At 71.6% G+C, this 113,166-nt stretch carries 102 protein-coding genes, 1 tRNA gene and 4 pseudogenes (1 of these 107 running past the window's edge); 46 read left to right on the forward strand and 61 right to left on the reverse strand.

Translation table 11 applies throughout. The annotated features are described in order from the left end of the window. Positions 1-130 precede the first annotated feature (130 nt). The 6 genes from AQJ58_RS32120 to AQJ58_RS44975 all read left to right on the forward strand — a co-directional run bounded on the left by AQJ58_RS32120 (position 131) and on the right by AQJ58_RS44975 (position 8,380). Positions 131-2,677: a bifunctional SulP family inorganic anion transporter/carbonic anhydrase gene (locus AQJ58_RS32120; RefSeq protein WP_067256519.1), complete on the forward strand. Its 2,547-nt coding sequence runs from the start codon at positions 131-133 to the stop codon at positions 2,675-2,677. A 170-nt stretch (positions 2,678-2,847) separates the two neighbouring features. Beyond that, positions 2,848-4,803 (forward strand): acetate--CoA ligase, encoded by a 1,956-nt coding sequence (gene acs, locus AQJ58_RS32125; protein ID WP_067256521.1) that lies wholly within the window; start codon positions 2,848-2,850, stop codon positions 4,801-4,803. 249 nt (positions 4,804-5,052) lie between these two features. Beyond that, positions 5,053-6,570: a Na+/H+ antiporter NhaA gene (gene nhaA, locus AQJ58_RS32130; protein WP_079079364.1), complete on the forward strand. Its 1,518-nt coding sequence runs from the start codon at positions 5,053-5,055 to the stop codon at positions 6,568-6,570. A 52-nt stretch (positions 6,571-6,622) separates the two neighbouring features. Beyond that, positions 6,623-7,111: a phage holin family protein gene (locus AQJ58_RS32135; RefSeq protein ID WP_067256523.1), complete on the forward strand. Its 489-nt coding sequence runs from the start codon at positions 6,623-6,625 to the stop codon at positions 7,109-7,111. Further along, on the forward strand, positions 7,108-8,058 hold the full coding sequence (locus AQJ58_RS32140; RefSeq protein ID WP_067256525.1) for an alpha/beta fold hydrolase: 951 nt from the start codon (positions 7,108-7,110) through the stop codon (positions 8,056-8,058). The genes AQJ58_RS32135 and AQJ58_RS32140 overlap by 4 nt, the downstream gene beginning before the upstream one ends. A 139-nt stretch (positions 8,059-8,197) precedes the next feature. Then, a complete protein-coding gene (locus AQJ58_RS44975; RefSeq protein WP_079079365.1) occupies positions 8,198-8,380 on the forward strand; it encodes a hypothetical protein in 183 nt (60 codons plus the stop codon). A 152-nt stretch (positions 8,381-8,532) separates the two neighbouring features. Here the strand turns inward: AQJ58_RS44975 and AQJ58_RS32145 are convergent, their stop codons facing one another. From AQJ58_RS32145 to nth, 3 genes are all read right to left on the reverse strand, one after another. Continuing rightward, positions 8,533-9,732 carry a MarP family serine protease gene (locus AQJ58_RS32145; RefSeq protein WP_067256746.1) on the reverse strand — a complete coding sequence of 400 codons (1,200 nt, stop codon included), beginning with the start codon at positions 9,730-9,732 and terminating at the stop codon, positions 8,533-8,535. Positions 9,733-9,745: 13 nt separating this feature from the next. Further along, positions 9,746-10,408, reverse strand: a complete 663-nt coding sequence (locus AQJ58_RS32150; protein WP_067256526.1) for an NUDIX hydrolase — start codon at positions 10,406-10,408, stop codon at positions 9,746-9,748. Between the two features lie 436 nt (positions 10,409-10,844). After that, a complete protein-coding gene (nth, locus tag AQJ58_RS32155; RefSeq protein ID WP_324613852.1) occupies positions 10,845-11,723 on the reverse strand; it encodes an endonuclease III in 879 nt (292 codons plus the stop codon). A gap of 249 nt (positions 11,724-11,972) precedes the next feature. Between nth and AQJ58_RS32160 the strand changes: the two genes are divergently transcribed. Beyond that, the gene (locus tag AQJ58_RS32160; protein ID WP_029382547.1) at positions 11,973-12,647 is read left to right on the forward strand and encodes a Crp/Fnr family transcriptional regulator; all 675 of its coding nucleotides are present in this window, start codon (positions 11,973-11,975) and stop codon (positions 12,645-12,647) included. Between the two features lie 179 nt (positions 12,648-12,826). Here AQJ58_RS32160 and AQJ58_RS32165 read toward each other — a convergent pair whose 3' ends face one another. The 4 genes from AQJ58_RS32165 to AQJ58_RS42930 form a co-directional block, all read right to left on the reverse strand. Continuing rightward, on the reverse strand, positions 12,827-13,657 hold the full coding sequence (locus AQJ58_RS32165) for an MBL fold metallo-hydrolase (protein ID WP_067256530.1): 831 nt from the start codon (positions 13,655-13,657) through the stop codon (positions 12,827-12,829). Next, positions 13,654-14,529, reverse strand: a complete 876-nt coding sequence (locus tag AQJ58_RS32170; protein WP_067256531.1) for an NUDIX hydrolase — start codon at positions 14,527-14,529, stop codon at positions 13,654-13,656. Before AQJ58_RS32170 ends, AQJ58_RS32165 begins: the two co-directional genes overlap by 4 nt. Positions 14,530-14,601: 72 nt before the next feature. Beyond that, positions 14,602-15,066, reverse strand: coding sequence for a RidA family protein (locus AQJ58_RS32175; protein WP_067256533.1), 465 nt, complete (start codon positions 15,064-15,066; stop codon positions 14,602-14,604). Next, positions 15,063-15,221: a Sp36 family protein gene (locus AQJ58_RS42930; protein ID WP_020129281.1), complete on the reverse strand. Its 159-nt coding sequence runs from the start codon at positions 15,219-15,221 to the stop codon at positions 15,063-15,065. The genes AQJ58_RS32175 and AQJ58_RS42930 overlap by 4 nt, the downstream gene beginning before the upstream one ends. Before the next feature lie 152 nt (positions 15,222-15,373). On the opposite strand from AQJ58_RS42930, the gene AQJ58_RS32180 reads away from it, so the two are divergent. Together AQJ58_RS32180 and AQJ58_RS32185 are read left to right on the forward strand one after the other, a co-directional pair. Beyond that, positions 15,374-16,351 (forward strand): ATPase BagA, encoded by a 978-nt coding sequence (locus tag AQJ58_RS32180; protein ID WP_067256535.1) that lies wholly within the window; start codon positions 15,374-15,376, stop codon positions 16,349-16,351. A gap of 10 nt (positions 16,352-16,361) precedes the next feature. Beyond that, the gene (locus AQJ58_RS32185) at positions 16,362-17,747 is read left to right on the forward strand and encodes an ATPase BagB (protein WP_067256537.1); all 1,386 of its coding nucleotides are present in this window, start codon (positions 16,362-16,364) and stop codon (positions 17,745-17,747) included. Positions 17,748-17,902: 155 nt separating this feature from the next. Here AQJ58_RS32185 and wblA read toward each other — a convergent pair whose 3' ends face one another. Further along, on the reverse strand, positions 17,903-18,241 hold the full coding sequence (gene wblA, locus AQJ58_RS32190; protein WP_055634507.1) for a transcriptional regulator WblA: 339 nt from the start codon (positions 18,239-18,241) through the stop codon (positions 17,903-17,905). A gap of 407 nt (positions 18,242-18,648) precedes the next feature. On the opposite strand from wblA, the gene AQJ58_RS32195 reads away from it, so the two are divergent. Beyond that, the gene (locus AQJ58_RS32195; RefSeq protein ID WP_067256539.1) at positions 18,649-20,967 is read left to right on the forward strand and encodes a transglycosylase domain-containing protein; all 2,319 of its coding nucleotides are present in this window, start codon (positions 18,649-18,651) and stop codon (positions 20,965-20,967) included. Between the two features lie 224 nt (positions 20,968-21,191). On the opposite strand, the gene AQJ58_RS32200 is transcribed toward AQJ58_RS32195, so the two are convergent. Beyond that, positions 21,192-21,656: a GatB/YqeY domain-containing protein gene (locus AQJ58_RS32200; RefSeq protein WP_067256541.1), complete on the reverse strand. Its 465-nt coding sequence runs from the start codon at positions 21,654-21,656 to the stop codon at positions 21,192-21,194. Between the two features lie 102 nt (positions 21,657-21,758). Between AQJ58_RS32200 and AQJ58_RS32205 the strand changes: the two genes are divergently transcribed. The 4 genes from AQJ58_RS32205 (at position 21,759) to AQJ58_RS32220 (ending at position 24,520) form a co-directional block, all read left to right on the forward strand. Next, positions 21,759-22,685, forward strand: coding sequence for a metallophosphoesterase (locus tag AQJ58_RS32205; protein WP_067256543.1), 927 nt, complete (start codon positions 21,759-21,761; stop codon positions 22,683-22,685). A gap of 70 nt (positions 22,686-22,755) precedes the next feature. Further along, positions 22,756-23,547, forward strand: a complete 792-nt coding sequence (locus tag AQJ58_RS32210) for a Pr6Pr family membrane protein (protein WP_067256545.1) — start codon at positions 22,756-22,758, stop codon at positions 23,545-23,547. 42 nt (positions 23,548-23,589) lie between these two features. After that, a tRNA-Pro gene (locus tag AQJ58_RS32215) sits at positions 23,590-23,663 on the forward strand. A 332-nt stretch (positions 23,664-23,995) separates the two neighbouring features. After that, positions 23,996-24,520, forward strand: coding sequence for an EF-hand domain-containing protein (locus AQJ58_RS32220; protein ID WP_067256547.1), 525 nt, complete (start codon positions 23,996-23,998; stop codon positions 24,518-24,520). 189 nt (positions 24,521-24,709) lie between these two features. Here the strand turns inward: AQJ58_RS32220 and AQJ58_RS32225 are convergent, their stop codons facing one another. Then, complete coding sequence (locus AQJ58_RS32225; RefSeq protein WP_067256548.1) at positions 24,710-26,476, reverse strand: S8 family peptidase; 1,767 nt, start codon at positions 26,474-26,476, stop codon at positions 24,710-24,712. An 881-nt stretch (positions 26,477-27,357) separates the two neighbouring features. Between AQJ58_RS32225 and AQJ58_RS32230 the strand changes: the two genes are divergently transcribed. The 5 genes and pseudogenes from AQJ58_RS32230 (at position 27,358) to AQJ58_RS44000 (ending at position 29,779) form a co-directional block, all read left to right on the forward strand. Continuing rightward, positions 27,358-28,251, forward strand: coding sequence for a phosphorothioated DNA-binding restriction endonuclease (locus tag AQJ58_RS32230; RefSeq protein WP_067256550.1), 894 nt, complete (start codon positions 27,358-27,360; stop codon positions 28,249-28,251). A 67-nt stretch (positions 28,252-28,318) separates the two neighbouring features. Then, positions 28,319-28,597, forward strand: coding sequence for a ribbon-helix-helix domain-containing protein (locus tag AQJ58_RS32235; RefSeq protein ID WP_067256552.1), 279 nt, complete (start codon positions 28,319-28,321; stop codon positions 28,595-28,597). Then, positions 28,594-29,019, forward strand: a complete 426-nt coding sequence (locus AQJ58_RS32240; protein WP_067256553.1) for a PIN domain-containing protein — start codon at positions 28,594-28,596, stop codon at positions 29,017-29,019. Before AQJ58_RS32235 ends, AQJ58_RS32240 begins: the two co-directional genes overlap by 4 nt. Positions 29,020-29,080: 61 nt before the next feature. Beyond that, positions 29,081-29,476 (forward strand): annotated as a pseudogene (locus tag AQJ58_RS32245) (ArsI/CadI family heavy metal resistance metalloenzyme); the annotation flags it as partial. A gap of 81 nt (positions 29,477-29,557) precedes the next feature. Next, positions 29,558-29,779 carry a hypothetical protein gene (locus AQJ58_RS44000; RefSeq protein ID WP_199844742.1) on the forward strand — a complete coding sequence of 74 codons (222 nt, stop codon included), beginning with the start codon at positions 29,558-29,560 and terminating at the stop codon, positions 29,777-29,779. Positions 29,780-30,166: 387 nt separating this feature from the next. Here the strand turns inward: AQJ58_RS44000 and AQJ58_RS32250 are convergent, their stop codons facing one another. Then, on the reverse strand, positions 30,167-30,427 hold the full coding sequence (locus AQJ58_RS32250) for a hypothetical protein (protein ID WP_067256555.1): 261 nt from the start codon (positions 30,425-30,427) through the stop codon (positions 30,167-30,169). A gap of 53 nt (positions 30,428-30,480) precedes the next feature. Between AQJ58_RS32250 and AQJ58_RS32255 the strand changes: the two genes are divergently transcribed. Beyond that, complete coding sequence (locus AQJ58_RS32255) at positions 30,481-30,837, forward strand: hypothetical protein (protein ID WP_067256556.1); 357 nt, start codon at positions 30,481-30,483, stop codon at positions 30,835-30,837. A 59-nt stretch (positions 30,838-30,896) separates the two neighbouring features. Here the strand turns inward: AQJ58_RS32255 and AQJ58_RS32260 are convergent, their stop codons facing one another. Both AQJ58_RS32260 and AQJ58_RS32265 read right to left on the reverse strand, forming a co-directional pair. Next, positions 30,897-31,877, reverse strand: a complete 981-nt coding sequence (locus tag AQJ58_RS32260; RefSeq protein WP_067256558.1) for a sensor histidine kinase — start codon at positions 31,875-31,877, stop codon at positions 30,897-30,899. A gap of 243 nt (positions 31,878-32,120) precedes the next feature. Beyond that, complete coding sequence (locus AQJ58_RS32265; protein ID WP_067256559.1) at positions 32,121-33,251, reverse strand: hypothetical protein; 1,131 nt, start codon at positions 33,249-33,251, stop codon at positions 32,121-32,123. A gap of 229 nt (positions 33,252-33,480) precedes the next feature. Between AQJ58_RS32265 and AQJ58_RS32270 the strand changes: the two genes are divergently transcribed. The 3 genes from AQJ58_RS32270 to AQJ58_RS32280 all read left to right on the forward strand — a co-directional run bounded on the left by AQJ58_RS32270 (position 33,481) and on the right by AQJ58_RS32280 (position 37,021). After that, positions 33,481-34,554: a sugar ABC transporter substrate-binding protein gene (locus AQJ58_RS32270; protein WP_067256561.1), complete on the forward strand. Its 1,074-nt coding sequence runs from the start codon at positions 33,481-33,483 to the stop codon at positions 34,552-34,554. Beyond that, entirely contained in the window at positions 34,551-35,864 is a 1,314-nt protein-coding gene (locus tag AQJ58_RS32275) for a sugar ABC transporter permease (protein WP_079079368.1), read from the forward strand. Before AQJ58_RS32270 ends, AQJ58_RS32275 begins: the two co-directional genes overlap by 4 nt. A gap of 140 nt (positions 35,865-36,004) precedes the next feature. Next, on the forward strand, positions 36,005-37,021 hold the full coding sequence (locus AQJ58_RS32280; protein ID WP_067256563.1) for a sporulation protein: 1,017 nt from the start codon (positions 36,005-36,007) through the stop codon (positions 37,019-37,021). A gap of 174 nt (positions 37,022-37,195) precedes the next feature. Here the strand turns inward: AQJ58_RS32280 and AQJ58_RS32285 are convergent, their stop codons facing one another. After that, on the reverse strand, positions 37,196-37,597 hold the full coding sequence (locus AQJ58_RS32285) for a luciferase domain-containing protein (protein WP_067256565.1): 402 nt from the start codon (positions 37,595-37,597) through the stop codon (positions 37,196-37,198). 190 nt (positions 37,598-37,787) lie between these two features. On the opposite strand from AQJ58_RS32285, the gene AQJ58_RS32290 reads away from it, so the two are divergent. The 3 genes from AQJ58_RS32290 (at position 37,788) to AQJ58_RS32300 (ending at position 39,229) form a co-directional block, all read left to right on the forward strand. Further along, on the forward strand, positions 37,788-38,240 hold the full coding sequence (locus tag AQJ58_RS32290) for a hypothetical protein (protein WP_067256566.1): 453 nt from the start codon (positions 37,788-37,790) through the stop codon (positions 38,238-38,240). 150 nt (positions 38,241-38,390) lie between these two features. Then, positions 38,391-38,891 (forward strand): DUF6232 family protein, encoded by a 501-nt coding sequence (locus AQJ58_RS32295; RefSeq protein ID WP_234360365.1) that lies wholly within the window; start codon positions 38,391-38,393, stop codon positions 38,889-38,891. Next, complete coding sequence (locus AQJ58_RS32300) at positions 38,888-39,229, forward strand: hypothetical protein (RefSeq protein ID WP_067256568.1); 342 nt, start codon at positions 38,888-38,890, stop codon at positions 39,227-39,229. The genes AQJ58_RS32295 and AQJ58_RS32300 overlap by 4 nt, the downstream gene beginning before the upstream one ends. A 9-nt stretch (positions 39,230-39,238) precedes the next feature. Here AQJ58_RS32300 and AQJ58_RS32305 read toward each other — a convergent pair whose 3' ends face one another. Together AQJ58_RS32305 and AQJ58_RS32310 are read right to left on the reverse strand one after the other, a co-directional pair. Beyond that, positions 39,239-40,045, reverse strand: a complete 807-nt coding sequence (locus AQJ58_RS32305) for a TIGR03943 family putative permease subunit (protein WP_067256569.1) — start codon at positions 40,043-40,045, stop codon at positions 39,239-39,241. After that, positions 40,042-41,058, reverse strand: coding sequence for a permease (locus AQJ58_RS32310; protein ID WP_067256571.1), 1,017 nt, complete (start codon positions 41,056-41,058; stop codon positions 40,042-40,044). Before AQJ58_RS32310 ends, AQJ58_RS32305 begins: the two co-directional genes overlap by 4 nt. A gap of 212 nt (positions 41,059-41,270) precedes the next feature. Between AQJ58_RS32310 and AQJ58_RS32315 the strand changes: the two genes are divergently transcribed. Beyond that, complete coding sequence (locus tag AQJ58_RS32315) at positions 41,271-43,130, forward strand: NAD-binding protein (RefSeq protein WP_067256573.1); 1,860 nt, start codon at positions 41,271-41,273, stop codon at positions 43,128-43,130. A 390-nt stretch (positions 43,131-43,520) separates the two neighbouring features. Here the strand turns inward: AQJ58_RS32315 and AQJ58_RS32320 are convergent, their stop codons facing one another. Continuing rightward, complete coding sequence (locus AQJ58_RS32320) at positions 43,521-45,335, reverse strand: S9 family peptidase (RefSeq protein WP_067256575.1); 1,815 nt, start codon at positions 45,333-45,335, stop codon at positions 43,521-43,523. 172 nt (positions 45,336-45,507) lie between these two features. Between AQJ58_RS32320 and AQJ58_RS32325 the strand changes: the two genes are divergently transcribed. Beyond that, on the forward strand, positions 45,508-46,317 hold the full coding sequence (locus tag AQJ58_RS32325) for an SURF1 family protein (RefSeq protein ID WP_067256577.1): 810 nt from the start codon (positions 45,508-45,510) through the stop codon (positions 46,315-46,317). Here AQJ58_RS32325 and AQJ58_RS32330 read toward each other — a convergent pair. The 4 genes from AQJ58_RS32330 to AQJ58_RS32345 form a co-directional block, all read right to left on the reverse strand. After that, positions 46,287-47,315: a hypothetical protein gene (locus tag AQJ58_RS32330; RefSeq protein ID WP_067256754.1), complete on the reverse strand. Its 1,029-nt coding sequence runs from the start codon at positions 47,313-47,315 to the stop codon at positions 46,287-46,289. The genes AQJ58_RS32325 and AQJ58_RS32330 overlap by 31 nt on opposite strands. 113 nt (positions 47,316-47,428) lie before the next feature. Then, positions 47,429-48,004 carry a SigE family RNA polymerase sigma factor gene (locus AQJ58_RS32335; RefSeq protein WP_079079381.1) on the reverse strand — a complete coding sequence of 192 codons (576 nt, stop codon included), beginning with the start codon at positions 48,002-48,004 and terminating at the stop codon, positions 47,429-47,431. A 419-nt stretch (positions 48,005-48,423) separates the two neighbouring features. After that, a complete protein-coding gene (locus AQJ58_RS32340; RefSeq protein WP_067256578.1) occupies positions 48,424-49,482 on the reverse strand; it encodes an aspartate-semialdehyde dehydrogenase in 1,059 nt (352 codons plus the stop codon). After that, positions 49,482-50,753 carry an aspartate kinase gene (locus AQJ58_RS32345; RefSeq protein ID WP_067256580.1) on the reverse strand — a complete coding sequence of 424 codons (1,272 nt, stop codon included), beginning with the start codon at positions 50,751-50,753 and terminating at the stop codon, positions 49,482-49,484. The genes AQJ58_RS32340 and AQJ58_RS32345 overlap by 1 nt, the downstream gene beginning before the upstream one ends. A gap of 217 nt (positions 50,754-50,970) precedes the next feature. Here AQJ58_RS32345 and AQJ58_RS32350 point away from each other — a divergent pair, with 217 nt between their 5' ends. Beyond that, complete coding sequence (locus AQJ58_RS32350; protein WP_067256582.1) at positions 50,971-51,699, forward strand: response regulator transcription factor; 729 nt, start codon at positions 50,971-50,973, stop codon at positions 51,697-51,699. Continuing rightward, complete coding sequence (locus AQJ58_RS32355; protein WP_067256584.1) at positions 51,696-53,057, forward strand: sensor histidine kinase; 1,362 nt, start codon at positions 51,696-51,698, stop codon at positions 53,055-53,057. Before AQJ58_RS32350 ends, AQJ58_RS32355 begins: the two co-directional genes overlap by 4 nt. Here AQJ58_RS32355 and AQJ58_RS32360 read toward each other — a convergent pair whose 3' ends face one another. Next, complete coding sequence (locus tag AQJ58_RS32360; RefSeq protein ID WP_067256585.1) at positions 53,058-53,564, reverse strand: SgcJ/EcaC family oxidoreductase; 507 nt, start codon at positions 53,562-53,564, stop codon at positions 53,058-53,060. Positions 53,565-53,802: 238 nt separating this feature from the next. On the opposite strand from AQJ58_RS32360, the gene AQJ58_RS32365 reads away from it, so the two are divergent. Next, positions 53,803-57,909, forward strand: coding sequence for a wHTH domain-containing protein (locus AQJ58_RS32365; protein WP_067256587.1), 4,107 nt, complete (start codon positions 53,803-53,805; stop codon positions 57,907-57,909). Here the strand turns inward: AQJ58_RS32365 and AQJ58_RS32370 are convergent. From AQJ58_RS32370 to AQJ58_RS32380, 3 genes are read right to left on the reverse strand one after another with little or no spacing between them, the layout of a single operon-like run. Next, complete coding sequence (locus AQJ58_RS32370) at positions 57,902-58,555, reverse strand: DUF5063 domain-containing protein (RefSeq protein ID WP_067256589.1); 654 nt, start codon at positions 58,553-58,555, stop codon at positions 57,902-57,904. The genes AQJ58_RS32365 and AQJ58_RS32370 overlap by 8 nt on opposite strands. After that, positions 58,548-59,147: a recombination mediator RecR gene (gene recR / locus AQJ58_RS32375; protein WP_067256590.1), complete on the reverse strand. Its 600-nt coding sequence runs from the start codon at positions 59,145-59,147 to the stop codon at positions 58,548-58,550. The genes AQJ58_RS32370 and recR overlap by 8 nt, the downstream gene beginning before the upstream one ends. A 59-nt stretch (positions 59,148-59,206) precedes the next feature. Then, positions 59,207-59,551 carry a YbaB/EbfC family nucleoid-associated protein gene (locus AQJ58_RS32380; RefSeq protein WP_067256592.1) on the reverse strand — a complete coding sequence of 115 codons (345 nt, stop codon included), beginning with the start codon at positions 59,549-59,551 and terminating at the stop codon, positions 59,207-59,209. A gap of 232 nt (positions 59,552-59,783) precedes the next feature. On the opposite strand from AQJ58_RS32380, the gene AQJ58_RS32385 reads away from it, so the two are divergent. Beyond that, positions 59,784-60,527 (forward strand): SLATT domain-containing protein, encoded by a 744-nt coding sequence (locus AQJ58_RS32385; RefSeq protein ID WP_067256594.1) that lies wholly within the window; start codon positions 59,784-59,786, stop codon positions 60,525-60,527. Positions 60,528-60,555: 28 nt separating this feature from the next. Here AQJ58_RS32385 and AQJ58_RS41805 read toward each other — a convergent pair. The 4 genes and pseudogenes from AQJ58_RS41805 to AQJ58_RS32410 all read right to left on the reverse strand — a co-directional run bounded on the left by AQJ58_RS41805 (position 60,556) and on the right by AQJ58_RS32410 (position 64,731). Beyond that, positions 60,556-61,556: pseudogene (locus AQJ58_RS41805) on the reverse strand (substrate-binding domain-containing protein). A gap of 83 nt (positions 61,557-61,639) precedes the next feature. After that, the gene (locus AQJ58_RS32400; protein WP_067256599.1) at positions 61,640-63,571 is read right to left on the reverse strand and encodes a serine/threonine-protein kinase; all 1,932 of its coding nucleotides are present in this window, start codon (positions 63,569-63,571) and stop codon (positions 61,640-61,642) included. 78 nt (positions 63,572-63,649) lie between these two features. Beyond that, on the reverse strand, positions 63,650-64,123 hold the full coding sequence (locus AQJ58_RS32405) for a MarR family winged helix-turn-helix transcriptional regulator (RefSeq protein WP_067256601.1): 474 nt from the start codon (positions 64,121-64,123) through the stop codon (positions 63,650-63,652). Further along, on the reverse strand, positions 64,120-64,731 hold the full coding sequence (locus AQJ58_RS32410) for a DJ-1/PfpI family protein (RefSeq protein ID WP_067256603.1): 612 nt from the start codon (positions 64,729-64,731) through the stop codon (positions 64,120-64,122). Before AQJ58_RS32410 ends, AQJ58_RS32405 begins: the two co-directional genes overlap by 4 nt. A gap of 143 nt (positions 64,732-64,874) precedes the next feature. Here AQJ58_RS32410 and AQJ58_RS32415 point away from each other — a divergent pair, with 143 nt between their 5' ends. The 4 genes from AQJ58_RS32415 to AQJ58_RS32430 all read left to right on the forward strand — a co-directional run bounded on the left by AQJ58_RS32415 (position 64,875) and on the right by AQJ58_RS32430 (position 70,129). Continuing rightward, positions 64,875-66,230 carry an aspartate aminotransferase family protein gene (locus AQJ58_RS32415; RefSeq protein WP_067256605.1) on the forward strand — a complete coding sequence of 452 codons (1,356 nt, stop codon included), beginning with the start codon at positions 64,875-64,877 and terminating at the stop codon, positions 66,228-66,230. A gap of 135 nt (positions 66,231-66,365) precedes the next feature. Further along, positions 66,366-67,070, forward strand: a complete 705-nt coding sequence (locus AQJ58_RS32420; RefSeq protein WP_067256606.1) for a GntR family transcriptional regulator — start codon at positions 66,366-66,368, stop codon at positions 67,068-67,070. Next, positions 67,067-69,460, forward strand: a complete 2,394-nt coding sequence (locus tag AQJ58_RS32425) for a dolichyl-phosphate beta-glucosyltransferase (protein ID WP_067256608.1) — start codon at positions 67,067-67,069, stop codon at positions 69,458-69,460. The genes AQJ58_RS32420 and AQJ58_RS32425 overlap by 4 nt, the downstream gene beginning before the upstream one ends. 18 nt (positions 69,461-69,478) lie before the next feature. Beyond that, the gene (locus tag AQJ58_RS32430) at positions 69,479-70,129 is read left to right on the forward strand and encodes a hypothetical protein (RefSeq protein ID WP_067256610.1); all 651 of its coding nucleotides are present in this window, start codon (positions 69,479-69,481) and stop codon (positions 70,127-70,129) included. 21 nt (positions 70,130-70,150) lie between these two features. Here the strand turns inward: AQJ58_RS32430 and AQJ58_RS32435 are convergent, their stop codons facing one another. The 4 genes from AQJ58_RS32435 to AQJ58_RS32450 all read right to left on the reverse strand — a co-directional run bounded on the left by AQJ58_RS32435 (position 70,151) and on the right by AQJ58_RS32450 (position 73,238). Beyond that, the gene (locus tag AQJ58_RS32435; protein WP_067256612.1) at positions 70,151-70,444 is read right to left on the reverse strand and encodes a hypothetical protein; all 294 of its coding nucleotides are present in this window, start codon (positions 70,442-70,444) and stop codon (positions 70,151-70,153) included. Positions 70,445-70,611: 167 nt separating this feature from the next. Then, the gene (locus tag AQJ58_RS32440) at positions 70,612-71,232 is read right to left on the reverse strand and encodes a hypothetical protein (protein WP_067256614.1); all 621 of its coding nucleotides are present in this window, start codon (positions 71,230-71,232) and stop codon (positions 70,612-70,614) included. A 157-nt stretch (positions 71,233-71,389) separates the two neighbouring features. Next, on the reverse strand, positions 71,390-71,602 hold the full coding sequence (locus AQJ58_RS32445; protein ID WP_199844737.1) for a hypothetical protein: 213 nt from the start codon (positions 71,600-71,602) through the stop codon (positions 71,390-71,392). A 352-nt stretch (positions 71,603-71,954) separates the two neighbouring features. Continuing rightward, positions 71,955-73,238, reverse strand: coding sequence for an adenylosuccinate synthase (locus AQJ58_RS32450; protein ID WP_067256616.1), 1,284 nt, complete (start codon positions 73,236-73,238; stop codon positions 71,955-71,957). A 224-nt stretch (positions 73,239-73,462) separates the two neighbouring features. Here AQJ58_RS32450 and AQJ58_RS32455 point away from each other — a divergent pair, with 224 nt between their 5' ends. Continuing rightward, positions 73,463-74,311 carry a diacylglycerol kinase family protein gene (locus AQJ58_RS32455; RefSeq protein WP_067256618.1) on the forward strand — a complete coding sequence of 283 codons (849 nt, stop codon included), beginning with the start codon at positions 73,463-73,465 and terminating at the stop codon, positions 74,309-74,311. 1 nt (position 74,312) lies between these two features. Here AQJ58_RS32455 and AQJ58_RS32460 read toward each other — a convergent pair whose 3' ends face one another. The 3 genes from AQJ58_RS32460 to AQJ58_RS32470 are packed head-to-tail and all read right to left on the reverse strand — an operon-like array spanning position 74,313 to position 77,174. Next, positions 74,313-74,936 (reverse strand): Uma2 family endonuclease, encoded by a 624-nt coding sequence (locus tag AQJ58_RS32460; RefSeq protein ID WP_067256620.1) that lies wholly within the window; start codon positions 74,934-74,936, stop codon positions 74,313-74,315. A 34-nt stretch (positions 74,937-74,970) separates the two neighbouring features. After that, the gene (gene eutC, locus AQJ58_RS32465; protein WP_079079372.1) at positions 74,971-75,783 is read right to left on the reverse strand and encodes an ethanolamine ammonia-lyase subunit EutC; all 813 of its coding nucleotides are present in this window, start codon (positions 75,781-75,783) and stop codon (positions 74,971-74,973) included. After that, positions 75,780-77,174 (reverse strand): ethanolamine ammonia-lyase subunit EutB, encoded by a 1,395-nt coding sequence (locus AQJ58_RS32470; RefSeq protein WP_067256622.1) that lies wholly within the window; start codon positions 77,172-77,174, stop codon positions 75,780-75,782. Before AQJ58_RS32470 ends, eutC begins: the two co-directional genes overlap by 4 nt. A 160-nt stretch (positions 77,175-77,334) precedes the next feature. Here AQJ58_RS32470 and AQJ58_RS32475 point away from each other — a divergent pair, with 160 nt between their 5' ends. Beyond that, the gene (locus AQJ58_RS32475; protein WP_067256623.1) at positions 77,335-78,843 is read left to right on the forward strand and encodes an APC family permease; all 1,509 of its coding nucleotides are present in this window, start codon (positions 77,335-77,337) and stop codon (positions 78,841-78,843) included. Positions 78,844-78,849: 6 nt separating this feature from the next. On the opposite strand, the gene AQJ58_RS32480 is transcribed toward AQJ58_RS32475, so the two are convergent. Next, the gene (locus AQJ58_RS32480) at positions 78,850-79,335 is read right to left on the reverse strand and encodes a GbsR/MarR family transcriptional regulator (protein ID WP_079079382.1); all 486 of its coding nucleotides are present in this window, start codon (positions 79,333-79,335) and stop codon (positions 78,850-78,852) included. Between the two features lie 90 nt (positions 79,336-79,425). Here AQJ58_RS32480 and AQJ58_RS32485 point away from each other — a divergent pair, with 90 nt between their 5' ends. From AQJ58_RS32485 to AQJ58_RS32495, 3 genes are read left to right on the forward strand one after another with little or no spacing between them, the layout of a single operon-like run. Beyond that, positions 79,426-80,385 (forward strand): ABC transporter ATP-binding protein, encoded by a 960-nt coding sequence (locus AQJ58_RS32485; RefSeq protein WP_067256627.1) that lies wholly within the window; start codon positions 79,426-79,428, stop codon positions 80,383-80,385. Beyond that, positions 80,382-81,950 (forward strand): ABC transporter permease, encoded by a 1,569-nt coding sequence (locus tag AQJ58_RS32490; RefSeq protein ID WP_067256628.1) that lies wholly within the window; start codon positions 80,382-80,384, stop codon positions 81,948-81,950. The genes AQJ58_RS32485 and AQJ58_RS32490 overlap by 4 nt, the downstream gene beginning before the upstream one ends. A 57-nt stretch (positions 81,951-82,007) precedes the next feature. Then, a complete protein-coding gene (locus tag AQJ58_RS32495) occupies positions 82,008-82,232 on the forward strand; it encodes a hypothetical protein (protein ID WP_067256630.1) in 225 nt (74 codons plus the stop codon). Between the two features lie 35 nt (positions 82,233-82,267). On the opposite strand, the gene AQJ58_RS32500 is transcribed toward AQJ58_RS32495, so the two are convergent. The 11 genes from AQJ58_RS32500 to AQJ58_RS32550 all read right to left on the reverse strand — a co-directional run bounded on the left by AQJ58_RS32500 (position 82,268) and on the right by AQJ58_RS32550 (position 95,452). Next, entirely contained in the window at positions 82,268-83,485 is a 1,218-nt protein-coding gene (locus AQJ58_RS32500; RefSeq protein ID WP_067256632.1) for a cytochrome P450, read from the reverse strand. Between the two features lie 145 nt (positions 83,486-83,630). Next, positions 83,631-84,296, reverse strand: coding sequence for a response regulator (locus AQJ58_RS32505; RefSeq protein WP_067256634.1), 666 nt, complete (start codon positions 84,294-84,296; stop codon positions 83,631-83,633). Then, positions 84,293-85,645: a sensor histidine kinase gene (locus tag AQJ58_RS32510; protein WP_067256635.1), complete on the reverse strand. Its 1,353-nt coding sequence runs from the start codon at positions 85,643-85,645 to the stop codon at positions 84,293-84,295. Before AQJ58_RS32510 ends, AQJ58_RS32505 begins: the two co-directional genes overlap by 4 nt. Before the next feature lie 114 nt (positions 85,646-85,759). Continuing rightward, positions 85,760-86,437, reverse strand: a complete 678-nt coding sequence (locus tag AQJ58_RS32515; RefSeq protein ID WP_067256637.1) for a response regulator — start codon at positions 86,435-86,437, stop codon at positions 85,760-85,762. Beyond that, positions 86,434-87,993, reverse strand: a complete 1,560-nt coding sequence (locus AQJ58_RS32520; protein ID WP_079079373.1) for a sensor histidine kinase — start codon at positions 87,991-87,993, stop codon at positions 86,434-86,436. Before AQJ58_RS32520 ends, AQJ58_RS32515 begins: the two co-directional genes overlap by 4 nt. Before the next feature lie 12 nt (positions 87,994-88,005). Then, the gene (locus tag AQJ58_RS32525) at positions 88,006-89,247 is read right to left on the reverse strand and encodes an acyltransferase family protein (RefSeq protein ID WP_067256638.1); all 1,242 of its coding nucleotides are present in this window, start codon (positions 89,245-89,247) and stop codon (positions 88,006-88,008) included. Continuing rightward, positions 89,240-90,199 (reverse strand): alpha/beta hydrolase, encoded by a 960-nt coding sequence (locus AQJ58_RS32530; protein ID WP_067256641.1) that lies wholly within the window; start codon positions 90,197-90,199, stop codon positions 89,240-89,242. Before AQJ58_RS32530 ends, AQJ58_RS32525 begins: the two co-directional genes overlap by 8 nt. Before the next feature lie 381 nt (positions 90,200-90,580). Next, positions 90,581-91,465 carry an alpha/beta hydrolase gene (locus AQJ58_RS32535; RefSeq protein ID WP_067256643.1) on the reverse strand — a complete coding sequence of 295 codons (885 nt, stop codon included), beginning with the start codon at positions 91,463-91,465 and terminating at the stop codon, positions 90,581-90,583. Between the two features lie 299 nt (positions 91,466-91,764). Beyond that, entirely contained in the window at positions 91,765-92,949 is a 1,185-nt protein-coding gene (kynU, locus tag AQJ58_RS32540) for a kynureninase (protein ID WP_067256645.1), read from the reverse strand. After that, positions 92,942-93,781, reverse strand: coding sequence for a tryptophan 2,3-dioxygenase family protein (locus tag AQJ58_RS32545; RefSeq protein WP_067256647.1), 840 nt, complete (start codon positions 93,779-93,781; stop codon positions 92,942-92,944). The genes kynU and AQJ58_RS32545 overlap by 8 nt, the downstream gene beginning before the upstream one ends. Positions 93,782-94,003: 222 nt before the next feature. Then, a complete protein-coding gene (locus AQJ58_RS32550; protein WP_067256649.1) occupies positions 94,004-95,452 on the reverse strand; it encodes a recombinase family protein in 1,449 nt (482 codons plus the stop codon). A 122-nt stretch (positions 95,453-95,574) separates the two neighbouring features. On the opposite strand from AQJ58_RS32550, the gene AQJ58_RS32555 reads away from it, so the two are divergent. Further along, on the forward strand, positions 95,575-95,994 hold the full coding sequence (locus AQJ58_RS32555; RefSeq protein WP_067256651.1) for a DUF3151 domain-containing protein: 420 nt from the start codon (positions 95,575-95,577) through the stop codon (positions 95,992-95,994). Positions 95,995-96,083: 89 nt separating this feature from the next. On the opposite strand, the gene AQJ58_RS32560 is transcribed toward AQJ58_RS32555, so the two are convergent. The 9 genes and pseudogenes from AQJ58_RS32560 to AQJ58_RS32600 all read right to left on the reverse strand — a co-directional run. Further along, positions 96,084-97,553 carry an MFS transporter gene (locus AQJ58_RS32560; protein ID WP_067256653.1) on the reverse strand — a complete coding sequence of 490 codons (1,470 nt, stop codon included), beginning with the start codon at positions 97,551-97,553 and terminating at the stop codon, positions 96,084-96,086. A 59-nt stretch (positions 97,554-97,612) separates the two neighbouring features. Then, positions 97,613-98,635, reverse strand: a complete 1,023-nt coding sequence (fbaA, locus tag AQJ58_RS32565) for a class II fructose-bisphosphate aldolase (RefSeq protein WP_067256655.1) — start codon at positions 98,633-98,635, stop codon at positions 97,613-97,615. Positions 98,636-98,785: 150 nt separating this feature from the next. Then, entirely contained in the window at positions 98,786-99,340 is a 555-nt protein-coding gene (pyrE, locus tag AQJ58_RS32570; protein WP_067256657.1) for an orotate phosphoribosyltransferase, read from the reverse strand. A 10-nt stretch (positions 99,341-99,350) separates the two neighbouring features. Further along, entirely contained in the window at positions 99,351-100,142 is a 792-nt protein-coding gene (locus tag AQJ58_RS32575; RefSeq protein ID WP_067256658.1) for an aldose epimerase family protein, read from the reverse strand. Positions 100,143-100,177: 35 nt separating this feature from the next. Further along, positions 100,178-101,110: an SRPBCC domain-containing protein gene (locus tag AQJ58_RS32580; protein ID WP_067256660.1), complete on the reverse strand. Its 933-nt coding sequence runs from the start codon at positions 101,108-101,110 to the stop codon at positions 100,178-100,180. 93 nt (positions 101,111-101,203) lie between these two features. Further along, the gene (locus tag AQJ58_RS32585) at positions 101,204-102,808 is read right to left on the reverse strand and encodes a polyamine aminopropyltransferase (protein WP_067256662.1); all 1,605 of its coding nucleotides are present in this window, start codon (positions 102,806-102,808) and stop codon (positions 101,204-101,206) included. 68 nt (positions 102,809-102,876) lie between these two features. Continuing rightward, positions 102,877-103,434: a DUF2617 family protein gene (locus AQJ58_RS32590; protein WP_067256663.1), complete on the reverse strand. Its 558-nt coding sequence runs from the start codon at positions 103,432-103,434 to the stop codon at positions 102,877-102,879. Positions 103,435-103,817: 383 nt separating this feature from the next. Next, complete coding sequence (locus AQJ58_RS32595; RefSeq protein WP_067256665.1) at positions 103,818-104,201, reverse strand: hypothetical protein; 384 nt, start codon at positions 104,199-104,201, stop codon at positions 103,818-103,820. Positions 104,202-104,392: 191 nt separating this feature from the next. Further along, positions 104,393-105,115 (reverse strand): annotated as a pseudogene (locus AQJ58_RS32600) (tyrosine-type recombinase/integrase); the annotation flags it as partial. A gap of 148 nt (positions 105,116-105,263) precedes the next feature. Here AQJ58_RS32600 and AQJ58_RS32605 point away from each other — a divergent pair. Continuing rightward, the gene (locus AQJ58_RS32605; protein ID WP_067256667.1) at positions 105,264-106,505 is read left to right on the forward strand and encodes an IS256 family transposase; all 1,242 of its coding nucleotides are present in this window, start codon (positions 105,264-105,266) and stop codon (positions 106,503-106,505) included. 1,004 nt (positions 106,506-107,509) lie between these two features. Here the strand turns inward: AQJ58_RS32605 and AQJ58_RS43555 are convergent. Beyond that, positions 107,510-107,986 carry a proteinase inhibitor I36 SMPI gene (locus tag AQJ58_RS43555; RefSeq protein WP_159056357.1) on the reverse strand — a complete coding sequence of 159 codons (477 nt, stop codon included), beginning with the start codon at positions 107,984-107,986 and terminating at the stop codon, positions 107,510-107,512. Positions 107,987-108,724: 738 nt separating this feature from the next. On the opposite strand from AQJ58_RS43555, the gene AQJ58_RS32610 reads away from it, so the two are divergent. Continuing rightward, positions 108,725-109,921, forward strand: coding sequence for a pyridoxal phosphate-dependent aminotransferase (locus AQJ58_RS32610; RefSeq protein ID WP_067256668.1), 1,197 nt, complete (start codon positions 108,725-108,727; stop codon positions 109,919-109,921). A 253-nt stretch (positions 109,922-110,174) separates the two neighbouring features. On the opposite strand, the gene AQJ58_RS32615 is transcribed toward AQJ58_RS32610, so the two are convergent. Together AQJ58_RS32615 and AQJ58_RS32620 are read right to left on the reverse strand one after the other, a co-directional pair. Then, complete coding sequence (locus AQJ58_RS32615; protein WP_067256670.1) at positions 110,175-110,438, reverse strand: type II toxin-antitoxin system RelE family toxin; 264 nt, start codon at positions 110,436-110,438, stop codon at positions 110,175-110,177. After that, positions 110,431-110,700: a type II toxin-antitoxin system Phd/YefM family antitoxin gene (locus AQJ58_RS32620; RefSeq protein WP_027734289.1), complete on the reverse strand. Its 270-nt coding sequence runs from the start codon at positions 110,698-110,700 to the stop codon at positions 110,431-110,433. Before AQJ58_RS32620 ends, AQJ58_RS32615 begins: the two co-directional genes overlap by 8 nt. Before the next feature lie 108 nt (positions 110,701-110,808). Here AQJ58_RS32620 and AQJ58_RS32625 point away from each other — a divergent pair. Together AQJ58_RS32625 and AQJ58_RS32630 are read left to right on the forward strand one after the other, a co-directional pair. After that, positions 110,809-111,240 (forward strand): annotated as a pseudogene (locus AQJ58_RS32625) (aminotransferase class I/II-fold pyridoxal phosphate-dependent enzyme); the annotation flags it as partial. Between the two features lie 95 nt (positions 111,241-111,335). Next, complete coding sequence (locus AQJ58_RS32630; RefSeq protein ID WP_067256672.1) at positions 111,336-112,184, forward strand: S1 family peptidase; 849 nt, start codon at positions 111,336-111,338, stop codon at positions 112,182-112,184. Between the two features lie 95 nt (positions 112,185-112,279). Here AQJ58_RS32630 and AQJ58_RS32635 read toward each other — a convergent pair whose 3' ends face one another. Continuing rightward, positions 112,280-113,166, reverse strand: the 3' portion of a protein-coding gene (locus AQJ58_RS32635; RefSeq protein WP_067256673.1) for a M4 family metallopeptidase. It continues 760 nt past the right edge of the window; the window shows 887 of its 1,647 coding nt (coding positions 761-1,647); its start codon lies off the right edge, out of view; the stop codon is at positions 112,280-112,282.

The raw sequence follows: 113,166 nt of genomic DNA on the forward strand, positions 1-113,166 counted from the left end.
TACGATCGTTTTACCGAGCGTTGCTCTCTCATCCCGCCGCTGTACGCCGTGACCCACGGCCGCGACCGCCCCCGCCAGAAAGCGGGGACCACCAGTTCCGCGACCGCGCTGCCCCGGAGGAGACGGGAACATGTCAGCCTGCGTCCCCACTCGTACGTCCGACTCGACGCGCGCCCGGCGCGCCCACCCGCCGCACAGCCCCCCGTCGGGCCCGCACCGCCGCTTCCGCCTCGCGGGCGCCGACGTGTCCGCCTCGATCGCGGTCTTCCTGATCGCCCTCCCCCTGTCCCTGGGCATCGCCCTGGCCACCGGAGCACCCCTGCAGGCCGGCCTCGTCGCCGCCGCCGTCGGCGGGATCGTGGCCGGCTGCGTCGGCGGATCCCCGCTCCAGGTCAGCGGCCCCGCCGCCGGGCTCACCGTGGTCACGGCCGACCTCATCGAGCGGTACGGATGGCGGACGACCTGTGCCGTCACCGTGCTCGCCGGCTGCGCCCAACTGGGCCTCGGCTGTCTGCGCGTGGCACGCACCGCGCTCGCCGTCAGCCCCGCCATCGTGCACGGCATGCTCGCCGGCATCGGCGTCACCATCGCCGTCGCCCAGCTGCACATCGTCCTGGGCGGCACCCCGCAGAGCTCCGTTCTGGCCAACCTCCTCGCCCTGCCCGCCCAGCTGGCCGGGCTCCAGCCCGCCGCGGTCGCCGTGAGCACCCTGACCCTGACCCTGCTGCTGCTCTGGCCCCGCGTCCCCGGCCGGGCGGGCCGGATGCTGCGCAAGGTGCCCGCCGCCCTCGTCGCCGTCGCCGGAGCCACCGTCGCGGCGTCCCTCGGCGGCCTCGTCCTGCCCAAGGTCGACCTCCCCTCCTGGCGCAGCCATGCCCTGGCCGGACTGCCCGAGGGCCCGGCGCTCGGCGTCGCGGCGGCCGTCCTCACCATCACGCTGGTGTGCAGCGTGCAGTCGCTGCTCGGCGCGGTCGCCGTCGACAAGCTCATCTCCTCCCGCGCCGACCTCATCTCCTCACCCGCGGGACGCGGCCCGCGGGTCGGCCGCTCCGACCTCGACCGTGAACTGCTGGGCCAGGGAGCCGCCAACATCGTCTCCGGCGCCCTCGGCGGACTGCCCGTCGCGGGGGTGGCCGTGCGCAGTTCGGCGAATGTCCAATCGGGTGCCGTGAGCCGGAACTCCACGATGCTGCACGGCGTTCTCGTACTGATCGCCGCACTGCTGATGGGCCCGATCCTGGAGCTCATCCCCCTCGCGTCGCTCGCCGCCCTGGTGATGGCCGTCGGCATCCAGATGGTGTCCCTGCACCACATTCGTACGGTGACCCGCCACCGGGAGGTGCTGGTGTACGCCGTCACCACCCTCGGCGTGGTGTTCCTCGGCGTCCTCCAGGGCGTGACGCTGGGAATCGCGGTCGCCGTCGCCGTCGCCCTCAACCGCCTCACCCACACCCGCATCACCCACCACGAGCAGGAAGGAGTCCACCACGTCCATGTGCGCGGCCAGTTGACGTTCCTGGCGGTACCCCGGCTGAGCCGGGCCCTGCACCTCGTACCCCACGGCACCCGCGTGGTGGTCGAGCTGGACGGCTCGTTCATGGACCACGCCGCGTACGAGGCCCTCCAGGACTGGCAGAAGACCCACACCGGCCAGGGCGGCACCGTCGAACTGACCGGCCGCAGACTCGGCACGGCGTCCACGGCCGTCGACCCCGCCGCCGGTGCCGACTGCCGCTGCCGGCCGTGGACCCCTTGGCGCAACCACCAGTGCGAGCTCCCCCGCACCGCGCGCGCCACAGGTTCCGCTTCCGGAACCCCGAACCGGCCGAGCGGGGCCGGCACCCCGGCGGCCCCCGACAGACCGCACCGGACGCACGAAACACAGGAGACCCACGAAACAGACAAGACCGATGAGCCAGACAAGACCGATGAGACGCGCAAGACCGACCGGATGCACAAGACCCACCGGGCGAACCGGCCGAGCGGCACGGGCGGTCTCGCGGGTACCGGGGCCGACGGGAGTCACCCCCTGGTCCGCGGCATCAGCGCCTTCCAGCGGAACACCGCTCCGCTGGTGCGCGGGGAGTTGGCGCGGCTGGCCCGGGAGGGACAGCAGCCGACGCAGCTGTTCCTCACCTGCGCCGATTCGCGGCTGGTCACGTCGATGATCACCTCCAGTGGTCCGGGCGACCTGTTCGTGGTGCGCAACGTCGGCAACCTGGTGCCGCCGCCGGACGAGGAGTGCGGGGACGACTCGGTGGGGGCCGCCATCGAGTACGCGGTGGACGTGCTGAAGGTCCGGTCCATCACGGTGTGCGGGCACTCGGGGTGCGGGGCCATGCAGGCGCTGCTCGGCTCCGAACCCGGCGGGGAGCAGACGCCGTTGAAGCGGTGGCTGCGGCACGGGCTGCCGAGTCTGGAGCGGATGGGCGACGACGGACGGCCCTCGGCCCGGCTGGCCGGGCGGTCACCGGCGGACGCGGTCGAGCAGCTCTGTCTGACGAACGTGGTCCAACAGCTGGACCATCTGCGGGCCCACACGTCGGTGGCGCGGGCCCTGGCGGCCGGGGAGCTGGAGTTGCACGGGCTGTACTTCCACGTGGGCGAGGCACAGACGTATCTGCTCACCGGGAACGACGGCAGCGAGCTGTTCGACCATGTGGGCCATCGCGTGTGAAAGGCGTGACACCGGCTGAACTCCGTCCGGCCCCCGTCCGTGGGTACGGATGACCCGGCCTACACCAGAACAGGTCTAAACCAATTTTCCGTCGGCCCTTGTCACCGGGCCCCCGGTTCTGATGAGCTGTGGCCCGGGACACAACGGACACCCTTCGAAAGGGAGATGTCGTGAGCAACGAAAGCCTGGCCAACCTGCTCAAGGAAGAGCGCAGGTTCGCGCCGCCCGCCGACCTGGCCGCGAACGCCAACGTCACGGCGGAGGCGTACGAACAGGCCAAGGCTGACAGGCTCGGCTTCTGGGCCGAGCAGGCCCGTCGGCTGACCTGGGCCAAGGAGCCGACACAGACGCTGGACTGGTCGAACCCGCCGTTCGCGAAGTGGTTCGAGGACGGCGAGCTCAACGTCGCGTACAACTGCGTCGACCGCCATGTGGAGGCCGGGCACGGCGACCGGGTCGCGATCCACTTCGAGGGGGAGCCCGGCGACAGCCGCGCGCTCACCTACGCCGAACTCAAGGACGAGGTGTCCAAGGCGGCCAACGCGCTGATGGAGCTGGGCGTCCGCAAGGGCGACCGGGTCGCGGTGTACATGCCGATGATCCCGGAGACGGCGGTCGCGATGCTGGCCTGCGCCCGGATCGGCGCCGCGCACTCCGTGGTCTTCGGCGGCTTCAGCGCGGACGCGCTGGCGACCCGCATCCAGGACGCGGACGCCAAGGTCGTGATCACGGCGGACGGCGGGTACCGGCGCGGCAAGCCGTCCGCGCTCAAGCCGGCCGTCGACGACGCGGTCCGCAAGGCGGGCAACGTGGAGCATGTGCTCGTGGTCCGCCGTACGGGCCAGGAGGTCGCCTGGGACGACACCCGGGACGTGTGGTGGGACGAGATCGTCGACCGCCAGTCCGCCGAGCACGCCCCCGAGGCCTTCGGCGCCGAGCAGCCGCTGTTCATCCTCTACACGTCCGGCACCACGGGTAAGCCGAAGGGCATCCTGCACACCTCCGGCGGCTACCTCACGCAGGCGGCGTACACGCACCACGCGGTCTTCGACCTCAAGCCGGCCACCGACGTGTACTGGTGCACGGCCGACGTCGGCTGGGTCACCGGCCACTCGTACATCGTCTACGGACCGCTGGCGAACGGCGCGACGCAGGTGATGTACGAGGGCACCCCGGACACCCCGCACCAGGGGCGCTTCTGGGAGATCGTGCAGAAGTACGGGGTGACGATCCTGTACACGGCCCCGACGGCGATCCGTACGTTCATGAAGTGGGGCGACGACATCCCCGCGAAGTTCGACCTGTCCTCGCTCCGCGTCCTCGGTTCGGTCGGGGAACCCATCAACCCCGAGGCCTGGGTCTGGTACCGCAAGCACATCGGTGCCGACCTGACCCCCGTCGTGGACACCTGGTGGCAGACCGAGACCGGCGCGATGATGATCTCGCCGCTGCCGGGCGTCACCGAGACCAAGCCGGGCTCCGCCCAGCGCCCGCTGCCCGGCATCTCCGCGACGGTCGTCGACGACGAGGCGAACGAGGTGCCCAACGGCGGCGGTGGCTATCTGGTCCTCACCGAGCCCTGGCCGTCGATGCTCCGCACGATCTGGGGCGACGACCAGCGCTTCCTCGACACGTACTGGTCACGCTTCGAGGGCAAGTACTTCGCGGGCGACGGCGCGAAGAAGGACGACGACGGGGACATCTGGCTGCTGGGCCGGGTGGACGACGTCATGCTCGTCTCCGGGCACAACATCTCCACCACCGAGGTCGAGTCGGCGCTCGTGTCGCACCCCTCGGTCGCCGAGGCGGCCGTGGTCGGCGCGGCCGACGAGACGACCGGACAGGCGATCGTCGCGTTCGTCATCCTGCGCGGCACCGCCGCCGAGTCCGAGGACCTGGTCGCCGAACTGCGCAACCACGTCGGCGCGACCCTCGGCCCGATCGCCAAGCCCAAGCAGATCCACCCGGTGACCGAGCTGCCCAAGACCCGCTCCGGCAAGATCATGCGCCGGCTGCTGCGGGACATCGCCGAGAAGCGGGAACTCGGCGATGTGACCACCCTGACCGACTCCACGGTCATGGACCTCATCCAGGCGAAGCTGCCGGCGGCACCCAGCGAGGACTGAGCAAGGCCCGCACGGGACGGGCATCCGGCGACGCGGGGAACCGCGCCGGGTGCCCGTTTCGCACCTATCGTGGGGGTCACCTGACCACAGGCCCCGAGCGCGCCGCGCGGCACAGTCCGTGCACCGCGTACACCGCGCACGGACTGTGCCGCGCGCGCTGGACGCACCTTAGGTAAACTAATCAAAAAGGTGCGCCGGGAAGTCTGGTCGGCATGCGTTCCGCCATGCCCACCGACCGGAGGTCCCACCGTGTCCGCGCCCCGCAGCACCGCCCGCAGAATCTTCGGACGGCTCTCCCTCCCCGAGCGGACCTACATCACGGACGCGCTGCGGACCGAGACGGTGGGCGGTGTCCTGCTGCTCCTCGCCGCGGTGACCGCACTGCTCTGGGCGAACGTCCCCGCGCTGCGCGACAGCTACGAGACAGTCAGCCACTACCACCTCGGCCCCGGGGCCCTCGGACTGCACCTGTCGGTGGAGCACTGGGCGGCCGACGGCCTCCTCGCGATCTTCTTCTTCGTCGCCGGCATCGAACTCAAGCGCGAGCTGGTCGCCGGGGAACTGAAGGACCCCAGGGCCGCCGCCCTGCCCGTCGCGGCCGCGCTGTGCGGAATGGCCGTACCGGCGCTCGTCTACACCCTCACCAACCTCACCGGAGGCGGCGACACGGGCGGCTGGGCGGTACCCACCGCCACCGACATCGCCTTCGCGCTCGCCGTGCTCGCCGTCATCGGGACCTCGCTGCCGAGCGCGCTGCGCGCCTTCCTGCTCACCCTCGCCGTCGTCGACGACCTGTTCGCGATCCTGATCATCGCGGTCTTCTTCACCGACACGATCGACTTCGCCGCCCTGGGCGGCGCCGTCGCAGGCCTCGCGGCCTTCTGGGTGCTGCTGCGCAAGGGCGTACGCGGCTGGTACGTGTACGTGCCGCTCGCGCTGGTGATCTGGGCGCTGATGTACAACAGCGGCGTCCACGCGACCATCGCCGGCGTCGCCATGGGCCTGATGCTGCGCTGTACCACCCGCGAGGGCGAGGAGCACTCCCCCGGCGAACACATCGAGCACCTGGTGCGGCCGCTCTCCGCGGGGCTCGCTGTTCCACTGTTCGCCCTGTTCAGCGCGGGGGTGACGATCTCCGGCGGGGCGCTCGGCGAGATCTTCACCCGGCCGGAGACCCTCGGGGTCGTCCTCGGGCTCGTCATCGGCAAGACGGTCGGCGTCTTCGGCGGCACCTGGCTGACCGCCCGCTTCACGCGGGCCTCCCTCAGCGAGGACCTGGCCTGGGCGGACGTCCTGGCCGTCGCCTCGCTCGCCGGCATCGGTTTCACCGTCTCGCTGCTCATCGGCGAACTGGCCTTCGCGGGGGAGGCGGCCCTCACCGACGAGGTCAAGGCCGCCGTCCTGACGGGCTCGCTGATCGCGGCGACCTGCGCGACGGTCCTGCTGAAGCTGCGCAACGCCCGCTACCGCCGGATCCAGGAGGCCGAGGAGCGCGACGAGGACAGTGACGGCATCCCGGACGTCTACGAGCAGGACGACCCGGCGTACCACCTGCGGATGGCCGCGATCCATGACCGCAAGGCCGCCGAGCACCGCCGTATCGCCGCGGAGATCGCCCGCGGGAGGACCGCCGGGACGGACTCAAAAACGGACTCGGAGACGGACTCAGAAACGGACTCGGAGACGGACTCGGGGACGGGTCCCGCGCATCGGATGGCGGCCGAAGTGCCGGGCGGGGCGGGCGAGGACGGCGACGGTCCGGCATGATCTGACGGGACGGTACAAAAGAGACGGTACAAAAGAAGCGAGGGAGACCGCGATGAGCGCACCCGACGGCAGCCCGGTCGGCGCCGAAGCCAGCATCGGCCAGCTGTTCGCCTCGGCGACGACCGAGATGTCCGCGCTGGTGCACGACGAGATCGCGCTGGCGAAGGCTCAGCTCAAGCAGGATGTGAAGCGCGGCGCGACGAGCGGCGGGGCGTTCACGGTGGCAGGCGCGGTCCTGGTGTTCTCCCTGCCGATGCTGAACTTCGCGCTGGCGTACGGCATCCGTACCTGGAGCGACTGGAACCTCGCGATCTGCTTCCTGCTGTCCTTCGCGGCGAACGTGCTCGTGGCGCTCGTCCTGGTGCTGATCGGTGTGGTGTTCGCGAAGAAGGCCAAGAAGAGCCAGGGCCCGCAGAAGGTGGCCGCGTCGATGAAGGAGAGCGCGGGCGTCCTGCAGAACGCCAAGCCGCACCCCAGGCCGGAGCTGACCGAGGACCGGGGCCCGGCGGCCATCGAGGCTGTGGCACGCTCGACGTCATGACGGACCCCGCCACCCCTTCGGCGCAGCCCACCTCGGTCGTTCGGCCGGAATACGCCGAGGGCACCAAGGTGACCCATCGTGAGGTCGCCGCGAACGGCGCCCGCTTCCACATCGCGGAGGCGGGTGACGGACCGCTGGTCATGCTCGTCCACGGCTTCCCGCAGTTCTGGTGGACCTGGCGGCACCAGCTCGGCGCGCTCGCCGAGGCCGGCTTCCGGGCCGTCGCCATGGATCTGCGGGGCGTGGGCGGCAGCGACCGTACCCCCCGGGGCTACGACCCGGCCAACCTCGCCCTCGACATCACGGGCGTGATCCGCTCGCTGGGCGAGCCGGACGCCGCGCTCGTCGGCCACGACCTGGGCGGCTATCTGGCGTGGACGGCCGCCGTGATGCGCCCCAAGCTGGTCCGGCGGCTCGCGGTGGCCTCGATGCCGCACCCGCGTCGCTGGCGCTCGGCGATGCTCGCCGACGTCCGGCAGTCCGCCGCGAGCTCCCACATCTGGGGATTCCAGCGGCCGTGGATCCCGGAGCGGCAGCTCACCGCCGACGACGGGGAACTGGTGGCCCGCCTCATCCGTGAGTGGTCCGGGCCGCAGCCGCCGGAGGACGCAATCCTGGAGACGTACCGGAGCGCGATGTGCATCCCCTCCACCGCGCACTGCTCCGTCGAGCCGTACCGGTGGCTGGTGCGCTCGCTGGCGCGGCCGGACGGCGTCCAGTTCTACCGGCGCATGAAACGGCCCGTGCGCGTCCCCACGCTCCACTTGCACGGGTCACTCGACCCGGTGATGCGCACCCGTAGCGCGGCCGGCTCCGGCGAGTACGTGGAGGCGCCGTACCGATGGCGGCTCTTCGACGGGCTGGGCCACTTCCCCCACGAGGAGGATCCGGTCGCTTTCTCCACCGAACTGGTCAATTGGCTGAAGGATCCGGAACCGGATCGGTGACCGAATTGTCGCGCCCGGTGTCCGCCGCCGGATGCCACAGGAAACACCTGTACGACAAGCGGCCAATTGCCCGACGCATAGGCCAATTGGCGGGCCTCGGGGCGGTTATCGACCTTGGGGCGGGGGCAGACGTCGGGGTATGGGCTGGACGCACGACTACAGTGACACAGCACGCAACCGGCGCTCGGCCGCCGGCCTGAGCTCCCACCAACGAGGTTCCGACCCGCAGCTGCCGGGCTCCGACCTCCGGGTGGGCATTCCGCGCATCCTGCGCCGCCGGGCCCGCTGGGTCTCGGTACGCCTGCGTCACCCTCGAGGCTGACCCGCCCGGGCCCGCTCGGCACGACCGTCTCGGCACGACCCCGCTCGGCACGACCGTCGCGACACGCCCGTCGCCACACGGCCGTCTCAACGGGACCTGCCGACCGGCCCGCCCCGACCGGCTGACCGCCGCTCCCGCGCCGCGAGGAGCAGCTAGAGGGCGCAGCGGTCGCTGTCCACCTGCTGTCCCGTGGTACGTCCGTCGGTGATGTCCTGCTGGATCTCGTCCGCGGTGAGCGCGTACCCGGTGGAGGCGTCGTCGAGCGACTTCGCGAACACCACGCCGTACACCCGCCCGTCGGGGGTGAGCAGCGGGCCGCCGGAGTTGCCCTGACGGACGGTCGTGTAGAGCGAGTACACGTCACGGCGCACGGTGCCGCGGTGGTAGATGTCCGGGCCGTTGGCCGTGATGCGCCCGCGCACGCGCGCGGCCCGGACGTCGTACGAGCCGTTCTCCGGGAACCCGGCGACGATCGCGTCGGCACCGGTGGAGGCGACGTCGGTGGTGAACTTCAGCACGGGCGCGTCGAGGTCCGGTACGTCGAGCACGGCGATGTCGCGCTTCCAGTCGTACAGGACGACCGTCGCGTCGTACTTGCGGCCCTCACCGCCGATCTGCACGGTGGGTTCGTCGACGCCGCCCACGACATGCGCGTTGGTCATGACGCGGCGCTCGCCGAAGACGAAGCCGGTGCCCTCCAGGACCTTGCCGCAACTCTCGGCGGTGCCCATCACCTTGACGATGGAGCGCTGCGCGCGCGTGGCGACGGGGCTGCCCGCGAGGGCCGGGTCGGGCGGCTGGACGTCGGTGATCGGCTCGTTGGCGAACGGGCTGAAGACCTGTGGGAAGCCGTTCTGCGCGAGGACGGAGGAGAAGTCGGCGAACCAGGTGTCGGCCTGGTCGGGCAGTGCCCGGGACACCCCTTGCAGCACGGTGGAGTTGCGGACCTCCTTGCCGAGGGTCGGCAGGGTCGTGCCGGCCAGGGCGGAGCCGATCAGCCAGGCCACCAGCAGCATGGCGACGACGTTCACCAGGGCGCCGCCGGTGGCGTCCAGGGCGCGGGCCGGGGACCAGGTGATGTACCGGCGCAGTTTGTTGCCGAGATGGGTGGTCAGCGCCTGTCCGACCGACGCGCAGACGATCACGACGACGACGGCGACGACGGCGGCCGTGGTGCTGACCTCGGCCTTGTCGGTGAGCCAGTCCCAGATGAGCGGCAGCAGATAGACGGCGACCAGACCGCCGCCCAGGAAGCCGATCACCGACAGGATGCCGACGACGAAGCCCTGGCGGAAGCCGACCACCGCGAACCAGACGGCCGCGACCAGCAACAGGATGTCCAGCACGTTCACGGGGTTCACCCTGTCATGACCGCCAGTCGAGCGGGACCTGCTTGTCCCGGTCCCAGGGGCGCTCCCAGCCCGCGAAGTGCAGCAGGCGGTCGATGATGCCGGCCGTGAAGCCCCAGACCAGGGCCGATTCGACCAGAAATGCCGGACCTCGGTAGCCGCCGGGGTGGACCGCGGTGGCCCGGTTGGCCGGGTCCGTGAGATCGGCCACGGGGACGGTGAAGACCCGGGCCGTCTCGTTCGGGTCGACGACTCCCACCGGGCTCGGCTCGCGCCACCAGCCCAGGACGGGTGTCACGACGAACCCACTGACCGGGATGTACAGCTTGGGCAGGACACCGAAGAGCTGGACGCCCGAGGGGTCGAGTCCGGTCTCCTCCTCGGCCTCGCGCAGCGCGGCCCGCAGCGGGCCGTCGCCCTGCGGATCGCCGTCCTCCGGATCGAGCGCGCCGCCGGGGAAGGAGGGCTGTCCCGCGTGCGAGCGCAGGGTGCCGGCCCGCTCCATCAGCAGCAGCTCGGGGCCCTGCTCCCCCTCGCCGAACAGCACGAGGACCGCGGACTGGCGTCCCGCGCCGTCCTGCGGCGGCAGGAAGCGGCTGAGCTGGCTCGGCCGGACCGTCTCCACGACCCGCGCGACCGGGTCGAGCCAGCCGGGCAGACCGTGCGTGCGAAGCGGCACGGCGCCACCCGGGACGCCGCCCCGGGCAGCGCCCGGATCACCCTCCCCGCCACCGGCCCCGACGAGGGCACCCGCCCGGGCACCCGCGGGACCACCGGACCGGGCCGCCGCAGCACCGGCTGCGGCACCGGCCGCGGCGTTGGCCGCGCCGTCGACTCCGGCGCCCGCCGTACCGCCCTCCGCGCCACCGCCCCGGGCACCCCCCGGGCCTCCGGACGCGGCGCTCGCCGCGCGTGGCGCGTTCGTCGTGTCCCTGTCCCTGCCCCTGTCCCTTGCCGCGTCGCTCGCCGTCCCGTCGGCCGTCTCGCTCGCCGTGTCACTCACCCGTGTCATCGCCGCGCCCCCCGTTCTGCCGGGTCCAACGCGCGAGGACCCGTAGATCGTTCCGTCGGCCGCGCCCCGTCGGCCGCCGGTCCCGCCTTCCTCGCCGCCCGGGTCATCCGGCCCCCAGCGGCGGGGCCGCCCGCCCGCCCGCGTCGAGATAGGCCTGCGGCGGGTTGAGCCGCTGGCCGGGGAAGCCGCCCTTCTCGTACTTCAGGAGCTTCTTCGCCTTCTCGGGGTCCGTCTCGCCCTCGCCGTAGGCCGGGCAGAGCGGGGCGATGGGGCAGGCCCCGCAGGCCGGCTTGCGCGCGTGACAGATGCGGCGGCCGTGCCAGATGACGTGATGGGACAGGTCCGTCCAGTCGCCCTTGGGGAAGAGCGTGCCGATCGCCGCCTCGATCTTGTCGGGGTCGGTCTCCTCGGTCCACCGCCAGCGCCGTACGAGCCGCTGGAAATGGGTGTCCACGGTGATGCCGGGCCGCCCGAAGGCGTTGCCCAGGACGACGAAGGCGGTCTTGCGGCCGACGCCGGGCAGCGTGACCAGGTCCTCGAGACGACCGGGGACCTCGCCGCCGAACTGTTCCACCAGGCCCTTCGAGAGCCCTATGACCGACCGGGTCTTGGCCCGGAAGAACCCGCAGGGGCGGAGGATCTCCTCGACCTCCTCCGGGTTGGCCGCGGCGAGGTCCTCGGGGGTCGGGTACTTGGCGAAGAGGGCGGGAGTCGTCTGGTTGACCCTGAGGTCGGTGGTCTGGGCGGACAGGACCGTGGCGACCAGAAGCTGGAAGGGGTTCTCGAAATCCAGCTCCGGGTGGGCGTAGGGGTAGACCTCGGCGAGTTCGCGGTTGATACGGCGGGCCCGGCGGACGAGCGCGGTCCGCGACTCGGGCTTTCCTGCCGATTTACCAGCAATCGCCTTTGTCATCACTTTTGCTGCTTTCTTACCCTCACCGGACTCTTGTTCGCCCACAGCGGAATCCCGACGTACAACCACCCGCCCAGCCCCCTTGGCCTGTGCTCTCACCGGCGATTTGGACACCCGGCCAGCCTAAAGCCCGGCACCGACATCCGCCCCGGACCCCGAAGATCGGCCCCCAATTGGACCCCTGCCGCTTACCTCCGGACATGTGTGCGGCATCCTTGTGACAGATCACACTGTTTGGACCGTCCGGCAAAATGGGGAACCAGGTCCCCTGGTACGCGGGGGACAAGATCCCCTGAGCAGGCGACAAGGAGAGAACTCGTGGACGACGTTCTGCGGCGCAACCCGCTCTTCGCGGCACTCGACGACGAGCAGGCCGCGGAGCTGCGCGCCTCCATGAGTGAGGTGACCCTCGCCCGTGGTGACTCCCTGTTCCACGAGGGCGATCCGGGCGACCGGCTCTACGTGGTCACCGAGGGCAAGGTCAAGCTCCACCGCACGTCCCCCGACGGCCGCGAGAACATGCTGGCCGTGGTGGGCCCCGGCGAGCTGATCGGCGAGCTGTCGCTGTTCGACCCGGGCCCGCGTACGGCGACGGCGACGGCCCTCACCGAGGTCAAGCTGCTCGGCCTCGGCCACGGCGACCTCCAGCCCTGGCTGAACGCCCGCCCCGAGGTGGCCGCCGCGCTCCTGCGCGCCGTCGCCCGGCGCCTGCGCAAGACCAACGACGCCATGTCCGACCTGGTCTTCTCCGACGTCCCCGGCCGCGTGGCGCGCGCCCTGCTGGACCTCTCGCGGCGCTTCGGCGTGCAGTCCGAGGAGGGCATCCACGTCGTCCACGACCTGACGCAGGAGGAGCTGGCCCAGCTCGTCGGCGCCTCGCGCGAGACGGTCAACAAGGCACTCGCCGACTTCGCCCAGCGCGGGTGGCTGCGCCTGGAGGCGCGGGCGGTCATCCTGCTGGACGTGGAGCGGCTCGCCAAGCGCTCGCGGTAACGACGGCTCGCGGTAACGACGACATCGCGCGCGGGGCCCGGGACCCCGGCCCCGGGCCGTTTGCGGCCCCCAGGGCCACCGGGGGTTCCCGCCCCCGGTGGCCCTGCCAGACACCCGGAACGGCAGAGGCGGCCGCGCAGGTGCGGAAGGCGGGGGCGCCTGAGCCACGGGAACGGCCGCTAGATGAGCCCGTGGTCCTCCAGGTACTCGATCTGCGCCCGTACGGAGAGTTCGGCGGCCGGCCACAGGGAGCGGTCGACGTCGGCGTACACATGGGCGACGACGTCGGAGGCGGCGCGGAAGCCGTCCTCGACAGCCGTCTCGACCTGGGCGAGGCGGTGGGCGCGGTGGGCGAGGTAGAACTCCACGGCGCCCTGGGCGTCCTCCAGGACGGGCCCGTGGCCCGGAAGGACCGTGTGGACGCCGTCGTCGACCGTGAGGGACCTCAGGCGCCGCAGGGAGTCCAGATAGTCGCCCAGCCGGCCGTCGGGGTGGGCCACGACCGTGGTGCCGCGCCCCAGGATCGTGTCGCCGGTCAGGACGGCCCTGTCCGCCGGGAGGTGGAAGCAGAGCGAGTCGGCGGTGTGGCCGGGCGTCGGCACGACCCGCAGCTCCAGGCCGCCCAGCGTGATCACGTCACCGGCGCCCAGTCCCTCGTCGCCCAGCCGCAGCGCCGGATCCAGGGCACGCACGCGCGTACCGGTCAGTTCGGCGAACCGCACGGCGCCCTCGGCGTGGTCGGGGTGGCCGTGGGTGAGCAGGGTCAGGGCGACCCGTTTGCCGGCCTGTTCGGCGGTGTCCACGACGGCGCGCAGATGGCCGTCGTCCAGCGGGCCCGGATCGATCACGACCGCCAGCTCGGAGCCGGGCTCGGAGACGATCCAGGTGTTGGTGCCGTCCAGGGTCATCGCGGAGGCGTTCGGCGCGAGGACGTTGACCGCGCGCGCGGTGGCCGGTCCGCTCAGGACGCCGCCGCGGGGCTGGCCGGGAAGCGCTGCTGCGTCGGTCATGCGGGGCCTCCACCGGCCGGGATGGGGATGTGCTTGGTGAACTCGCCGTGGCCCGGCCAGCTCAGCACGATCTCGCCGTCGGTGAGCCGGGCCTCGGCCAGGACGGCGGTCAGATCGCGGCCGGGGGCGGCGGCGAGGGCCTCGGCGGCGGTGGCGTACGGGGCCACCTGGCGCAGGGTCGCGATCGTGGGCGGCATCATCGTCAGCTCGCCCTTGTCGTAGCCGTCCGCCGCCTCCTGCGGGCGGATCCACACCGTGCGGTCGGCCTCCGTGGAGGCGTTGCGGGTGCGCTGGCCCTCGGGGAGCGCGGCCACGAAGAACCAGGTGTCATAGCGCCGGGACTCGAACTCGGGGGTGATCCAGCGGGTCCAGGCGCCGAGCAGGTCGGAGCGCAGGACGAGCCCACGGCGGTCGAGGAACTCGGCGAAGGACAGCTCACGGGCGGCCACGGCCGCGCGGTCCGCCTCCCAGTCGTCGCCGGTCGTGTCGCCGACGACGGAGTCGGGGTCCGGCCCGGCGAGCAGGACGCCGGCCTCCTCGTACGTCTCCCGTACGGCCGCGCAGACGATCGCCTGGGCCACCGCCTCCTCGACGCCGAGCCGCTGCGCCCACCACGCGCGCGTGGGGCCCGCCCAGCGCACCAGGCGCTCGTCGTCGCGCGGGTCGACCCCGCCGCCCGGATACGCGTACGCGCCCCCGGCGAAGGCCATGGAGGCGCGTCTGCGCAGCATGTGGACGAACGTCCCGGCCGGCCCGTCCTTCATGAGCATGACGGTGGCCGCGCGTCTGGGTGCGACGGGCGTGAGTGTCCCGTCCGCGAGCGCGCGGATGCGGTCCGGCCAGTCCGAGGGAAACCACTGCCCATTCGCCATGGGCGCGAGGCTATCCCCTGGTGAGCGAATGTTCGAGAGGTGCCCGAGGTCAGGGGCACCCCCACGGGCCCGTTACGGGGCCAGCTCGACCTGGATCTCGACCTCGACCGGGGCGTCCAGCGGCAGCACCGCGACACCGACGGCACTGCGCGCGTGCACGCCCTTGTCGCCGAGGACCGCGCCGAGCAGCTCGCTCGCGCCGTTGACGACGCCGGGCTGGCCGGTGAAGTCCGAGGCCGAGGCGACGAAGCCGACGACCTTCACCACGCGCGCGACGCGGTCCAGATCACCCGCGACCGACTTCACGGCGGCCAGGGCGTTCAGGGCGCAGGTGCGGGCCAGCTCCTTGGCCTCCTCGGGCGTGACCTCGGCGCCGACCTTGCCGGTGACGGGCAGCTTGCCGTCCACCATGGGCAGCTGACCTGAGGTGAACACGTACGGCCCCGACTGCACGGCGGGCTGGTAGGCCGCGAGCGGCGGCACCACGGCCGGCAGGGTCAGGCCCAGCTCGGCGAGCTTCGCCTCGACGCCGCTCATGCCTTGGCCCGCTTCAGGTAGGCCACGAGCTGCTCGGGGTTGTTCGGCCCGGGAACGACCTGGACGAGCTCCCAGCCGTCCTCGCCCCAGGTGTCCAGAATCTGCTTCGTGGCATGGACGAGCAGCGGCACGGTTGCGTATTCCCACTTGGTCATGGGGCGACTTTATCCGCTGTCGCACGGGGGCTCCCGTACAGGCCGGGCGGCTGGTTCAGGACCGGTTGTCCACAGGCCATGTGGCCGATACCGGCCCCCGTTGTCCACAGCCTCCCGATTGCCTCGGGCACGGACTGGTTACGCTCGAAGACGTGAGCAGGCTCCAGGTCGTCAGCGGCAAGGGCGGGACCGGAAAGACGACGGTCGCCGCCGCACTAGCGCTGGCCCTCGCCACGGCAGGGAAGCGGACGCTTCTCGTCGAGGTGGAGGGTCGGCAGGGCATCGCGCAGCTCTTCGAGACAGAGGCGTTGCCCTATGAGGAACGCAAGATCGCCGTCGCACCGGGCGGCGGTGAGGTCTACGCGCTCGCCATCGATCCCGAACTGGCCCTTCTGGACTACCTCCAGATGTTCTACAAGCTGGGGAGCGCCGGACGGGCCCTGAAGAAGCTGGGCGCGATCGACTTCGCCACCACCATCGCTCCCGGGCTGAGGGACGTCCTCCTCACCGGCAAGGCGTGCGAGGCGGTCCGGCGCAAGGACAGGAACGGGCGGTTCGTGTACGACTACGTCGTCATGGACGCCCCGCCGACCGGTCGCGTCACCCGCTTTTTGAACGTCAACGACGAGGTGGCGGGGCTGGCCAAGATCGGCCCGATACACAATCAGGCGCAGGCCGTGATGAGGGTGCTGAAGTCGCCGGAGACGGCCGTGCACCTGGTCGCGCTGCTCGAGGAGATGCCGGTCCAGGAGACCGCGGACGGCATCGCCGAGCTGCGGGCGGCGAAGCTGCCGGTGGGCCGGGTGATCGTCAACATGGTGCGGCCCGAGGTGTTGGACACGGATGGGCTGGAACTCGTACGAACCGTGACACGTTCATCCATCGCACGGTCGTTGTCCGCGGCCGGGCTGGGTGGGGCGCGGCGTGGCGGGCACGCCGAGCGGCTGGTGGACCCGCTCCTGCAGCAGGCCGAGGAGTACGCCGAGCGGCACGCACTGGAGCAGGAGCAGCGGGCGGTGCTGGGCGAGCTGGGCCTGCCGCTGCACGAACTGCCACTGCTCGCCGAGGGAATGGATCTGGCGGGCCTGTACGACCTCGCCACCGAGCTGCGCAAGCAGCAGATCGCATGAGGGGGACGGAATGAGTCGGGACCAGGGCCAGGCACAGCACCGGCTCTCCCCTGCGCGCGTGCTCGATCTCGACCCGCTGCTCGACGACCCGGCGACCCGGATCGTGGTGTGCTGCGGTTCCGGCGGGGTCGGCAAGACGACGACGGCGGCGGCGCTGGGTCTCAGGGCGGCCGAGCGGGGCCGCAAGGTGGTGGTGCTCACCATCGACCCGGCGCGCCGGCTCGCCCAGTCGATGGGCATCGACTCGCTCGACAACACCCCGCGCCGCGTCAAGGGCGTCGAGGGCGACGGCGAGTTGCACGCGATGATGCTCGACATGAAGCGCACGTTCGACGAGATCGTCGAGGCGCACGCGGATCCGGAGCGGGCGTCCGCGATCCTGTCGAACCCCTTCTACCAGTCGCTCTCCGCCGGTTTCGCCGGCACGCAGGAGTACATGGCGATGGAGAAGCTGGGGCAGCTGCGCGCCCGGGACGAGTGGGACCTGATCGTGGTCGACACTCCCCCGTCCCGCTCGGCGCTGGACTTCCTGGACGCGCCGAAGCGGCTGGGTTCGTTCCTGGACGGCAAGCTGATCCGGGTCCTGCTCGCACCCGCGAAGGTCGGCGGCCGCGCGGGGATGAAGTTCCTGAACGTCGGGATGTCGATGATGACCGGCGCGCTCGGCAAGCTGCTGGGCGGACAGCTGCTGAAGGACGTGCAGACGTTCGTGGCGGCGATGGACTCGATGTTCGGCGGGTTCCGCACGCGCGCGGACGCCACCTACAAGCTGCTCCAGGCCCCGGGGACGGCGTTCCTCGTCGTGGCGGCCCCCGAGCGGGACGCGCTGCGGGAGGCCGCGTACTTCGTGGAGCGGCTGGCCGCCGAGAGCATGCCGCTGGCCGGTCTGGTGCTCAACCGGGTCCATGGCAGCGGTGCGGCCCAGCTGTCCGCCGAGCGGGCGCTCGCAGCCGCGGAGAACCTCGACCTGGCCCACACCGAGACAGAGGACGAAGCGGAGACGGGGGTGGAAAATCTTGAAGACCCCCGCATTGTGGATCAGGACGGCGGGAAAGCTGGACTTCGTAACTCTCCCGACCCGCACGGCAGTTCAGAACCACCCGCAACCGAGCCCGCACCCGAACCCGCCACCGGCCCCGCGACCGCCCCGGGTTCCGGCTCCTCCCCCAGCGCAGATCAGCTGACCGCAGGCCTGCTGAGGCTGCACGCCGAGCGTATGCACCTGCTCTCCCGTGAGCAGCGCACCCGTGACCGCTTCACCGCCCTCCATCCGGAGGTGGCGGTGGCCGAAGTGGCGGCGCTGCCCGGTGACGTACACGACCTCGCTGGGCTGCGGGACATCGGCAATCGGCTCGCGTCCCCTCGGCCGGAGCTTCCCGAGGCCGGCGACGACTGAAGCCCGCCCAACGGTTGAAGCCGCCCGACGACTGAAGGCGCCCGACGGTCGAAGCCGCCCATGACTGAAGGCGCCCGATGGCCGCCCGCGCAGACCGAACGCGTCCGAGACCGCCGAAGCCGAACAGGAAGGCCCCCCGTACGGAAGGGCTCTTCTCAGCTGACCGCCGCGTAGTTCTCGTACATCTCGTCGTCGTCGAGCGACACGATGCCCGAGCCGCGCTCGTACTCCGAGCGCGCGGTCTCCAGCAGCCGGCGCCACGAGGTGACGGTCGGCCGCCTGCGCAGCAGAGCGCGGCGCTCGCGCTCCGTCATGCCTCCCCACACACCGAACTCGACGCGGTTGTCGAGCGCGTCGGCCAGACATTCGGTGCGTACCGGGCATCCGGTGCACACCGCCTTGGCCCTGTTCTGCGCTGCTCCCTGAACGAACAGTTCATCCGGATCGGTAGTGCGGCAGGCGGCCTGCGCACTCCAGTCGGTAACCCAGCCCATACCGGCGCCGTCCTCTCCCGAATCGAGGCTCCCCCACGGCGGCAGCGGCATATTCACCGCCGCCAGTTGAGGACGTTACGGAAGGTGGGCACAGCGCAACACCCCCTTCGGGCCCAATCTTGAATGGCCCGAACGGACTATGGGTAAGCGGCAGATCACCCGGGGGAGTGAGCCTGCGACATGCGTGACCTTCCCGGCAAACGGGACAGTTCACTTGGGCCACAACGGACGCCGGATGACACACAAGGCGGATTCGGGCACGCCCCCACGGAAAAAGTCGGGGAACCTCCGGAACGATTCGGGGTCGCCGGACGTATTGATACGTGGCCCTACTGCTGTGACAGTTGGGAGCAGCTTAGGCCAAGGCATTGACGCGTGTCCGGCGAATGAGAACGTAGGCTGCCCCCATGCCAAACAAGCGCTCGGGCGGTGGCCTGTCCGCCACGCAGCAGGCCGCCAAGTTCCTCGGTGTCAGTGTCCTCTCCGGAGCCGTGCTGGCGGGCATCGCGCTGCCCGCGTTCGGCGCCCTGGGGCTGGCCGCCAAGGGGTCGGTCGAGTCGTTCGACGAACTCCCGGCCAACCTGAAGACACCGCCGCTGAGCCAGCGCACCACGATCCTCGACTCCGAGGGCGGCCAGATCGCCACGGTCTACTCCCGTGACCGCACGGTGGTCGACCTCAAGAACATCTCGCCGTTCATGCAGAAGGCGATCGTCGCGATCGAGGACTCGCGCTTCTACCAGCACGGCGCGATCGACCTCAAGGGCGTCCTGCGCGCCCTCAACAAGAACGTGCAGAGCAGCGGCGTCTCCCAGGGCGCCTCGACGCTCACCCAGCAGTATGTGAAGAACGTCTTCGTGGAGGAGGCCGGCGACGACCCGACGAAGGTCGCGCAGGCCACCCAGCAGACCATCGGCCGCAAGATCAAGGAGCTGAAGTACGCGATCCAGGTCGAGGAGGAGCTCGGCAAGAAGAAGATCCTCGAGAACTACCTGAACATCACGTTCTTCGGCCAGCAGGCCTACGGCGTCGAGGCGGCCTCCCAGCGCTACTTCTCCACGCACGCCAAGGACCTCACCCTCCCGCAGGCCGCCCTGCTGGCCGGCATCGTCCAGTCCCCGAGCCGCTACGACCCGGTCAACGACGCGACCGAGGCCACCAAGCGCCGTAACACCGTGCTCCAGCGCATGGCCGAGGTGGGCGACATCTCGGAGGCCGAGGCCGCCAAGGCGCAGAAGGCCCCGCTGGGCCTGAAGGTCACCCAGCCGAAGAACGGCTGCATCACCGCCGTCCAGGGCGCCAGCTTCTTCTGCAAGTACGTCGAGCGGGTCTTCCTCAGCGACCCGGTCTTCGGCAGGACGAAGGAGGCGCGGGCCAAGCTCTGGAACCAGGGCGGTCTGTCCATCCGGACGACCCTCGAACCGCAGGCCCAGCAATCCGTCCAGGCCAGCCTGAAGAAGCACGTCTACAAGTCGGACAAGGTCGCGGCGGCCGCCACGCTCGTCGAGCCCGGCACCGGCAAGATCCTCGGCATGGGCCAGTCCAAGCCGTACGGCTACGGCAAGAACGAGACCGAGTACAACTACTCGGTCAACGCCTCCATGGGCGGCTCGAACTTCGGCTTCCCGACCGGATCGACCTTCAAGCCGTTCGTGGCCGCGGCCGCGATCGAGGAGGGCCGCCCGGCCAACCAGACGTACTCGGCGCCGTACGAGATGGCGTACCCCGAGACCGTCCAGACGTGCAGCGGCAAGTCCTGGCGCAACGACGGCGGCTACAAGCTGGAGAACGAGAGCGAGTCCGAGAAGGGCCCGTACGACCTGCAGACCGCCATGGCGAAGTCGGTCAACACCTACTTCGTGCAGATGCTCGCCGACATCGGCATGTGCCCCGTGGTGAAGATGACCGACGCCCTCGGCGTGGTCCAGGGCAACGGCGACAAGGTCCCCGAGGTGCCGTCCTCGATGACCCTCGGTTCGACCGGCCTGTCCCCCCTCACCATGGCGAGCGCGTACGCGGCCTTCGCCAGCCGGGGCATGTACTGCACCCCGATCGCCATCGAGTCGATCACCCAGACCGTCGGCGGCAAGAAGAAGTCGCTGGAGGTCCCGAAGTCGACCTGCTCGCGGGCAATGAGCGAGAAGACCGCGGACACCATCAACACCCTGCTCAGCGGTGTGATCGACTCCGGTACGGGCCAGCAGGCCGGCCTCTCCGGCCGCGCCAACGCCGGTAAGACCGGTACCACGGACTCCCGCAAGAACGCCTGGTTCGTCGGCTACACCCCGAACCTCGCGGGCGCCGTCTGGGTCGGCAGCGCCACCCAGAAGGTGCAGATGACCGACATCTACATCGGCGGCGTCTACCACCCGCAGGTCTACGGCGGTGACACCCCCGGCCCGATCTGGCGCGACGCCATGAACGGCGCCCTGGAGGGCAAGGGGGCCCCGGACTTCCACACCGTCTTCATCCCGCGCGACAACCCGGGCAAGGGCGACGACGACAACAGCGACGACAACAACAACGGCAACGGCAACGGGAACAACGGCGGCGGGAACAACGGCGGCGGCAACGGCTTCATCGGCGGCCTCTTCGACGGCGGCACGTCCAACGGCACGTCGTCCGACGGCGGTGCCTCCTCGACCGGCGGCGACACCTCGACCGACTTCGGCAACCTGTTCCAGGGCAACGGCAACGGCAATGGGGGCGGCCGCGGCCGGGGCTGAGAACCGCACCACTGGCCGGCGAACGATGACCGGCGACCGGTAGGCGGTAATCGGTAGGCGGTAGGCGGTAAGCGGTAAGCCGGTGGTACTCGGTACACATGGGAACGGCCCCTGCCCCTCGTACGGCGCACAGAGCAGTGCGTGCGGTACGAGGAGCAGGGGCCGTTCGCGGGTACGGCGCCCCGAGGCCGCGGCGTGCGGCTGCGGCTGAGCCGGGGCCGGGATCAGCCCGCGAGCAGCTTCTTGACGACCGCGGCGACGCGCCCGCCCTCCGCCAGCCCCGCCACCTTCGGGTTCACGATCTTCATGACGGCGCCCATGGCCCGCGGCCCCTCGGCGCCCGCCGCCTTCGCCTCCTCGACGGCCTGGGCGACGATGTCGTTCAGCTCCTCGTCGCTGAGCTGCTTCGGCAGGTACGCGGCGAGCACCACGCCCTCCGCCTTCTCCCGCTCGGCGGACTCGGGGCGACCACCCTGTGCGAAGGCGTCGGCGGCCTCGCGGCGCTTCTTCGCCTCTCGGGTGATCACCTTCTGCACCTCGTCGTCGGAGAGCTCACGCTTCTCCTTGCCCGCGACCTCCTCCTTGGTGATCGCGGCGAGCGTCAGCCGGAGCGTCGAGGAGCGCAGCTCGTCGCGCTCCTTGATCGCGGCGTTGAGGTCTTCCTGAAGCTTCGACTTGAGCGTGGTCATGGAGGTGATTGTCGCAGGTGCGGCCGCCCCGACGCCCGCTCATTTCGGGGGCGGGGCAGACGGGGTGTCAGCCGGGCCCAACGGGTCTGACACGATGGAGGCATGCGCGCGCGATACGCAGTACCTCTGTCCATCGCGGCGGCTGGCGCCGCCGGTCTGGTGTACTCGGCGGGTTTCGAAGCCCGCTCTTTCCGCCTCCGACGGGTGACGGTCCCCGTCCTGCCCTCCGGAATGCGCCCCCTGCGCGTACTGCAGGTCTCCGACATCCACATGGTCGGCGGCCAGCGCAAGAAGCAGCGCTGGCTGCGCTCGCTGGCCGGACTGCGCCCCGACTTCGTGATCAACACGGGCGACAACCTCTCCGACCCGGAGGGGGTCCCCGAGACACTGGACGCCCTCGGCCCCCTGATGGACTTCCCGGGCGCGTACGTCTTCGGCTCGAACGACTACTACGGCCCCACCCTGCGCAACCCGGCCCGCTACCTCCTGGAGAAGGTCCAGGGCCGCCACGGCCTGAACGGCAACCCGCCCGCCGTCGGCGTCGTCCACAACCCGTGGGAGGACCTGCGGGACGGTTTCGACGGGGCGGGCTGGCTCAACCTGACCAACACTCGGGGCGTCCTGAAGATCGACGGCATGTCGATCGAGCTGACCGGCGTGGACGACCCGCACATCAAGCGGGACCGCTACGCCAAGGTCTCGGGCGGCCCCTCGGCCTCCGCGGACTTCTCGATGGGCGTGGTGCACGCGCCGTATCTCCGCGTCCTCGACGCGTACACGGCGGACGACTACCCGCTGGTCCTCGCCGGCCACACCCACGGCGGCCAGCTGTGCATCCCCTTCTACGGCGCCCTCGTCACCAACTGCGACCTCGACACGGACCGCGTGAAGGGCCTGTCGACGCACACGGCACAAGGCCGTACGTCCTATCTGCACGTCTCGGCCGGCTGCGGCACGAGCCGCTACACACCGGTGCGGTTCGCGTGCCCGCCGGAAGTGACGCTGCTGACGCTGGTACCGAAGGACTGACAGCGACAGGCCCTCCCCCATCCGGCCCACCCACATCGCCCCCTTTCCCCCATTTGCCTATTTTGGGGGCATGACCGCGCCGATACCCCGGGACATTCCGGAGCTGCCCGCGATTCCGCGGACCCACGCGCTCCTGCCCTCGTCCGTCCCCGCCTCCGCGGTGGTGCCCCCGGTACGCCGCCCCCTGGCCGCCGTGCTGCGCCTGCTGCTGGCCGGCACGGCGGCCACGGGCGTGACCCTGGCGCTCCTGATCACGGACGCCCCGTTGCGCACCCTGAGCCACTTCTCCCTCCAGAGCAACGTGCTACTGGCCGGGGTCACCCTCCTCTCGGCCCGCCGCGCCTGGTCGGCCCGCCCCCCTCTCCCCTCCGCCCTCACCGGCGCGGCACTGCTCTACATCACGATCACGGCCCTGGTGTACCACCTGCTCCTGCCAGACCCGGCCCCCCGCTTCCTGGCGACGGACCCGGCAGCAACCTCCCCCACCGTCTGGACCACCCTGACCAACCACCTCCTCCACACGGTCACCCCCGTGGCCGCCCTCCTCGACTGGCTGCTCCTGACCCCACCGGGCCGGATGCGGCTGCGCCGGGCGGCGACCTGGATGCTCTACCCCACGGCCTACCTGCTCTTCCTCCTCCTCCGCGCCCAGCTGATCACCCCCACCACGCCGGGCCGCTACCTCTACCCCTTCCTCGACGCCGAGGCCCACGGTTTCAAGCACACCCTGGCCAACGCCCTCCTCCTCGGCCTCGCCTTCTACGCGCTCGCAGTCCTCCTCGTGACCCTCGACCACGTCCGCCCCAACCCGATCCGCCACCGCGCCAAAACCGGATTTCGTCTCCAGCCACCAGTGGGCTAAAGTAAACGACGTCGCCGCGACAAGCAGGACAAGCAGCGACATCGGGGTGTAGCGCAGCTTGGCAGCGCGCTTCGTTCGGGACGAAGAGGTCGTGGGTTCAAATCCCGCCACCCCGACACAGGTCAGAGGCCCATTCACGTGACGTGAATGGGCCTCTGTCGTGCGTGCATCAGCGGAGTACAGCAACCGCTGTGACTCTTGCCGGTCGTCCTTGGCCGTCGGGTTTCCCGTGCCTCCTGCTGCTTGCGCTTCCCCTTGTTTTCCTTCTTGCGCTTGCCGGGCTTGGTTTCTGCCGCATACGGGCTTGTGTACCGCTGTCCGCACCAACACCGTTCGCCTCATCGAATGATCATGGTCGGAACGCAGGGGCCGCGGATGACCACGAGGCTAGGTTCCCTGGCGAAACGCCCCGATCAGAACCGTTTTACCCGGAAGGATGACGACGGCCATGGGCGCGTACCAGCAGAGGGTTCTCGACCTGTTCGATCTTCTCGACACCCACAGGACCGGTGGCATCGACGCGAGCGACCTGCGCACCGCCGCCAGCTCGGCCACCGCGAAGGACCAGGCCGCGGTCCAAGCCGTCAACCGGTTCATCCTCGCTCTCATCGACGCCACCGACACGAACAAGGACGGCCGGGTGCACCAGCAGGAAATGCTGGCGTATCTGGAGAGGAAGCTGGTCGGGAAGTCGCCCGAAGAAGTCCCCGACTACATCCGTGCGTTCACGGCGGCGACGTTCGGGTTCATGGACTACGACAAGACCGGCAAGGTCAGCAGAACCGAGTTCGAGCGGTTCCTGAAGAGCCGGAACATCACCGACAAGGGCGCCGCGGACGAGTTCGCACGGCTCGACCGTAACGGCAGCGGATCCTTCACCCTCGACGACCTCCACGCCGCGACCTACTCCTTCTTCACCGGCCTCGAGTCCGACTGCCCGACGCTCTGGGTCCGGGCCGCCGTCACCATCTGAGTTACCCCGGCCGGCCTCGTCACCGCGCCCGCGCCGCAGGACCTCACGCCACGATGGCCTCGCCACCTTTCCGGCGACGAGGCCATCGTCGCTGCTCCCGCGTGCACACCAGCGACTCCGTCCGGCCCTCGCACCAGTCGACGGCCGCGGGGCGGGGAGGTGCGTACGCGGGCGGTGCCCAGCCCTTCGCTAGAAGGTCAGGTTCCAGGCGTCGATCTTGCCTGTGTCGGAGGCGGCGTTGTCGTTGACGCGCAGCTTCCAGGTGCCGTTCGCGACCTCCGAGGAGGCGTTCACGGTGTAGGTCTGGGCGATGTTGTCGGCGCTGCCGCCGGCGCGGTTGTGCAGCGTGTAGACGGTGCCGTCCGGCGCCACCAGGTCGACTTTCAGGTCACCGATGTAGGTGTGCTTGATGTCCACACCCACCTTCAGGGTGGCCGGGGCGTTGCCGGTCACACCGGTGACGACGATCGGGCTCTCCACGGTCGCGTTGTCGTTGATGGCGAAGTCCGTGAGGTTCTCGAAGTACGTGCCGGCCGGCGGGGTGGTCCCGACGGCCTTGAGGGCGTCGACCTGGCCTTCGCCGAAGAACGAGTTGTTGGCCGTCGTGCCCGTGCAGCGGCTGTCCGAGGGGCAGGCGATGTCGTTGGCCTGCTCGGCAAGCTTGGCCCGGATCTGCGCCGGGGTGATGCCCGGGTTGGCGCTGGCGATGAGTGCCGCCACGCCGACCACGTGCGGCGTGGCCATCGAGGTGCCGCTCTTGCTGCCGTACCCGCCGCCGGGGACGGTGGAGTACACGTTGCTGCCCGGCGCCGCGACGTCGATGACGCCCTGACCGTAGTTGGAGAACGAGGCCTTGGTGACGCCGGTGCCGTTGGCCGCGACCGTGACCACGCCCGGCAGCTCGGTCGGGATGTCGAGGCAGGCGTTGGTGATGGTGCGGGTGACCGGCGTCGAGTCGTTCGGGCTCGCGGAGTCGGTCGTCTTGTGGGCGAGGTCGTAGTTCTCGTTGCCCGCTGCGGCGATCTGGAGGGAGCCCTTGCCCTCGGCGTACTCCTGGGCGCGCTTGACGCCCTCGATGATGGCGGCCTGGTCGATGTTGTCCGGGCAGTTGAACTGCCACGGGTCCGTGTAATAGCTGTTATTGGTGACCTTGAAGCCGTGGTCACCGGCCCAGACGAAGCCGCAGATGGTGTTCTCGGCGAAGAAGAAGGCGTTGCCCGGCTCGGCGACCCGGACCGCGGCGATCTTCACCCCGGGTGCCACGCCGACGACGCCCTTGCCGTTCTTGGCCGCGGCGATGGTGCCCGCCACGTGGGTGCCGTGCGTGTCGACGTCCCGCCACGCGCCGGCACGGGTGTCGGGCTTGCCGTAGGCGCAGGAGACCGAGTCGGCCGCGTCGAAGTTGGGCGCCAGGTCCTGGTGCTGGTCGTCCACACCGGTGTCCAGGATGCCGACCGTGACGGAGGCGGAGCCCGGGTTCACGGCCCAGGCCTGGTCGGCCTTGATCTGGCTCATGTCGGCCCGGACCGGTTCTCCGGCCGGGGTCGAGGCCTGGGCCGGATTGGCCGGGAGTGCCGGGTTGTAGGCGTCGGCCGGGACGTCCGAGGTACGCGTGGCGCCGACCTGCTGCACGCCGGGGACGTCGCGCATGGTGGCGGCGAATCCGCTGGACGCCGAGTGGGCGACGATCACGCCGATGGCGTCGAAGTTCGAGAAGACGGTGCCGCCGTTGGCCGTGATCGCCGAGCGGACCGCCGAACTGTCACCAGGGGCGGTGATCACGAGGTAGGCACGCGTCCCGGCCACCCAGGTCGCACTCTGGGATGCCGGCACGGCGGCAGGAGTGTGGGCCTTGGCGGCCGGCGCCGGCGCGGTGGAGGGGCCGACGGGGAGCGTGCCCGCGAGGGCTCCCGGGGCGCCGAGCGCGAGGGCGGCACCGAGCGTGGCCGCCAGCACCAGCGTGCGTCTAGGGCGGCTGGATATGTGGGGTATCAATGCGTCCTCCGGAGACGGCCCGGCCGTGCTGAGGGAACCGGCCGGGCCGTACGAAACGAGTGGTGGATGCAAGATGTCAGGTGCATGCTCATACGCGGAAGTACCTTTCCGCGCAGGGACGCGATAGAGGCATGGCTGAAAATAGACGTACTCCGGGCTCCTCCCCTCCGTCCGCCGCGCCCGCGGCTCGTTCGCCTGCGCGCTCGGCCTGGATCGACACCCGTTGTCCTTCAGAGGGCGTAGCGGCAGGGCGGGATCTTCGAACGCCGTTCAGCTCGAACGACCGGAGCATCGCCGCCAGTGAGACGTTCACGAACCGGCAGGCACAGTGGGCGGCCGTGACGGCCGACCTCGCAGGGCACCTACGGCACGTGAACCGTGCGGACTTCGGGACGCCCGTACGAAGGGGCGCTCGGTCAGCCGTAGGGCGGGCGCGTCGTGGTCCATGCCGGCGACCTGGGTGGCCAGGGGCACGGAGAACGCGGTGAGCAGGCTGACCGTGCGGAGGACGTGGCGTTCCTCGGCGGTGAGGTCGCTGAGGTGCGGGCGATCAGGGCGGGGAAGTCGTGGTCGTAGTCGGTGACTTGCGGCTGCCTGCCGGTCCTCCGCTTCCCGAGGACACGGCGCGAGCGCGGTGGTTCGGACGGAGAGCGACAGACGCGCGAACGATGGCGGCACCTGGTGGAGACCCGTCGCAGTCGCCTCGGCACGGCTCGTCAGGCACAACGGGCAACGTCGGCACGAAGCCAGTGACCCCACGGTGTCCGGGCGCCACCTGGGAGTCGACCCGCTCCCCATGCCCTCGGGAACCACGCACCGCAACGCCACTACGATCGCCGGTCATGGACTGGCTGGAGCGCACCGCGAAGCTGAGGCAGTGGAGCAGAAGCGGGACCCGCGCTCCGCACAAGCCGCTGCTGTTCCTGTACGCGCTCGGGCGCTTCCAGCAGGACGCCGACGGTGAACTGCGGTACAGCGCGGTGGAGGACGACCTCAGACGGCTGCTGGCCGAGTACGGTCCGCCCAACAGAACAACGCCCGCCTACCCGTTCCACCATCTGGTGAGCGACGGCGTGTGGGAGGTGCGCACCGATCGCGGACCGGGCAGTCCCGGCAGTGGCGTGCGGGAGCTGCGGGAGGTCGGAGCCGCAGGGCGGCTGACGCCGGAACTTCGGGCGGCGCTGCGGCGCGAGCCGTCGTTGCTCGCCCGGATGGCACGGGTCCTGCTCGACCTGAACTTCCCGCCCTCGCTCCACGGCGACCTGTGCGAAGCCGTCGGCCTGGAGCTGGAGCCGACGGAGAGCGAACAGTTCCCGGCGGTGCGCAGGCGGCGGGATCCCCGGATGCGGGAGCAGGTCCTGACGGCATACGAGTACCAGTGCGCCTTCTGCGGCTACGACGGCAGGATCGGCGCGGTGCCGGTCGGGCTGGAGGCCGCGCACGTGCGCTGGTGGGCGTTCGACGGCCCTGACGACGTCGACAACGGCCTGTGCCTGTGCTCGCTGCACCACAAGCTCTTCGACAAGGGCGTCCTCGGCATCGGTGGAAGTCACCGCATCCTGGTCTCGCAGCGCTTCGTCGGCCACAGCCCCGCCGCCCGCGAGCACGTCGTAGCGCTCGCCGGCCGCCCGCTCATCGGACCTCAACCGGGGGCCCGTCCCGTCGCGGCGGCCCACCGCTCATGGCACACCAGCCAGGTTTTCCACGGCAGCCCACGCCCCGCGCCGGCCGCCTGATCGCCGAGCGTCGCTCGCGCGACCCACTGGTGGTAAGGAATGCGATACCAGGAGTATGGTCTCTTGTATGGCGACGAAGAAGGTAACCGTGACGATTCCCGAGGATCTCCTGGATGAGATCCGCGCGGACGCGGCAGAGCGGGGCCTGTCGGCCTATGTCGCCGAGGCGCTGCGCTTCAAGCGTGACCGGGACCGGCTCCGCGAACTGGTCGACTGGCTGCAGGAGGAACACGGCCCCGTCACCGAGGACGAACATGCGGAAGCGCTCGACGAACTGGACGAACTCGACGCCGAACACCAGCGACGTCGAACCGCCGGAAAGCCCGACGCCGGAGAGGCTGCGTGAAGAAGCGAGCCGGTGTGCACGGAGAGCGGCCCCTTCGTGTCTTCGTACTGGACTGTGAAGCCCTGGCCCTTGCGGTGCGCGGCGACCGGAAGATGATCACCTGGCTCGATCTTGCGGCACGCGGGGAAGCCGAGGTCGTGACGTCCCCGATGACACTGGTCGAGGCGTACGAGGGCAGAACCACCGAGCACCGCTGGGATTGGGTACTCTCCCGGCTCCACGTCGTCGACATCGGGAAGGACGAGGCCCGCCAGGCGCGTCGACTCCTGGCCGACGCCGAGTTGCACGGCCACAAGTACGCGATCGACGCCGTGCTCGCCGTCATCGCGCGACAGCAGAGGGGACAGGTCACCGTCTTCACCTCGGACGTCGACGACCTGGAGAAGCTGGTCCCGGACACGATCGTCGTCAAGAAGGTGTGACCCGACCCGCACCCCTCCAGCGCCCGCACCCACGCTTGGTGAGCACCCGCGATGCCATCGCCTGCTTTGTCCCGCCCGCGGGTCGAAGCTCTTCGGCGCCGAACCGGCCAAGCGGCGCGCCGGCTACGTGAACTTCGCCATCGCCGGACCCCCGCTGAAGCTCGTCCTGATCGAGGGTGCGCACGGCGAGGAGACCTGCCTCGACCACCTCGGCGTCGAGGTCGAGTCCACCGGCCGGGTCGACGCCGCCGCCACCCGGCTCAAGGGCGCCGGCCTGGCCACCTTCGAGGAGAACGACATCTCCTGCTGCTACGCCCTCCAGGACAAGGTGTGGGTCCACGGACCCGGCAAGGAGTCGTGGGAGGTCTACGTCGTCAAGGCCGACACCGACACCCTCGGCAAGGGCGCCGGCCCCCGCGCCTGCGGCTGCCCCAGCACCCCCTCCGAGCAGGGTGCCGTCGAGGAGCCGCAGCCCCGTGTGAGCCCAGATGTGTCCCGTCACGGTCCGTCCGGCCCGGGCGGGCGCATACTGGGGGCAATGACAAAGCCTGCCGCATCGAAGCGTCACCTGCCCACCAGTCCCTTCAAGGCCCCGGTCGCACCGGCTCCCAAGCACTTCGCCGTGGGCGACCAGGTCACCCATGACATGTACGGCCTCGGCCGAGTGATCGGCATCGAGGAAGGAATCGCAGCGCTCGTGGATTTCGGCTCGTCGCAAATGCGGATCCTGAGCCCGTACCCCAAGATGACCAAGTTGTAGCCGCGCGCTCCGCGGCGGCCCAGCGCCCATGGGCCGCCGCCCGCGGGCCGGTCGACCGACCCGCCCTCGACCGCCGGTGAGCAGCGGCGCCTCGGCACCCGGCTGCCCCGAGCAGCCCCGATTCACCCCGGTTCGCCCTGAGCGGACCGAATCGTCCCGCGAGCTTCCCCGAACCACCTTGAGCCGCCCTGAGCGCCGCCCTGAGCGCCGCCCTGAGCCACCCCGAGCGCCGCCTTGAGCCACCCCGAGCGCCGCCTTGAGCCACCCCGAACCGCCCTCAGCCGCCCCGCACCGCCGCCACACCTGTCGGCCTGTCGGCAGGTCGGCCTGGGCCCCGCGGAAAAGCAGTCCATGCCCTGAAGTCCCCGCTGCCAGCATCGCTCGGCTTTATGTCATGGCCAGTTCACGGGGATCGGTGCGCTGGCGGCCGGCCCCGTGCAGGCCGCGGAGCAGGAGCGGCAGACCGGGCCGCAGCTGACGGCCCTCGCCGTCGAGCAGGGTGCGGTGGACGCCACCTCCGGCGACGCCACGGTCACCGTCGACTGGACCGTCACGGACGGAGACGCGGCGGCCACCGACCTGTTCGGCGCCCTCACCGTTCAGCAGGTGGGCGCCGACGGGCAGCTCGTCGGGGCGCCGCAGGACCAACGTTCTCGTTCGAGCCGCAGTGGCCCTACCAGGCGAGCGCGGTCGGCGGCACGATGGCGTCCGCGGACTACAGCTACGCCTTCCCGGTCCCGCAGTACGCGGCGGGGTCCACCGCCCGCTGGGCCGTGGTGGGGGCGACCGCGCGGGACGACCGGGGCGGCACGTTCACCGCGGGTCGGGACGCGCTGGCGCCGTACGACGCGGCGTTCACCGCCACCCATCTCGTCGACTCCACGGGACCGGCGTACGACAGTCTCGGAACCGTGCTCGACCAGCCCGAGTACCTCTACAACGCCGACGCCTCCGTCACGGCGAAGTACCGGCTGAACATCACCGACGCCGAGTCCGGCTTCTTCCGGGGGGAGCTCGTCCTCGGCGGCCCCCTCCGCATCACGGTGACCGACGGCTGAGAGGGGGACCCGTTCCCGCTTCTCGCTGGCGCGGGCTCACGCGGAAGACGGCGGCCGGTTCACCAGGAGCCGACTCCGGCCCTCCCCGGCACCCCGGAGGCCGGGTGCGTCCCGGCCGGGCCGGGCGGGGCCGGGCGCAGCCGGATCCGGGCGAGGAGGCCGGTGCCGGGGGCGGGGTGGAGGGTGATCGTGCCGCCGGAGGCGTCGACGAGGTGGCGGACGATGGGCAGACCGAGGCCGGTGCCGTCGTGGTGGGTGTCGGAGGCCCGCCAGAAACGGTCGAAGGCACGGGCGCGGTCCGCGTCGTTCATGCCCGGTCCCTGGTCCACGACGTGGAGTTCGGTGCCGGGGGACCGGTGCAGCGTGAGGGTGCTGCCGGCCGGGGAGACGCGCAGGGCGTTGGCCACCAGGTTGTCGATGATCTGCTCCAGCGCCCCCGGTATCGCCCATACCCCGCCGACGGGCGGACCGGTGACGTCGAGGGTGACGTACTGCTCGGCGGCCAGGGGTTCCCACATCGCGACGCGGTCGGTGAGGACGGTGTCGAGGTCGACGGGTTCGGGGGTGGTGGCGGTGTTCTCCAGGCGGGCGAGGGCCAGCAGCCCCTGGACCATGCGGCCCAGGCGTTCGACCTCGCCGACCGCCTCGTCCAGGCTGGGGTGGGCGCGGGGGTCGAGGAGGGGCTCGAAGTTCTCCAGGCGCAGCCGCAGCGAGGTCAGTGGGGTCTTCAGCTGGTGGGAGGCCTCGGAGGCGAAGGCCTGCTGGGCCCTCAGCAGGTGCTGGAGGCGGGCCGCGGTGTGGGTGAAGGAGGCGGCGAGGCGGCGCAGTTCGGGCGGTCCGGTGGCGGCGTCGGGCGGGTCGGCCAGATGTCCGTCGGCGAGCTGGGCGGTGGCCGCCTCCAGGGTGCGCAGCGGGCGGGTGATCCAGCGGGCCAGGCTGAAGGCGACCAGCGCGACCGCGGCGAGGACGCAGGCCCCGCCCAGGGCGAGGGCGCCCCAGACGCGGTGGACGCGGGCGTCGACCTCGGACAGCGGGTACATCAGCCGCAGGGCGCCCCGGACGGTGGTGCCCGAAGCGCCGGGCAGGGTGGCGGACAGGACGTCGGCGCCGTCGCCGTCGGTCGTGGTGGTGACGGTGGCCCGGTGGGCCGTCCTCGGAGTACTCGGTCCTCGGCATCACTGGCGATTCGCTCGGCACTCACCCTAGGAAGACCACCTCCAGAGACAGCCCAGCAGACGGAGAGCGGCAGTCCAGCAGACCGCCAAGATTTCGCGGCGCCGCGCTCAGCGGGCGGCCGCGTCCGGCTCGTCCGCCGCCGAGGGGTGGATGTACCTGCCGCGCTGGAACGGGGTGAACCACGCGTCGAAGGGGACGGGGGCGACAGCGAGCGGGCCGTCGGCGGCGCCCTCTTCACCGGGCTCGTGCCGTCCGTCGTCGTAGCCGTCGTAGAGGTACTCGTGGCCCATGTCCTCGTAGAGGTGGTCGGTGAGCGCGTCGAGGGCGGCCGCCACGTCGTCGTCGAGCAGGTCGTGCAGCTCCAGGATCGTGGTCGTCTGGCTCAGCAGCAGGCGCAGGGCGAGTTCCTCGGCGACGCAGCCGAGGCGCTGGAAGCTGCCGTCGGTGAAGCGGGTGGTCAGGGCGATGACGGTGACCAGGAAACGGCGGGCGAACGGGGCGTCGTACTGGAGGGCGTAGCGGTCGGGGAGTCGTTCGAGGTGCCAGAGGGGGCCCTCGCACTCCGCGACGGTGGCGTCCTCCTGGGTCAGGACCTGGACGTCCTCGAAGAGTTCGTCCACCAGGACGTCGGTGGCGTGGACGAGGGCGCCGGCGGCGAGCCTGGCGCTCTCCGGCGGGACGGCGAGCCCCTCCTCGCCGTCCAGGACGCCGAACCCGGCCGGGGGCAGGGAGCGCAGTTCGTCGGCCAGCTCCAGCATCCGGCGGCGCATGGCCGCGGATCTGCGGGCGGCGTCGGGGACCGCGCCGGTGGCGTGGTCCGCCGCGGCCTCGGCGTGGCGGGCCTTGCGGGCGACGGGGTCGGCGGGCGGTGCGTCGGGGCCGTCGGCGGCTTCGAGGCTGGCCAGGGCGAGATCCTGGTGGAGTTCGACCTCGCAGCGCTCGATCTCCCAGTCGGCCAGCAGCTCGGTGCGCTCCAGGAGTTCGTCGACGAGCACCCGTACCGAGTCCTCGGCGAACTCGAGCGCCGGGGCGTCCACGACGACCTTCAGCAGGGCCCCGCCGGGGTGGACGGCCACGATGGTGTCGAGGACGTCCACCTCCAGTCCGTCGGGCCCTTCGACGGCCCGTACGGAGTCGAATCCGTCCTCGATGAGCGACACCGCTCCGGCGCGCTGCAGCGGGTCCATCTCCGGAGTGCCCTCCGGGATGCAGGTCTCCACGGTCACTACGTACGTCACGCGTCCGAGCCTTACAGCAGGAATGCCCTCGCGCGAGAGTGCGAACACATCCGCGCCGTGAATTCGATCTGTCCGCGGGCCGCTGGGGGGCCTCCGGGTCCGCCCGCGCCGTTGAACGCGAAACCGGCGGCTTGGCTACGCTGGTCAACATGCACCCATTAAGGGCAATTCCCAGGAACTCGGGCACCGCTCGTGCGAGCGGCGCCCGAGGAAGCCGGGGTGGCGGCTGATGGGGCGCGGCTCGCTGGCCGTCGCCGTCGCGGCCGCCCTGGCCCTCGTCGGCGCCTGCGGCTCGGGCGGCGGGAACGGCAAGGACGGCGACCCCACGATCGGCCTGCTGCTCCCGGGCGGCGGGGCCTCCCGCTTCGGACAGTTCGACCGGCCGCTGATCGTGAAGGGGGTTGAGAAGCAGTGCCCGTCCTGCCCGGCGGTGCAGGTCGCCGCCACGCCCGACCCCGCGGTCCAGCGGCAGCAGCTCGAGGCCATGATCACCCGGGGGGTGGACGTGCTGATCGTGGCCGCCGTCGACCCCGAGCTGCTGCGGCCGTCGGTCGTGGCCGCGGAGCGGGCCGGGATCCCCGTGGTCGCCTACGACCGGCTCGCGCAGGGCCCGATCTCCGGTTACGTCACCTTCGACGGCGCCGAGGTCGGCAGGCTCCAGGGCGAGGGGCTGCTGAAGGCGATGGGCGCGAAGGCGGACGGCGGGCAGATCGTCATGATGAACGGCGCCACGACCGACCCGAACGCCGCGTGGTTCAAGCAGGGCGCCCTCTCCGTCCTCAAGGGCAAGGTGAAGGTCGGGAAGTCCTACGACACCGTCGACTGGCGCCCGGAGAACGCCTTCGTCAACATGCGGGGCGCCATCGCCGCGCTGGGCGCCGGCCACATCGACGGCGTCCTGGCCGCCAACGACAGCCTCGCCGGAGCCGTGATCTCCGCCCTGAACGCCACCGAGGTCAGGCCTCTTCCCCCGGTGACCGGGCAGGACGCCGACCTGGTGGCGGTCCAGCGCATCGTCAAGGGCGACCAGTACATGACCGTGTACAAGCCGTACAAGTCCGCGGCCGACGCAGCCGTGCGGATGGCCGTGGCGCTGGGCCGCGGCGAGCCGCTCGGGTCCATCGCCCCCTCCACGGTGGACAACGCCACCTCGAAGAACGTCCCGGCGGTCCTGCTGCCGTCCGTGTCGGTGACCGTCGGCACCATCAAGGACACTCTGATAAAGGATGGTCTGTACACCATCGGCCAGATCTGCACCCCCGGGCTCCGGGCCGCCTGCGCCAAGGCCGGGCTCACCGGATGAGCCCGAGGGAGGAGGTGGGCAGTGCCGGTTCGGTTCCGCCCCGAGGAGGCCTGGCCGTGACGGAGCCCACCCCGGGCGGCGACGGCGGCCCACCGGACGGCGGCGGTCGGTACGGCCGGTACGCCGCCCATCTCGCGACGTACGCCGCCTCCGTACGCCACCGGCTGCGCGCAGGCGATCTAGGACCCGTGCCCGTGCTGCTCGCCCTCGCGGTGACCTGGGTCGTCTTCCAGTCCCTGAACCACAACTTCCTCTCGCCGCGCAATCTGTCCATCCTCAGCGTGGACATCGTCGGCACCGGTCTGGTCGCCGTCGGCATCGTCTTCGTGCTGCTGATCGGCGAGATCGATCTGTCGGTGGGCTCGCTCGCGGGCCTCGCCGGGGCCCTGTTCGCGGCGCTCAACGTGAACCTCGGGATGCCGGAGTGGCTCGCCGCGCTCATCGCGCTGCTCTGTGGTGCGACGGCCGGCGGGCTCCAGGGGTTCTCCTTCGCCAGGATCGGCGTACCGGCGTTCGTCGTCACCCTCGCGGGGCTGCTGGCCTGGAACGGCATCATGCTCTACCTGCTCGGCACGGACACCTCCATCGCCTTCAGCGACGAGGGGCTGGTGGCCCAGCTGACCAGCCACTACTTCGGCGCCGCCGCCGTCGGCTACGGCCTGGCGGCGCTCGCCACGGCCGGGTACCTCGCCTTCTGCCTGCGCGACCGCGCACGCCGGGGCGCGGCAGGGATGCCGTACCGTCCGGCGGCCGGCATCTGGATCCGTACGGCTCTGCTCGCGGCGGTGACCTTCACCTCCGTCCACGTCCTGGACCGGTTCGAGGGCCTGCCGCTGGCGCTGCTGATCTTCCTCGCGGTGGTCGTCGTCTCGGACGTCTTCCTGCGCCGCACCCCCTACGGCCGCCAGATCATGGCGCTCGGCGGCGGGGTGGAGGCGGCGCGCCGGGCCGGGGTGGACCCGACCCGGGTGCGGATCGCGGTGTTCACGGTGTCGGGGACCCTCGCGGCGCTCGGCGGCCTGTTCATCGCCTCGCGACTGACCTCGGCGAGCCAGGTGCCGGGCTCCGGGATGCTGCTGATCAACGCCATCGCCGCCGCCGTCATCGGGGGCACCAGCCTGTTCGGCGGGCGGGGGTCGACCTGGTCCGCGCTGCTGGGGGTGCTGATCATCCAGTCCATCGCCTCGGGCATGGCACTGCTGGGGGTCGGGTCGCCGGTCCAGTTGATGATCACCGGCGGGGTGCTGTACACAGCGGTGATGCTCGACTCCGTGACCCGCCGCTCGGCGGAGAGCCACGGGCGGGCCTGAGGCCCGTCACCGAGGCGCCGGGGCGGCGATTTTCGGTCGATCCCCGCCGGACGGGTGACGACCACCGCCCCGAGTGCCGCCTCCCGACCTATGCTTCTTCTACGTTGCTGTAGAAATCACGTGAAGGAGCGGACGCCACGATGGTGTTCAAACGACTGCTCGGCTCGCTCGGCGTGGGTGGCCCCACGGTCGACACGGTCCTCGACCCCACGCCGGTCCGGCCCGGCGGGACGCTCACCGGGCAGGTCCACCTCCAGGGCGGCAACGCCGACCACGACATCGAGCACATCACCCTGGAGCTGGTGGCCCGGGTCGAGGCCGAGCACGGGGACGGCGAGAGCGAGGGGACCGTCGTCTTCGAGCGGGTCACGGTCGGCGGCGGCTTCCGGCTCGGCGAGGGCGAGCGGCGCAGTGTGCCGTTCGGGGTGACCCTGCCGTGGGAGACGCCCATCACCGAGCTGTACGGGCAGGCGCTCGGCATCGTCCTCGGGGTGCGCACCGAGCTGTCGGTGGCCGGCGCCAGGGACAAGGGTGACCTCGACCAGCTCACCGTCGCCCCCCTGGCCGCCCAGGAGCACATCCTGGAGGCGCTCGGCCAGCTCGGCTTCGGCTTCAGGTCGGCGGACCTGGAGTACGGCCGGATCGGCGGCACCGGCCAGCAGCTCCCCTTCTACCAGGAGATCGAGCTGACCCCGGCCCCGCAGTACGCCCACCAGATCAACGAGGTGGAGCTGACCTTCCTCGCGCACCCCGGCGGCCTGGAGATCGTCCTGGAGGCCGACAAGCGGGGCGGGTTCCTCTCCGAGGGACAGGACGCGCTCACCCGGTTCACCGTCGGACATCACGACCTGCGGGACTGGAACACCGAAGTCGACGGCTGGATCCGCACGCTGGCCGAGCACCGGGCGTCGTACGCCTCGTACGGCTCTACGTACGCCCCCTCCCACGACCCGCACCCCTACGACGGGCACGGGCACGACGGGCACGGGCACGGGCACGGGCACGGCGAAGGACACCGCTCCTCCGGCCCCGGCATCGGGACCGCCGTCGCGGCGGGCGCGGCGGGGCTCGCCGTCGGTGTGGTCGGCGGCATGGTGGCGGCGGAGGTCATCGACGAGGTCGGGGACTTCTTCGAGGGCGACGAGGAAGAAGACTGATCATCGAGGGACCGGGCCGAGGGACCGGGCCGAGGGACCGGGCCGAGGGCCGACGGCTGAGGACCGACGGCTGAGGACCGACGGCTGAGGACCGACGGCTGAGGACCGACGGCTGAGGACCGACGGCTGAGGACCGAAGGCAGAGGACCGGGACTGATCCCCGCAGGCACTCCCCTACAGGGACTCGCGGTGGGCGAGTGCCGTCTCCAGCCGGTCGTTGCAGCGGGCGGGGGAGGCGGCAGGGGAGGCGCCGGGGGTGTCCGGCCGCTCCTGGTGGGCCCGCAGGGCGGCGCTCATCAGGGTCATCAGCAGGTTCACGTCGGACTCGCACTCCAGCCGGACGGTCACCCAGTGCGAGCCGGGGACCAGCCGGATCGCGGTGGAGCGCCGCAGGTCCGGCTCGTAGCGGCGGATCGCCCGGACCGTGAGGTACAGGTCCACACTGCGCTCGGTGTGGAAGTGGGCGATCTCGCCGCCGGCCGAGCCGAGTGCCCGGCCGGTGCCGCAACTGGACCGGACCTCCGTGAGGTCCGGCCAACTCGCCAGCTGTGCCAGGGCGTGCCAGGCCGTCGTCATACGGCCATCATGGGGCGCTCACCGCCCGGACACCAGGGTTTGAGTGAGACGTAACCGCGACGTAGCGTCCCGGCCCGGCTCGGTGGCGGGGCTCACCGCCGTGGGGCGGGACGTCCGCTGAACGGCCGGAGAGCGGCTCTCGTACTCCTGGGCGACCGATCCGCTTCCCCCAGTCGCGTACGGAGTCCCGATGCGCCGTCCCGTCCGTCGTCTTCTCGGAGTTCCGGTGTGCGCGCTCACCGCGGCGCTGCTGCTCGCCGGGTGCGGCGGCGGCTCGGGGGACGGGGGCGAGGAGCGCACGGCCGCGTCGAAGAGCGCCGCGCCGACCGCCCGCCCCATGACCCTGGAGGCGATGGGCAAGGCCGTCGGCTGTACGACCGCGCCCCAGGAGGCGGGCAAGACGCTCGACTTCCGGCAGGGCGTGTGCAAGTCGGCACACGCCCAGTTCGTGCTGCTGACCTTCGACACGGCCGAGGGCCAGCGCGACTGGCTCGACACGGCGATGATCTACGGCGGGGTCTACCTCGTGGGTGACCGCTGGGTCCTGTCGGCCGATCCGCGCTCGGAGATGGAGAAGCTGCGCGGGGAACTCGGCGGCAAGATCGAGGAGTCGCCGTACGGCGCGAGCCCCGCCGCCTCCTGACGCGCCCGGCCGGTCAACTCGGTCATCGGCGTCCCCCGAGACGCCCGAATGAATCAGTTTGAGTGAATAACTGGCAAATGCCGTAGGCCGGTTGCGCCCGCCCCTACTGTCCATGCAGTCGCCGCCATCACCGAACAGAGGAGGCCGGCTGTGGTGCAAGTACGGGTCAACGAAGGTGTGCTGTGGGTGGAGGGAGAGGCCTACCCCCTGCGCAACATCTCCCATGTCGGCCAACGGGTGCTGGAGGTCGACCGGCGCGCGGCCTGGAAGCGGTTCATCCAGCGCTCCCTCATCTGCTTCTTCGTCGGCGGACTCATCGGAGCCGGCGCGGGCGCCTACGGCCTGATCATCTGGCTCGCCGTGCAGGCCCTCCTGATCTGGCAGCTCGTCAAGCTCCTCAACAAGCCGACCCTGTACGGCCTCGTCCTCAACACGTCCGGCACCCAGCGCGACGCCGTGTGGTCCACGGACCGCAGCGAGATCACCTACCTGGTCGGCGAGATCACCAAGGCGATCGGCCACCCGGACATCGCCCAGATCACCTACAACGTGCAGCACGCCGTGCACGGCGACATCATCAACCAGTACGGCGACAACAACGTCGGCAAGAACCAGCACAGCGGTTCCGGGAACATCGTGGGGTCGCGATGAACGGCGACCACATCCAGCAGTACGGCTCGGGCAACCTCGGCAAGGTCGTGCACAGCGGCTCGGGCGACATCGTCACCGGCGGCAAGCACACGGCGGCGGGACCGGACGCGCGCGCTGCGGCCCTGGACACCCTCCTCACCGAGCTCCAGGCCCTGCGCCACCACCTGGACGACGGCCGGCGCGCGGAGGTCGACGCGGCCGTACGGGAGATCGGCGCCCACCCGTCCGGCGAGCGGTTCCGCACGGTCCTGGAGCGGATCGCCGGGATCGCCACCGTCCTCGGCGCCGTGGGCACTCCGGTCGTCACGGCCGTCATGGCGCTGATGGGCGCCTCGTGAAGCGGCCGCTCAGTTGTTGTACGACTCGTCGTACGGGTCCCGGGGCTCGGGCGTCGGTGTGGCCGCGGTGATCTTCAGGTAGGGGATGGGGCCGTTGTTGACGGGGTCCCGGGTCGACCGGGGGGTGTAGGTGCCGGTGACGGTGAGCCAGGTGTCGGGTTGCAGGACCGGGGGGATGGCGCCGGTCAGGGCGACCTTGACGGGCTGGGCGTCCGCGGCGCAGCAGTTGAGGGCCATGCGGACCAGGTAGGGGGTGCCGTCGTGGTCGAGGGCGATGAATCCGGTGAGCCGGACGGTGCGGCCCTCCAGGGTGCGGCCGTGGTCGTACACCGCGCGGCCCGCGTAGTCGACGAGGCCGAGGGGCAGCGGGTCGGTGGCCGGGAGGGCCGGGTAGGCGAGGGGTTCCTGGAGGGCCGTACCGGTGCGGGTCGCGCTGTAGGAGCCCAGGGCCGGCGGGGCGACCAGGATCAGGGCGAGGAGGGGGAGGACGAGCAGCCAGGAGATACGGGGTTCGGGGTGTGCGCCGTGCCGCTCGCGCTCCTGGTGCGTCTCCTGATCCTCGTGCTTCTCCCCCTCCTCCCGAAGCCCGTGGGTCTCCCGGTTCTCGTGCTTCTCGTGCTCCTCGCGCTCCGACTTCCCCCTGCGCCACTCGTACCAGGCCGTCGCCAGCGCCGCCACGATCAGGACCGCCCCGGAGGCCAGCAGCAGCGGTTGCAGACCCGCCTTGACGTAGCGGAGGTAGAGGTCGGTCGTGCCGGCGTGCAGGAGGGCCGCGCCGAGCAGGAACAGGACGGCGGCCTGGGACTGTCGGTTCACAGCAGCACCGCTCCTGTCAGTACGGCCGAGGCGATGGCCAGGACGAAGGTCATGGGGGCGAAGCGCAGGGCGAAGCCACGGCCGAAGGTGCCCGTCTGCATCGCGAACAGCTTCAGGTCGATCATCGGGCCGACGACCAGGAACGCGAGCCGGGCCGTCAGGGAGAACTGGGTGAGGGACGCGGCCACGAAGGCGTCCGCCTCCGAGCAGATGGACAGGATCACCGCGAGCAGGGCGAGCGCCAGGACCGCGACGACCGGGTTGCCGGCCGCCGTGCGCAGCCAGCTCTCCGGCGCGACCGCCTTCAGGGTGGCCGCCGCCATCGCGCCCACCACCAGGAACCCGCCCGCGTGCATCACGTCGTGCCGCACCGAGTCCCAGAACGCGGCACCCTTCGTCTGCCCCTCGTGATGCGCGTGCGCCGGGGGCCGCATCCAGTCCGTGCGGCCCACCCGCTGCCACAGCCAGCCCATCGCACACGCCACCAGCAGGCTCGCGACGAAACGGCCCAGCACCATCTCGGGGTTCCGGGGGAAGGCGACGGCCGTCGCGGTCAGCACGATCGGGTTGATGGCGGGGGCGGAGAGGAGAAAGGCGAGCGCCGCGGCAGGGGTCACGCCCCGGCGGACCAGCGCCCCCGCGACCGGCACCGAGGCGCACTCGCAGCCCGGCAGGACCGCCCCCGCCATCCCGGCGACGGGCACCGCCAGCGCCGGACGGGAGGGCAGCGCACGGGCGAAGAACGACGGCGGGACGTAGACCGCGATCGCCGCCGACAGCAGCACGCCCAGCACCAGGAACGGCAGGGCCTGGATCACCACCGCCACGAACACCGTCGTCCAGCTCTGCATCACCGGCGCGGACAGGGCCCGGCGGATCGGGCTCTGGAGCAGCACCAGCAGGAGCAGCAACAGGGTCAGGGCGAGGGAGGAGGTGAGCCGGCGGGGCTCCTCGGCCCGGCGGGGCTCCTCGGCCCGCGCTTCGGCCTCTGGGGCCGCCTTGGTGATGGCCACGGGTCCGGCACCTCCGCGTTCCGTGCTGTTCTGGCTGATCCCTGTTTCCCGCATTCCCTCCCCTTTTTCTACGGTGCGGGGGTGCCCGGTGTTCACAGCGGGGCCCCGTCCGTGGAACCCCGCGTCCCGGTGCGGCAGTCTTCTCCCTCGTGGGAAGTCACGCGGGGAGCGTTCCGCATCAGGGCAGGGCGGCGGGTGACACCGGCGCGCACATGGTGGTGTGCGGCGACGACGGGCTCGCGCACCGGCTCGCCGCCGAACTGCGCGGGGTCTACGAGGAGCAGGTCACGCTCGTCGTGCCGCCCGCCGAACGCTCGGTGCGGCCGCCGGTCGTCGGGCGGGCCCGCGCGGTGTCCGCGGCGCTGCTCGACCGGGTGGTGAGCGCGGCGGTCAGCCGGGCCGCAGGCAACGGCACGCCCCCGGCGGCCGGTGAACCGGCGGACGGACAGCGGACGTTGGAGGCCGTGGAGCCCACCGATGCGGTGCTCGCCGAGGCGGGCGTGGAGCGGGCCGACGCGCTGGCCCTGGTGTACGAGGACGACGAGACCAACATCCGCGCGGCCCTCACCGCCCGCCGGCTGAACCCCCGCCTCAGACTCGTCCTGCGCCTGTACAACCGCCGTCTGGGCCTGCACATCGAGGAACTCCTCGACCAGGCGGCCGCGTTGGCCGCCGGCGGCGGTCCGGCGGCCGGGAGCGACGCCTCGACCACCGTGCTGTCCGACGCCGACACCGCCGCGCCCGCGCTCGCCGCGTCGGCGGTCGCCGGTACCACCAAGGTCGTCCAGACGGACGGCCTGCTGCTGCGTGCCGTCGAACGCGCGCCGGGTGAGCCCGCGAGCGGGCGCCCCACCCTCGCGCTGCTGTCCGCGACCGCCGCCGACCCCGCCTTCGCGGACGGTTCCGAGAGCAGCGGGGAGCAGGGGCCGCTGCTGCTGCCGGACGCGCAGGCGGTGCGGGAGGCGGCCGGGCGGCGCGGGTCGGTGGAGCTGGAGCAGGTGACGTACGCGAGGCGCCCCGCTCCGCAGACGGGCCGGGGTCTCGGGGCGACGGTCCCGATCGGCATCCTCTTCTCCCGGCGGCTGCGGCTGTCGCTGGCCGGTCTCGTGGGGTGTGTGTTCGCGCTGGCGGTGGCGCTGTGGGTGGTGACCAGGATCCATCCGCTGGGCGCGCTGTATCTGACCCTGCTGGACCTGTTCGCGATCAACGACCCGGCGATCGGGGCGAGTACGGCGCGTCAGGTGCTGCAACTGCTGTCCGGGCTGATGGGGTTGCTGCTGCTGCCGGTGATGCTGGCGGCGGTGCTGGAGGCACTCGGGACGTTCCGGGGGGCGGGGTCGCTGCGGCGGCCGCCGCGCGGGATGGGCGGCCATGTGGTGCTGCTCGGGCTGGGGAAGATCGGCACCCGGGTGCTGGTGCGGCTGCGGGAGCTGAACATCCCCGTGGTGTGCGTGGAGGCGGGGCCCGAGGCGCGCGGGCTCGCGGTGGCGCGGCGGCTGCGGGTGCCGGTGGTGCTGGGGGACGTCACCCAGGAGGGGGTGCTGGAGGCGGCGAAGATCCACCGCGCGCACGCCCTGCTGTCGGTGACCAGCTCCGACACGACGAACCTGGAGGCCGCGCTGTACGCCCGCACGCTCCGGCCGGATCTGCGGGTGGTGCTGCGGCTGTACGACGACGACTTCGCGACCGCCGTGTACCGCACCCTGCGGGCGGCGCATCCCCAGGCGCTGACCCGGAGCCGGAGCGTGTCGCACCTGTCGGCGCCGTCGTTCGCCGGGGCGATGATGGGGCGGCAGATCCTGGGGGCGATCCCCGTGGAGCGCCGGGTGCTGCTGTTCGCCGCGCTCGGGGTCGGCGAGTGCGCCCGGCTCAGGGGCCGGACGGTCGGGGAGGCCTTCCGGGCGGGCAGGTGGCGGGTGCTGGCGCTGGACACGGGCGAGGGCGGCGGCGGGCTGGTCTGGGACCTGCCCGACACCTATGTCCTGCGGGACGAGGACCGCGTGGTCCTGGCGGCGACCCGGCGGGGCCTGGCGGAACTGCTGGGCCGGCGGGGCAGGGCGTCGGACCGGTAGGGGCGGACCGGTCGGGGCGGACCGGTCGGGGCCGACCGGTACGGACGGACCGGTAGCAGCCGACCGGTACGGACGGACCGGTAGCGGCGCGCCGGTACGGGCGGACCGGTAGCGGCCGACCGGTACGGACGGACCGGTAGCGGCGCGCCGGTAGGGGCGGACCGGTACGGGCGGACCGGTAGGGGCGGACCGGTAGCGGCCGACCAGTACGGACGGACCGGTAGCGGCCGACCAGAACGGGCGGACCGGTAGCGGCCGACCGGTACGGACGGACCGGTACAGGCGCACCGGTACGGACGGACCAGTAGCAGCCGACCGGTACGGACGGACCGGGCCCGGGGAACCGCGCGAAGGGCCCCCGCGCCCGCACCCGACCACCACCGGCGGCCGCTACTTCACGTACCTCTCCGCGAACTCCAGTTCCAGCCGCACCTGCTTGATCCGCTCGTCCACGACCAGTGAGCCGTGGCCCGCGTCATAGCGGTACACCTCGTGGACCGCGCCCCTCGCCTCCAGCCGCTTCACGTAGTTGTCGATCTGGCGGATCGGGCAGCGCGGGTCGTTGATGCCCGCCGAGATGTACACCGGCGCCTTGACGTCGTCGACGTACGTCAAGGGCGAGGACGCCTCGAAGCGGTCCGGCACCTCCTCGGGGGTGCCCCCGAGCAGCGTGCGGTCCATCGCCTTCAGCGCCTCCATCTCGTCGTGGTAGGCCGTGACGTAGTCCGCGACCGGTACGGCCGCGATCCCGACCGTCCACGCCTGCGGCTGGGTGCCGAGGCCGAGGAGGGTGAGGTAGCCGCCCCAGGAGCCGCCGGTGAGGACCAGCCGGGCGGGGTCGGCGAGTCCCGAGCCCACCGCCCACTGCCGTACCGCCTCGATGTCCTCCAGCTCGATCAGCCCGACCCGCACCTTCAGCGCGTCCGTCCAGGCCCGCCCGTACCCCGTCGAGCCGCGGTAGTTGACGCGGATCACCGCGTACCCGTGGTCGACCCAGGCCGCCGGGGCCGCCGCGAAGGCGTCGCTGTCGTGCCAGGTCGGGCCGCCGTGGATGTCGAAGACGGTCGGCAGCGGCCCGGTCGCACCGGCGGGCTTCTGGACCAGGGCGTGGATCCGGCCGCCGGGGCCCTCCACCCACACGTCCTCCACGGCGACCGAGCCCGGGGACTTCATCCCGGGCGGGTCCAGGACGACCTGCCCGGTCGTCGAGCGGACCACCGGCGGCTCGGCGGCCGAGGACCACAGGTACTCCACGCTGCCGTCCGGCCGGGCCGTCGCCCCGGAGACCGTCCCGCGCGGGGTGGGAACCCGCTCCAGGGCGCCGCCCGCCAGGTCGTACCGGAACAGCTCGCTGCGCGCCTCGAAGCTGTGGGCGATGAGCAGCCCGGAGCCGTCCGGGTACCACTCGGCGCTGACGTCGCCCGGCAGGTCCAGCGCCAGGTCGGTCTCCTCGCCCGTGGCCACGTCCCACACCAGCGGCTCCCAGCGGCCGCGCCGCTGGTGCCCGATGAGCAGCCGGGTGTCGCCGTCCACCGGGGCGAAGCCCAGCACCTCCAGGCCCAGTTCCTCGGTGCCGCCGGCGGTGTCGTCCAGCTCGGCGACCTTCGTGCCGTCCGGGCGCAGCACCCGCAGCGCGGAGTGCATCGCGTCGCCGTGCTCGGTGTGCTCGATCGCGATCAGCGTGCCATCGTGGGAGAGGTCCCCGACGCCCGCCGACTCCCGGTGCCGGTACAGCTCGAAGGGCGCCTCGCCGACCCGCGCCACATGGATCGTCGTCCCCTCCTCGTCGGTCGAACGGCCCACGACCGCCGTGCGCCCGTCGCGGCCGAGCGCGAGGCCCGCCGGGTACGAGGGGTCGAGGCCGGGGGTGGCCAGTTCGTCCTCGCCGCCCTCGAAGGGCTGCCGGCGCCAGACACCGAACTCGTCGCCGTCCTTGTCGTCGAACCACCAGATCCACGCGCCGTCCGGGGAGAGCACGCCGTCCGTCGTGCCGTTCGCCCGTTGGGTCACCTGCCGCTGCTCGCCGGTGGCCCGGTCCCAGGCGTACAGCTCATACGTACCCGTCGCATTGGAGACGAACAGGGAACGGTCGGGCATGTCCTCCGCCCAGTCCGGCAATGACACCCTGGGCGCCCTGAAGCGCTTCTCCCAGTCCGGCATCTCCTCGTACCGCCCCGGCGCGGCGGACCCGTAGCTCTCAGTCATGGACCCATACTGCCCGCCCTCGGCGACAAACGACCGCCACGGGACCCGGCCTGTGGATAACCTTTACATCCGCGCAGGTCAGGCGAGTGTCGGTGGTGACTGCAACGACCGCTGGGCGAGGGCTGCCCACCCCGCGCCCGGGAAGCGCGGCCGCGCCACGTACGGTGGTGGCGTGTACCGGTTCCTGCTGACGCCCCGCTGGTGGGGGATCAACGTCTTCGTGCTGCTGGCCATCCCCTTCTGTGTGTTCATGGGTTCCTGGCAGCTGAGCCGGTTCGAGGCGCGGGTCGACGACCACCGGACGGCGAAGGCGCAGGCCGAGACCGACCGCGAGGAGGCGGCCCGCCCGCTCGCCGAGCTGCTGCCCGTGGACAAGGCGACCGTCGGCAAGCAGGCCACCGCCACCGGCCGGTACGACCGGCAACTGCTGGTCCCCGGCCGGGAGCTGGACGGGAAGAGCGGCTACTACGTGCTGACGCTGCTGCGCACCGACGGCGGCGAGGCCCTGCCCGTCGTCCGCGGCTGGCTGCCCGGCACGGCGGACGCCGCGAAGGCCCCCGCGCCGCCCTCCGGCGAGGTCACCGTGACCGGCTCCCTCCAGGCCTCCGAGCAGCCGGGCGACAACGGGGTGAGCGCCCGGGGCGGCCTGCCGTCCGGGCAGACCGCCGCGATCAGCGCGGCGTCCCTGGTCAACCTGGTCCCGTACGACGTCTACGACGCCTGGGTCACCCTGGACACCGCCGACGGCGGGATGAGGACGGTGCCGGCGGGCGCGGCCCCGAACACCGGGCTGGACCTGAAGGCGTTCCAGAACCTGGGCTACACCGGCGAGTGGTTCGTCTTCGCCGGGTTCGTGGTGTTCATGTGGTTCCGGCTGCTGCGCCGTGAGGTGGAGTTCGCGCGGGACGCGGCCCTCGGGATCGCTCCCGAGGGGTCCGATCCGGTGCCGGCTCAGGAGGGCGCCAGCACGCCCGTCCGGTAGATCGTGCCCGCACAGGCGTTCGGCACGGTCGCCGAGACCGTCGTGGACCCGTCGTCCGCGGTGTAGGTCACGACCACACTGCCGTCGGCCGTGCCGCCCTCGGTGAGCAGTTGGGTGGTGGTGCCCGCGGAGGTGTCCCCGGTGGTGCCGGCCTGCTCGGACGGCGTCGGGGAGGGCGAGGACTCGCCCCCGGTGCTGCCGCCGGTGCCGCTCGTGGTGGGACAGGTCTCGGTCGGCTGCCAGGCGAACTTCACCTCGTACGCGGACCCCGGCGCGAGGGCGTAACCGGTGACGTAGAGGGAGGGGTCGGGCAGGCCGGCCGCCGCGTCGCCGGAGGCGTGCCGCACCACGGTGATCTTCGTGGGGTCGGCCGCGCCCTGGGCGGTCGAGGTGAGGGTGACGGCGCCGGCGACGGTACACGCCGTGGCGGAGACGTTGGCGACGCGGAAGGTGCCGTAGACGATCCCGGCGGAGTCGGCGCCCGCGACGTTCGCGGTGGCGGAGCCGAGCTGGGAGGCGGTGCAGGCGGGGGCGGCCTGGGCCGTGGTGGTGGCGGACTCGCTGCCGCTGGAGGCGCCGGTGCTGCCCGTGCCCTTGCTCTCGCCGCCCCCGGTGCTGCCGCCCTTGCCCTGCTCGTCGGTCTTGCCCGAGGAGTCGCCGACCTTGCCGCCGGTGGTCCCGTCGGGGCCCTTGCCCTGGCTGGTGCCGCCCTGGGCCTGGGAGGCCTGGCCGGCGATGGCGGGGTTGGCGTCGGAGCCCGAGGCGGCGGAGACGTGCAGCACGGCGGGGACGGCGGTGCCGACAAAGAGTGCCGCGGCGGCCATGCCGACGGCGGCCTGCCGCTTGCGGGCCCGGCGGGCGGGAACGGCACGGCGCAGGTGGTTCAGCGTGCCGTCGCGCGGTTCCATCTCCCGGACGGCCTGGTGCAGCATCCGGCGCAGTGCCAGCTCGTCCGAGTCGAGCCCGTCGGGACCCTGGTCGTCGAGGTGGTGGTTCACGGTTTCGTTCCCAGCGTGCGAGTGCTTCGGATCGTCTGTCTCCGGCCGCGTCGGCTCGTGCCATGCGTACGGCTCGTGGCGCTCGTGCGCGTCGCGGCCCTCGGCCCCGTCGTTCACGCCGCCGCCTCCATCGCGATGCGCAGGGCCGCTATGCCGCGGGAGCCGTACGCCTTGACCGATCCGAGGGAGATGCCGAGGGTCTCGGCGACCTGGGCCTCGGTCATGTCGGCGAAGTAGCGCAGGACGAGGACCTCGCGCTGGCGGCGCTGGAGGCCCTTCATGGCCTTGATGAGGGAGTCGCGCTCCAGCTGGTCGTAGGCACCCTCCTCCGCGCTGGCCATGTCCGGCATCGGCTTGGACAGCAGCTTCAGCCCGAGGATGCGGCGGCGCAGGGCGGAGCGGGAGAGGTTGACGACCGTCTGGCGGAGATAGGCGAGGGTCTTCTCCGGGTCGCGGACGCGTTTGCGGGCGGAGTGGACCCGGATGAAGGCCTCCTGGACGACGTCCTCGCAGGAGGCGGTGTCGTCGAGGAGGAGGGCGGCGAGACCGAGCAGCGAGCGGTAGTGGGCCCGGTAGGTCTCGGTGAGGTGGTCGACGGTGGTACCGACGGCCACCGCGCCGTCGGCGGAGGCGGGCTGCTCGGCGCCGTCACGCTGGCTGGGGATGCGGGTGGGCCGCGCCGCGGGCATGGGCGCGATCACCGGCAGGCCGCCGGGCGCCCCGGCGAACCGGGGTCGGAGGACGGCACGAGCCAGGGGGAGTTCGAGTACCTCTGCCACGCCAGTTGGACACACGTCCCCCCGCGGGGGTTGTACGTGCCGGGCGTCACTTTTCTGTCGGACGAGGCCACGCCTACCCGTCTCATGTGTCCCGCTCTTCCCTTGTATCCCATATGAACGGGCATCCCCACGCCCGGATCACGGCGTCCCCACGCCGGGACCGCAAAGACGCTCCCCGCCCTGCGCGCGGTTGCACAGAACGGGGAGGAAGTCTTCGGCAATCTTCAGACGACAACGCTGTCCGACACAAGTATCTGAGCCGTCGACCGGCTCACACTTTGCCATGGCCCCTGGCCAGGGCTTTTGCCGGACCGTTCCTGACTCGCCGGTCAGTTGCGCTCGGCCGCCACCAGCTCGGCGATCTGCGCGGCGTTCAGGGCGGCACCTTTGCGCAGATTGTCCCCGCAGACGAACAGCTCCAGGGCGGTCGGGTCGTCCAGGGCCCGCCGGACCCGGCCCACCCAGGTCGGGTCGGTGCCGACGACGTCGGCGGGCGTGGGGTACTCCCCCGCCTCCGGGTTGTCGAACAGGACGACCCCGGGCGCGGTGGCGATGATCTCGCGGGCGCCGTCCACGGTGACCGTGTCCTCGAAACGGGCGTGCACGGTGAGGGAGTGGGTGGTGACGACGGGCACCCGGACACAGGTCACGGCCACCGGCAGCTTCGGCAGTCCGAGGATCTTGCGGGACTCGTCCCGCACCTTCATCTCCTCCGACGACCAGCCGTCCTCGCGCGGCGTCCCGGCCCACGGTACGACGTTCAGCGCGACCGGCTCCGGGAACGGCCCGGTGTCCTCGCCGACGGCCCGCCGCACGTCCCCGGGGCTGGTCCCCAGCTCGGTCCCGGCGACCAGCGCGATCTGCCGCCGGAGCGTCTCCACCCCGGCCCGCCCGGCCCCGCTGACCGCCTGGTACGAGGAGACCACCAGCTCGCGCAGCCCGTACGCGGCGTGCAGCGCGCCCAGGGCGACGATCATCGACAGGGTGGTGCAGTTGGGGTTGGCGACGATCCCGCGCGGCCGGACGCGCACGGCGTGCGGATTGACCTCGGGCACGACCAGGGGCACGTCCGGGTCCATCCGGAAGGCGCCGGAGTTGTCCACGACGACCACGCCCCGGGCGGCGGCGACCGGCACCCACTGCGCGGCGACCTCGTCCGGGACGTCGAACAGGGCGAGGTCGACCCCGTCGAAGGCCTCCTCCGACAGGGCCGTGACCTCGACCTGCTCACCGCGCACGGCCAGCTTGCGGCCGGCCGAGCGCGGTGAGGCGACGAGACGGATCTCGCCCCAGATGTCCGCCCGCTGGGACAGGATCTGGAGCAGGACGGTGCCGACGGCTCCGGTCGCCCCCACGACCGCGAGCGTCGGCCGGCTGATGGGGGGCATCAGCGCCCGGTGCCTCCGTAGACGACGGCCTCGTCGCTGTCGGAGTCCAGCCCGAAGGCGGTGTGCACGGCGCGCACGGCCTCGTTGACGTCGTCGGCGCGGGTGACGACCGAGATCCGGATCTCGGAGGTCGAGATCAGCTCGATGTTCACCCCCGCGTCGGACAGGGCGGTGAAGAAGTCGGCGGTGACGCCGGGGTTGGTCTTCATCCCCGCGCCGACCAGCGAGATCTTGCCGATCTGGTCGTCGTAGCGCAGCGAGTCGAAGCCGATGCCCTCCTTGTTGCGCTCCAGGGCGTCGATGGCCTTGCGGCCCTCCGCCTTGGGGAGCGTGAAGGAGATGTCGGTCAGCCCGGTGGAGGCGGCGGACACGTTCTGCACGATCATGTCGATGTTGATCTCGGCGTTCGAGATCGTCCGGAAGATCGCGGCGGCCTCGCCCGGCTTGTCCGGCACGCCGACGACCGTGATCTTGGCCTCGGAGGTGTCGTGCGCGACACCGGAGATGATGGCCTGCTCCACCTTGCGGTCCCCAATCGGCTCACTGCTGACCCAGGTGCCCTGAAGTCCGCTGAAGCTGGACCGCACATGGATCGGGATGTTGTAACGGCGGGCGTACTCCACACAGCGGTGGAGCAGCACCTTGGAGCCGGAGGCCGCGAGCTCCAGCATGTCCTCGAAGGCGATCCAGTCGATCTTCCGGGCCTTCTTCACCACCCGCGGGTCGGCGGTGAAGACACCGTCGACGTCGGTGTAGATCTCGCAGACCTCGGCGTCGAGCGCGGCGGCGAGGGCGACGGCGGTCGTGTCGGAGCCGCCGCGACCCAGGGTCGTGATGTCCTTCTTGTCCTGGCTGACACCCTGGAACCCGGCGACGATGGCGATGTTGCCCTTGTCGAGGGACTCCCGGATGCGGCCCGGCGTGACATCGATGATCCGGGCTTTGTTGTGGACCGAGTCGGTGATGACGCCTGCCTGGCTGCCGGTGAAGCTCTGGGCCTCGTGGCCCAGGTTTTTGATCGCCATCGCCAGCAGGGCCATGGAGATCCGCTCCCCGGCGGTCAGCAGCATGTCGAACTCACGCCCGGCAGGCATCGGTGACACCTGCTCGGCGAGATCGATCAGCTCGTCCGTCGTGTCGCCCATCGCGGAAACGACGACGACCACCTGGTGGCCGTTCTTCTTCGCTTCCACGATCCGCTTGGCGACGCGCTTGATGCCCTCGGCATCGGCTACGGAGGAGCCTCCGTACTTCTGCACGACAAGGCCCACGTGCGCTCCTCGCTCAGTTTGTCTTCTTTCCGCACATACGCCCTTGTACTGCGGTCGGCTCAGTCTAACGAGCACCCGAAATCCACCCCCCGAGTACCGCATCGTGAGATGTGATCGCGCTGCACCGGATGCCCGTTCGCAGACTTCCCTTCCCACTGAAACGCAAGTGATAGCTGTGAATTAAGTTTCAAGAAGTCCTTCGCACTATCGTGCGGCTGTGCAGGTACTCCTGGTGGAAGACGACGAGCCGGTCGCCGAGTCGCTGCGGCGCGGCCTGAGGCGCTACGGCTTCGAGGTCGACTGGGTCACCACGGGCGCCGCCGCCCTGGCCCACCGCGACCCCTACGACGTCGTCCTGCTGGACCTGGGGCTGCCCGACACCGACGGCCTCGACGTGTGCAAGGCGCTGCGCGAGCGCGGGAACGTGCCGATCATCGTGATCAGCGCGCGCAGCGACGAGACGGACCGGGTGGTCGGACTGGAGCTGGGCGCGGACGACTACGTCTCCAAGCCCTTCGGGGTCCGCGAGGTCATCGCGCGGATACGGGCCGTGATGCGGCGCGCGCAGCCCCGTACGGCCGCCGAGAGCGGTCCCGACCGGTACGGCGCACGGCTGACGATCGACCGCAAGGCGGCCCGGGTGCACGTGGACGGGGCGGAGGTCGCCCTCGCGCCCAAGGAGTACGACCTGCTGGCCTTCCTCACCGAGGAGCCGGGCGCGCTGATGTCCCGCGAGCAGATCATGGAAGCGGTCTGGGACGCGAACTGGTTCGGCCCGACCAAGACCCTCGACGTGCATGTGGCGGCGCTGCGGCGCAAGCTCGCGGGTGTCGTCACCGTGGAGGCGGTGCGCGGGGTCGGCTTCCGGCTGGAGATCGCCAAGGAGTCCGGGGACGGCACGGACGGCAGAGGCGGCACGGACGGCAAGGGCGCCGAGGTCACGTGAACCGGCAGCTCATCCGCAGCTACATCCTGCTCGTCGCGGTCGCCATCCTGCTGTTCACGGTGCCGGTCGCCTTCACGCTCACCAAGCAGCTCCGCGACGACACCGAGCTGTCGGTGCAGCGTGAGGCCGCCACCATGGCCCTGCTGCTCGGAGCCGGCGACACCATCTCCTGCGAGGCGCTGACCGAGGTGGCCAGGGCGTACCGCCAGGAGACGCCCGGCGAGGTCCAGGTCACCCCCACCGGCAGCTGCGCCCCCGATCTGCCCCGACCCGCCGAGGACGCGGCGCTGGCCAGGGCCGTGGAGAAGAACGAGCCGACCACCGACTGGGGCTCCGACTTCATCTGGGGCGGGCAGCTCAAAGTGACCGTCCCCGCCGAGGGCGGCGCGGCGGCCGTACGGATCGTCTACTCGACGTCGGACATGACCCGGCGCCTGTGGTCGATCTGGGGCTTCCGCGCCGGGCTCGCGGTGTTCGTCCTGGCGGCGGCGGCCGCGATCGGCGCGTACGCCGCCCGCCGGATCACCGCGCCCCTGCGTGAACTCAACTCCATGGCCAGCAAGTTCAGCGACGGCGATCTGACCGCGCGCTCCCCGGTGACGGGCCCGCCCGAGACCCAGACCCTCGCCCGCACCCTCAACCAGGGTGCCGAACGCCTGGACACGCTGGTCGCCTCACAGCGCATCTTCGTCGCGGACGCCTCCCACCAACTCCGCACCCCGCTCACGGCGTTGCGGCTGTCGCTGGACAACATCGCGGACGGCGTGGACGACGAGTTCGTCCGGGAGGACGTGGAGCAGGCGACCGCCGAGGTCGTCCGGATGAGCCGGCTGGTGAACGGCCTGCTGGTCCTGGCGCGGGCCGAGGCGAAGGTCACGGTGGCGGAGCCGCTGCCGCTGAGGGACATCGTGGACGAGCGCCTCACGGTGTGGAGACCGGCCGCCGACGAGCGCGGAGTCACCATCGCGCTCAAGGGGAGTGGCGTCGACGGCCGGCCGTCTGTGCTGGCCAGCCCCGGTCACCTGGACCAGGTGCTGGACAACGTCCTCTCCAACGCGCTGGAGGTCTCGCCGGACGGCGGGACGATCACCGTACGGCTGGAGACGGGCTCCGGCGCGCGGGAGGTGGTCCTCTCCGTCGCGGACGGCGGACCCGGCATGTCGGACGCGGAGAAGTCCCGCGCCTTCGACCGCTTCTGGCGCGGTCAGGGCCTGACCGGGCGCTCCGGCTCCGGCCTCGGCCTCGCCGTCGTCAGGCAACTGGTGACCGACGACGGCGGGACGGTGGCCCTGACGGACGCGCCCGGGGGCGGGCTGTGCGTCCGGATCACGCTCCGGGCGGCACAGCGCGGGGGATGATCAGCCCTCCGGCATCGCGGACGAGTGGTGGTTCACGATGAGCCACTTGCCGCCGCGCTTCTCGTACTCGTAGGTGTAACGGGCCTCCACAGCACGCTTCTTGCCGGTGGCCGGGTCCGTGAGCGTGAACTCGTAGACACCGGAGTCGAGGGCGGAGTTGCCGTCGAGGACGTTGATGTGGGTCTCGACCTTCTTGCCGACCGGCTTGTTCCGGAGGAAGTGCTCCATGTAGTCGACGATGCCGGCCCGGTCCGTGCGGACCTTGTTGGAGAGGGTGGGCAGCAGGACCGCGTCCTTCGCGTAGCGGTTCGCGACCTTCTCGGGGTCGCCCGTCCGCAGCGCGGCGTTCCAGCCGTCGAAGAGGGCGGCGATCTGCTTCTTGCTGGGCTTGTGGGTCGTGTGGGCCTTCTCGGGGCCGGCCGCACTGACACCCGCCGTCACCGTGGCGGCGGTGACGAGGGCGGTGGCGGTGACGAGTGCGGCGCGTATGCGGGTCTTGCGGGTCATCGCAACTCCTGTGCGGATGGAGCCTGTTGGGATGACTCAAGACTCGCGTCCGACCGGTTAGGGCCCGTGCAGCGGTCGTACAGGGGACGTCCAGGACGCACCCAATTCCCAGCGGCCGACGACGGCGAGGCCGAACAGGACGAGGGACCACAGGACGGGACGGGTGGTGTGGCCCGCTCCACCACGAGGGGACGGGTAGCTTGGGTGGTCGTTTCGGGGACGAGGGGGCACGGGAGCGATGGCGGAGTGGCGGACCCTGGTGACCAGGTCCCGGGTGTGGGAATTGATCAGCCCGGAGGCCGTGGAACGCAGCAAGGACCTTCAGGACGAGGCACGGGAGCTGGCCGACCGGCTGGCCGCGTCGTACGCCGAGAGCCGCCGGTCAGCGCTGCGGGACGACCCCTGGCACGACGAACGGCTCGCCTCCCGGACGGCCACCCGGACCAACCTCCTGATCCACCAGCTGTGGAACGGCCGTGAGGGTTTCCTCTCCCCCGCCGAGGCGGCGCTGATCGCACTGCTGCCCTTCCTCCACCAGGCCCACCGGTCGGCCACCGCCGCCGAACTGGCCCGGGTGGACCCCACGGACCTGCACCACCGCAGTGCGCCGGACGCGGACCGGCGGGCCTATGAACTGGCCCTCGGATCGCAGGAACGCCTCGTCCGCCGAGCCGAGTTGGGCGCCCTGGAGGACCGCCCGGACGGCCGCCCGGAGATCGGCTGGTGGCTGTTCCACCAGTGGGCGAGGACCCGGCCGGGCCGCCCGCCCGCGCGGCCGGCGGACCTCGACACGGCGGCGGTCCTCCTCGAACCGGAGCTGTTGTCACGGCTGTTGTCCTGCCCGTCGGCGCGCCCCTCGGACCTCTTCGACCCGGCCCGCGCCGGACACCTCCCCTCGCAGCCCTTCCCCCTCGACTTCCACGGGCGGGACTTCCAGTCGGTCCGGGAACGTCTCGTCGGTCCGCTGTTCGCCGTGGCCCACGCGATGGCCGTGGAGGTCACGGACCTGTCCTCGGTGATCGTGCGGCACGTGGGCATCCCGGAGGCGCTGGACACCGCAAGGCTGCGGGCCACGGTCGACAGCGCCACATGGCTGTTCGGACAGGACGACCTCGGGCTGAAGGCCACGTGCGACCACCCGGCCGTGGTGGCGGCCCTGAGCGAGCACACCCAGCGGCTGGAGTCGCTGCTGCGGGCGGTCCGGGGATCGGGCGCCCCCGAACTCGCCGCGCTCCCGCTCCACACCCACGCCGAGGGCGTGCACGAGGTGGACGGCCGGGGCGAGCGGGTCCGGGTGGACAGACTGGTGCGCTTCCGGCTGGACGAGGAGCGGGTCCAGGAACTCCTCATGGGCGAGAACCTCTACCGCGACCGTTCCCTCGCCATCCGGGAGCTGTACCAGAACGCCCTGGACGCCTGCCGCTACCGCAGGGCGCGCTCCCTCGCCGCCGACGAGTTCAGCGGGTACCGGGGGAAGATCGAGTTCCGGCAGGGCTACGACGAGGCGGAAGGCCGCCACTACCTCGAATGCCGGGACAACGGCGTCGGCATGGACGAGCACACCCTCTCCGAGGTCTTCGCCCAGGCGGGCGTGCGCTTCACCGACCTCCCCCGGTACCGGGAGGAACGGCAGGAGTGGCAGCGGCTCGGGGTGACCATGCACCCCAACAGCCGCTTCGGGATCGGCGTGCTGAGCTACTTCATGCTGGCGGACGAGGTCCGGGTGACGACGTGCCACATGGATCGCCGGGACGGCCGTCTGCACGAACTGACGGTGCTCATCACGGGCCCCGGCCACTACTTCCGGGTACGGCCCACCGACGCGTCGGGGACGATCGGCACGACGGTCCGGCTGTACCTGCGCGACGGGGACAGGGCCCCGTCCTGCGTACGGGAGTTGCGCAGGCTGCTGGGCATCGCCGAGTTCACCACGACGGCCGTGCACGGCTCACGGTCGGTGGAGTGGAAGCCGGGGGTGCTGCGCCCGCGCGAGGACCTGACCAGCAACCGCGACGGCTACGAGGCCCACGGCCGTACCGCGTCCTGGTCCTCCGGCCCCCAGGGGGTGGACGGGCAGGTGGTGTGGTGCGAGCACGGCGGCGGGGTGCTGGTCGACGGGATCCACACGGAGACGCGCGTACGCAAGGGAATCCTGAGCGACGGGCAGGGCGCAGGCCGGTTGCGGGGCGCCGTGGTGAACCTGGCGGGCGCGACACGGCCACGGCGGCTGTCGGTCGACCGGACGGAGATCCTGGACGACGTCGGGGCGGACGTGGAGCGGCTGATCAAGGCGGCGCTGCCGGCCCTGCTGACGCCGCAGCCGTCGCTGCTGACCCACGAGTGGCTGTCCGCCGTCGCGGACCACAGTCCCCGGCTGGCCGACCTCGTGACGGAGGCGGGCGGGGCGGCGGGGTGCGTGATGGATCTGGGGGGAACCGCGTCCGAGATGGCGGTCGCGGGGTACTTTCCGCATGACGTGCACATTCTGGGCGGGAGGGATCTCGGGGGTTCCGAGATCCCGGACGCGATGGGGAACCCGGCCGACGATGTCACCCGGCTGTGGCGGCTGCTCGCCCACCCGGCTCACCCCATGCTCACCGCACTGGCCGAGCTGGTGCCCGAGCTGAACGAGGTAGAGCACGTTCTGCCCGCACTCCCTTCCGATGTCCGGATCCGCTCCTCCCGGGCGACGCCGGGGTACGCCCTGTCGCTCGCCGAGACGTGCGGCAGCTCCTACGGATCGGTCGTCCGCCGCATGACCGAGCTGGGGCTGCCGACTCCGCCGGTCCCGGAGGGCGAGCCCGTCATCGACGACATCAATCTCACGCTGCTGAGCCCGCTCAGGGACGTCGTGCCGCCGGGACATCTCTTGCGCGCCCGCTTGGAGTTCGGCATCAGCGTCAAGGAGGCGGCACAACGCCTGGAAATCTTCGGTTTCGTCACCCCGGCCCTCCATCCGTCGGTGGACGACGCCGACGAAGAGGTACTACGCCTGCTCAGTGACGACCTGAACGGTACGGGCTCATGGCTCACACCCGACGAGACAGTGCCGCCGGGACATCTGGTCAAGGCACATCTCCGGCTCGGCATCGCCATCGAGACGGCCACGACGTGGCTGCGGAGGTTCGGTCTCACCGTCCTGGACGCGCCGACGACGGACACTCCCCCGGCCGACACACTGCGTCTCCTCAGCCACGGTCCGGCCTCCCTGGGACTCCTCTCCCCCGCTCAGCCGGTGACGGTCCAGCATGTGTTCACGGTCGCCGCCGAATGGGACCGGCCGGTGCCGGAGGTCGCGCGGGAACTGCGCGCTCACGGGTTCCGGATCGCGGCCCATCCCGTTCTCGACCAGCTCACCGACGACGTCCTCGAGAAGAGCCAGGAATGGGGCTGGGGGCGGAACGACTGGAAAAGGCTGTGCGGTGAGGAGATCGTCCCGCCGGGCCTGCTGGTTCACGCCGCGCTTCGGCGAGGCGAGTCCCTGGCCGATACGGCGCTTCTGGTCAGCTCGCTCGGTCTCACTCCGCCTGCCCCACTGCCCGAGTGCGTGGAGGACACGGACGTGAGGGTGCTGGCGGCCCTCCGTGGGGAAGACCTCTGGTGGCTCAAGGCGAACAGCCGGGTCTCCCCGCTTCACTTGGCGCAAGCGGCCCTGGGAACCGGGCTGCCGCCCGCTGCCGTGGCGGACCGACTGCGCGCGTACGGCTTGCTGCCACCCGACGCCCGCCTCCCGGCCGAGGCCACTGCGAGCGACGAGATTCTTCTCTCTCGGATGTGGCGCGGCGGCCTGCGGCACCTCAGTGCTGTGATGGAGGTGTCCCGTCGGCTCGACATGCCTCGCGGTGCCGTCCTCCGTCGCATGAGGCAGTACGGGGTGCCGGTCAAGGGCGAGGTGTCCCCGGAAACACTGGACTCCGTTCATCACCTGCTCCTTGAACGGTGCGCGCCAAGTCGGGCGGGTCGGCGCGAGTTCGAGGACTCACTGCCGCTGCACCGCCTCGTGAGGGCCGCGGTCGGCCTGGAGATGGAATGGCCGGAAGCCGCACGGCAGATACGGTCCCTGGGCTTCGAGATCCGTGGCGACGACACCGCCGCCCTCGATGCCATCGATGTGGAGCTCTGTCTGCTGCGGCAGCTGGATCCGGAACGAGGCGCCGGCGTCGGCCCTGACAGCCCGATCCGGTACTACCTCCGCATCACGCAGGCCCACCCCGGCCCGGTCACCGACCTGATCCCCCGTCTCGAACGCCTCGGCGTCGACCTCGACGCGGTCAGGGAAGCCGTACGGACCGCTCTCCCCGGAGTTCCCGGGCTGGTGATGCGGGCGGCGGCGGACGCTACCTGACGCGGCCCAGCTGGTCGCCGATCTCGACCTCCATCACCTTGCCCGCCTCGAACTCCAGGGTGTCGTCGCCCATCCCCTGGTCGGTGTCCAGGCCGTCCAGCTCTTCGAGCGGCTGGTCCAGGCGGATGTGGGCCAGGACGGAGTGCAGCGCGCGCAGCGTGGCGGAGGCGGTGGAGCCCCAGTTGGAGAAGTAGGAGAACTGCCACCACCACAGGGCCTCGGTGGTGCGGCCGGCCCGGTAGTGGGCCATGCCGTGGCGCAGGTCGGTGATGACATCGGCGAGGTCGTCGGAGATCCGGGCCGGGACGGGCGCCTTGCGGGGCTCGTAGGGGTCGAAGACCTCGGAGTACACGTCGATCGGGTCGAGCAGCCGGGCGAGGTTCTCGCGCAGTCCGTCCACGTCCACGTCGGGGCCCGTGTCGGGCTCGTAGCGCTCGTCGGGGACGATGTCCTCGTGGGCGCCGAGGCGGCCGCCCGCGAGGAGGAGCTGGGAGACCTCCAGGAGGAGGAAGGGGACGGCTGAGCCCGGCTCGTCGCCCTTGGCCACCTCCGTGACGGCCACCAGGAAGCTCTCCACCTGGTCCGCGATCTGGACCGCGAAGTCGTCCGGGTTCTGGTCGGTCGCGTGCAGCGTGGCGTCAGACATCTAGGAGTCGTCTCCCCTCGAAGGCGCGGCCGAGGGTGACCTCGTCCGCGTATTCCAGGTCGCCACCCACCGGGAGGCCGCTGGCCAGGCGGGTGACCTTCAGGCCCATGGGCTTGATCATGCGGGCGAGGTACGTGGCCGTCGCCTCGCCCTCGAGGTTGGGGTCGGTCGCGAGGATCAGCTCCGTGACCGCGCCGTCCGCGAGACGGGCCAGCAGCTCCCTGATGCGCAGGTCGTCGGGGCCGACGCCCTCGATCGGGCTGATCGCTCCGCCCAGGACGTGGTAGCGGCCGCGGAACTCACGGGTCCGCTCGATCGCCACGACGTCCTTGGGTTCCTCCACGACACAGATGACGGACGCGTCGCGGCGGGTGTCGCGGCAGATGCCGCACAGCTCCTCCTGCGCCACGTTCCCGCAGGTCGCGCAGAAGCGGACCTTCGCCTTGACCTCCATCAGGGCCTGCGCGAGGCGCCGTACGTCCGTCGGTTCCGCCTGGAGGATGTGGAAGGCGATCCGCTGCGCGCTCTTGGGACCGACGCCGGGCAGCCGCCCCAGCTCGTCGATGAGGTCCTGGACCACGCCTTCGTACAACGGACTGCCGTCCTTCCTGGGTTCCTTGCAGTACGTACGGTAGTTGGCCGGGGCCCGTCTTAGAAGGGCAGGCCGGGAATGCCGCTGCCGCCGCCGAGGCCCTGGGCCAGCGGGCCGAGCTTCTGCTGCTGGAGCGTCTGGGCGTTCTGGTTGGCCGCCTGCACGGCCGCGACGATCAGGTCGGCGAGGGTCTCGGTGTCCTCGGGGTCGGCGGCCTCGGGGGCGATCTTCAGAGCGCGCAGCTCGCCCGAACCGGTCACCGTCGCCTTGACCAGACCGCCGCCCGCCTGCCCGTCGACCTCGGTGTTCGCGAGCTCCTCCTGGGCGCGGGCCAGGTCCTGCTGCATCTTCTGGGCCTGCTGGAGCAGCTGCTGCATATTCGGCTGGCCACCACCGGGAATCACGATCAGCTCCTGTCTGCGTTTTCCTGTCTGGCACGAGCCTACGTGCTCGATGAGCGCATCGCCCCGCCACTCTTTCGAGTGAGTCTCGGTAGCGTCCTATACCTGATCAAGACCCACTTCCGGGCGGAAAAGCGAGGAAAGCGTCGCCTTCGCCACCCATTGGGAGGTAGGAAGGGTCCCGGCACATCAGCATCAGACGTTACGCGGAGTCACTGAGTCATAAGGGAGTGCCGTGGGTCAGCCGGAGATGCAGCCCGAGGGTCCGCCTCAGGACGGGTGGGGCGAGGGTGCGGCCGGGCTGCGGCCGGGCGATCTGACCGGTCGGGCGTTTCCGCTCGGGGACTGGGGCGAGCCGGCGGAGCGGCTGGAGGAGCTGTACCGGTGGGTGGAGCGGGGGGCGCTCCAGACAACGACCTGGTACCTCTCGGACCGGGTGTGGAAACGGCGCGGGGCGCGGGTGCTGCGCGGCGGGGCGGCGACGGGGGCGGTCGCCGGGGCGGGGCTGCCGCTGCTCGATCTCACCGGGGTGATCGGCGGCGTGGCGCCATGGGGCTATCTGGCCCTGTTGCTCGCGGTGTCCTGTGTGGCGGTGGACCGGTTCTTCGGGGTGACGTCCGGGTGGATAAGGGATGTGGCGACGGCGCAGGCGGTGCAGCGGCGGCTTCAGCTGCTCCAGTTCGACTGGGCGAGCGAGAGTGTGCGGGAGGTGTTGGGACCGGCGGAGGGGACGGCGAGCGAGGCCGCGGAGCGGTGTCTGGCGGTGCTGCGGCGCTTCTCGGAGGACGTGATGGAGCTGGTGCGGGCGGAGACGGCGGACTGGATGGTGGAGTTCCGCACCGGGTCCGCGCCGCTGGGGATCCAGTCGGCGGTGGTGTCCGGGGGGCGGCAGGAAGCGGGGCCGCCGCGCTTTCCCCTGCCTCCCGGTGCCGGTTCCCGGCCGAACATGCCGCGGCAGCGCCCGCCCGAGCCGCGGTGAGCGTGCCCTGGCTGTATTGGCCCGCGGCCTAGCGCCGCCCAGGCGTACCGGCACACAGCCGCAGGCCTTCGGGGGACCAGCACGGCAGGTGGCCGTGGGTGCGGATGACGTCCTGGCCGTTCCCCCGGGTCAGACAGGTGAGGAAGCCGGAGGCGCGGGAGTCGGCCGGGGGGCGGCCGTAGGTGTAGGCGTACTCGATCTCGCCCCGCCCCAGCACCCGTCGCTGGAACACCTGCCGGGTCCCGGAGTTGGCGTCCCGGCTGACGAGGACGACCGGGAGGTCGGGGCCGCCGAGTTGCGACCAGTTGGTGATCCGGCCCCGGTAGAGGCGGCGTACGGCGGTCGTGGAGAGGTTCTTCAGCCGGATGTCGTCGTTGACGACGAGGGCGAAGACCGACACGGCGACCCGGTTCTCGCGCGGCTCCTCCAGGCCGGCCGGTTTGGGGCCGTCGGAGAGGGCGATCAGCGGCGGCGAGCCCTTCGCCGCCCCGGCGCCCTCGCAGTCCTGCGCGCAGGCGCGGGCCACCTCCCGGACCACGGGGCGAACGCGGTCGAGCCGGTCACGGTGAGCGTGCCGCGCTCGCAGCCGATCGGGGGCGGGCTGTCGTCGCGGACGACGACGATCGTCGCCAGGGTCACCACGGACAGCGTGAGCACGAGCAGCTTGAAGTGGTCGCCGCGGTTGAGCGGGACACGCGGGATGCGCAGGGTGTTGCCGTCGTAGCCGAAGCCCCGGTCCGCGGTGAAGTGGTCCATGAGGTGGTCGGTGTCGGTCGGCTGGGTGACCGACACCCCGCGGATGGTGCGGCCGGTGAAGACGGCGGTGAGGCCGTGGCGTTCGGGCCCGGTGTAGTCGTCGCGGGCGACGCCCTGCGAGCCGTCGTTCTCGATGCGGAGCAGGACCAGGGTGGCGTCGGCCATGTTCGGGGTCTCGTCGAACAGGCCGAGGCGGCGGTTGGCGCGGCCCGACCGGATTCCGAGCACCGCCGTGCCGATGGCGACGACGTTCTCCGCGTTCAGCCATTCCACTGTGGGGCCCCCGCACCTCCCGACAGTCGTACGTCAGTTCACCGTACGACTGTCGGGAGGTGCGGGGGACGTTCGCCGGACGTTCACCGGCGGGTGTACGTCAGTTTCTCCCCGGTGTCGGCGTTGACGCGTTGCAGCTTTCCGTCGGCGAGCAGGGTGACCTCCGTGGGGGCACCCGCGGTGCAGGAGGAACGCGGCTTCCCCGATGTGACGGTGGACGGTCCGATCTCCAACGGGCCCTTCGCGGAGGGGCGTTCGGTCAGCTCGGCGGTGAACTCGCAGTGGTACGCGTCCCCGTCGGCGACGAGCGAGAGCACGGCGTCTCCCACCGCGCCCTGCTTGATGACGAGCCGGCGGGTGTTCTTGCCGGTCTCGTTCTCGATCGTGGTGGTCCAGGTGCCGAGGTAGCCGGCCGGGACCGCTCCGCCGTCCGTCGCGGAGGCGGACGGGGAGGGGGAGGACGAGGACGCGCTCGCGGAGGGGGTGGCGTCGGCCGGCCCGGTGGCCGCCCTACGGCTCGGTGCCGGGCCGGCCTTCCCGTCCGAGGAGTCGTCACCGCCCAGCAGCCCGTACACCGACCCGCCGGCGGCGAGCGCGACGACCACCGCGACCGCCACCAGCAGCACGGTCGTCCGGCCACTGCGCCGCGACGGCTCCGCCTCGTCGTCGTAGGCGGGGTCGTGGCCGGGGCCGTGGGCGGGGCCGTAGGGCTCGTAGGAGGAGGGTGGCGGGGTCGCGCCCCCGGCCGCCGCACCCCCGGGCGCCGCGCCACCGTACGGCGAAGCGCCGTACGCGGTGTTCCCGTACGCCGTGTTCCCGTAGCCCGCGCCCCCGTACCCCGTGTCCCCGTAGCCCTCGTATCCGGCGCTCCCGTACCCCGTCTCCTGCCCGGTGTACGGGTTGTACGGCGCCGGCCCGGTGGGGCCGGGACCGGCCTGCGGGTGCCGCTGGGTGTGGCCGTACGCCGGGTGCGGTACGGCGGCCGGGGCGGGGGGCGCCGGGGTGCCGGCGCCCGCGGCCCGCGTCCGCGGCAGGGCGCCGGGCGACCCGGGCCCGTCGGTGTGGCCCTGCCGTCCGCCGTGCTCCGGCGTCCCCTCCGGGTCCTCCGTCTCCAGCAGCCGTACGGCGTGCTGCCCGAGCTGGGCGACCAGCGCGCTCGGCAGCCAGGGGTCGCGGGAGTGGCCGTCGACGAGGGTGTCCCCGGTGCCGGTGCGCTCCAGGATCCAGGGCAGGGAGGGACGGGCGGCGGGGTCCTTGCGCAGACAGGCGCGGACCAGGTCGGCGATGCCCTCGGGGACGCCGGAGAGGTCGGGTTCCTCCTCGGCGATGCGGAACATCAGGGCGTGGGCCCCGCCCTCGGTGCCGCCGAAGGGGAGGACGCCGGTGGCCGCGTAGGCGAGGACGGAGCCGAGGCAGAAGACGTCGCTCGCGGGGGTGATCGGCTCGCCGCGCACCTGTTCGGGGGCCATGAAGCCGGGTGAGCCGACGACCGCGCCGGTGCGGGTGAGACCGCTGTCGGTCACGGTCTCCAGGGCCCGTGCGACACCGAAGTCGATCACGCGGGGGCCCTCGATGGTGACCATGACGTTGGACGGCTTGAGGTCGCGGTGGACGATCCCGGCGGCGTGGATGTTGGTGAGCGCGTGGGCGAGACCGGCGGCGAGGATGCGCACCGAGCGCTCCGGGAGCGGGCCGTGGTCGTGGCCGACGACCTGCTGGAGGGTGGGGCCGGCGACATAGCCGGTGGCGACCCAGGGCACGGCGGCCTCGGTGTCGGCGTCGAGGACCGGCGCGGTCCAGAAGCCGCCGACCCGCTGCGCGTTGCGCACCTCCTGCCGGAACCGGGCCCGGAACTCCTCGCGCGCGGCGAGTTCCGGCTTGACCAGCTTCACCGCGACGGTCCGCCCGCGGTCGGAACGGGCCAGGTAGACCTGCCCCATGCCGCCCGCGCCCAGCCGCGCGAGCAGCCGGTAGCCACCGATGCGCTGCGGGTCCTGCGGGCCCAACTTCTCCATCGCAGCGCCACCTCTCGCCCACATGTCTGATCGAGCCGAGAATAAACCGGCCGTTCGGGCAGGCGTGTGGCGCGATGTCTACGGTTCCGTAACGAGGGGGGCGGTGCCCGGGGGCTCCAGCTCGTCCAGCACCTCGGCCAGCCGTTCCAGTACCCGCACGGCCTCGGCCAGCTCCGCCTCCCCGTAGGCCGCGGCCAGCCGGTCGGCGAAGGCGGCGTGCCCGGGGCCGATGCGGGCGACCGCCGCGAGCCCCTCCGGGGTGGGCGCGAGCAGCTTCGCCCGGCGGTGGGCCGGGTTGGGGCGGTACTCGGCCAGCCCGTCGCGCACCAGCAGATCGGCGATGCGCTGCACACTCTGCCGGGTGATGCCCATGACGCGGGCGATGCCGGACACCGGCAGCGGCTCCCGCTGCACCGCCCCCATCACCTGCCACCAGGCGGCGCTGATCCCGGCGGGCCGGGCCAGTTCCTCGGCGACCGCGAGGAACTGGCCGTTCAGCCGGAACACCCCGAGGGCGCTGCGGCTGAGGAGGTCCTGGCGCGGGCGGCTCACCGGCCGGCCGTCGCCTTCTCCAGCACGGCGTGGGCCGACGGGTCGGAGTCGTGGAACAGCCGGTACCAGGCGTCCAGCACCTCCCCCTCGTACACGCCGAGGAGGCCGAGGATCTCCCGGGCGAAGGCGACGGGCTCGGTGGGCCCGGCGGTGATCAGGGCGCCGTCGGTCACGGCGTCGGCGTCGACGTACCGTCCGCCGCCGCCGTAGCCCGTGGCGGCGAGGTAGAAGGAGACGGCGCTGGTGTGGTCGCGGTCGTCGAGCAGGCCCTCGCGGGCGAGTCCGGCGGTGGCCCCGCAGATCGCGGCGACGGGCGTACCGGCCGCGAGGAACTCCCGCGCCTTGCGGGCGAAGGGCGCGAGGTCCTCGGAGGTGTCCCAGAGGTCGGCGCCCGGCAGGATCAGCAGGCTGCTGTCCTCGGGCCGTACGGCGTCCAGGGCGAGGTCGGGCAGGACGCGCAGTCCCCCGATGCTGACCACCGGCTCGGTGGCGGACGCGCCGACGGTGCGCACCGGATATCCGTTCCGCGCGAGGTAGGCGGTGGCGAACCCCGTCTCCCAGTCGGCGAGCGTGTCGTACACGGCGAGATGAACGGGCTTGAGGGCCATGACAACAGGCTGTCATTTAGGCAGCAAGCTGTCAAACCCGTCGATGCCGGCCCGACGCCCGACAACCTGTCGTGGAATCCGCCCGCCGACGGAACAGAACGCCGGTACCGCCGCCGCCCGCCCCCCTCCTAGGCTCACGGGCCATGACCCCTCAGACCGACCCCCGGGCGGGCGCCGCCGTGAAGGCCGCGGACCGTGCGCACGTCTTCCACTCCTGGTCAGCACAGGAGCTCATCGACCCGCTCGCCGTGGCCGGCGCGGAGGGGTCCTACTTCTGGGACCACGACGGCAAGCGGTACCTCGACCTCACCAGCGGGCTCGTCTTCGCCAACATCGGCTACCAGCACCCGAAGGTCGTCGCCGCGATCCAGGAGCAGGCCGCGCGGATGACCACCTTCGCGCCCGCCTTCGCCGTCGAGGCCCGTTCCGAGGCCGCCCGGCTGATCGCCGAGCGCACCCCCGGCGACCTGGACAAGATCTTCTTCACCAACGGCGGCGCGGACGCCGTGGAGCACGCCCTGCGCATGGCCCGGCTGCACACCGGCCGCCCGAAGGTCCTCTCCGCCTACCGCTCCTACCACGGCGGCACCCAGCAGGCGGTCAACGTCACCGGCGACCCGCGCCGCTGGGCCTCCGACACCGCCTCCGCCGGAGTGGTGCACTTCTGGGCGCCCTTCCTCTACCGCTCCCGCTTCTACGCCGAGACCGAGGAGCAGGAGTGCGCGCGGGCGCTGGAGCACCTGGAGACGACGATCGCCTTCGAGGGGCCCGCCACCGTCGCCGCGATCATCCTGGAGACCGTCCCCGGCACCGCCGGGATCATGGTGCCGCCGCCGGGCTACCTCGCCGGGGTCCGCGAGATCTGCGACAAGTACGGGATCGTCCTCGTCCTGGACGAGGTCATGGCCGGGTTCGGACGCACCGGTGAGTGGTTCGCCGCCGACCTCTTCGGGGTCGTCCCCGACCTGATGACCTTCGCCAAGGGCGTCAACAGCGGCTATGTGCCGCTCGGCGGGGTCGCGATCTCCGGCGCGATCGCGGAGACCTTCGCCCGGCGGCCGTACCCGGGCGGACTGACGTACTCCGGGCACCCGCTGGCCTGCGCCGCCGCCGTCGCCACCATCAACGTGATGGCGCAGGAGGGGATCGTGGAGAACGCGCGGACCCTGGGCGCGTCCGTCGTCGAGCCGGGCCTGCGGGCGCTCGCCGAGCGGCACCCCAGCGTCGGCGACGTGCGGGGTGTGGGCATGTTCTGGGCCCTGGAGCTGGTCAAGGACCGCGACACCCGGGAACCGCTCGTCCCCTACAACGCGGCCGGTGAGGCGAACGCGGCGATGGCGGCCTTCGGCGCGGCCGCCAAGCAGGCCGGCGTGTGGCCCTTCGTGAACATGAACCGGACGCATTTCGTGCCCCCGCTCAATGCCTCGGAATCCGAGCTGAAGGAGGGCCTCGCCGCCCTTGACCAGGCCCTTTCGGTCGCCGACGAGTACACCGGGTAGGCGCGGGGCGGGGACAGCGGACGCAGGCTACGCGTGGAGGGGCTTGAAATCTTCGAACGCGTAAGGTGGCGTGCTCGTACATATCGACGAGCACGCCCCTTTCCGTCCGTACGCCCCGAGGGAGACGCCCCGAAGATGCCCGGCAGCATCGGCAACGGCGCCGTGACGCGCAGCACCCTGCGGCAGCAGATCGCCGACGCGCTCCGCGACGAGGTGCTGGCGGGGCGGCTGCAACCCGGGCAGGAGTTCACGGTCAAGGAGATCGCCGAGCAGTACGGCGTCTCGGCGACCCCGGTCCGCGAGGCGCTGGTGGACCTCTCCGCGCAGGGCCTGCTGGAGGCCGACCAGCACCGCGGGTTCCGGGTCCACGAGTACTCGGTGGAGGACTACCGGGGCATGATCGAGGCCCGCTCGCTGATCATCGAGGGCATGTTCCTGCAACTGGAGGACGGCCGGGAGTCCGTCCGCGAGTACGGCTCCCCGGAGCGGGTCGCCGCCGCCATCAACGGGGTGCGCCGGCGCGGCGAGGAGGCCCAGCGGGCCGCGGCCGCCGGTGACCTGACCGTCCTCATCGGCTACGACCTGCGCTTCTGGCGAGAGCTCAGCGACTTCTTCGGCAACCCCTATCTCGCCGACTTCCTGCACCGGCTGCGGGTGCAGAGCTGGGTGTGCGCGGTACAGCACCTGCGCCGGATCACCGATCTGCGCGGACATCTGTGGTCCGGCCACACGGATCTCGTCGACGCCCTGTACCGGCGCGACACCGCCGCGGCCCGCCGGATGCTCGCCGAGTACAACGCCCACTCCGTCGCCCTGGTCGAGCGGCTGGCGGCCCCGTGACGGCGACGGCCACCGACCGGGAGACCCGGGAGGCCGAGACCGTCGCCCTGTCCGTGGTCGTCCCGGCCCGGGACGAGGAGCGGCGGCTCGGGCCCACCCTCGACGCCCTGGTGGACCATCTCGAACAGACCGGGGAGCCCTGGGAGATCGTCGTCGTCGACGACGGGTCCACGGACGCCACCGGGGACCTGGTCGCCGCCCGCCGCGACCCGCGTGTGCGGGCCGTCACCGGCGAGGGCCGGGGCAAGGGGCACGCGCTGCGGCTCGGGGTGGCCGCCAGCCGGGGCCACCGCATCCTCGTCACCGACGCCGATCTCGCCACCCCCGTGGCCGAGCTGGCACGGCTGGAGCAGGCGCTCGCCGCGGGCCATGCGGCGGCCGTGGGCTCCCGCGCCGTGCCGGGCGCCACCCTGGGCGACCGCCAGCACCGGGCCCGCGAACTCCTCGGCAAGGCCGGCAACCGGCTCATACGGGCCACCGCCGTGCGCGGGATCCGGGACACCCAGTGCGGGTTCAAGCTGTTCGACGGCGACAAGGCGCGCGCCGCGTTCGCCGCCTCACGGGTCGACGGCTGGGCGATCGACGTGGAGGTGCTGCGGCACTTCCAGCAGGCCGACTGGCCGGTCGCCGAGGTGCCGGTGCACTGGTCGCACCGGCCCGGCTCGAAGGTCCGCCCGCCGGACTACCTCCGCTTCCTGCGCGACCTGGCCCGCCTGCGCCGCGCCGACCTCCTGGCGGTCCTGCTCTTCCTGGCCTTCTCCGTCACCCTCTACTCCGGCCGCGTCCTCGACCCCGCGCACCGCTATCTCACGGACTCGCTCCAGGACCAGAACCAGTGGGAGTGGTTCTTCGCGGTGACGGCGGACAACGTCAGCCATCTGCGCAACCCCTTCTTCAGCGACCTCCAGGGCTATCCCGACGGCGTGAACCTCATGGCCAACACGACCATGCCGGGTCTCTCCGTGCCGCTGACCCCGCTGACGCTGCTGTTCGGCCCGGCCATCACGCTCAGCCTCGTGATGACCCTGGGCCTGGCCGCGACCGCCGCCGCCTGGTATTGGCTGATCGTGGGGCGCCTCACCCCGCACCGGGGCGCCGCCTTCGCCGGAGCCGCCCTGGCCGCCTTCGCGCCGCCCTTCGTCAGCCACGCCAACGCGCACCCCAACTTCGTCGTCCTCTTCATGATCCCGCTGATCATCGACCGCGCCCTGCGGCTGTGCACGGGCGCCCGGGTCGGCCGGGACGCCGTGATCCTCGGCCTGATGACGGCCTACCAGTGCCTCCTGGGCGAGGAGGCACTGCTGCTCGCGGCGCTCGGCATGCTCCTGTTCGCGCTCGGCTACACGGCCGTACGCCCCAAGGAGGCCGCGGCGGCCGCAGGCCCCCTGCTGCGCGGCCTGGCGATCGGCGCGGCCGTCTGCCTCCCCCTCCTCGTCTACCCGCTGGCCTGGCAGTTCTCCGGCCCGCAGTCCTACGACGGCATCGACCACGGCACGGCCCCCGGCACCGCCAACTCCCTGCGCGCCCTGCTGACCTTCGCCGAACGCTCCCTGCTCGCGGGCGACGCCGGGACCGTCCGCACCCTCTCCCTCAACACCACCGAGCAGAACGCCTTCTACGGCTGGCCGCTCGCCCTGCTGGCCCTGGCCGTCACCGTGCTGCTGTGGCGGCGGCACCCGGTCGTCCGGGCCCTGGCGGCGACGGTCCTCGGAGCGGCCGTCCTGTCGATGGGCCCCCCTGGCCCCTGGGCCCTCCTCGACGGGCTGCCCCTCTTCGAGTCGGTGATCGAGAGCCGGGTGGCGATGGTCTGCGGCCCGGTGCTGGGCATGCTCGTCGCGCTCGCGATCACGGAACTGACCGGGACCCGGCCCCCGCTGCGCCACGCCGGACTGGCCGCCGTCCTCCTGGCGCTGCTCCCCCTGGTCCCCGCTCCCCTGCGCTCCGAGCCGCGCGCCGAGGTGCCGGCCTTCTTCACGGACGGGACCTGGAAGGCGTACGTCCGCGACGGCGAGACGCTGGTGCCGGTGCCGCTCGCCGAGCCCGGCGCCGCCGAGGCCCTGCACTGGCAGACCGTCACCGGGCTCGGTTTCCGGATGCCGGGCGGCTACTTCAACGGGCCGTACGGCGACGGCGACCGCACCGGCGTGTACGGCGTCCCGCTCCGCTTCACGGCGAATCTGCTGCAGGAGGCCCAGTTCACGGGGATCGTCCCGGTGATCGACACGGCCGCCCGGGAGGCGGCGGCGCAGGACCTGGCGTACTGGCGGGCGGGCGCACTCGTCCTGGCCCCGCAGCACCACGCGGGCGCCCTGCGTGAGACCGTGGACAAGTTGTTGGGCCGACCCGGTAGGCGGGTGGACGGAGTGTGGGTATGGGACCTGCACGACTGACGACTGGAGGAGCCTTCTTTGGCCTGTGACCTGTGGCTGGTACCGCTCGTCGACGTGTTGTGCCACACCCCCGACAACCCGTTCGCCGACGAACTCGCGCAGTACAACAAGGTGCTGGCGGAGGCGGGACTGCCGCCGGTGCCGGTGTTCCAGTACATGCCGGGGCTGTCCGGGGAGGTCGCCCCGGTGGCCGGCTTCGACTACGACGCGCTGCACTTCCTGCGCCGCGCCTATCTGCTCCAGGTGTGCGGGCTGCCGGTGACCCCGGTCGACGAACTGGGCGGCGACTACGAACAGCTCCTGGAGATGTTCGAGTCCACCGCCCAGCAGTCCCACCTGGTCTGGCACTACGACCACGCGGGCGCGTACGTCCCGGTCGACTTCCCGCACCCGCTCTCGAACGACGACCTCCTCGCCGGAGGCGGCCCCCTGGGTTCCTCCCACTCCCTGCTCCGGGAGCTGGAGTTCGTCGCCCCCTCGATCGGCATCGACCCGGCGAACCCGCCCGCACCGCCCCAGGCTCCCACCGCGCCCACGGAACTGGAGGAACCGGCCGTGCCCGCGCCGTACGATCCCAGCCCCTTCGCCCGCGAGCGGCACGTGTGGCTGGGGCTGCACGCGGCGGCGACGCGGAGTCTGGCGCAGGGGTCGATGATCGTGTTCAGCTGACGCCGACGCCGACGCCGGAGGTCAGCGGCCGAGCCGGGAGAGCCCCTTCTGGACGTCCTCCTTGTTCATCACGGGTGTGTAGCTGATGTCGGCACCCAGTTCGAGGAAGAACGGCTCGCTGATCACCGGCATGTCGGAGGGGTCCGCCATGTCGAAGAACATGTAGGCGGTCCGGCGTCCGCCGTCCGCCGTGAAGTAGGCCGCCTCGGGCTTGATCTGCTCCATCGACTCCTGGAGCAGCTTCCCGAGGGTCCCGTTCCGGATGAGCTCGTTGGCCCTCTCCGTGTCCATGGACGCCCTCATCATCATGCGCATCGCGGTCACCTTCTTCGGCTCTTGGGCGGACGCGCGCGGATGGCGCTTTCAGGATATGCCCGGGCGCAGGGGGGCGCCCCTGGTCGGGGGCGCCCCCCTGACTCACGGCTGTTCGACGATACGAATGGTCCGGACGCCGGTCCCCCGGTAGCGCGTCGGCGTCCTGGTCAGGACGGGACGGCCGTGCGGCCACTCGACAGTCGGGCACCGAGGGTGAGCCCCGGGTGCGTCCGGCCGAGGGAGCCGAGAAAGCGAGCAGCAGCCGCCGTCCGCTCACTCGGCTCGGGCTCCTCCGACTCCTGCGGCTCCTGCGGCTCCTCCGGCCCCGCCGTCCCCTCCCGCTCCGGATCCGGATCCGGCGGGGACGGCGGGGTGGGAGGTTCTTGTTCCACCGTCATTTCGCCCGAAGGGGAAGCACCCTCGGCCACGTCTCCCGACTCGCCGGAGGCCCGCTTTCCGACTTTTTCGAGTTCACCCGCCGGGGGTTCGTCCTCGTACGGAGTATCGAAAACCTCGTACACCGTGGAGAACTGACGCGTCTGCGGATCCTGCCGCACCACCCGCCGCAGATACCGGGATTCCTCCAGCTCATGCAGGGCGGACGCGATCCGCGCCCGCCCCTCCTTGCGCTGCTCGGCGAGGGTTCGGATCGTGGCGCGGGCGCCGTTCGGAAGGCTGAGGAGGTACGTCAGTACGCCTACCGCGCACCAGGAGAGACTCCGGTCGCGAAGAAGGGCGTTGGAGAAGACGGAAAAGGCGCGGGTGGGCGTCGTACGATGAATGCGCATCAGGAGCTCCGCTTTGGTGTTGGAGCTGACGCTCCTTATGCCGTGCCCCCGGGTGTTGGCGCACCGCGGGGGTTTGTCTGCTGGCGTGACTCTATGGGTACACAGAGCGACGAACGCAAGCCGAACGTGGGTTTTCCTGGGCGGGAGTTCTCGCTTTTCACTCGCCGGAGTGAAGTACGGTGCGGAGCAGCAGCGTGTGGACGAAGCGGTCGGGGGCCGTGGGGCGGTAGCGCCAGCCGAACGGCCAGGTCATGCCGTCCAGCGCCGGGACCGGAATGAACCACTCCTTGTCCGGGCCGCTGGTCAGACGGGTGACGTCCGGGGGCCAGGCCAGGTGGGCCGTACTGCCCGGCGGAACCAGGAAGTACACGCACCGGCGTCCGCTCGCCGTCCGATCGGGGACTTCGCCCCCGACGACCCCACCGCCGGGCTGGACCTGTCCGACGGACTGGTCACGGACCTGTACCGGTGGGCGGCGGACTTCAACGCCGGTATGGAGCGCTACCTGAAGGACAGGGACGACGAGGCGGACGACGCACGTCGCCTGGAACTGGATCTGCGGGGCCGGGCACTTGCGGAACGCGTCGCCCGAGAGGCGGGTCCGGGTAGGACCGTGACCTACGGGGGGCTTGCCTGATCTTGGCCGGTCGGCCGGGGCGAGGGCCCGCACTCGGCCGAGTGCGGGCCCTCGTTCGTCCGGGCTCGTGCCGGAGGTCCGCTCCCTACAGGAACGAGTTGATCTCGATCGTCTCGTCGCGGCCCGGGCCCACGCCGATCGCGGAGATCGGGGCGCCGGACATCTCCTCCAGGGCCTTGACGTAGGCCTGCGCGTTCTTCGGGAGGTCGGCGAACGACTTGGCCTTGGTGATGTCCTCCGACCAGCCCGGGAGGTTCTCGTAGATGGGCTTCGCGTGGTGGAAGTCCGTCTGGGAGTACGGGAGTTCCTCGACGCGCTTGCCGTCGATCTCGTACGCCACACAGACCGGGATCTGCTCCCAGCCCGTGAGGACGTCGAGCTTGGTGAGGAAGAAGTCGGTCAGGCCGTTCACGCGGGTCGCGTAGCGGGCGATGACCGCGTCGAACCAGCCGCAGCGCCGGTCACGGCCCGTGGTGACGCCGCGCTCGCCGCCGATCCGGCGCAGCGCCGCGCCGTCCTCGTCGAACAGCTCGGTCGGGAAGGGGCCGGAGCCGACGCGGGTCGTGTACGCCTTGAGGATGCCGATGACCCGGCTGATCTTCGTCGGGCCCACGCCGGCGCCGGTGCAGGCGCCGCCCGCGGTCGGGTTGGAGGAGGTGACGAAGGGGTACGTGCCGTGGTCGATGTCGAGCAGGGTGCCCTGGCCGCCCTCGAACAGGACGACCTTGTTCTCCTCCAGGGCCTGGTTCAGCACCAGGACCGTGTCGGTGACGTACGGGGCGAGCTTCTCCGCGTAGCCGAGCAGCTCCTCGACGACCTGGTCGACGGCGATCGCGCGGCGGTTGTACAGCTTGGTGAGGAGCTGGTTCTTGGCGTCGAGCGCCGCCTCCACCTTCTGCGTGAGGATCGACTCGTCGTAGAGGTCCTGGACGCGGATGCCCACGCGGTTGATCTTGTCCGCATATGTCGGACCGATCCCGCGCCCGGTCGTGCCGATCTTGCGCTTTCCGAGGAAGCGTTCCGTCACCTTGTCGACAGTGACGTTGTACGGGGTGATGATGTGCGCGTTGCCGCTGATCAGGAGCTTCGACGTATCCACGCCGCGCTCGTTCAGACCGCTCAGCTCGGAGAGCAGGACCGACGGGTCGACGACGACGCCGTTACCGATGACCGGCGTACAGCCGGGCGACAGGATTCCGGAAGGGAGGAGGTGGAGTGCGTACTTCTGGTCACCGACGACGACCGTGTGGCCGGCGTTGTTGCCGCCCTGGTAGCGCACTACGTAGTCCACCGAGCCGCCGAGTAGATCGGTGGCCTTTCCCTTGCCTTCGTCACCCCACTGAGCACCGAGCAGCACAAGTGCGGGCACGCGCGTACACCCCTTCCGGGTGGGGCATGTCCAAGGTCAGGGGCGTACGCGGAGGCTTTTTCCACCACCGCGTGCACCGCGACCGTCGTTGGCCGCAGTTCCGCGACCGTCGTAGGTCGCACACCGTCGGACCCGGATGCCCCGGAATAGACGAAGCCCCTGGCGCAATAGCGCAAGGGGCTCTTGCACAAAGATGCTACCCGAGGAAGCGAGGCAGGACCGAGGTGGCGACTTTCGCGACGCCGGACCAGCTGCTGGTGATCATCGATCCGATTGCCCGGAGGGCCGACGGGGAGTCCGTACGGATCGCGAAAGACGTGCTCAGCGCGGGCGCGGCGAGTACGAAGGTGTGTCTTCCGGAGGGGCCGGAGGAGTTCGCCCGGGTCCTGGCGCGGCGGGGTTCGCGGCGGCCGGTTGTGATCGGTGACGACCGTGCGCTGACCCGGACGGTGTCGCTGCTGCACCGGCAGCGGGAGCTGGCCGGATGTGTGCTGTCGATGGTGCCGGTGGGGCCGGTGCTGGGCGTGGCGCACGCCCTGGGGATCCCCACGGGGGCCGTCGCGGCGGCGCGGGCCGTCCTCGACGGCGCCGAGCGGCGGCTGGACCTGCTGGTGGACGACAGCGACGGGGTGGTGCTGGGGGCGCTGCGGATCCCGCCGCTCCAGCAGCTCGCCGCCCAGGAGGAGGCCGTGGGGGTCACGGGGCGGCCCTGGCTCCAGTCCCTCGTCCGCACCCTCGTGCCCTCGCGGCCCACGCGTCCCCTCTCCGCCCCTGTCCCGCCGGGTCCGGCCCGGCTGCGGGTGGAGGTGGACGGGGTGACCCTGGTCGACCTCGACCAGCCGGTGGAGACGGTGTCGGTGACCCCGGGGACGTCCGGGGAGGCGGAGGTGGTGGTCCGGCCCCTGTCGGTGGGTGCGGAGGCGGCACCGCTCCAGGCCTGCGGGCGCACGGTGACCGTGTCCGGCGCGGACTTCCGCTACCGGGCGGACGCGGGGGTGATGGGGCCGGTGCGGAGGCGGACGTGGACGGTGCGGGAGGGGGAGTTGGGGTTGGTGTTGCCGACGGTTTCCTGAGTCAGGACTCCTCCACGTCATCCGGCCCCTCTTCGGGGAGCTGGATGCCGGAACTGTCGAGAATGCAGTCGAACGGCGCGGGGATGGGGAGCTTCTCGCCGATCGGCATCGAGCAGCTTGACCTGTAGCCCCGTGCGGTGGGCGTCCAGTAGACGGTGGCTTGCTGCTTCTGCATGTCCAGGACCAGGTAGACCTGGACACCTGCCTTGCCGTAGACCTCGACCTTCTCTGTCAGGTCGGCGTCGCGGGTGGAAACGGACGTCAGCTCGGCGACAAAGGAGAGGCCCTCGCCGTCCAGGCGATTGCTGGTGGTTCGGTAAGCACCACGGTGGCCTGCATGGATGTCGGGACCGTAGGCGCGTTCAGCCCCAGGGAACACGAAGAGGTAAGGGGTGGTGCTGATGCGGTGCCCCTCCGGGAGACGAGGGCGCAGCTGATCGCAGACCAACTCGATCAAGTCTTCGTAGTACCCCTTGGACCACGGCGACACGACGATGTTCCCCCTGACGATCTCGGCCTTGTAGCCGTCGGGCACGTTCAGCTCATCGAGCAGGTCCAACTGACCCTCGAAGTCGCTGCGAGGCGTGGTCCCGCTGATCACCGGTCGCTCTGCCATGAGTGTCATGATGCGCCCTCCCCTTGCCACGGACCAGCCGCACTCAGAGTAGCGGAGCGATTACACCATCGGTGTCGATCTCGTCCTTGAGCCCCACCCCCGACTTCCCCAGCTCCCGGGCCCTGCCCAGGAGGGCGGCCAGTTTGCCCGCCGCCACCTCGTACGACAGCCCCAGCGGCGGCCGGATGTTGGACAGGCAGTTGCGGTCGGCGTCGGTCGTCACGCCGGGCACGGGGCGGTGGGTCAGGTACGCGCCCAGCGAGTCCGCCGCCGACATGCCGGGGCGTTCGCCGATCAGGACGACCACCGCCGTCGCGCCCATCGCCGTCGCCACGTCGTCACCGAGGGCCACCCGGGCCTGTTCGGCGAGGACGACGGGGGCCACGTTCCAGCCGGGCAGGCGCTCCACCGTCGCCCGCACCACCGCCGCCGCGTGCTCGTGCACGGCCCGGCTGGAGAGCCCGTCCGCGACGAGGAAGACGACGTCCCAGTCGCCGGCCGGGAGGTGCGCCCGGTCCACGGCCTCCAGTCGGCGGCCCAGGTCGGGGCGCTGGAGGTAGGTGAGCCGGTCGGGGGCGGCGCTGCGGACCCGTACCGTCGCCAGGCCCGGCAGCGCGGCGGCCACCGTGTCCGGGGCGAACGGCGAGTGCACCGCGTCCCGGGCGGCGGCGTGCGCGGCCTGGAGTTCCAGCCGGTGCCGGGTGGGGAGCGCGGCGCCGACCCGGCCGAGGCCGATGCGGGCCTGGGTGCGGCGGCGCAGGGCGGGCCACAGCTCACCGCCCACCGGGGATACGCCCTTCACGCCACTTGCGTCCGTCACATCCGCCACATCCGCCACATCCGTCGTATCCGTCATGCCGCGAGCTCCCGTCCGATCGCCGTCAAGGGGTGGGCCGTGCCGGAGAGCTCGCGGATGCCGCCGCGGTCGTCCAGCAGCCCGATCGAGTCCAGCCAGGTCTCGAACTCCGGCGCCGGGCGCAGCCCCAGCACCTCCCGCAGGTAGAGCGCGTCGTGGTACGAGGCGGACTGGTAGTTGAGCATGATGTCGTCGCCGCCGGGCGTGCAGATCACGAAGGACGCCCCGGCCACACCGAGCATGGTGAGCATGGTGGCGATGTCGTCGTCGTCCGCGTCGGCGTGGTTGGTGTAGCAGATGTCCAGGCCCATGGGCAGGCCGAGGAGCTTGCCGCAGAAGTGGTCCTCCAGGGCGGCGCGGAGGATCTGCCGGCCGTCGTACAGGTACTCCGGGCCGATGAAGCCGACGACCGTGTTCACCAGGAGCGGGTCGTAGCGGCGGGCGACCGCGTACGCCCGTGCCTCGACCGTCTGCTGGTCGACCCCGTGGTGGGCGCCGGCCGACAGGGCGCTGCCCTGGCCGGTCTCGAAGTACAGGACGTTCCGCCCGACGGTTCCCCGGTCCAGGGCGAGGGCGGCCTCGTACGCCTCGTCGAGCAGGCCGAGGGTGACGCCGAAGGAGGCGTTGGCCGCCTGGGTGCCCGCGATGGACTGGAAGACGAGGTCGACGGGCGCCCCGCGCTCCATCAGGTCGAGGGTCGTCGTGACATGGCTCAGGACGCAGGACTGGGTGGGGATGGAGTAGCGGCCGATCACCCCGTCGAGCAGCTCCAGCAGATCGCGGACGGCCTTCGGGCTGTCGGTGGCCGGGTTGATGCCGATCACCGCGTCGCCGGAGCCCAGCAGCAGACCGTCCAGGAGGGCGGCCGCGACGCCCGCGGGGTCGTCCGTGGGGTGGTTGGGCTGGAGGCGGGTCGCGAGGCGGCCCGGCAGTCCGATCGTGGAGCGGAAGGCGGTCACCACGCGCACCTTGCGCGCGACCGCGACCAGGTCCGCGTTGCCCATCAGCTTCGACACCGCGGCGACCATCTCCGGGGTCAGGCCCGGCGCCAGCGCGGTCAGCGCGGCCGTGTCGGCGGCCTCGGACAGCAGCCACTCGCGCAGTTCGCCGACGGTCATCGAGGCGACCGGCGCGAAGGCGGCCGACTGGTGGGTGTCGAGGATGAGCCGGGTGACGTCGTCGTCCTCGTACGGGATCAGGGGCTCGGTGAGGAAGTCGGTCAGGGGGACGTCCGCGAGCGCCCAGCGCGCCGCGACCCGCTCCCTGGCGGTACGGGCCGCGAGGCCGGCCAGGCGGTCGCCGGAACGTTCGGGGCTCGCGGCGGCCAGCAGGCGGGCGAGGGAGCCGAAGCGGTGCCGTTCACCGCCGAGGACGGTCGTGTAGACGCTCATGGCGGCGACCGTACGAGCCGGGTGTTTCCCTCAGATTTCTAAAGGTCTGGTTGACAAACATTTAACGCCCCGGCCCCCCTGCCGGACTCATTCCGACTGAAGAGTTCCGGTCCAGCACACCTCTGGACGGATCTACGGAAAACAGGAGAGGGGCCACCCGATGGCAGTGGACGAGGGCATCGCCCCGGCGGCGCAGACGAGCGAGGCAGGCACGGTTCACCGGCTCAAACCGAACGCCGTGGGCCTGCTGGGCGTGGTTTTCATGGCCGTCGCGACGGCCGCGCCGATCACCGCGATGACGGGCAACGTGCCCTTCATGGTGTCCGCCGGGAACGGCATCGGCGCCCCGACGAGCTATCTCGTCGCAATGGTCGTCCTGGCGATCTTTTCCGTCGGCTTCACCTCGATGGCGAAGCACATCACCTCCACGGGAGCCTTCTACGGCTTCATCTCCTACGGCCTCGGCCGCTCGATCGGTCTCGCCTCCGGGCTGCTCGCGACCTTCGCGTACGTCGTGTTCGAGCCGGCGCTGATCGGCATCTTCTCGACCTTCGCCACCACGACGCTGAAGGACCAGACGGGACTGGACGTCCCGTGGTGGGCGTTCGCGGTCCTGATGCTCGCGGTCAACGCCACCGGCACCTGGTTCGGCGTCTCGGTCGCCGAGAAGCTGCTGGTCGTGCTGCTGGCCACCGAGGTGACGATCCTCGCCGCGATGGCGGTGTCCGTCGCCCTGCACGGCGGCGGCCCCGACGGCTTCAGCCTCGACCCGGTCAACCCGGTGAACGCCTTCAAGGGCACCTCGGCCGGCCTCGGGCTCTTCTTCGCCTTCTGGTCGTGGGTCGGCTTCGAGTCGACGGCGATGTACGGCGAGGAGTCCCGCAACCCGAAGAAGATCATCCCCAAGGCCACGATGATCTCCGTGCTCGGCGTCGGCGTCTTCTACGTCTTCGTCTCCTGGATGGCGATCACCGGCACGGGCGACTCGCGGGCCGTGAAGGTCGCCACCGACGACCCGCTGGCCCTGTTCTTCGGCCCCACCGAGCAGTACGTCGGCCACTGGGCGGTCGTCGTCATGCAGTGGCTGATGATCACCGGCTCGCTCGCCTGCGGCATGGCCTTCCACAACTGCGCCGCCCGCTACATGTACGCCCTGGGCCGGGAGGGCGTCCTGCCCTCGCTCCAGCGCACGGTGGGCCGCACCCACGCCCGGCACGGCTCCCCGCACATCGCGGGCCTCGTCCAGACGATCGTCTCGGCGGTCCTGATCGGCGCGTTCTGGGCCGCCGGCAAGGACCCGTACACCGGGACGTACGTCCTGCTCGCGATCCTCGGCACCATGGCGATCCTGGTCGTCCAGGCGGTGTGCTCGTTCGCCGTGCTGGTGTACTTCCGCTCGCACCACCCCGAGAGCCGGCACTGGTTCCGCACCTTCGCCGCGCCGCTGACCGGCGGGGTGGCCATGCTCGCCGTGGTGGCGCTGCTGGTGTCCAACATGGGCGTCGCGGCCGGTACGGAGTCGGGTTCGCTGGTGCTGAAGGCGACCCCGTGGCTGGTCGCGCTGATCGCCCTGGCGGGCATCGGCTACGCGCAGTACCTCAGGCGGCGCGCGCCCGAACGCTATCTGCTGCTGGGCCGGACGGTCCTGGAGGAGACCAAGGAGCGCTGACCCCGGTCAGTCGCCGAAGAGCTGCTCCCGGTGGACCCGCCAGCGTTCCATCATGGTCAGCAGCTCGCCCTCGATGAACTCGAAGAAGGCGAGGGTCTCGGCCATGCGCAGGCCGGCGGGGGTGTCGGGGCCGAGGCTCTCGACACCCTCGCGCAGGGCGCCCTCCCAGCGCCGGATGACGGCGTCCCGGTTGGTCAGGGCGGTGTACCACTGGTCGCCGTGCACCCGGTAGCGCTCGCGGCGCGAGCCCGGCTCCCGCTCGCGCGCCACCATGTGCGCCTGGGACAGATAGCGCACCGCGCCGGAGACCCCGGCGGGGCTGATCCTGAGCTGTTCGGCGAGTTCGGCGGAGGACATCGCGCCCTCGTCGGAGGAGAGCAGCGCGGCGAAGACGCGGGCGGCCATGCGCTGCATCCCGGCCTCGACCAGCTGGGCCGCGAACGTCTCCACGAACCTCGACACGGCCTCCGGGTCCCGGGCTGCCCCGCTCATGCGCTGCATCGCTCCATCACTCCATCCTAGCGCTGCTTCACTCATTTCCTTAACTTCACAAATTTCTGAAAGAAGCGTACGTTCGGAGCCATGACGAAGGCCATCACGGTGTCCGGGCTCCACAAGTCCTTCGGCCGCACCCGCGCGCTCGACGGCCTCGACCTGGAGGTCGAGCAGGGCGAGGTGCACGGCTTCCTCGGCCCCAACGGCGCCGGCAAGTCCACCGCCATCCGCCTCCTGCTGGGCCTGCTGCGCGCCGACTCCGGCGCCGCGCGGATCCTCGGCCGCGACCCGTGGTCGGACGCCGTGGAGGTGCACCGCAGGATCGCGTACGTCCCCGGGGACGTCAGCCTCTGGCGCAACCTCTCCGGCGGCGAGGTCATCGACCTCTACGGCCGGCTGCGCGGGCGTCTGGACCCCGCCCGCCGCGCCGACCTGATCGACCGCTTCGAGCTGGACCCGGCCAAGAAGGGCCGGACCTACTCCAAGGGCAACCGGCAGAAGGTCGCCCTGGTCGCCGCGTTCGCCTCGGACGTCGACCTGCTCATCCTGGACGAGCCGACCTCGGGCCTGGACCCGCTGATGGAGGAGGTCTTCCAGCGCTGTGTGCGGGAGGAACGCGACCGGGGCCGGACGGTCCTGCTGTCGTCCCACATCCTCAGCGAGGTCGAGGAGTTGTGCGACCGGGTCAGCATCATCCGCAAGGGCCGCACCGTGGAGAGCGGCTCGCTCGCCGACCTGCGCCATCTGACCCGGACCAGCGTCACGGCCGAACTCGCGGGCCCGCCGAACGGGTTGACCGCCCTGCCCGGCGTGCACGACCTCGACGTCCAGGGCAGAAGGGTCCGCCTCCAGGTCGACACCGACCGACTCGACGCCGTCCTGCGGTCGTTGACGGACTCGGGCGTACGGTCGCTGACCTCGACCCCGCCCACCCTGGAGGAACTCTTCCTGCGCCACTACCAGGAGGACACCGCCGACCCCGCCACCACCGCCACCGCCGACGCGGGCGACGCGGGCGACGCGGGCGACGAGGTGGCGGCCCGATGAGCACGCTCACCGGCACCGGCGTCCTGGTCCGCTTCGCGCTGCGCCGCGACCGGGTGCTGATCCCCGTCTGGGTGGCCGTGAACACCCTGATGGTGCTCACCATGCCGAACACCCTGAAGAGCCTCTACGGCACCCCGGCCGACCGGGCCGACCTGCTCCACCAACTCGACACGAACGCCTCCCTGCGCGCACTCATCGGCCCCGTCTTCGACGACTCCCTCGGCGCGCTCACCGCCTGGCGGGTCGGCGTGTACGCAGGTGCGCTCGCCGCCGTCACCGCCCTGCTGATCGTCGTACGGCACACCCGGGACGAGGAGGAGAGCGGGCGGCAGGAGCTGCTCGCGTCCGGCGCGGTCGGCCGGCGGGCCTCGCTGACGGCGGCGCTGCTCGCGGCGGCGATCGCGAGCGCGGTCCTCGCGCTGCTGGTGGCGGGGGGCCTGGCCGGGCAGGGGGCGGCGGGGGCGGTCGCGTTCGGCCTCGGGCTGGCCGGGGTCGGGATGGTGTTCGCCACCATGGCGGCGATCGTCGCGCAGCTCACCGAGAGCGCGCGGCTGGCCCGGGGCCTGACGGCGGCGGTCCTGGGCGCTGCCTTCGTCCTGCGGGCGGCGGGCGACTCGGCGACCGACGACGGGGCCTCGGTGCTGACCTGGGTGTCGCCGCTGGGCTGGCTGGAGAACCTGCGGGCGTTCGCGGACGAACGGTGGTGGGTGCTGGGCCTGTTCGCGGGCGCTGCGGCGGTCCAGGCGGCCGTGGCCTACGGGCTCGCGGGGCGCCGGGACGTCGGCATGAGTTTCCTGCCGGCCCGGCCGGGACCCGCTGACGGCGGGCCGGCCTCGGCGGGCGCGCTGGCCCTGCGCCTGCAACGGGGCGCGGTGCTGGGCTGGAGCGTGGGTTTCTTCCTCGCCGGGGTCGTCTACGGCGGGCTGACGGACGGCGCGGCCGACCTCGTCGGCGACAACGCCAAGGCGCGCGAGATCGTCGAGCGGATGGGCGGCCAGTCGGCACTGACCGACGCCTTCCTCGCCGCGATGATCGGCATGCTGGGCCTGATCGCCTCCCTGTACGTGGTCGCCTCGGTGCTGCGGCTGCACGGCGAGGAGACCTCGGGGCGGGCGGAACCGGTGCTGGCGAACGCGGTGGGCCGGCTGCGCTGGGCCGGCGGCCATCTGCTGATCGCCTTCGGTGGCGCCGCCCTGATCATGCTGCTCGCCGGGCTCGGCTTCGTCGTCGGGTACGGCAAGGAGGCGGGCCCCATCCTTGCCGCGTGCCTGGTGCAGCTCCCCGCGGTGTGGGTGGTCGGCGGGCTCGCGGTCCTCCTGTACGGCACGGCCCCCCGGCTGGCGCCCGCCGCGTGGGGAGTGGCGGGCGCGGTCCTGCTCCTCGGCTGGATCGGACCGGCTCTGGACGCCCCGCAGGTCGTCCTGGACCTCTCCCCCTTCGGCCACCTGCCCAAGCTGCCGGGCGGCGGGATGAGCTGGGGGCCGGTGGGGGTGCTGGGCGCACTGGCGGGGGCGCTGGTGGCCGGGGGGCTGGCGGGGTTGCGGCGCCGGGACATGATCACCTGACGAGACCGGGTGCGGCCCGGGGAAACCGGCTGCGGCCCGGGGGCGTCCTCCGTGGGCATGGGACAACGTGCGCAGGCGGCCTGCGGATGTCTGACCGCGGCCCTCGGGGCGGGCGCGGGCCTCGCGGTGTGGGCGATCGACGTCCGCTCCCGGCTCCGGCGCTTCGAGCAGGCCCCCGACCTGAGTGTCCTCTACCTGGAGCTGCCGCTCGCGCTGCTGGCCGGCACGGCGGCGGAGCTGGTCCTGTGGGCCGTGACCGGCCGCCTCGCCGGGCGCCGCTGAGGCCGGGTAGTGGCGGGTCAGGCGGGTCAGGCGGGTCAGAGGGTGACGCTCAGACCCTCCAGGCCCCGGATCACGAAGTTCGGCTTCCGCTTCGGCTCCTCCGCGAGCGCCAGTGTCGGGGCCTTCTGGAGGAGGGCCGTCATCGAGGCGGCCAGTTCGATGCGGGCCAGCGGCGCGCCGATGCAGTAGTGGATGCCGGCGGAGAACGAGATGTGCGGGTTCTCCGTCCGGGTGAGGTCCAGCCGCTCGGGGTGCGCGAACACCGCCGGGTCGTGGTTGGCGGAGCCGAAGAGCAGGGCGACCTCGGCGCCCCGGGGGATCGTCGTCCCGTCGATCTCGATGTCGTCCAGCACCCACCGCTCGAACAGCTGGAGCGGGGTGTCGTAGCGCATGAGCTCCTCGACCGCGGCGGGGACGAGCGTGTGATCGGCCCGGAGCGCGGCGAGCTGCCCGGGGTTGCGGAAGAGGGCCGACCAGCCGTTGACGGTGGCGTTGACGGTCGCCTCGTGCCCGGCGTTGAGCAGCAGCACGGCAGTGGAGATCATCTCCTGCTCGGTGAGCCGGTCGCCCTCGTCGTGTGCGGCGATCAGCCCGGAGATGAGGTCGTCGCCGGGCTTCTCGCGGCGGGCGGCGATCAGCTCCCGCAGGTAGGCGGAGAACTCGACGGAGGCCCGCACCGCACGGGCGGCGGTGTCCTCGGACGGGTTCAGCTCGTACATCCCGCAGATGTCCGCCGACCAGGGCCGCAGCGGCGCGCGGTCGGCCTCGGGTATGCCGAGCATCTCGGCGATCACGGCGACGGGCAGCGGTTCGGCGACCTCGCTCAGCAGATCGCCCCCGCCCGCCTCCACCAGCCGGTCCACCAGCTCCCCGGCGAGCGCGGTGACGTACGGCTTGAGCTGCTCGACCGTGCGCGGGGTGAACGCCTTCGACACCAGCCGCCGGATCCTGGTGTGGTCCGGCGGTTCCAGGTCCAGCATCCCGTGGTCGTTGAGCGTGTGGAACGGCTCGTGCTCGGCCGGCGGTGCCGTCCGCCCGAAGTCCTCATGGGTGAAGCGGTGCTGATACGTCCGCCCCAGCCGCCGGTCCCGCAGCAGCGCCGACACGTCCGCGTGATGCGGGACGAGCCACTGGTCGGTCGCGGCGTAGTGGATCACCCGCCCCCGCTCCCGCAGCTCGGCGTAGGCGGGGTAGGGATCGGCGAGGAACGCCGGGTCCCACGGGTCGAAACGGAGGTCGTCAGCTGCTGCCATGCACGGACGCTAACCGCTGATCGACCGGCTGACCAGGGGTTGCCGCCCGACGAGGGGGTCGGCGGGGCGCCGGCTGGATGATCGACGGGCCGCCCCGTCATCGCCGCGGGGTGGGCCGTAGCGGCACCGGCGGGGGTCGTCCGGTTCAGCCCGGGGTCACCAGTCTCGCCTCGTACGCGAACACCGCCGCCTGGGTCCGGTCCCGCAGCCCCAGCTTGACCAGGATCCTGCTCACATGGGTCTTGATGGTGGACTCCGCGACCACCAGCCGGCCCGCTATCTCGACGTTCGACAGGCCTTGGGCGATCAGCACCAGGACCTCCGTCTCCCGCTCGGTCAGGTCGCCGTAGGCGGCCTGGGCCGCGCGGGGCAGCGCGGGGTTGTTCGACAGCTTCGAGAACTCGGTGATCAGACGCCGGGTGACGGAGGGCGCGAGCAGCGCCTCGCCGGCCGCCACCACCCGGACCCCGTCCGCGAGCTGACGGGCCGAGGCGTCCTTGAGGAGGAAGCCGGAGGCCCCCGCGCGCAGGGCCTGGTATACGTACTCGTCGAGGTCGAAGGTGGTCAGCACCAGGACCTTCGCCGCGTCGTCCGCCGCCACGATCTCCCGGGTCGCCTCGATGCCGTTCAGCTCGGGCATCCGGATGTCCATCAGGACCACGTCGGGGGACAGCTCACGGACCCGGTCCACCGCCTCACGGCCGTTGACCGCCTCGCCGACGACCTCGATGTCCGGCATCGCGTTCAACAGGACCGAGAAGCCCTCGCGCACCATCATCTGGTCGTCGGCTATGAGAACCCGGATCGTCATGCGCCACTCTCGCTCGCGGCCGGTACGGGCAGGAACACCGTGACCTCGTAGCCCCCGGCCGGGGTGGGCTCCGCGGTCATCTCGCCGCTCAGCATGGTCACCCGCTCGCGCATGCCGGTGATGCCGTGCCCGGCGCCGGGCGAGGACTTGACCAGGGCGGGGCCGGTCGGCGGGTCGTTGACCACGCGCAGACCCAGCCCGCCGAGCACATACCCGATCTCCACCCGGGCGCTCGCCCCGGGGGCGTGCCGCAGGGTGTTGCTCAGGGCCTCCTGGACGATGCGGTACGCCGACAGCTCCACACCCTGCGGGAGTTCGCGGGCCGCGCCCGTGATCACCTTCTCGACGTCCAGGCCGGTCTCCCGCACATTGGCGAGGAGCGCGTCCAGGTCGGCGAGGGTGGGCTGGGGGGCGTCCGGCGCCTCGTAGTCCTCGGCGCGGACCACGCCCAGCACCCGGCGCAGCTCGGTGAGGGCCGCCACCGCGTTCTCCCGGATGGTGGCGAAGGCCTTCTCCAGCTCCTCGGGCGGGTTCTCCACCCGGTAGGGGGCGGCCTCCGCCTGGATGGCGACCACCGACATGTGGTGGGCGACCACGTCGTGCAGCTCGCGGGCGATCGTGGTGCGCTCCTCCAGGAGGGTGCGCCGGGAGCGCTCGTGGGCGGTGACGCTCTGCTGGGCCGTCACCTCCTGCTCGGCCTGCCGGCGTATGTGCCAGACCGTGACGCCCAGCAGGGCCAGCGCGGAGGTGACCAACATGGGCCCGACGTTCGTGCCGTAGTGGTTCCAGCCGAAGACCGTCTCGGCGATGAAGCCGTAGACGGCCGTGAACACCCACATCCAGGCGGCCGTGCGCGGACGGGTGCGGATCGCCACGACCGTGAGCACGACCAGGTGGGAGATGAAACTCGGCGGCAGCCAGGGCCAGTTGCCGGACTGCTCGCCGAACAGGGCGACCAGCGCGGTCGAGGCGAGCGACGCCCAGAACGCGGCGGCCGGCCGGACCAGGGTCAGCAGCACCGGCACCAGGACCAGCAGTCCGCTCAGCACGGACACCGAGTCGCCTCCGGCGGGCATCACGGAGGCCAGCACCGCCACCGCGCCGGCCGCTCCGACCAGGATGTGCCGCGAGTGGGTCGCGTACTCGCGTCCGCGGCCGCGCAGCCCTTTCGTGAAGCGGCCCGTGGGCTCCTTCGGGGGCAGCGGGCGGTAGGCCAGTGCATCGTCGAACAGGTCTTGCCTCATCCCGCGCAGCGCGTCCATGGCCGCCCGGACCTCCGGGCTCTTCGGCTGGTAGGCGCCGTACGGGTCGTCCTGGGGCGGCAGGTGGGTCTGCGTCGTCTCGGTCACAGTCAAAACGGTAGGCGGGGGGCGGGGTCGCGGTCGTCACCATGGAGAGGGGTTCCGGCGGGTCCCCCTCAAGTACTACGGGTCCGCCCGGGACCCTCCGGCGGCGCGCCCGTGTCAGTACCCGGAGGGCCGCACCAGCCCCGACTCGTACGCGAACACCGCCGCCTGGGTGCGGTCCCGCAGGCCCAGTTTCACCAGGATGCGGCCCACGTGCGTCTTCACGGTCTGCTCGGCGACGACGAGTTGCCGTGCGATCTCCGCGTTGGACAGGCCCTGCGCGATCAGGGCGAGCACCTCCGTCTCGCGTTCGGTGAGATCGCCGACGCGCTCCTTCTGCGGGGGCCGCGGGGTGCTGTTCAGCCGGGAGAACTCGGCGATCAGCTTGCGGGTGATGCCGGGGGCGAGCAGGGCGTCACCGGCCGCGACCACCCGGACGGCCTCCGCGAGCTGGTCCGCCGAGGCGTCCTTCAGCAGGAAGCCGGACGCCCCGGCGGACAGGGCCTCGTACACGTACTCGTCGAGGTCGAAGGTGGTGAGCACCAGCACCTTGACGGCGGGGTGCGCGAGGGTGATGTGACGGGTGGCGTCGACCCCGCCGAGCTCGGGCATCCGGATGTCCATCAGGACGACGTCCGGGACGAGTTCGGCGACCTGGGCGATGGCGTCCAGACCGTTCACCGCCTGCCCGATCACCTCGATGCCGGGGTGGGCGTTGAGCAGCACGGTGAAGCCCTGCCGGACCATCTGCTGGTCGTCGGCGATCAGTACGCGGATGGTGCCGCCGCTCGTCATCGTTCACCTTTTTCTGACGGGGAACCGCCTGCCGGGAACCCGCCTGCCCGGAACCCGCCTGTCGGGGAACTGCCTCCCGGGGAACCGCCCGCCGGACATTCTCCTGCCGGGGCCTCTCCTGTCGGGGGCGGGTCGTCCGGGAAGACGAGTTCCAGGCCCTCCGGGGGCCCGAGGTCCGGCTCGGGGAGTGCGACGCCGTCCCTCGGGAGGAACGCCACGACCGAGAAGCCGCCGTGCAGGGTCGGATGGGCCACGACATGGCCGCCGAGCATCGCCGCCCGCTCCCGCATGCCGAGCAGGCCGTGCCCCGCGCCCGGTGAGGGCCGGACGGGGCCGCCCGGGCGGCCGTTGGTGACCTCCAGGGACAGCCCCCGGGCCTGGTGGACGACCTGGACCCGGACCTGCGAACCCGGCGCGTGCCGCAGGGCGTTGCTCAACGCCTCCTGGACTATCCGGTACGCGGACAGCTGTACGCCCGGCGAGTAGGCGGGCGGCTCGCCCTCGACGACGGCGTCGACGTCCAGCCCGGCCGCCCGGGTGTTCTCCAGGAGGGCGTCGAGACGGTCGAGCGTGGGCTGCGGGGTGTCCGGGGCGCTGCCGGTGCCGGCCGCGCCGAGGCCGTAGGGGTCCTCGGGGTTCTCGGAGCGCAGCACGCCGAGCACCCGGCGCAGTTCGGTGAGCGCCTCCAGCGCGTTCTGCCGGATGCCGGCGAGGTTCTCCTTGAGTTCCTCGGACGGGTTCTCCACCAGGTGCGGGGCCACCTGGGCCTGGATGGAGATGACGGACATGTGGTGGGCGACCACGTCGTGCAGTTCGCGCGCGATGCGGTTGCGCTCCTCCAGGACGGTGCGCCGGGCCCGTTCCTCGGCGGTGATGCCGGCCTGCTCGACGAGCTGGGTGCGGGCCACGCGGCGGCCGCGCAGGGCGGTGCCGACGAGGGCGACGGCGGCGAACAGGACGACCGCGAGCATCCCGGTCGGGGTGTAGCTCGCGCCGCCCAGGACCCCTTGGACGAGGTAGGTGGCGAACGCCGTCAGGGCCAGCACCTCGACGGTGACCCGGGTGGGCAGCCGCAGCGCGAGCAGCAGCAGCACCAGGCAGTGCGCGACCAGTCCGGGCGGGCCCCAGGGCCAGCCGGGGAGGTGGGTGGCCGTTTCCGGTCGGGGCGTGCCCCACGGCCATGGATGGGCTTCGGCATCGGCGAGCATCCGGCTGCGGGCGCCCAGCGCGGCCACCACGGTGACCGTCAGGGACAGCCACCACGCCGGTACCGGCCGCCACAGCGCCAGGGCCACCGCCGCGCCCTGCACCAGCGCGCACACCGAGCCGAACGCCATACCGAGCTGGTAACGGTCGATCAGCTGGTCGAAGTTGGCGACCGTGGTGCCGAACGCGACCAGCAGGACCAGCCCGTGCGGCAGCCGGCGCAGCCAGACGGAGCGCGGCAGGGGATCCGCCCGAGCCGTCCACAGGTCCTCGCGCAGCGTCCGCAGTCCGCGGATCCCCCACTTCTGCACCCTGGTCAGCACCGTCTCCACCCCGTTCGTCCGCACCACCCTAGACACGTCTCAGACTCCGCCCCGGACACCGTGGGCCTCGCGCCGGCCCGAAGGCCGCGGCGGCCCTCCGGCCCGCACCACACGCGTCCGCCCCCGGCCGGCTCCCCGCCCCCGGGCGCGCCCACGGCGTCGGACCGGCGACTCGAAGCCGTGGAACGCCGCCCGGCACACCGTCAGCGCCAGCGCGAAGACCGGCAGCCACGGCAGCCGGGACGCGACCCAGTCCAGACCGTCGGGCCGGGTGTGCAGACCAGGGAGGCGGCCGGCCAGGAGGGCCGTCGCCGTGGTCGCCATCATCGCCGTCTGGTGCCACAGGAACACCGTCATCGCGGAGAGGTTGACCAGAGTCACCGCCGCCCAGGCCACCGGCCGCCGCAGGGCGCGGCGCAGCGGACCGCGCAGCAGCAGGGCCAGTCCGCACTGGGCGAGGCCGAAGGTGACGGCGGCCAGGGTCGGCGGGTCGAGGTTGGAGACCGCCGCGCCGGGCACGCCCACCATCGACGCCGGATAGCCCGCGAAGGCCACCAGGACCGCCGTCGTCGCGGCGCCCCCGAGGAGCAGGGTCCAGCCCGCGCGCGGGCGCTCCAGCTCGCCCCGGGACCAGGCCGCACCCAGGGTGTAGGGCACCAGCCAGCCGGCCGCCAGGTTCACCCAGCCGAGCCAGGACGGGCCGCCCAGGCCGAACCGCACCAGGTCGACGTGGAGGACGACCGCCAGCGGCCACAGCGGACTGAGCCGGGTCAGCAGCGGGGTCGCGGCCGTGAGCGCGGCGAACACCAGCAGGAACCACAGCGGGGACAGCGCCAGCTTCAGCATGGTGTGCACGGTGACGAAGGAGGCGCCGCCCAGCAGCAGGGCCGCCGTGGTCTCCGCCCACACCGCCAGGACGGCCGTGACCGGCAGGAACAGCCGGGACAGCCGGGCCCGCAGCCAGGTGCCGTAGGCCGTGCCGCGGGCGCGGGCCGAGGCGAGGCCCCGGGGCGCGACATGGCCGCCGACCATGAAGAACACCGCGAGGGTCTGGAACACCCAGGAGACGGGCGCCAGCCCGGGCAGGGTGCCGAGCGGGCTCGCCGCACGCAGGGTGTCGCCGTCGGCGACGAGGGCGGTGACCAGCCAGTGGCCGAGGACCACCCCGAGGATGGCCAGCGCCCGCAGGGCGTCCACGGCGCGGTCGCGGTGCGGGGGCGTGCCGTCCTGGATCCGGGCGGCGGCACGCCGTATGCCCGAGGTGGCGCGGAGGTCAGACACGGGTCACCTCCGTCGTCTCGCCGAGCACGATCCGGGCGAGGTTGGCCAGGGAGGCCGAGCCCGGGGAGAAGTAGTCGCTGTGGCCGCCGTCGCCGGCGCGGAAGACCCGGGCGCCGAAGGCCGGGGAGACCGGGTCGGTGCCGAAGCCGACCGTCGTGCCGAACAGGTCGGCCCTGACGTGCGGCACGTGCGCCACCCAGTCGTCGGCGCCCCGGGCCGCCCACACGCGCGCCCGGGTGTGCAGGCCGGCCACGGTGTCCGCGCCGGTGCCGGGGCTGCCGAGCAGGACGATGTCGTCGATGTCGACGTGCGCGGCGGAGCGGCCGCACACGACCGAGCCGTACGAGTGGCACAGGAGGGAGACATGGGTGTCCGGCCCGGTGACGGCGCGCAGCTCGCGCAGGAACTCACCGAGCCGCGGGGCGGCCTCCTCGGCGCGGGTCGGGGTGAGCACCGTCGTGCCGACCGTGGCCGGGGTGGTGTAGCCGAGCCAGGCCACGACGGCCGTACGGCTGCCGCCGTGCTGGGAGGAGAGCCGCTCGTACAGCGCCGAGGCGCCCGCGCGGAAGCGGCCGTAGGTGTCCAGTGAGGTGTCGGAGCCCGGGATCAGGACCGCGACCCGGTCGGCGTGCGCGAGATCCCCGAACACCTCCGTGGCCCGGCCCTCGCCCCGGCCGTCGAAGGCGAGCAGTCTGCGCGAGGGGGCTGCCATCTCCCGGTCGGCCGCCGCGCGGTGGTCGTCACCGTGGGCCGCGGCCGTCCGGGCCGCCAGGGCCGCGTTGGCCCGGTTGGCGGCGTAGGCCTCGTCGAGGGTCGCGGCCGTCAGCGGGGCGAGGTGGGCCGGAGCGGGCGCGGGGACGGCGGGCCGGGCCGCCGCGGTGAGCGGCACGACCACGGCGGCGGTGACCAGCACGGCCGGCAGCACCCGCAGCCGACGCCACCCGCGCGCCACCCGCTCTTCACGGCCCCGCCCGGCGCCCTCCTCCCGGTCACGGCCCCGCCCGGCGCCCTCCTCCCGGTCACGGCCCCGCCCGGCGCCCTCCTCCCGGTCACGGCCCCGCCCGGCACCCTCCTCACGGCTCCCCCCGGGAGCCGTCCCACGACCCCGCTCAGCACCGCCTTCACGGCCCCGCCCGGCGCCCTCTTCACGTCCCCACCCGTGCATGCCCGATGCCCGCCCCTCCGCGCCGGTTCGCCCGTCATCGGGCCTGCCAGGCTTGGAAGTTACGCATCGCCGCTCGTCGTCCGCGTCCCACTGCGGAGCTGTCCCGCGGCGTAGCTCTCAGGTATTACGGGTACGACAGGCGCGCCTCCTCCGGGTGGCGCGCCACGCTCACCACGCCAGCTGGGCGATCTCCTCCGCCACCACCGCGCAGGCGTCCGCCACCGGGTCGATCAGGGGGAAGTGGCCCACGTCCTCCAGCAGGGTCAGCCCCACCACCTCGCCCGCCTTGGCCGCCGCGTCCGCGTACGCCTCGGCGACCGGCTCCGGCACGACCAGGTCCGTGCGGCCCTGGACGAGGGTCGTCGCGATACCGGTCGGGAGCAGCAGGGCCGGGTCGGCGTACGGCAGGCGTTCGGCGAACTGCTCTTCGCCGCCCAGGAGTTGCCGGGCCGCGCCCCCGCACACGTCCAGCTTCTCCGCGACCGTGAAGTCCGCGATCGGGGCGAGCGCGACGACCCCCCGCAGCGCGGTGGACCCGGCGGTGCGCCAGGGGGCGTCGGCGGGCAGGACGTGCCGGGCCGCCGCCCACAGCGCGAGGTGGCCGCCCGCGGAGTGGCCGGTGAGCACGGTCCGGCGGGCGTCGGCCTGCGGCAGCGCCTGCCGGGCGAGCGCGGGAAGCGCGTCGAGAGCCGCGGCGACGTCGTCGAAGGTGTCGGGCCAGCGCCCCGCGACCGGGGGTGTGCCCTGCCCGGCCGCCCCCTCCGCGCCCCGCCGGTACTCCACGTTGGCCACGGCGAACCCGCGGCGAGCCAGATAGTCGGCGAACGGCGTGATGTGCCGCCGGTCGTACGGCGCCCGCCACGCGCCCCCGTGCAGCACCACGACCAGGGGAACCGGGCCCCCCGGACCGACCTGTGCCTTCGGGGCGTAGAAGTCGATCACCTGGTCGGGGTGGTCGCCGTACGCGGCGGTGGCGTCGGGGTCGACGGGCGGGTGCGAGAAGGCCGACTCCTCCTCGGCAACGGCCCGGGCAGCGACGACGTCGTCCGGCATGCTCCAACCTCTCAGCGATGAAACGGTTTTGGACGGTACGGGGTGGCGGACCAGGTGAGAATTTCGGCCGTTGGCGGGGACGGTACCAGGCCCGTGACGTGCGCGGACACGCGGATGTCACGCTCGGTGAGGGTAAACGGTTCTCTACGCACCGCCCGCCCCGCCGCCCTGCCCCGTCGCGCCCCACCTCCGTACCCCGTGCCGCACCCCACCCCCATACGCAGCCGACCACCGGCTTCACTCAGCACACCGGTGGTCGGCACAGAGGTTCGAGGACAGTCGAGGACCGTCGAGGACCGTCAGCCGAGGATCTCCCCCAGCACCCGGGCCGCCCGCTCGACGTCCGCGAAGCCGACGTACAGCGGGGTGAACCCGAATCGCAGCACGTCAGGGCGGCGGAAGTCGCCGACGACCCCGCGTTCGACCAACTGCCGCATGACGTCACCGGCGTCCGGGCAGCGCAGCGCCACCTGGCTGCCCCGCTGCTCGTGACGGACCGGAGTCAGCGACTCGACGCGCCCCTCGGGGACGTACTCCGCGACACACTCCAGGAAGAAGTCCGTCAGGGAGAGGGACTTGGCCCTGACCGCGTCGATCGAGACGCCCTCCCAGACGTCGAGTGCCGCCTCCAGGGCGAGCATGGACAGGATGTCCGGGGTGCCCACCCGGCCGCGCACCGCCCCGTCCGCCGGCGCGTAGTCGCCGCGCATCCCGAACGGCTCGGCGTGCGAGTTCCAGCCGGGCAGCGGGGAGTCGAAGCGGTCCTGGAGACCGGCGCGCACATACAGGTACGCCGGTGAACCGGGGCCGCCGTTCAGGTACTTGTAGGTGCAGCCGACCGCGAGGTCCACGCCGTGCGCGTCCAGGCCGACCGGCAGGGCGCCCGCGCTGTGGCACAGGTCCCAGACGGAGACCGCGCCCGCCGCGCGCACGGCGGCGGTGAGCGAGGGCAGGTCGTGCAGCCGGCCGGTGCGGTAGTCGACGTGGTTGAGCAGGACGGCCGCCGTACGGTCCGACAGCGCGTCCGGCACCTGCGCGGGGAGGACCGGCCGCAGCGTCCGGCCGGTCATCCGGGCCGCCGACTCGGCGAGGTAGCCGTCCGTGGGGAAGGTGGTCGCGTCGACGAGGATCTCGTCCCGCCCCTCCCCCGCGATCCGCACCGCGCCCACCAGCGCCTTGAAGACGTTGACGCTGGTCGAGTCACCCACCACGACCTGCCCGGCCGCGGCGCCCACGAGCGGGGCGATCCGGTCGCCGATCCGCTCGGGCGCGGTCCACCAGCCGCTCTCGTCCCAGGAGCGGATGCGCAGCTCGCCCCACTGCCGGCGGACCACGTCCGCGACGCGTCCGGGGACGGCGGCGGGCAGCGCGCCGAGCGAGTTGCCGTCGAGGTAGACCGCCTCGTCGAGGACGAACTCGGCACGCTTGTCGGCCAGTCGGTCACCGGAGTCCAGCTCCCGTGCCTTGAGCGCGAGGTCAGACATACGACCTCGCCGTCCACAGCTCCGGGAAGACGTTCTTCTGGGCGCGCTTCTCCAGCCAGGCCACGCCGGCCGAGCCACCGGTGCCCGCCTTGGCGCCCATCGCACGCCGGGTGGCGACCAGATGGTCGTTGCGCCAGCGCCACACCAGCTCGGCGACATCCGTCAACGCCTCGCCGAGACGGGCGAGTTCGTCGGAGGCGTCACCGGCGTACAGGGCGGTCCACACGGCCTCCACCTCGGCGGAGGGCTCGTAGCGCTGCGAGACGTCCCGCGTCAGGACGGAGTCCGGTACGGGATGGCCCCGGCGGGCCAGCAGCCGCAGCACCTCGTCGTAGAGGGACGGCTCGTGCAGCGCCTTCTCCAGCTCGGCGTGGACGCGCGGCGCGCCGCGGTGCGGGACCAGCATGGACGCGGACTTCTCGGCGAGCAGGAACTCCATCCGCCGGTACATCGCCGACTGGAAGCCGGAGCCCTCGCCGAGGGCGGCCCGGTAGGAGTTGAACTGGGCGGGGGTGAGCTGGGCCAGCGGCCGCCAGGAGGCGTTCAGCGCCTCCAGCTCCCGCACGGAACGCTTCAGCGCGTCGATCGCGACCTGCACGTCGTCCGCGCGCAGCGCCCCGGCCGCCGTCTCCCACTCGTGGACGATGACCGTGAACCACAGCTCCATGACCTGGGTCGTGACCAGGAAGACCATCTCTCCGGGATCGTCGGAGAGGGTGTGCTGGAGGTGGGTGAGAACGTCTGCCTTGACGTAGTCCTCGTACGGCGTGGTGCCGTCGAAGTCGAGATGCGGGGTCTCGGGCTCCTGTGTTTCGTGAGCCTCATGGGACATCGCTGTCTCCTGCTGTACTCCGGGTAGCGGTCCGCCCCTGCCGATGCCGACACGGGGGCCCCGGTCCCCACCCGCATCTTCCGCATCAGGAGCCGATCCCGCAAGGCCCGCCCGCATCCCGGACGGGCCCGTACACGGCAGAGTGTGACTCTCGTCGCCGAGCCGCGACCTGCGTACGAGGGCTCGCGGGGCCCCAGTCGCAAGGGGCCCGGCGGCCGTCTGTCACCTGAGCACCGGCTCGATGTCGGCCGGGTCGAAGATCGGCCCGTTCGACGCGGGCTTGATGATGACCGCACGGAAGACTTCGAGGACGGCGGCGCGCTGCTGCTCGATCGTCAGTCCCTCCCACCGCTCCCGTACGCCGATGGGGCCGACCGAGAAGGTCGCGGCCTCCGCACGGTGCACGGCTCGCTCCCGGTGCAGTTCCGCGATCTGCTTCTCCAGGTCCTCGGTGAGCGCGATGTAGCGGGCGGCCGACATGCGCTTCTCCTGCCACGCCTGCTTGAACTCGGCCATGTCCCGTTCCAGGGCGGCCAGTTCCTCTTCCTTGGCCCATTCCGGCACGCGCTCACGGAGGTTCGCGAGCGCCTTGTCCGAGCTGAGGAACACGGCGTTCCTGACGAGACGGTCGACCGGTTCACCCACTCTGGCCACTCCCCCACATCCCCCGTCGTTCTTACCGGGACACGCGTACTTGAACTGCGATGACGTCTTCGACTTGCGGTACGACGGGAACGCCCGCATCCTCGTGCCGCACCGCCCGCACCGGGCGATGCCGGAGAGCAGGTATTTGGTGGCGTTGTCCCGTGGGACACGTCCCTCGGACTCCCGCTTGACCTTCTCCATCAGCAGGTACCAGTCGTCGGGAGTGATGATCGGCTCCCAGTCACCGACGACGGGAGCACCGCTCTCGTCCAGGAACACCTCGCCCTGGTGCATCCGGTAGCCGCAGATCCGCGGGTTCACCAACATTCGCTTGATCTTGGAGTCGTCGAAGACGCCGCCGCTGTGCGACCTGACCCCCCTGTCCCGCCAGTCACGCGCGATCGAGGCCCAGCGGATGCCGCTGACAAAATCCCTCACCGCCTTGCGGAGGTTCTCGGCCTCTTCCGGCACCAGCGTCCGCCGGTCCTCGCGGTTCCAGCCGTACGGCGCCCGGCCACCGGGGAGCTTGCCCTTCGTCGCCAGTTCCAGGTGCTTGCGCTTCGTCCGCTTCGACGTGTCCGCCGAGGTTTTGTTGGCGATGGCGACCTTGATCCGGGCGATGAAACGGCCGTTCTCCGTGGACAGGTCGATGTCCGTGGCCGACACGGAGTCGAAGACGAGGTGCCGCTTCCGGCGCTCTGCGTCCTCGTACTCGTCAATCCACGCCTCCAGTTCACGGGGCTGCCGCGTGAAGCGGTCGATGTCCCAGGCGACGACCCCGTCGATGCGGCCAGCCTTCAGATCCTGGAGCATCTGCCGGAACTCGGGCCGCACCGTCCTGCGCTTGTACGCGGAGAGGTCGTTGTCCTCATAGACCTTGGCGACCTCCCACCCCCGGGCAGCGCAGTGCAGTCGGCAGTCCTCCTCCTGCCGTGCGACGCCCAGCCCCTCGGCCTCGTCGTCCTTGCTGATCCGGGTGTAGATGCCCACCCGAATGGCCCCGGAAGGCCCCCCTTGTGCCGTCATGCACCGGATCGTCGCACATCGCGATCAGGTACATCAAGCGCCATTCTCATGTCCACTTGGTCCGCGGCCGATAGGTCGCGGAGGCGTCCCGGACGCCCGTCCCCAAGTGGCAGACTGCTCACATGACGACGCACAAGAACCTGCTCGGCGGCCCGGACCCGACCTACCTGCAGGAGAACGAAGAGGCGTACCGCCTGCTGAGCGAGGAGTCCCGGCCCCCGGCGGAAATCGCGGCGAAGCACCCCACGTTCTCGCTCGCCTGGGCGATGCTCGCGGACGACGCCTTCGAGGCAGGGCGAGTGGTCGAGTCGTACGCGTACGCGCGGACCGGCTACCACCGCGGTCTGGACTCGCTGCGCCGGGCCGGCTGGAAGGGGCACGGCCCAATCCCTTGGGACCACCGGGCAAATCGCGGCTTCCTGCGCTGCCTCGCCGCCCTCGCTCGTGCCGCGGGTGAGATCGACGAGAAGGACGAGACGGAGCGTTGCTGGCAGTTCCTCAAGGACAGCAGCGTCGAGGCGTACGCCGAACTGAAGCGATAGTCACCACAGGTGACATGTCTGTGCCGCCGTCACTCGGACATCGGCGGCGGCACTAAATGCAGAAACGACATGATTACATCCAGTCTCGCTCACCCGAGCTCGCGGGGCGCCCGCCTCTCCCCCTCCAGCGGCGGAGCCGTCACACAGCAGTGGGTCCTGCACTCCGGGTGGTCGCAGTCCGGGGGCGGCCGGCGGACCGCGGTGAAGGCGAGGGCCGAGCCCACGACCAGGAAGGCCGCGCACCACAGCATGGAGCGCCTGAACGGTCCCTCGAAGGCGTCCGCCGAGCGGTAGGAGTCGGCGCCCATGCCGGTCAGCAGCGGCAGGGCGGCGACCGCGACGAGCCCCGCCGCCCGCGCCGCCGCGTTGTTGATGCCGCTGGCGAGCCCCGCGCGGGTCACCTCCACCGACGCCAGCACGGTCGCGGTCAGCGGGGCGACCAGGGTGACCAGGCCGACCCCGAGCACCAGGACGGCGGGCAGCACGTCCGCGGCGTACGAGGCGCCCTCGCCGACCCGCAGCATCAGCAGCATGCCCGCCGCGCACAGCAGGGGCCCCACCGTGAGCGGGATGCGCGGCCCGATCCGCTCCGCGAGCTCTCCGGAGCGGGAGGAGAACAGCAGCATCAGCAGGGTCGTCGGCAGCAGGGCCGTACCGGCGCCGAGCGCGGAGTACCCGGCGACGACCTGGAGCTGGACCACCGAGAGGAAGAAGAAGCCGCCGAGGGCCGCGTACACGCACAGCGTGACCAGGTTGACGGCGGTGAACTGGCGGGAGGCGAAGATGTCCGGCGGCATCATCGGATCGGACCGGTGCCGCTCCACCGCCACGAACGCCACGGCGGCCGCGATCCCCGCGACGGCCGCCGCGACCACGAGGACGGAGCCCTCGTCCGCCTCGATCAGCGCGTACGTGACGAGCCCCAGCGCGAGCGCGCCCAGCGCCGCGCCCAGGACGTCGAACCGCCCGTGGGCGAGCGTGTCCCGGGACTCGGGCACATGCCGCAGCGCCACCGGGACGCAGACCACCGCCAGCGGCACGTTCAGCAGGAACACCCAGCGCCAGCCCGGCCCGTCCACCAACCAGCCGCCCACGAAGGGCCCCACGGCCGCCCCGATGCCCCCGAAACCGGACCACAGGCCGACGGCCCGGCCCCGGTCCTCGCGGTGGAAGGACGCCTGGATCAGGGCGAGCGAGCCGGGGGTCAGCAGGGCGCCGCCGACCCCTTGCAGGGCGCGGGCCGCGACCAGCACGCCCGCGTTCGGTGCGAGGCCGCACAGCAGGGACGCGGTGGCGAACCACACCGCGCCCACCACGAACACCTTCCGGCGCCCGTAGCGGTCCCCCAGGGAGCCGCCCAGCAGGATCAGACCGGCCAGGGTCAGCATGTACGCGTTGACGGTCCACTGGAGCGCGGCGAGATCGGCGTCCAGGTCCTCCCCGATCCGGGGCAGGGCCACGTTGACGACGGTCGAGTCCAGCAGGGCCATGCTGGAACCGAGGACCGTGGTGAACACGATCCACTTGCCCTGGGGGGAGGCCAACCGGACATCGGGCATGCCCCCAGGTATACAGCGAGCCCGGCGCCGTGGCACCGGGCTCGACCGCGTACGCCGGGTTACTTGATCTTCTGGCCCGCGGAGCGCAGGTTCTGGGTGGCCTCGACGACCCGCGCGGCCATGCTGGCCTCGGCGAGCTTGCCCCAGGTCCGCGGGTCGTAGGTCTTCTTGTCGCCGACCTCGCCGTCGACCTTCAGGACGCCGTCGTAGTTCTGGAACATGTGGGCGGCCACGGGACGCGTGAAGGCGTACTGGGTGTCCGTGTCGATGTTCATCTTGACGACGCCGTTCTCCAGGGCGGTCGCGATCTCCTGCTCGGTGGAGCCGGAGCCGCCGTGGAAGACGAAGTCGAACGGGGACTGCTTGCCGAACTTGGCGGCGACGCCGTCGTTCAGCTCCTTCAGCAGCTCGGGACGGAGGACGACGTTGCCCGGCTTGTACACGCCGTGGACGTTGCCGAAGGAGGCGGCCAGCAGGTAGCGGCCCTTCTCGCCCAGGCCCAGCGCCTCGGCCGTGCGGATCGCGTCCTCGACGGTGGTGTAGAGCGAGTCGTTGATCTCGTGCGAGACGCCGTCCTCCTCGCCGCCGGTCGGGGTGATCTCCACCTCCAGGATGATCTTCGCGGCGGCGGCGCGGGCCAGCAGCTCCTGCGCGATCGCGAGGTTGTCGGCGAGGGTCTCGGCGGAGCCGTCCCACATGTGCGACTGGAACAGCGGGTTGCGGCCGGCCTTCACGCGCTCCTCGGAGACGGCGAGGAGCGGACGGACGTACCCGTCGAGCTTGTCCTTCGGGCAGTGGTCGGTGTGCAGGGCGACGGTGACCGGGTACTTCTCGGCGACGATGTGCGCGAACTCGGCGAGGGCCACGGAGCCCGTCACCATGTCCTTGCTGTACTGGCCGCCCAGGAACTCGGCGCCACCCGTGGAGATCTGGACGATGCCGTCGCTCTCCGCCTCGGCGAAACCGCGCAGCGCCGCGTGCAGGGTCTGGGTCGAGGTGACGTTGATGGCCGGGTAGGCGAACTTGCCTGCCTTCGCCCGGTCGAGCATCTCGTTGTAGACCTCGGGGGTTGCGATGGGCATCTGTCCGCTCCTTGGTATCTGCGGGTTGGCGATGTGCGTACACGCGTACGCGTAGTGCTACGGCCCTGACCTAGACCTTGGGTGCGACGTCATCGTCGTCCCCATCTTTCCAGAGATGCGCGGAAGGTCCATGCCTGGTCCAGGCGCTGGTCAGTCCAGACCGAGCTCGTCCTTCGAGAAGGCGAACAGATACGGCACACCCGCGCCCGCGCGGATCTTCTCGTCGGCGCCGGTCGCCCGGTCCACGATCGTCGCGACGGCCACGACCTCGGCGCCCGCCTCGCGCACGGCCTCCACGGCCGCCAGCGGCGAGCCGCCGGTGGTGGAGGTGTCCTCGACGACCAGGACCCGGCGGCCCTTGATCTCGGGGCCCTCGACGCGCCGCTGGAGGCCGTGCGCCTTCGCCGCCTTCCGGACGACGAAGGCGTCCAGCCGGCGGCCGCGCGCGGCCGCCGCGTGCAGCATGCTCGCGGCGACCGGGTCGGCGCCCATGGTGAGCCCGCCGACGGCGTCGAACTCCAGGCCCTCGGTGAGGTCGAGCAGCACCTGCCCGACCAGCGGGGCCGCCTCGCCGTCGAGGGTGACACGGCGGAGGTCGACGTAGTAGTCCGCCTCCAGACCCGACGACAGGGTCACCTTGCCGTGCACCACGGCCTTGTCCTTGATCTGTTGCAGCAGCGCGCCGCGTGCATCCACGTCCGTCATGCCGAACAGCTTAGATGCGGGTCCAGGACCAGGTGGTCGTGGCCTCCAGCGGCTCCAGCGGCGTGACCAGCCGCGGCAGGGTGTTCAGCCCGTTCGGCGGGCCGGTCTGCGGCTCCACGCACACGGCCGCGTCCTGCTCGTCGTAGACGACGACCCACTTCTCCGGGCTGGTCACCCGCACCGCGAGCTGTCCCGGCCAGGTCAGGGTGACGTCGACCCCGCCGGGCATCCCGAAGCAGTCGTCCCAGGGGCCGGGCTTCGGCTCGACGCGGTTGCCGGTCGGCAGGTGGTCCTCGCCGCGCTCCTCCTGCCAGGCCGGCTCGAAGGCGACCTCGACGGCCGGGCCGCCGTCCAGGGTGCGGTTGAACCAGGGGTGCCAGCCGATCTGCGCCGGGAAGGACGAGCCGTGCGTCTCCACGCCCATGGTGAGCGTCAGCGAGTCCTCGGCCAGCCGGACGATCTGGGTGATCCGGCCGGGGTGGGGCCAGGGCTCCACCAGGTCGTACGTCAGGACGGTCTCGTCGGCCGTGACCCGTGCGACCTTCCAGGTGCCGTCGCGGGCGGTGCCGTGGATGGCGTGCGGGGCGGCGTTCAGCGGCATCTGGCGGACGGTGGCGCCGTCGAGGAAGCGGCCGTCGCGGATCCGGCCGCACCAGGGGACCATCGGGAAGCAGCCGAACCGCTCCCCCTGCCGCAGCAGCTGACGCCCGTCGACGCGCAGTCCACCGACCCGGCCGCCGTTGCCCGGCTGCACGGTCACCTCCGCGTCGCCCGCGGTCAGCGTGATCTCTTCGTCACTCACGGGACGACCCTACTGGGCCGGTCGAGGGGGATTCGCTAGCGGCGGCGGCGCAGCGCCCGCCCCACGACGATCGCCGAGGCCACGACCAGCGCGGCGGCGGGGGCGGCCCAGCGCAGGGTGCTGTGCGGGGCGACGGTCTGCGGCGCGGGCACCGGCGCGTACCGCCCCCGCGGCGGCGCGTGATCGACCTCCTCCGCACTGCGCCCGATCATCGTCCGCCGCGCGTGAGCGGCCTCGGCGGGGGGCTGTACGTCGTCGAGGGGTGCAGGGGCTTCAGGGGCCTCGGGCGCTTCCTGGGCTTCGGGAGACACGGGGGACTCGTCCGGTTCGCCGGGACCGTCGGGGCCGTCGGGGCCGTCGGGGCCGTCGCTCTCGAACAGGGGCGCCGCCGAGCCTTCGCCGGACACGGTGGGCCCTGCGGGCGCTTCGGACTCCTCGCCCCCTTCGGGCACCTCGGCCCCGGCCTGCCCCTCCGGCTCCACCGGCTCTGCGGGCTCTACCGGCTCCACCGGCTCTACCGGCTCCGGTACGGCGTCGGCCCCCGCCCCCAGGTTTTCCCCCAGGTTCTCCGCGAAGCGGCTCAGCAGGCGGGACACCGCCCCCCGTACCTGGTCCTCGGGGAGTTCGGTGACTCGGCCGGTCGCCGTGGCCGTGCCCTCGATGCGGAGGGTCGTGCCGGTGTCGGTCTCCCGGGGCCGGAGCACCAGCGCGAGGTCCACCGTGCCGCCGCCGCGGGCCTCGCTGGCGTCGCCCTCCACGGCGTACGTCCCGTCCTCGCGCGCGGAGAGCCGTACGGCACCCCGGTAGGTGATCGTGTGGCCGCCGATCCGGACCTTCAGCCGGCCGGCGACGGGCGCGGTACCGGCGTCCTGCTGGAGGCCGGGCACCGCGCGGGCCACCTGGGCGGGGTCGGCGAGGGCCGCCCTCAGCCGCTCGGCGGGAACGGGAACGAACACCTCTTGCTCCATAGGGCCGGAGCCTACCCAGCGGTCGCCGGTGCGCACCCGCGAAACAGCGATTGGCCTTCAGTCCTGTCGGTGGCGCCGGTACCGGGGGTGGCGTCAGTACCGGGGGTGCACCAGCGTCGACGGCGGCACGTCCGCCACCCGCGTCCGCCGTGCCGCCCGCGCGTCCGCCGCCAGGTCCGCCTGGGTGAGGCCGCGCAGCCGCACGCCGGGGTCGAGGCACAGGGCGGGGCGGCTGCCGGGGGCGGCCAGGACGAACCCCCAGTCGGCGGGGGCGCGCTCGTGCCGGCCGGGGGCGTGGACGTCGATGCGGTAGGCGACGGTGTGCAGTCCGGCCGCCCGCAGGGTCGCCTCCACCGTCCAGAACGCCCGGTGCCGCCCGGCGACCGGCCCGGCGTGCACGGCGATCCGCCCACCGGGGGCGAGGGCGCGCCGGGCGAGGTCGTAGAACTCCTGGGAGTAGAGCTTGCTGCTGGCGGTGACGTCGGGGGCGGGCAGGTCCGCGAGGACGACGTCGTACCGCCCCGGGCGTGCCCCGCGCAGCCAGTGGAAGGCGTCGGCCGTGACGGCGTGGACGCGGGGGTCGTCGTAGACGTGGCCGTTGAGCCGGGAGAGGTCGGGGTCGGTGCGGGCGAGGCGGACCAGGCCGGCGTCGAGCTCGACGATGTCGACCCGGCGCACACCGGGGTGGGTGAGGGCCTCGCGGGCGGCGAGGCCGTCTCCGCCGCCCAGGACGAGCACGCGCGCGTGGCGGCCGTGCATCGCGGGGTGGACGAGGGCCTCGTGGTAGCGGCGCTCGTCGCCGCCGACCCGGAGCCGGCCGTCGAGGTAGAGGTCGAGGGGCCGGCCGTGGCGTCCGCCGGTCAGGACGACCTCCTGGACGCCGGTCCGCAGGGCGACCCGTACGTCGCCGCCGTAGACCGCCTGGCGCGCGGCCCGTTCGAAGTCGTCGACGAGGGCGGCAGCGGAGCCGAGGACGACGATCACGGCGATGCCGGCGGCCGGCAGCAGCCAGCGGGCGCGGCGGCCGAGGTCGCGCCGGAACAGGCCGAGGACCAGGGCGCCCCCGGCGACGACGTTGACCGCGCCGGTCAGCAGGGAGCTGGTCAGCTCGCCGCAGAACGGCAGCAGCAGGAAGGGGAAGGCGAGGCCGCCGACGAGTCCGCCGACGTAGTCCGCGGCGAACAGGTCGGCGACGGCGCCGCCCGCGTCCTGGCGGCGGACGCGCTGGATGAGCTCCATGAGGAGGGGGACCTCGGTGCCGATGAGCAGGCCGATGGCGAGGGAGAAGGCGACCAGGAGGATGCGCGGGCCGTCGGCCCACAGACCGCCCCAGTCGCCCGTCCAGGCGAACACCGCGTACAACACCATCGCGCTGCATCCGCCGACCAGTGCGAGGACCACCTCCAGGGCGCCGAAGCCGGCCGCGGCGAACCGGCGCAGCCGTTTGGCCGCGAGGGAGCCGATGCCCATCGCGAAGACCATCACCGAGAGCACCACGGAGGCCTGGGTGACCGAGTCGCCCATCAAGTAGGAGGCGAGGGCGACCAGTTCCAGCTCGTAGACGAGACCGCAGGCCGCGCAGACGAACACGCACGCGAGGACCAGGAACCGCCCGACGTCCGGCCGGACGGGCAGCCGCGCGGGGCCGCGCCAGGGCGGTGGGGCGCCGGGCGGGGCCGGTGCGTGCGGTTCGATCACGGTGCGACGTTACGTCACGGGACGGGGACGCAACGTCACCCACACGTGTGGAAGTCGGGCCTCAAACCTCACGTTCCGGCCGGGCTCCCGAGGCTCCCGGACGGGCCCTCCCGGCCGACGCCCGCCCGCACCCCGACCCGTGTCCTGGTCGCCACCAACTGCCCGTCCTGCGGGTACGCGTGCCAGGTGCGCCACTGGACGTGGTCCTCGTGGCGCTGGGCGAGAAGGGCGGTGAAGGCGTGCGGGCTGCCGGGGAAGACGCCGGCCAGGCCGTTGGGGTGGTCGGCGACCAGGGCGAGGAGTTCCTGGGCGCGGCCGGCGAACTGACCCGGTGTCAGTACTTCGACGCGGGCGGCGAATTCGTACTCCCACTCGCCCACACGTTTGGCCACCCCCAGAGGGAGTGGGGTGCTGCTGCCGGGCAGGCAGGCCACCGTTTCCGAACAACAGCCCTGCTCCGCCTCCAGCAGCACCTGGTGCGAGGCGCCGAGCAGTCTCAACTGGAGCTTGGCGCCGGACAGTTCGAGGTCGAGCGTGGCGAGGGCGGGCAGCGGCTCACGCCCCAGGGCCCAGGCGAGATCGGCCGCGCGCGTGTCGGTGTAGGAGGTGTTCAGGGTCGTGAGCATGGATCGGCTCCGCGAAGACGCAAGGAGGGAGGGGCGGGTGACGCACCCCGGTAGACCTGGTCAGACCTCGTGGACCCGGTGGACACCGGGAGATCGGCCCCGGCCGGACCGGTCCGGGAGCGACGTCCTCACGGGACGTCCGTAGGGGTCCGAGGGGCTGCGTTGGTGATGTAGAGGGAATCATGAACGGTGGCGACGCCACAGCGTTTTTACCCAACTTCGTGGGGTTTCCATCCCTCAGGGGGCTCCGCAGCTCAATTGTTCAACCACAGCGTGCCCCGAAAACCCGGAAAAACATGGTGCGACCGCGGGGCGCGCCCTGGTCAGGGGCGGGCCCCGCGGTCCGGATGCGGCTCCCCCTCAGAGAGCTCAGCTGCCCCGTGTCAGCTGCCTCCACCGCATCCGCCGCCTCCTCCGCCGCACCCGCCGCCGCCCCCGCCGCAGGACGACCCGCCGCCGCACGACGAACCGCCACCGCAGGAGTGGCCCGAGTGGCCGCCGGAGTCACCCGAGTGGCCGTGGTGGCCCGAGTGGCCGCCGGACGACGAGCCGCTGTCGCCGCCGAACACCCACCAGCTCGTGGCGGCCGTGTCGGCTCCGCCGCCCGAGTCGCCGGACCGGCTGCCGGAGTGGCCGCGGCCCGCCGAGCCGCCGTGCGACCGCACCGGACGGCCGTAGGCGTGCCGGAGGCTCCTGCGGCGCGCGTTGACGACCAGCACCGTCGCGAAGAGCACGGCGATCACCGCCAGGATGATGCCCACGATCATGGCGTCACCCTCCTTCCGAATCCCCCGAAGCGGCCCCCCGTGGGCGCCTCGCGCAGCGCCCGAGCGCCTGCGTGAACGGGGGATGCCCGCCCGTCTCAGGTGCCAAAGCACACTTGAGGAAGTTCAGAGGGTTCTCCCGGAGCGACGGCCCCTGAGCTGCGAAGAAAGGCGTTTCAGGGGCCGCCCGGACGTCACTGGGCCGTCTGTGGGCCGTGATCTTCCTCCGAGACGTGCCGGAACAGGGAATCGATGGCGCGCCGGGCACGCTCGCGGCTGTCGGGCATCAGGTGGGCGTACACCCGCAGCGTCAGCGCCGGGTCAGCATGCCCCATGTACTCACTGACGGCCTTGATGTTCTCGCCTGCGTCCAGCAACGCGGAGGCGTAGAAGTGCCTCAGGGCGTGCATGCCGTGCTCGCGCGCCGACTCGTACTTGCCGTCGTCGTCCGCCTCTGGGATGAGCCCAGCGGTCGCGAGAGCGGGCTTCCACTCCTTGCCGTTGAAGTTGCTCCGCCACACCATGCCCCCTTGCTCAGCCGTGAAGATCAGCCGGGCGGACACCTTCGGTCCTTCCGGCACGTCCCATGGCAACGTGACCGCCATGGGCTTGCAGGCGTCCATGTGCGCACGGAGGGCTTCCGCCACGAAGTCGGGCAATGGGACGTCCCGCTTCTTGCCGCCCTTGGGCAGCGCGAACACCGGGTGCCCTTCCACCTGCTTGATCTGCCGGACCACGTGGAGCGTGCGGCCGTCGGAGTCGATAGCGTCCTCGGCAAGCCCGAACACCTCGCCCTGGCGCAGGCCGCATCCGGCCCCGACGTCGACCATCGCCTGGTACCGCTCATGAAGAGCCGCGCGAACGGCGAACACCTGAGCGGGCACCCACGGGACTACGGCGTGCGCGTCAGGCTTGGGTCGATGGCGTCCCTCGTCGTGGTGTAGCCGATCAAGGTGAGGGAGTGCGCCGGGGGCGTATGTCGATGGACATTCGCTCCCTGCCCGCAGGGTGGGCCATCGTGCAACTCTCCGTAGTGAACGGGCAGTTCAACGCGGGAGGTGCAGGATGGCCCTGTCTCAGCATGACTTACTCCGGCTGCTTGAGTCACTACGTTCGGCGGACGGGCTCGAACTGATCCGCCATGTGGCCGAGCGGATGCTCCAGGAGCTGATCGAGGCCGAGGCCACGGTCCGGATCGGTGCGGAGTGGAACGAGCACACCGACACGCGCACCGCGCTGCGCAACGGCCACCGCGACAAGACGCTCAGCACCCAGGCCGGCGACCTGGACCTCGCGATCCCCAAGCTGCGGTCGGGGAGCTTCTTCCCCGCGCTGCTGGAGCGACGCCGCCGCATCGACCAGGCCCTGTATTCGGTCGTCATGGAGGCTTACGTCCATGGCGTCTCCACGCGGTCGGTCGACGACCTGGTCAAGGCCCTCGGCGCGGACACCGGAATATCAAAGAGCGAGGTCTCGCGGATCTGCCAGGACCTGGACGGTCAGCTGACCGCGTTCCGTGCCCGGCCCCTGGACCACGTCCGCTTCCCGTACGTCTATCTGGACGCGACCTACTGCAAGGCGCGGGTCGAGCACCAGATCGTCTCGCGAGCCGTGGTGATCGCCACCGGGATCACCGAGGACGGCGGTCGGGAGGTACTGGGTGTGATGGTCGGCGACAGCGAGACCGAGGTGTTCTGGACCGAGTTCCTGCGTCACCTGCGCGAACGCGGTCTGACCGGGGTCCGGCTCGTCATCGGCGACCACCACCTGGGGCTGGTCAAAGCCATCCGCAAGGTCATGCTCGGCGCCGCCTACCAGCGCTGCAGGGTCCACTTCCTGCGCAACGTGTTCAGTGTGATCAACAAGGAAGCGGCCGAGATGGCCGCCGCCACGATCCGCACGATCTTCGCCCAGCCCACCGCGGATGCGGTCCGCACCCAGTTCGACACCGTCGCCGACATGCTCGGCACACAGTTCCCCAAGGTCAAAGACATGCTGCTGGAGGCGAAGGACGACCTGACCGCCTTCGCCGCCTTCCCCGAGCGACATTGGAAGAAGATCCAGTCCACCAACCCGCTGGAGCGGATCAACCGCGAGGTCAAACGCCGCACCGACGTCGTCCAGGTCTTCCCCAACGACGACGCACTCCTGCGGCTGGTCACCGCCGTGCTCTTCGAACTGCACGACGAATGGATCGCCTTCCCCCGCCGCTACCTCCCCGAAGGCAGCATGGACCAGCTCTACCCCGCCCAGCGCCCCGAAAGCACCCCCGCGCTACCCAACACCACCAACACGACCGCCGAATGATCGGCTACACCACGACAAGTGACACGACCCTCTTCGGCGTTCCCCACAGTCGTCAGCATCCGCCACCCTCTTCTCTCTAAGAGCCGCACTGACCTGCGGTAATGCGCTCTTAGTAGCGGGGCTTGTGTGGACGCTGCGGACGCTGGTGGACGCTATACATTTTGTTTAGCGTCCACAGGGAAAGTGCAGGTCAGCGAGGCTCTGACACACTCGTTGGACGCTGCGGACGCTGTTTTTCCTCAACTCTCTAGGGCGGGCGAAGAGGACGGCTTTTCAGAGGGGGCGGGACGCGGTGTGAACGGCCGTCCGCCCTCCTCTGAAAAGCCTTGGGTGCCCTCACGGCCGGAGCGGCCCGGCGGCATGTGCCCACTCCAGCCGTCTGCTCGCTGGAGGGCCCTCAAGACGGCATTCCAGGCGGGCCGTCGGCACAGGCTCTCGCTTGGAGCCGTGGACGCTACTGGGTAGTGGGGCGGAGCACCCCAGTAGACCCCCCAGTAGCGCGCTCACAGGTCTTCTACTGGGGTCTTTCTACTGGGGAACCCACTACCCAGTAGCCGCCACCGTACGGGAGCTCCCATGGCGAGTGGGCACCCAAAGAACGCCCGCCCGAAGGGCGGTCCTTCTTGTCTCTCTTCCCACGCCGGCGGCTGCCAGCCCTTCCCCGCCGGCACCCGCATGTCTTGTCGCTTGTCGCCTTCAAGGAACGCCCCTGCGGTTGCGTGAGGGCGGAAACCCCGTCTGACTGCAACCCGACAAGTGACAAGACAAGCGACAAGCAGCACGACAAGCCCCGGTCGCGCCCGCTGCGGACCTTGAGTGTCAGGGATTGCGTACCACAGCCCCATCGCTGCTCATGGACGGATGATCTCACGCGAGTCGCCGCAGGCAGCCGCCACCGCTTATGCAGCAGGCAGTTTGATCACGACTCAATACAGGCCCTAATTGCCCGCCATTCACTCGCAGGTCTGCGTGATGTGGCGACGGGCTAGGTCATCAGGAGAGGCCTACGCCTGGCTCCAATAGGGGTCCCGCCCACCAGTGCAGACGAGGACCGCTTCATTGAAGTTCTTCTGCGTGTTGCTGCTGAAACTCCCAGGGCTGATGGTCCCCACAGCGCGCCATTTATCTGGAATTCCAGTCGACGTCCACAAAGTGGCCTTCACTGACGAATTGTTCACATACGAGTAGATGTAGTAGGGGTTGCCCGCCAGTTGGTAGCTGTAGAGCTGGAAGCACTCGTAGGTCTTTCCGGTCGTGAGCCTGGGAACGTTGAACTGTGTGCCGGCGTACAGGCAGAGGTTGCCGTCCGCGCAGCCTCCGGTAGCCGCTGATGCCGGACTTGCCGTTGCAAGCGCGCCCCCAGCCATGAGCGCCATTGATGCCAGCACCATGGCACCTCTCTTCCAGGATCTGGCTGCCGTACCAGAAGGCCCGGGTATCGAAGCGACGGTCGCCGCCTCCCTGGGGAGGTTCATGGTCATGTAGTCCTACTCTCTGTTCAGCGTGCCTGAGTGAAGTGCTCGGGCTTCTGGTTCAGTACACGTTTCAGAGCGATCTCCAGACAGGCGGGTTTTGGTCAAGTTGATCTAAACGCGTGGCCTAATAAGCATCTGAGAGGGCGGTATGTAATTGCATAGGCGATTTGCCGTCACCTGAAGGTGTGGCAGCACGGTATCCCGGCCGGTCGGCGGGCTCGGGCGTGCTGGGCTGAGCACCGTGAGCGAGCGCAAGCCCTACAAGACCGACCTGTCCCAACATCAACAACACCCGCCTAAAGCTCAAGCGGCTCGCCCAGCGCGGGATCGTGGCCGAGACCGAGCAGGGCTTGTTCACCCAGCCGCGGCCGTAACCGCCAGGCGACGTCACCGCCGATCCGCACGCTCCTCCCGAAAGCGTGAAACGGACATCAAGTCACGTACCGCCCTCTCAGGCGCCTGTATCGGGCCGCTTCCAGGGTCTGCCCAGATGGCTCGCTAACCGCTAACGTGCTGGTCACCAATGGTTTTGGCCGCTAGCGGGGGCGCTAGCGTTAGCGGTCCCTGCCGCTAACGCTAGAGGCTCGTCGCGGCCCGGGGCCGGGCCGTCTGTGGGCCGTCCGAGAGCGGCCAACGACGACAGACGACGACAGCTCTTCCTCTGCTCAGAGAGGGTGCGTTGGGTACCGTCGCAGGCGGAAAACTCCGAACGTGAGTTGAGGAAGTCCAGAGCTTCGGCGCAGGATGACCGGCATGGACTCCACCTCACGCCCCCTCCTCAACCGCCGTCTCGCCGAGTTCGGGACGACGATCTTCGCCGAGATGTCCGCCCTGGCGGTGGCGACCGGGTCGATCAACCTCGGGCAGGGCTTCCCCGACCGGGACGGCCCCGAGGAGATCCGGGAGGCGGCGGTGCGGGCGCTGCGGGACGGGCGCGGCAACCAGTACCCGCCGGGCCCGGGCGTCCCCGAGCTGCGCGCGGCGATCGCCCTGCACCAGTCCCGCCGCTACGGGCTGTCCTACGACCCCGACACCGAGGTCCTGGTCACCGCGGGCGCCACCGAGGCCATCGCTGCCGCCCTGCTGGCCCTGCTGGAGCCGGGCGACGAGGTGGTGGCCCTGGAGCCGTACTACGACTCCTACGCCGCCTGCATCGCCATGGCGGGCGCCTCGCGCGTCCCGGTCACCCTGCGCCCGGACCCCGAGCGGGCCCGGTTCCGGCTCGACCTGGACGAGCTGCGCGACGCGGTCACGGACCGCACCCGGCTGCTGCTGATCAACACCCCGCACAATCCGACCGGCACGGTGCTCACCCGCGCGGAGCTGACCGCGATCGCCGAGCTGGCGGTGGAGCGGGACCTGCTGGTCGTCACGGACGAGGTGTACGAGCACCTGGTGTTCGACGGGGCGGAGCACATCCCGCTGGCCGGCCTGCCCGGGATGCGCGAGCGCACGGTGACGATCGGCTCGGCCGGCAAGACCTTCTCGTTCACGGGCTGGAAGGTCGGCTGGGTCACCGCGGCCCCCGGCCTGGTCGCGGCGGTGCGCTCGGCGAAGCAGTTCCTGACGTACGTGTCGTCCGGCCCGTTCCAGTACGCGGTCGCCGAGGCCCTGGCCCTGCCCGACACCTACTTCGACGCCTTCCGCGCGGACATGCTCGCCAAGCGCGACCTATTGGCGGCGGGGCTGGCGGAGGCGGGCTTCTCGGTCTTCAGTCCGGCCGGCACCTACTTCGTCACCACCGACATCCGGCCCCTCGGGGAGAGCGACGGCTTCGCCTTCTGCCGCGCCCTGCCGGAGCGCGCGGGCGTGGTCGCGATCCCCAACGCCGTCTTCTACGACCACAAGGACGCGGGCGCGCCTTATGTCCGCTTCGCTTTCTGCAAGCGGACAGGCGTGCTGGAGGAGGCCGTATCCCGGCTCAAGTCGCTGGCCGCGTAACAGTACGGTCTGGGCTCGTCCGTGGACCTCAGCCCCGCATCGGAAAAGTCACGTGTCAGCAGACACCATCGCGACGCATGACCATGACGCCGGCAAGCGCTTCGGTGACACGGAACTGCACATCGCCCTCCTCCGGCACAGTCTCCCCTCTCACTCCGGTCGGCCTGGCACCTGCATCGTCTGCGGTGCAGGTGCCAGGTCCGCTCCGCCTTCTGGATCGGTGCTGGACATCATGACCGGATGCCAGGAGTGCTCAGGTGTCGTAGACGGTGGAGCGATGCCCGACGTGTACGACCCACACCACCAGCTCGCCGTTGTCGATTGTGTAGATCACGCGGTAGTCGCCAACCCGTAGGCGGCGCCGGTCGGGCTGGGAGACGAGGGCCGTGGTGCTGAACCCCATCGGGTCGCTCTCCAGCTCAGTCAGCTTGGCCAGAATGCGGAGGGCCATGTCTCGCGGGACCTTGCGGAGTTCGGCCTGAGCCTCGGCTCGGAAGACGGTGCGGTACTCACTCACTGCGCGCCAGCGTCTCCCTCATGATGTCCTCGATCGGGATGCCGGGTGTCGGGTTGGTCATGCGCTCGTCGATGATCCGGTTGATCTCGCGCTCTTCCCACTCCTGGTATTTGCGCAGCACCTCGATGGACACCACGGCGGCGACCTGCTTGCCGCGCCGGGTGATCACGGTAGGCACGTCGTCCCGGTCGGCCCGCTCCACGACCTCGGCCAGGTGCGCCCGGACATCACGGATGGACTCTATGGGCATTGGTTGCGTCATGCGCCCAAGGGTACCGAGTGTTCTATGTGTACACAACAGCTCACTGCCGCTCGGGGTGTAGACCTGTGGCCCGCACGCGAATGAGTGCGTGAACGAGGAGTCGCCTGAGTCACCGCGGCCCCCGGCCTGGTCGCGGCGGTGCGCTCGGCGAAGCAGTTCCTGACGTACGTGTCGTCCGGCCCGTTCCAGTACGCGGTCGCCGAGGCCCTGGCCCTGCCCGACACCTACTTCGACGCCTTCCGCGCGGACATGCTCGCCAAGCGCGACCTATTGGCGGCGGGGCTGGCGGAGGCGGGCTTCTCGGTCTTCAGTCCGGCCGGCACCTACTTCGTCACCACCGACATCCGGCCCCTCGGGGAGAGCGACGGCTTCGCCTTCTGCCGCGCCCTGCCGGAGCGCGCGGGCGTGGTCGCGATCCCCAACGCCGTCTTCTACGACCACAAGGACGCGGGCGCGCCCTATGTCCGCTTCGCTTTCTGCAAGCGCACCGAGGTACTGACGGACGCGACGGAACGGCTCCGCAAGGCATTCGCGCACTGACCGCTGTCATCCGGGGCCAAGTCGGCCCTTGATCTCTTGCGCCCCCACGCCAACAATGCACATGACAATATGGCCTGCAAGAGGGGACCCCCCACGTGAGAAAGCCTCTCGTCGCCGCGATCTTCGCTCTGGCCGTCGCCGGGGCGGGCGCGGCGCCCGCGGTCGCTGCGCCCGTCGGCGCCGGGCCCGCGGCCACGGCGGCCGAGCCGACGCTCAAGGCCGTCAGCCTCGCCGGCACCGTGGCGCTCAGCAACTGCTCCGGCTCGCTCGTCCGCTTCCCGGACTCCGTGGACACCGACCCGGCGCTGGTGCTCTCCAACGGCCACTGCAGCCGGCTGATGGACCCGGGCGAGGTGATCACCAACCGGCCGGCCAACCGCCCGTTCGGCCTGCTCGACTCCTCGGGCGCTCAGGTCGCCACGCTGAACGCCGCCAAGCTGGCGTACGCAACGATGACCGACACGGACGTGGCGATCTACGAGCTCACCACCACCTACGCGGCGATCAAGACCTCCTACGGGGTGTCGGCGCTGACGGTGCGGGACACGCACCCGACCGCCGGTACCGCCGTCACCGTGGCGTCCGGCGCCTGGAAGAAGCTCCTGGACTGCACCATCGACGGGTTCGTGCATCGCCTCAAGGAGGGCAGGTGGACCTGGAAGGACTCGGTCCGCTACACCTCCGCGTGCCAGACCATCGGCGGCACCTCCGGCTCGCCGGTGATCGACCAGGCCACCGGTGAGGTGGTCGCCGTCCACAACACGGGCAACGAGAACGGGGCGTCCTGCACGGTGGACAACCCCTGCGAGGTGGACCAGGAGGGAAGCGTCACCGTCCGCAAGGGCATCAACTACGGCCAGCAGACCTACCAGATCCCGGCCTGCTTCGGGACCGGCAACCAGCTGGACCTCAGCGCCGCCGGGTGCACCCTGCCGAAGCCGTAGCGCCCGGCCCTCGGGTCCGGATCGATTCGCACGTGTCCGTCCAGGAGCTCCTGACGTGTCCGTCCAGGAGCTCCTGACGGTGTCCGCCGTGACGCTCAGTTCACGTTGACCGCGCTCCAGGCCGCCGCCACCGTGGTGAACTCCGTGCCGCCCGCGCCGTAGAGGTCCCGGGCCGCGTTCAGGGTGGCGGTCCTCGCTCCCGCGTAGTTCGTGGAGGACGTCATGTAGACGGTCAGGGCGCGGTACCAGATCGCGCCGAGCTTGGCGCGGCCGATGCCGGTGACGGTCGAACCGCCGTACGTCGGGGAGTCGTAGGTGACCCCGTTGATCGTCTTGGCGCCGCTGCCCTCGGCGAGGAGATAGGCGAAGTGGTTGGCGACCCCGGACGAGAAGTGGACGCTGAGGTTGGCGACCGAACTGTTCCAGTAGTCCGCCGAGCCGCCGTCCCTGCTCGGCCTGTCCATGTAGCGCAGGGCGTCCCGCCCGAGGCCGGGGCGGACGACCTTCTCGCCGATCAGGTAGTCGCCGGTGTCCTGCTCGTTCCCCGCGTAGAACTCGACCAGCGTTCCGAAGATGTCGGACGTGGCCTCGTTCAGGCCGCCGGACTCGCCCGAGTAGAGCAGTCCGGCGGTTCTCGAGGTCACGCCGTGGGACATCTCGTGGGCGGCCACGTCCAGCCCCACCATCGGTCCGAAATGGGTGCCGTTGCCGTCGCCGTAGGTCATGCAGAAGCAGTCGTCGTTCCAGAAGGCGTTGGAGTAGCCGGTGCCGTAGTGGACGCGGTTGTAGGAGCCCTTGCCGTCGTTGCCGATGCCGTTGCGGCCGTGGACGTTCTTGTAGTAGTCCCAGGTCACGTCGCTGCCGTACTGGGCGTCGACAGCGGCTGTCGAGCGGTCGGCGGTCGTGCCCGAGCCCCAGTGGTTGTCGTCGTCCGTGAAGAGGGTGACGGGGGCGCGGCTGCTGCAGCCGCTGCGGGTGCACA

Origin of the sequence: Streptomyces sp. DSM 15324 (assembly GCF_001514285.1) — a bacterium.
In the GTDB taxonomy this organism is placed as follows: Bacteria; Actinomycetota; Actinomycetes; order Streptomycetales; family Streptomycetaceae; genus Streptomyces.

Excerpts from the sequence above, each read along its gene's own strand:
- AQJ58_RS32400 (WP_067256599.1), bottom strand. The coding sequence starts at position 63,571 with ATGGAGAAGTTGGGCCCGCAGGACCCGCAGCGCATCGGTGGCTACCGG.
- AQJ58_RS32590 (WP_067256663.1), bottom strand. The coding sequence starts at position 103,434 with ATGCTCACGACCCTGAACACCTCCTACACCGACACGCGCGCGGCCGAT.
- AQJ58_RS32185 (WP_067256537.1), top strand. The coding sequence starts at position 16,362 with ATGAGTCGGGACCAGGGCCAGGCACAGCACCGGCTCTCCCCTGCGCGC.
- AQJ58_RS32320 (WP_067256575.1), bottom strand. The coding sequence starts at position 45,335 with ATGACTGAGAGCTACGGGTCCGCCGCGCCGGGGCGGTACGAGGAGATG.
- AQJ58_RS32235 (WP_067256552.1), top strand. The coding sequence starts at position 28,319 with ATGGCGACGAAGAAGGTAACCGTGACGATTCCCGAGGATCTCCTGGAT.
- AQJ58_RS32335 (WP_079079381.1), bottom strand. The coding sequence starts at position 48,004 with ATGCCCGCGGCGCGGCCCACCCGCATCCCCAGCCAGCGTGACGGCGCC.
- AQJ58_RS44000 (WP_199844742.1), top strand. The coding sequence starts at position 29,558 with ATGACAAAGCCTGCCGCATCGAAGCGTCACCTGCCCACCAGTCCCTTC.
- AQJ58_RS32140 (WP_067256525.1), top strand. The coding sequence starts at position 7,108 with ATGACGGACCCCGCCACCCCTTCGGCGCAGCCCACCTCGGTCGTTCGG.
- fbaA (WP_067256655.1), bottom strand. The coding sequence starts at position 98,635 with ATGCCCATCGCAACCCCCGAGGTCTACAACGAGATGCTCGACCGGGCG.
- AQJ58_RS32205 (WP_067256543.1), top strand. The coding sequence starts at position 21,759 with ATGCGCGCGCGATACGCAGTACCTCTGTCCATCGCGGCGGCTGGCGCC.
- AQJ58_RS32255 (WP_067256556.1), top strand. The coding sequence starts at position 30,481 with ATGGCGTCCGCGGACTACAGCTACGCCTTCCCGGTCCCGCAGTACGCG.
- AQJ58_RS32270 (WP_067256561.1), top strand. The coding sequence starts at position 33,481 with ATGGGGCGCGGCTCGCTGGCCGTCGCCGTCGCGGCCGCCCTGGCCCTC.
- AQJ58_RS32300 (WP_067256568.1), top strand. The coding sequence starts at position 38,888 with ATGAACGGCGACCACATCCAGCAGTACGGCTCGGGCAACCTCGGCAAG.
- AQJ58_RS32285 (WP_067256565.1), bottom strand. The coding sequence starts at position 37,597 with ATGACGACGGCCTGGCACGCCCTGGCACAGCTGGCGAGTTGGCCGGAC.
- AQJ58_RS32290 (WP_067256566.1), top strand. The coding sequence starts at position 37,788 with ATGCGCCGTCCCGTCCGTCGTCTTCTCGGAGTTCCGGTGTGCGCGCTC.
- pyrE (WP_067256657.1), bottom strand. The coding sequence starts at position 99,340 with ATGACGGACGTGGATGCACGCGGCGCGCTGCTGCAACAGATCAAGGAC.
- wblA (WP_055634507.1), bottom strand. The coding sequence starts at position 18,241 with ATGGGCTGGGTTACCGACTGGAGTGCGCAGGCCGCCTGCCGCACTACC.
- AQJ58_RS32210 (WP_067256545.1), top strand. The coding sequence starts at position 22,756 with ATGACCGCGCCGATACCCCGGGACATTCCGGAGCTGCCCGCGATTCCG.
- AQJ58_RS32460 (WP_067256620.1), bottom strand. The coding sequence starts at position 74,936 with ATGACACTCATGGCAGAGCGACCGGTGATCAGCGGGACCACGCCTCGC.
- AQJ58_RS32365 (WP_067256587.1), top strand. The coding sequence starts at position 53,803 with ATGGCGGAGTGGCGGACCCTGGTGACCAGGTCCCGGGTGTGGGAATTG.
- AQJ58_RS32415 (WP_067256605.1), top strand. The coding sequence starts at position 64,875 with ATGACCCCTCAGACCGACCCCCGGGCGGGCGCCGCCGTGAAGGCCGCG.
- AQJ58_RS32555 (WP_067256651.1), top strand. The coding sequence starts at position 95,575 with ATGACGACGCACAAGAACCTGCTCGGCGGCCCGGACCCGACCTACCTG.
- AQJ58_RS32340 (WP_067256578.1), bottom strand. The coding sequence starts at position 49,482 with ATGCCCCCCATCAGCCGGCCGACGCTCGCGGTCGTGGGGGCGACCGGA.
- AQJ58_RS32195 (WP_067256539.1), top strand. The coding sequence starts at position 18,649 with ATGCCAAACAAGCGCTCGGGCGGTGGCCTGTCCGCCACGCAGCAGGCC.
- AQJ58_RS32170 (WP_067256531.1), bottom strand. The coding sequence starts at position 14,529 with ATGGCGAATGGGCAGTGGTTTCCCTCGGACTGGCCGGACCGCATCCGC.
- AQJ58_RS32360 (WP_067256585.1), bottom strand. The coding sequence starts at position 53,564 with ATGACCCGCAAGACCCGCATACGCGCCGCACTCGTCACCGCCACCGCC.
- AQJ58_RS32435 (WP_067256612.1), bottom strand. The coding sequence starts at position 70,444 with ATGCGCATGATGATGAGGGCGTCCATGGACACGGAGAGGGCCAACGAG.
- AQJ58_RS44975 (WP_079079365.1), top strand. The coding sequence starts at position 8,198 with ATGGGCTGGACGCACGACTACAGTGACACAGCACGCAACCGGCGCTCG.
- AQJ58_RS32610 (WP_067256668.1), top strand. The coding sequence starts at position 108,725 with ATGACCGGCATGGACTCCACCTCACGCCCCCTCCTCAACCGCCGTCTC.
- AQJ58_RS32480 (WP_079079382.1), bottom strand. The coding sequence starts at position 79,335 with ATGAGCGGGGCAGCCCGGGACCCGGAGGCCGTGTCGAGGTTCGTGGAG.
- AQJ58_RS32505 (WP_067256634.1), bottom strand. The coding sequence starts at position 84,296 with ATGACGATCCGGGTTCTCATAGCCGACGACCAGATGATGGTGCGCGAG.
- AQJ58_RS42930 (WP_020129281.1), bottom strand. The coding sequence starts at position 15,221 with ATGACCAAGTGGGAATACGCAACCGTGCCGCTGCTCGTCCATGCCACG.
- AQJ58_RS32515 (WP_067256637.1), bottom strand. The coding sequence starts at position 86,437 with ATGACGAGCGGCGGCACCATCCGCGTACTGATCGCCGACGACCAGCAG.
- AQJ58_RS32475 (WP_067256623.1), top strand. The coding sequence starts at position 77,335 with ATGGCAGTGGACGAGGGCATCGCCCCGGCGGCGCAGACGAGCGAGGCA.
- AQJ58_RS32495 (WP_067256630.1), top strand. The coding sequence starts at position 82,008 with ATGGGACAACGTGCGCAGGCGGCCTGCGGATGTCTGACCGCGGCCCTC.
- AQJ58_RS32200 (WP_067256541.1), bottom strand. The coding sequence starts at position 21,656 with ATGACCACGCTCAAGTCGAAGCTTCAGGAAGACCTCAACGCCGCGATC.
- AQJ58_RS32165 (WP_067256530.1), bottom strand. The coding sequence starts at position 13,657 with ATGACCGACGCAGCAGCGCTTCCCGGCCAGCCCCGCGGCGGCGTCCTG.
- eutC (WP_079079372.1), bottom strand. The coding sequence starts at position 75,783 with ATGACGGATACGACGGATGTGGCGGATGTGGCGGATGTGACGGACGCA.
- AQJ58_RS32605 (WP_067256667.1), top strand. The coding sequence starts at position 105,264 with ATGGCCCTGTCTCAGCATGACTTACTCCGGCTGCTTGAGTCACTACGT.
- kynU (WP_067256645.1), bottom strand. The coding sequence starts at position 92,949 with ATGTCTGACCTCGCGCTCAAGGCACGGGAGCTGGACTCCGGTGACCGA.
- AQJ58_RS32280 (WP_067256563.1), top strand. The coding sequence starts at position 36,005 with ATGGTGTTCAAACGACTGCTCGGCTCGCTCGGCGTGGGTGGCCCCACG.
- AQJ58_RS32275 (WP_079079368.1), top strand. The coding sequence starts at position 34,551 with ATGAGCCCGAGGGAGGAGGTGGGCAGTGCCGGTTCGGTTCCGCCCCGA.
- AQJ58_RS32315 (WP_067256573.1), top strand. The coding sequence starts at position 41,271 with ATGGTGGTGTGCGGCGACGACGGGCTCGCGCACCGGCTCGCCGCCGAA.
- AQJ58_RS32230 (WP_067256550.1), top strand. The coding sequence starts at position 27,358 with ATGGACTGGCTGGAGCGCACCGCGAAGCTGAGGCAGTGGAGCAGAAGC.
- AQJ58_RS32370 (WP_067256589.1), bottom strand. The coding sequence starts at position 58,555 with ATGTCTGACGCCACGCTGCACGCGACCGACCAGAACCCGGACGACTTC.
- AQJ58_RS32120 (WP_067256519.1), top strand. The coding sequence starts at position 131 with ATGTCAGCCTGCGTCCCCACTCGTACGTCCGACTCGACGCGCGCCCGG.
- AQJ58_RS32420 (WP_067256606.1), top strand. The coding sequence starts at position 66,366 with ATGCCCGGCAGCATCGGCAACGGCGCCGTGACGCGCAGCACCCTGCGG.
- AQJ58_RS32620 (WP_027734289.1), bottom strand. The coding sequence starts at position 110,700 with ATGACGCAACCAATGCCCATAGAGTCCATCCGTGATGTCCGGGCGCAC.
- AQJ58_RS32135 (WP_067256523.1), top strand. The coding sequence starts at position 6,623 with ATGAGCGCACCCGACGGCAGCCCGGTCGGCGCCGAAGCCAGCATCGGC.
- AQJ58_RS32490 (WP_067256628.1), top strand. The coding sequence starts at position 80,382 with ATGAGCACGCTCACCGGCACCGGCGTCCTGGTCCGCTTCGCGCTGCGC.
- AQJ58_RS32485 (WP_067256627.1), top strand. The coding sequence starts at position 79,426 with ATGACGAAGGCCATCACGGTGTCCGGGCTCCACAAGTCCTTCGGCCGC.
- AQJ58_RS32260 (WP_067256558.1), bottom strand. The coding sequence starts at position 31,877 with ATGTACCCGCTGTCCGAGGTCGACGCCCGCGTCCACCGCGTCTGGGGC.
- AQJ58_RS43555 (WP_159056357.1), bottom strand. The coding sequence starts at position 107,986 with ATGACCATGAACCTCCCCAGGGAGGCGGCGACCGTCGCTTCGATACCC.
- AQJ58_RS32175 (WP_067256533.1), bottom strand. The coding sequence starts at position 15,066 with ATGAGCGGCGTCGAGGCGAAGCTCGCCGAGCTGGGCCTGACCCTGCCG.
- AQJ58_RS32500 (WP_067256632.1), bottom strand. The coding sequence starts at position 83,485 with ATGGCAGCAGCTGACGACCTCCGTTTCGACCCGTGGGACCCGGCGTTC.
- AQJ58_RS32550 (WP_067256649.1), bottom strand. The coding sequence starts at position 95,452 with ATGACGGCACAAGGGGGGCCTTCCGGGGCCATTCGGGTGGGCATCTAC.
- AQJ58_RS32410 (WP_067256603.1), bottom strand. The coding sequence starts at position 64,731 with ATGGCCCTCAAGCCCGTTCATCTCGCCGTGTACGACACGCTCGCCGAC.
- AQJ58_RS32440 (WP_067256614.1), bottom strand. The coding sequence starts at position 71,232 with ATGCGCATTCATCGTACGACGCCCACCCGCGCCTTTTCCGTCTTCTCC.
- AQJ58_RS32560 (WP_067256653.1), bottom strand. The coding sequence starts at position 97,553 with ATGCCCGATGTCCGGTTGGCCTCCCCCCAGGGCAAGTGGATCGTGTTC.
- AQJ58_RS32595 (WP_067256665.1), bottom strand. The coding sequence starts at position 104,201 with ATGATCGTGGGCATCATCCTGGCGGTGATCGCCGTGCTCTTCGCGACG.
- AQJ58_RS32220 (WP_067256547.1), top strand. The coding sequence starts at position 23,996 with ATGGGCGCGTACCAGCAGAGGGTTCTCGACCTGTTCGATCTTCTCGAC.
- AQJ58_RS32535 (WP_067256643.1), bottom strand. The coding sequence starts at position 91,465 with ATGCCGGACGACGTCGTCGCTGCCCGGGCCGTTGCCGAGGAGGAGTCG.
- AQJ58_RS32545 (WP_067256647.1), bottom strand. The coding sequence starts at position 93,781 with ATGTCCCATGAGGCTCACGAAACACAGGAGCCCGAGACCCCGCATCTC.
- AQJ58_RS32470 (WP_067256622.1), bottom strand. The coding sequence starts at position 77,174 with ATGAGCGTCTACACGACCGTCCTCGGCGGTGAACGGCACCGCTTCGGC.
- AQJ58_RS32580 (WP_067256660.1), bottom strand. The coding sequence starts at position 101,110 with ATGGAGCAAGAGGTGTTCGTTCCCGTTCCCGCCGAGCGGCTGAGGGCG.